The sequence below is a fragment of the Geodermatophilus dictyosporus genome, assembly GCF_900115505.1.
Lineage (GTDB): Bacteria > Actinomycetota > Actinomycetes > Mycobacteriales > Geodermatophilaceae > Geodermatophilus > Geodermatophilus dictyosporus.
Map to the genome: position 1 here is coordinate 57672 of NZ_FOWQ01000011.1, position 112902 is coordinate 170573.

At 76.1% G+C, this 112902-nt stretch carries 118 protein-coding genes, 1 pseudogene and 1 riboswitch (1 of these 120 cut by a window edge); of the genes and pseudogenes, 66 read left to right on the forward strand and 53 right to left on the reverse strand.

Annotated features, from left to right (window positions below; translation table 11 throughout):
• On the reverse strand, positions 1-1489 hold the 5' portion of the coding sequence (locus tag BMZ33_RS21150; protein ID WP_091116194.1) for a putative bifunctional diguanylate cyclase/phosphodiesterase. 836 nt of this gene lie to the left of the window's left edge; only the first 1489 of its 2325 coding nucleotides appear in the window; its start codon is at positions 1487-1489; its stop codon lies beyond the left edge, outside the window.
• A gap of 117 nt (positions 1490-1606) precedes the next feature.
• On the opposite strand from BMZ33_RS21150, the gene BMZ33_RS21155 reads away from it, so the two are divergent.
• From BMZ33_RS21155 to BMZ33_RS21185, 8 genes and pseudogenes are all read left to right on the forward strand, one after another.
• Positions 1607-2002: a TOBE domain-containing protein gene (locus tag BMZ33_RS21155; RefSeq protein ID WP_091116197.1), complete on the forward strand. Its 396-nt coding sequence runs from the start codon at positions 1607-1609 to the stop codon at positions 2000-2002.
• 213 nt (positions 2003-2215) lie between these two features.
• A complete protein-coding gene (modA, locus tag BMZ33_RS21160) occupies positions 2216-3004 on the forward strand; it encodes a molybdate ABC transporter substrate-binding protein (protein ID WP_091116201.1) in 789 nt (262 codons plus the stop codon).
• A complete protein-coding gene (locus BMZ33_RS21165) occupies positions 3001-3795 on the forward strand; it encodes an ABC transporter permease (protein WP_091116205.1) in 795 nt (264 codons plus the stop codon). Before modA ends, BMZ33_RS21165 begins: the two co-directional genes overlap by 4 nt.
• Before the next feature lie 29 nt (positions 3796-3824).
• Positions 3825-4268, forward strand: a pseudogene (locus tag BMZ33_RS24800) (ATP-binding cassette domain-containing protein); the annotation flags it as partial.
• A gap of 351 nt (positions 4269-4619) precedes the next feature.
• Positions 4620-4844, forward strand: coding sequence for a TOBE domain-containing protein (locus BMZ33_RS24805; protein ID WP_483099050.1), 225 nt, complete (start codon positions 4620-4622; stop codon positions 4842-4844).
• Between the two features lie 27 nt (positions 4845-4871).
• Complete coding sequence (locus BMZ33_RS21175) at positions 4872-5453, forward strand: nucleotidyltransferase family protein (RefSeq protein WP_091116212.1); 582 nt, start codon at positions 4872-4874, stop codon at positions 5451-5453.
• Positions 5450-5875: a molybdenum cofactor biosynthesis protein MoaE gene (locus tag BMZ33_RS21180; protein WP_169064676.1), complete on the forward strand. Its 426-nt coding sequence runs from the start codon at positions 5450-5452 to the stop codon at positions 5873-5875. Before BMZ33_RS21175 ends, BMZ33_RS21180 begins: the two co-directional genes overlap by 4 nt.
• A gap of 151 nt (positions 5876-6026) precedes the next feature.
• Positions 6027-7604, forward strand: coding sequence for a SpoIIE family protein phosphatase (locus tag BMZ33_RS21185; protein ID WP_169064677.1), 1578 nt, complete (start codon positions 6027-6029; stop codon positions 7602-7604).
• Between the two features lie 21 nt (positions 7605-7625).
• Here the strand turns inward: BMZ33_RS21185 and BMZ33_RS21190 are convergent, their stop codons facing one another.
• From BMZ33_RS21190 to BMZ33_RS21215, 6 genes are all read right to left on the reverse strand, one after another.
• Positions 7626-7844: a hypothetical protein gene (locus BMZ33_RS21190; protein ID WP_091116216.1), complete on the reverse strand. Its 219-nt coding sequence runs from the start codon at positions 7842-7844 to the stop codon at positions 7626-7628.
• Positions 7841-8890: a hemolysin family protein gene (locus tag BMZ33_RS21195; protein WP_091116220.1), complete on the reverse strand. Its 1050-nt coding sequence runs from the start codon at positions 8888-8890 to the stop codon at positions 7841-7843. Before BMZ33_RS21195 ends, BMZ33_RS21190 begins: the two co-directional genes overlap by 4 nt.
• On the reverse strand, positions 8883-10271 hold the full coding sequence (locus tag BMZ33_RS21200) for a hemolysin family protein (RefSeq protein ID WP_091116223.1): 1389 nt from the start codon (positions 10269-10271) through the stop codon (positions 8883-8885). Before BMZ33_RS21200 ends, BMZ33_RS21195 begins: the two co-directional genes overlap by 8 nt.
• 60 nt (positions 10272-10331) lie before the next feature.
• The gene (locus tag BMZ33_RS21205; RefSeq protein ID WP_091116227.1) at positions 10332-10580 is read right to left on the reverse strand and encodes a MoaD/ThiS family protein; all 249 of its coding nucleotides are present in this window, start codon (positions 10578-10580) and stop codon (positions 10332-10334) included.
• Between the two features lie 5 nt (positions 10581-10585).
• Entirely contained in the window at positions 10586-11680 is a 1095-nt protein-coding gene (gene moaA, locus BMZ33_RS21210; RefSeq protein ID WP_169064678.1) for a GTP 3',8-cyclase MoaA, read from the reverse strand.
• Between the two features lie 147 nt (positions 11681-11827).
• A complete protein-coding gene (locus tag BMZ33_RS21215; protein WP_091116230.1) occupies positions 11828-12697 on the reverse strand; it encodes a hypothetical protein in 870 nt (289 codons plus the stop codon).
• 191 nt (positions 12698-12888) lie between these two features.
• Between BMZ33_RS21215 and BMZ33_RS21220 the strand changes: the two genes are divergently transcribed.
• Positions 12889-14160 (forward strand): MFS transporter, encoded by a 1272-nt coding sequence (locus BMZ33_RS21220; RefSeq protein ID WP_091116234.1) that lies wholly within the window; start codon positions 12889-12891, stop codon positions 14158-14160.
• A gap of 73 nt (positions 14161-14233) precedes the next feature.
• On the forward strand, positions 14234-15073 hold the full coding sequence (locus tag BMZ33_RS21225) for an aldo/keto reductase (RefSeq protein ID WP_091116237.1): 840 nt from the start codon (positions 14234-14236) through the stop codon (positions 15071-15073).
• A gap of 65 nt (positions 15074-15138) precedes the next feature.
• Here BMZ33_RS21225 and BMZ33_RS21230 read toward each other — a convergent pair whose 3' ends face one another.
• On the reverse strand, positions 15139-15942 hold the full coding sequence (locus BMZ33_RS21230; RefSeq protein ID WP_136697379.1) for a hypothetical protein: 804 nt from the start codon (positions 15940-15942) through the stop codon (positions 15139-15141).
• A 149-nt stretch (positions 15943-16091) separates the two neighbouring features.
• Entirely contained in the window at positions 16092-16901 is an 810-nt protein-coding gene (locus tag BMZ33_RS21235) for a DUF3097 domain-containing protein (protein ID WP_091116245.1), read from the reverse strand.
• A 322-nt stretch (positions 16902-17223) separates the two neighbouring features.
• On the opposite strand from BMZ33_RS21235, the gene BMZ33_RS21240 reads away from it, so the two are divergent.
• From BMZ33_RS21240 to BMZ33_RS21275, 8 genes are all read left to right on the forward strand, one after another.
• Positions 17224-18261: a PRC and DUF2382 domain-containing protein gene (locus BMZ33_RS21240; protein WP_091116249.1), complete on the forward strand. Its 1038-nt coding sequence runs from the start codon at positions 17224-17226 to the stop codon at positions 18259-18261.
• Between the two features lie 149 nt (positions 18262-18410).
• Complete coding sequence (locus tag BMZ33_RS21245) at positions 18411-19328, forward strand: AAA family ATPase (protein ID WP_169064680.1); 918 nt, start codon at positions 18411-18413, stop codon at positions 19326-19328.
• Positions 19318-20448, forward strand: a complete 1131-nt coding sequence (locus tag BMZ33_RS21250) for a vWA domain-containing protein (RefSeq protein WP_091116254.1) — start codon at positions 19318-19320, stop codon at positions 20446-20448. The genes BMZ33_RS21245 and BMZ33_RS21250 overlap by 11 nt, the downstream gene beginning before the upstream one ends.
• A 29-nt stretch (positions 20449-20477) precedes the next feature.
• Positions 20478-21599: an XdhC family protein gene (locus tag BMZ33_RS21255; RefSeq protein ID WP_091116258.1), complete on the forward strand. Its 1122-nt coding sequence runs from the start codon at positions 20478-20480 to the stop codon at positions 21597-21599.
• Positions 21600-21631: 32 nt separating this feature from the next.
• Positions 21632-22168: an MOSC domain-containing protein gene (locus BMZ33_RS21260; protein ID WP_169064681.1), complete on the forward strand. Its 537-nt coding sequence runs from the start codon at positions 21632-21634 to the stop codon at positions 22166-22168.
• 146 nt (positions 22169-22314) lie between these two features.
• Positions 22315-23454 (forward strand): NDMA-dependent alcohol dehydrogenase, encoded by a 1140-nt coding sequence (locus BMZ33_RS21265; RefSeq protein ID WP_091116262.1) that lies wholly within the window; start codon positions 22315-22317, stop codon positions 23452-23454.
• An 89-nt stretch (positions 23455-23543) separates the two neighbouring features.
• On the forward strand, positions 23544-25424 hold the full coding sequence (locus tag BMZ33_RS21270; protein WP_091116266.1) for an AAA family ATPase: 1881 nt from the start codon (positions 23544-23546) through the stop codon (positions 25422-25424).
• Positions 25425-25434: 10 nt separating this feature from the next.
• Positions 25435-26466 (forward strand): nitronate monooxygenase, encoded by a 1032-nt coding sequence (locus tag BMZ33_RS21275; RefSeq protein ID WP_091116269.1) that lies wholly within the window; start codon positions 25435-25437, stop codon positions 26464-26466.
• Positions 26467-26476: 10 nt separating this feature from the next.
• Here BMZ33_RS21275 and BMZ33_RS21280 read toward each other — a convergent pair whose 3' ends face one another.
• Positions 26477-27349, reverse strand: a complete 873-nt coding sequence (locus BMZ33_RS21280) for a LuxR C-terminal-related transcriptional regulator (RefSeq protein WP_169064682.1) — start codon at positions 27347-27349, stop codon at positions 26477-26479.
• 177 nt (positions 27350-27526) lie between these two features.
• Between BMZ33_RS21280 and BMZ33_RS21285 the strand changes: the two genes are divergently transcribed.
• Positions 27527-29227, forward strand: coding sequence for an AMP-binding protein (locus BMZ33_RS21285; protein WP_091116627.1), 1701 nt, complete (start codon positions 27527-27529; stop codon positions 29225-29227).
• A gap of 66 nt (positions 29228-29293) precedes the next feature.
• Here BMZ33_RS21285 and BMZ33_RS21290 read toward each other — a convergent pair whose 3' ends face one another.
• From BMZ33_RS21290 to BMZ33_RS21300, 3 genes are all read right to left on the reverse strand, one after another.
• On the reverse strand, positions 29294-30421 hold the full coding sequence (locus BMZ33_RS21290) for an NDMA-dependent alcohol dehydrogenase (protein WP_091116273.1): 1128 nt from the start codon (positions 30419-30421) through the stop codon (positions 29294-29296).
• Between the two features lie 108 nt (positions 30422-30529).
• Positions 30530-30694 (reverse strand): hypothetical protein, encoded by a 165-nt coding sequence (locus BMZ33_RS23585; RefSeq protein ID WP_091116277.1) that lies wholly within the window; start codon positions 30692-30694, stop codon positions 30530-30532.
• An 8-nt stretch (positions 30695-30702) separates the two neighbouring features.
• On the reverse strand, positions 30703-31470 hold the full coding sequence (locus BMZ33_RS21300) for a class E sortase (RefSeq protein WP_091116279.1): 768 nt from the start codon (positions 31468-31470) through the stop codon (positions 30703-30705).
• Positions 31471-31521: 51 nt separating this feature from the next.
• Here BMZ33_RS21300 and BMZ33_RS21305 point away from each other — a divergent pair, with 51 nt between their 5' ends.
• From BMZ33_RS21305 to BMZ33_RS21325, 5 genes are all read left to right on the forward strand, one after another.
• Positions 31522-32961: a bifunctional 3-(3-hydroxy-phenyl)propionate/3-hydroxycinnamic acid hydroxylase gene (locus tag BMZ33_RS21305; RefSeq protein ID WP_091116283.1), complete on the forward strand. Its 1440-nt coding sequence runs from the start codon at positions 31522-31524 to the stop codon at positions 32959-32961.
• A 36-nt stretch (positions 32962-32997) separates the two neighbouring features.
• Positions 32998-33228, forward strand: a complete 231-nt coding sequence (locus BMZ33_RS21310) for a hypothetical protein (RefSeq protein ID WP_091116287.1) — start codon at positions 32998-33000, stop codon at positions 33226-33228.
• Between the two features lie 179 nt (positions 33229-33407).
• A complete protein-coding gene (locus BMZ33_RS21315; RefSeq protein WP_169064683.1) occupies positions 33408-34655 on the forward strand; it encodes an iron-containing alcohol dehydrogenase in 1248 nt (415 codons plus the stop codon).
• Between the two features lie 28 nt (positions 34656-34683).
• Positions 34684-36018 (forward strand): GAF domain-containing sensor histidine kinase, encoded by a 1335-nt coding sequence (locus tag BMZ33_RS21320; protein WP_091116290.1) that lies wholly within the window; start codon positions 34684-34686, stop codon positions 36016-36018.
• On the forward strand, positions 36011-36661 hold the full coding sequence (locus tag BMZ33_RS21325; protein WP_091116294.1) for a MadR family response regulator transcription factor: 651 nt from the start codon (positions 36011-36013) through the stop codon (positions 36659-36661). The genes BMZ33_RS21320 and BMZ33_RS21325 overlap by 8 nt, the downstream gene beginning before the upstream one ends.
• A gap of 23 nt (positions 36662-36684) precedes the next feature.
• Here BMZ33_RS21325 and BMZ33_RS21330 read toward each other — a convergent pair whose 3' ends face one another.
• Positions 36685-37149, reverse strand: a complete 465-nt coding sequence (locus BMZ33_RS21330; RefSeq protein ID WP_091116297.1) for an SRPBCC family protein — start codon at positions 37147-37149, stop codon at positions 36685-36687.
• Positions 37150-37323: 174 nt separating this feature from the next.
• Here BMZ33_RS21330 and BMZ33_RS21335 point away from each other — a divergent pair, with 174 nt between their 5' ends.
• Entirely contained in the window at positions 37324-38259 is a 936-nt protein-coding gene (locus BMZ33_RS21335; protein WP_091116300.1) for an oxidoreductase, read from the forward strand.
• Here the strand turns inward: BMZ33_RS21335 and BMZ33_RS21340 are convergent, their stop codons facing one another.
• The 3 genes from BMZ33_RS21340 to mdo all read right to left on the reverse strand — a co-directional run bounded on the left by BMZ33_RS21340 (position 38260) and on the right by mdo (position 42387).
• Positions 38260-39771 carry a VWA domain-containing protein gene (locus BMZ33_RS21340; RefSeq protein ID WP_091116303.1) on the reverse strand — a complete coding sequence of 504 codons (1512 nt, stop codon included), beginning with the start codon at positions 39769-39771 and terminating at the stop codon, positions 38260-38262. It lies immediately after the preceding gene.
• The gene (locus BMZ33_RS24305) at positions 39771-41027 is read right to left on the reverse strand and encodes an AAA family ATPase (RefSeq protein ID WP_169064684.1); all 1257 of its coding nucleotides are present in this window, start codon (positions 41025-41027) and stop codon (positions 39771-39773) included. Before BMZ33_RS24305 ends, BMZ33_RS21340 begins: the two co-directional genes overlap by 1 nt.
• Positions 41028-41094: 67 nt before the next feature.
• Positions 41095-42387, reverse strand: a complete 1293-nt coding sequence (gene mdo, locus BMZ33_RS21350) for an NDMA-dependent methanol dehydrogenase (protein ID WP_091116307.1) — start codon at positions 42385-42387, stop codon at positions 41095-41097.
• Between the two features lie 191 nt (positions 42388-42578).
• Here mdo and BMZ33_RS21355 point away from each other — a divergent pair, with 191 nt between their 5' ends.
• Complete coding sequence (locus BMZ33_RS21355) at positions 42579-43790, forward strand: cysteine desulfurase-like protein (protein WP_091116310.1); 1212 nt, start codon at positions 42579-42581, stop codon at positions 43788-43790.
• A gap of 97 nt (positions 43791-43887) precedes the next feature.
• On the opposite strand, the gene BMZ33_RS21360 is transcribed toward BMZ33_RS21355, so the two are convergent.
• Complete coding sequence (locus BMZ33_RS21360; RefSeq protein ID WP_091116637.1) at positions 43888-44523, reverse strand: acyl-CoA-like ligand-binding transcription factor; 636 nt, start codon at positions 44521-44523, stop codon at positions 43888-43890.
• 153 nt (positions 44524-44676) lie between these two features.
• Between BMZ33_RS21360 and mftA the strand changes: the two genes are divergently transcribed.
• Genes mftA through mftC form a run of 3 tightly spaced genes read left to right on the forward strand, consistent with a single transcriptional unit; the run spans position 44677 to position 46359 of the window.
• Positions 44677-44799: a mycofactocin precursor MftA gene (gene mftA / locus BMZ33_RS21365; protein WP_091116314.1), complete on the forward strand. Its 123-nt coding sequence runs from the start codon at positions 44677-44679 to the stop codon at positions 44797-44799.
• A gap of 22 nt (positions 44800-44821) precedes the next feature.
• The gene (gene mftB, locus BMZ33_RS21370; RefSeq protein ID WP_091116318.1) at positions 44822-45130 is read left to right on the forward strand and encodes a mycofactocin biosynthesis chaperone MftB; all 309 of its coding nucleotides are present in this window, start codon (positions 44822-44824) and stop codon (positions 45128-45130) included.
• Entirely contained in the window at positions 45127-46359 is a 1233-nt protein-coding gene (gene mftC, locus BMZ33_RS21375; RefSeq protein ID WP_091116322.1) for a mycofactocin radical SAM maturase, read from the forward strand. Before mftB ends, mftC begins: the two co-directional genes overlap by 4 nt.
• Before the next feature lie 215 nt (positions 46360-46574).
• Here the strand turns inward: mftC and BMZ33_RS21380 are convergent, their stop codons facing one another.
• Positions 46575-47066, reverse strand: coding sequence for a pyridoxamine 5'-phosphate oxidase family protein (locus tag BMZ33_RS21380; RefSeq protein ID WP_091116325.1), 492 nt, complete (start codon positions 47064-47066; stop codon positions 46575-46577).
• 90 nt (positions 47067-47156) lie between these two features.
• Here BMZ33_RS21380 and BMZ33_RS21385 point away from each other — a divergent pair, with 90 nt between their 5' ends.
• The gene (locus tag BMZ33_RS21385; protein ID WP_169064686.1) at positions 47157-48419 is read left to right on the forward strand and encodes a multidrug effflux MFS transporter; all 1263 of its coding nucleotides are present in this window, start codon (positions 47157-47159) and stop codon (positions 48417-48419) included.
• Between the two features lie 9 nt (positions 48420-48428).
• Entirely contained in the window at positions 48429-49142 is a 714-nt protein-coding gene (gene mftE, locus BMZ33_RS21390) for a mycofactocin biosynthesis peptidyl-dipeptidase MftE (protein ID WP_091116334.1), read from the forward strand.
• 1 nt (position 49143) lies between these two features.
• Here mftE and BMZ33_RS21395 read toward each other — a convergent pair whose 3' ends face one another.
• Positions 49144-49896 carry a DUF427 domain-containing protein gene (locus tag BMZ33_RS21395; RefSeq protein ID WP_091116337.1) on the reverse strand — a complete coding sequence of 251 codons (753 nt, stop codon included), beginning with the start codon at positions 49894-49896 and terminating at the stop codon, positions 49144-49146.
• A gap of 54 nt (positions 49897-49950) precedes the next feature.
• Here BMZ33_RS21395 and BMZ33_RS21400 point away from each other — a divergent pair, with 54 nt between their 5' ends.
• Positions 49951-51462, forward strand: coding sequence for a purine-cytosine permease family protein (locus BMZ33_RS21400; protein WP_169064687.1), 1512 nt, complete (start codon positions 49951-49953; stop codon positions 51460-51462).
• 20 nt (positions 51463-51482) lie between these two features.
• Here BMZ33_RS21400 and BMZ33_RS21405 read toward each other — a convergent pair whose 3' ends face one another.
• Positions 51483-52490, reverse strand: coding sequence for an iron-siderophore ABC transporter substrate-binding protein (locus BMZ33_RS21405; RefSeq protein WP_091116345.1), 1008 nt, complete (start codon positions 52488-52490; stop codon positions 51483-51485).
• Between the two features lie 82 nt (positions 52491-52572).
• Between BMZ33_RS21405 and BMZ33_RS21410 the strand changes: the two genes are divergently transcribed.
• The 8 genes from BMZ33_RS21410 (at position 52573) to BMZ33_RS21445 (ending at position 62544) form a co-directional block, all read left to right on the forward strand.
• The gene (locus BMZ33_RS21410; RefSeq protein ID WP_091116349.1) at positions 52573-53112 is read left to right on the forward strand and encodes a cysteine hydrolase family protein; all 540 of its coding nucleotides are present in this window, start codon (positions 52573-52575) and stop codon (positions 53110-53112) included.
• Positions 53109-54551 carry a mycofactocin biosynthesis glycosyltransferase MftF gene (gene mftF / locus BMZ33_RS21415; RefSeq protein WP_091116353.1) on the forward strand — a complete coding sequence of 481 codons (1443 nt, stop codon included), beginning with the start codon at positions 53109-53111 and terminating at the stop codon, positions 54549-54551. Before BMZ33_RS21410 ends, mftF begins: the two co-directional genes overlap by 4 nt.
• 120 nt (positions 54552-54671) lie before the next feature.
• A complete protein-coding gene (locus tag BMZ33_RS21420; protein WP_091116356.1) occupies positions 54672-55991 on the forward strand; it encodes a sigma-54-dependent transcriptional regulator family protein in 1320 nt (439 codons plus the stop codon).
• Positions 55992-56045: 54 nt separating this feature from the next.
• Entirely contained in the window at positions 56046-57266 is a 1221-nt protein-coding gene (locus BMZ33_RS21425; RefSeq protein ID WP_169064688.1) for an MFS transporter, read from the forward strand.
• A gap of 236 nt (positions 57267-57502) precedes the next feature.
• The gene (locus BMZ33_RS21430) at positions 57503-58009 is read left to right on the forward strand and encodes a (2Fe-2S)-binding protein (protein WP_091116360.1); all 507 of its coding nucleotides are present in this window, start codon (positions 57503-57505) and stop codon (positions 58007-58009) included.
• Complete coding sequence (locus tag BMZ33_RS21435) at positions 58006-60507, forward strand: xanthine dehydrogenase family protein molybdopterin-binding subunit (RefSeq protein ID WP_091116364.1); 2502 nt, start codon at positions 58006-58008, stop codon at positions 60505-60507. Before BMZ33_RS21430 ends, BMZ33_RS21435 begins: the two co-directional genes overlap by 4 nt.
• A 28-nt stretch (positions 60508-60535) precedes the next feature.
• Positions 60536-61393, forward strand: coding sequence for an FAD binding domain-containing protein (locus tag BMZ33_RS21440; RefSeq protein ID WP_091116368.1), 858 nt, complete (start codon positions 60536-60538; stop codon positions 61391-61393).
• A 146-nt stretch (positions 61394-61539) separates the two neighbouring features.
• A complete protein-coding gene (locus BMZ33_RS21445; protein WP_091116372.1) occupies positions 61540-62544 on the forward strand; it encodes an SRPBCC family protein in 1005 nt (334 codons plus the stop codon).
• Between the two features lie 46 nt (positions 62545-62590).
• On the opposite strand, the gene BMZ33_RS21450 is transcribed toward BMZ33_RS21445, so the two are convergent.
• Genes BMZ33_RS21450 through BMZ33_RS21460 form a run of 3 tightly spaced genes read right to left on the reverse strand, consistent with a single transcriptional unit; the run spans position 62591 to position 64577 of the window.
• Positions 62591-63214 carry an alpha/beta hydrolase family protein gene (locus tag BMZ33_RS21450; protein ID WP_091116377.1) on the reverse strand — a complete coding sequence of 208 codons (624 nt, stop codon included), beginning with the start codon at positions 63212-63214 and terminating at the stop codon, positions 62591-62593.
• A complete protein-coding gene (locus BMZ33_RS21455) occupies positions 63211-63891 on the reverse strand; it encodes an HAD-IA family hydrolase (RefSeq protein WP_091116380.1) in 681 nt (226 codons plus the stop codon). Before BMZ33_RS21455 ends, BMZ33_RS21450 begins: the two co-directional genes overlap by 4 nt.
• Complete coding sequence (locus tag BMZ33_RS21460) at positions 63888-64577, reverse strand: DedA family protein (protein WP_091116385.1); 690 nt, start codon at positions 64575-64577, stop codon at positions 63888-63890. Before BMZ33_RS21460 ends, BMZ33_RS21455 begins: the two co-directional genes overlap by 4 nt.
• 80 nt (positions 64578-64657) lie before the next feature.
• Here BMZ33_RS21460 and BMZ33_RS21465 point away from each other — a divergent pair, with 80 nt between their 5' ends.
• The 3 genes from BMZ33_RS21465 (at position 64658) to BMZ33_RS21475 (ending at position 66942) form a co-directional block, all read left to right on the forward strand.
• Positions 64658-65953, forward strand: a complete 1296-nt coding sequence (locus BMZ33_RS21465) for an amidohydrolase family protein (protein ID WP_091116389.1) — start codon at positions 64658-64660, stop codon at positions 65951-65953.
• Positions 65954-66115: 162 nt separating this feature from the next.
• Positions 66116-66466: an ArsR/SmtB family transcription factor gene (locus tag BMZ33_RS21470; RefSeq protein WP_091116393.1), complete on the forward strand. Its 351-nt coding sequence runs from the start codon at positions 66116-66118 to the stop codon at positions 66464-66466.
• Positions 66463-66942: an SRPBCC family protein gene (locus BMZ33_RS21475; protein ID WP_091116397.1), complete on the forward strand. Its 480-nt coding sequence runs from the start codon at positions 66463-66465 to the stop codon at positions 66940-66942. Before BMZ33_RS21470 ends, BMZ33_RS21475 begins: the two co-directional genes overlap by 4 nt.
• Positions 66943-66946: 4 nt before the next feature.
• Here the strand turns inward: BMZ33_RS21475 and BMZ33_RS21480 are convergent, their stop codons facing one another.
• Together BMZ33_RS21480 and BMZ33_RS21485 are read right to left on the reverse strand one after the other, a co-directional pair.
• Positions 66947-67747, reverse strand: a complete 801-nt coding sequence (locus tag BMZ33_RS21480; protein WP_091116401.1) for an MBL fold metallo-hydrolase — start codon at positions 67745-67747, stop codon at positions 66947-66949.
• A gap of 29 nt (positions 67748-67776) precedes the next feature.
• The gene (locus BMZ33_RS21485) at positions 67777-68166 is read right to left on the reverse strand and encodes a hypothetical protein (RefSeq protein ID WP_091116404.1); all 390 of its coding nucleotides are present in this window, start codon (positions 68164-68166) and stop codon (positions 67777-67779) included.
• Between the two features lie 25 nt (positions 68167-68191).
• Here BMZ33_RS21485 and BMZ33_RS21490 point away from each other — a divergent pair, with 25 nt between their 5' ends.
• The 3 genes from BMZ33_RS21490 (at position 68192) to BMZ33_RS21500 (ending at position 73049) form a co-directional block, all read left to right on the forward strand.
• Positions 68192-69703: a TldD/PmbA family protein gene (locus tag BMZ33_RS21490; RefSeq protein WP_091116407.1), complete on the forward strand. Its 1512-nt coding sequence runs from the start codon at positions 68192-68194 to the stop codon at positions 69701-69703.
• Entirely contained in the window at positions 69700-71088 is a 1389-nt protein-coding gene (locus BMZ33_RS21495) for a metallopeptidase TldD-related protein (RefSeq protein ID WP_091116411.1), read from the forward strand. Before BMZ33_RS21490 ends, BMZ33_RS21495 begins: the two co-directional genes overlap by 4 nt.
• A 179-nt stretch (positions 71089-71267) precedes the next feature.
• Positions 71268-73049, forward strand: a complete 1782-nt coding sequence (locus tag BMZ33_RS21500; protein WP_136697380.1) for a protein kinase domain-containing protein — start codon at positions 71268-71270, stop codon at positions 73047-73049.
• A 19-nt stretch (positions 73050-73068) separates the two neighbouring features.
• Here the strand turns inward: BMZ33_RS21500 and BMZ33_RS21505 are convergent, their stop codons facing one another.
• Positions 73069-73734: a hypothetical protein gene (locus tag BMZ33_RS21505; protein ID WP_091116416.1), complete on the reverse strand. Its 666-nt coding sequence runs from the start codon at positions 73732-73734 to the stop codon at positions 73069-73071.
• A 141-nt stretch (positions 73735-73875) separates the two neighbouring features.
• Here BMZ33_RS21505 and BMZ33_RS21510 point away from each other — a divergent pair, with 141 nt between their 5' ends.
• From BMZ33_RS21510 to BMZ33_RS21535, 6 genes are all read left to right on the forward strand, one after another.
• Positions 73876-74922: an LLM class F420-dependent oxidoreductase gene (locus tag BMZ33_RS21510; protein WP_091116420.1), complete on the forward strand. Its 1047-nt coding sequence runs from the start codon at positions 73876-73878 to the stop codon at positions 74920-74922.
• Between the two features lie 59 nt (positions 74923-74981).
• Positions 74982-75665, forward strand: a complete 684-nt coding sequence (gene npdG, locus BMZ33_RS21515) for an NADPH-dependent F420 reductase (RefSeq protein WP_091116424.1) — start codon at positions 74982-74984, stop codon at positions 75663-75665.
• A 146-nt stretch (positions 75666-75811) separates the two neighbouring features.
• Positions 75812-76114, forward strand: coding sequence for a hypothetical protein (locus BMZ33_RS21520; protein WP_091116428.1), 303 nt, complete (start codon positions 75812-75814; stop codon positions 76112-76114).
• 60 nt (positions 76115-76174) lie between these two features.
• Positions 76175-76648: a hypothetical protein gene (locus tag BMZ33_RS21525; RefSeq protein WP_091116645.1), complete on the forward strand. Its 474-nt coding sequence runs from the start codon at positions 76175-76177 to the stop codon at positions 76646-76648.
• A 214-nt stretch (positions 76649-76862) separates the two neighbouring features.
• Entirely contained in the window at positions 76863-77834 is a 972-nt protein-coding gene (locus BMZ33_RS24565; RefSeq protein WP_169064689.1) for a C40 family peptidase, read from the forward strand.
• A gap of 21 nt (positions 77835-77855) precedes the next feature.
• Positions 77856-79340 carry an APC family permease gene (locus BMZ33_RS21535; protein ID WP_091116434.1) on the forward strand — a complete coding sequence of 495 codons (1485 nt, stop codon included), beginning with the start codon at positions 77856-77858 and terminating at the stop codon, positions 79338-79340.
• Here the strand turns inward: BMZ33_RS21535 and BMZ33_RS21540 are convergent.
• Positions 79306-79896, reverse strand: coding sequence for a YdeI/OmpD-associated family protein (locus tag BMZ33_RS21540; RefSeq protein ID WP_091116438.1), 591 nt, complete (start codon positions 79894-79896; stop codon positions 79306-79308). The two genes, BMZ33_RS21535 and BMZ33_RS21540, sit on opposite strands and share 35 nt — an antisense overlap.
• 48 nt (positions 79897-79944) lie before the next feature.
• Here BMZ33_RS21540 and BMZ33_RS21545 point away from each other — a divergent pair, with 48 nt between their 5' ends.
• A complete protein-coding gene (locus BMZ33_RS21545; protein WP_136697381.1) occupies positions 79945-80232 on the forward strand; it encodes a hypothetical protein in 288 nt (95 codons plus the stop codon).
• A gap of 6 nt (positions 80233-80238) precedes the next feature.
• On the opposite strand, the gene BMZ33_RS21550 is transcribed toward BMZ33_RS21545, so the two are convergent.
• The gene (locus tag BMZ33_RS21550) at positions 80239-81273 is read right to left on the reverse strand and encodes a uroporphyrinogen decarboxylase family protein (protein WP_091116445.1); all 1035 of its coding nucleotides are present in this window, start codon (positions 81271-81273) and stop codon (positions 80239-80241) included.
• Between the two features lie 70 nt (positions 81274-81343).
• On the opposite strand from BMZ33_RS21550, the gene BMZ33_RS21555 reads away from it, so the two are divergent.
• Entirely contained in the window at positions 81344-81664 is a 321-nt protein-coding gene (locus tag BMZ33_RS21555) for a hypothetical protein (RefSeq protein WP_136697382.1), read from the forward strand.
• Positions 81665-81736: 72 nt separating this feature from the next.
• Positions 81737-82276, forward strand: coding sequence for a gamma carbonic anhydrase family protein (locus BMZ33_RS21560; protein ID WP_091116451.1), 540 nt, complete (start codon positions 81737-81739; stop codon positions 82274-82276).
• Positions 82277-82295: 19 nt separating this feature from the next.
• Here the strand turns inward: BMZ33_RS21560 and BMZ33_RS21565 are convergent, their stop codons facing one another.
• The 7 genes from BMZ33_RS21565 to BMZ33_RS21595 form a co-directional block, all read right to left on the reverse strand.
• Positions 82296-83366 (reverse strand): threonine aldolase family protein, encoded by a 1071-nt coding sequence (locus BMZ33_RS21565; protein ID WP_091116454.1) that lies wholly within the window; start codon positions 83364-83366, stop codon positions 82296-82298.
• Entirely contained in the window at positions 83363-84445 is a 1083-nt protein-coding gene (metX, locus tag BMZ33_RS21570) for a homoserine O-acetyltransferase MetX (protein ID WP_091116648.1), read from the reverse strand. Before metX ends, BMZ33_RS21565 begins: the two co-directional genes overlap by 4 nt.
• The gene (locus BMZ33_RS21575; protein WP_091116456.1) at positions 84445-85737 is read right to left on the reverse strand and encodes a bifunctional o-acetylhomoserine/o-acetylserine sulfhydrylase; all 1293 of its coding nucleotides are present in this window, start codon (positions 85735-85737) and stop codon (positions 84445-84447) included. Before BMZ33_RS21575 ends, metX begins: the two co-directional genes overlap by 1 nt.
• Positions 85738-85780: 43 nt before the next feature.
• Positions 85781-85898: riboswitch (SAM riboswitch) on the reverse strand.
• Between the two features lie 43 nt (positions 85899-85941).
• Positions 85942-86466, reverse strand: coding sequence for an Rv3103c transmembrane domain-containing protein (locus BMZ33_RS22875; RefSeq protein ID WP_136697383.1), 525 nt, complete (start codon positions 86464-86466; stop codon positions 85942-85944).
• Positions 86463-87353 (reverse strand): mechanosensitive ion channel family protein, encoded by an 891-nt coding sequence (locus BMZ33_RS21585; protein WP_091116462.1) that lies wholly within the window; start codon positions 87351-87353, stop codon positions 86463-86465. The genes BMZ33_RS22875 and BMZ33_RS21585 overlap by 4 nt, the downstream gene beginning before the upstream one ends.
• Before the next feature lie 67 nt (positions 87354-87420).
• The gene (locus tag BMZ33_RS21590; protein WP_091116465.1) at positions 87421-88203 is read right to left on the reverse strand and encodes a thioesterase family protein; all 783 of its coding nucleotides are present in this window, start codon (positions 88201-88203) and stop codon (positions 87421-87423) included.
• Positions 88204-88246: 43 nt separating this feature from the next.
• Complete coding sequence (locus BMZ33_RS21595) at positions 88247-88615, reverse strand: hypothetical protein (protein WP_091116468.1); 369 nt, start codon at positions 88613-88615, stop codon at positions 88247-88249.
• Between the two features lie 146 nt (positions 88616-88761).
• Between BMZ33_RS21595 and BMZ33_RS21600 the strand changes: the two genes are divergently transcribed.
• The 3 genes from BMZ33_RS21600 (at position 88762) to BMZ33_RS21610 (ending at position 91231) form a co-directional block, all read left to right on the forward strand.
• Positions 88762-89160 (forward strand): VOC family protein, encoded by a 399-nt coding sequence (locus BMZ33_RS21600; protein ID WP_091116651.1) that lies wholly within the window; start codon positions 88762-88764, stop codon positions 89158-89160.
• Positions 89161-89207: 47 nt separating this feature from the next.
• Positions 89208-90179 (forward strand): EamA family transporter, encoded by a 972-nt coding sequence (locus BMZ33_RS21605; protein ID WP_091116471.1) that lies wholly within the window; start codon positions 89208-89210, stop codon positions 90177-90179.
• A 110-nt stretch (positions 90180-90289) separates the two neighbouring features.
• Positions 90290-91231, forward strand: a complete 942-nt coding sequence (locus BMZ33_RS21610) for a siderophore-interacting protein (RefSeq protein ID WP_091116475.1) — start codon at positions 90290-90292, stop codon at positions 91229-91231.
• Here the strand turns inward: BMZ33_RS21610 and BMZ33_RS21615 are convergent.
• The 8 genes from BMZ33_RS21615 to BMZ33_RS21650 form a co-directional block, all read right to left on the reverse strand.
• The gene (locus BMZ33_RS21615; protein WP_091116478.1) at positions 91228-92070 is read right to left on the reverse strand and encodes an ABC transporter ATP-binding protein; all 843 of its coding nucleotides are present in this window, start codon (positions 92068-92070) and stop codon (positions 91228-91230) included. The genes BMZ33_RS21610 and BMZ33_RS21615 overlap by 4 nt on opposite strands.
• Positions 92067-93176 (reverse strand): FecCD family ABC transporter permease, encoded by a 1110-nt coding sequence (locus BMZ33_RS21620; protein ID WP_091116482.1) that lies wholly within the window; start codon positions 93174-93176, stop codon positions 92067-92069. Before BMZ33_RS21620 ends, BMZ33_RS21615 begins: the two co-directional genes overlap by 4 nt.
• Positions 93173-94252 carry a FecCD family ABC transporter permease gene (locus tag BMZ33_RS21625; protein WP_091116653.1) on the reverse strand — a complete coding sequence of 360 codons (1080 nt, stop codon included), beginning with the start codon at positions 94250-94252 and terminating at the stop codon, positions 93173-93175. Before BMZ33_RS21625 ends, BMZ33_RS21620 begins: the two co-directional genes overlap by 4 nt.
• A gap of 52 nt (positions 94253-94304) precedes the next feature.
• Positions 94305-95018: a mycothiol-dependent nitroreductase Rv2466c family protein gene (locus tag BMZ33_RS21630; RefSeq protein WP_091116485.1), complete on the reverse strand. Its 714-nt coding sequence runs from the start codon at positions 95016-95018 to the stop codon at positions 94305-94307.
• A gap of 105 nt (positions 95019-95123) precedes the next feature.
• The gene (locus BMZ33_RS21635) at positions 95124-95618 is read right to left on the reverse strand and encodes a glutathione peroxidase (protein ID WP_091116489.1); all 495 of its coding nucleotides are present in this window, start codon (positions 95616-95618) and stop codon (positions 95124-95126) included.
• 13 nt (positions 95619-95631) lie between these two features.
• Entirely contained in the window at positions 95632-96027 is a 396-nt protein-coding gene (locus BMZ33_RS21640; RefSeq protein ID WP_091116492.1) for a DUF2237 family protein, read from the reverse strand.
• A 69-nt stretch (positions 96028-96096) separates the two neighbouring features.
• Complete coding sequence (locus BMZ33_RS21645; protein WP_091116496.1) at positions 96097-97104, reverse strand: hypothetical protein; 1008 nt, start codon at positions 97102-97104, stop codon at positions 96097-96099.
• Positions 97105-97199: 95 nt separating this feature from the next.
• The gene (locus tag BMZ33_RS21650) at positions 97200-98042 is read right to left on the reverse strand and encodes a hypothetical protein (RefSeq protein ID WP_091116499.1); all 843 of its coding nucleotides are present in this window, start codon (positions 98040-98042) and stop codon (positions 97200-97202) included.
• 161 nt (positions 98043-98203) lie between these two features.
• Here BMZ33_RS21650 and BMZ33_RS21655 point away from each other — a divergent pair, with 161 nt between their 5' ends.
• A complete protein-coding gene (locus BMZ33_RS21655; RefSeq protein WP_169064691.1) occupies positions 98204-100183 on the forward strand; it encodes an acetoacetate--CoA ligase in 1980 nt (659 codons plus the stop codon).
• Here the strand turns inward: BMZ33_RS21655 and BMZ33_RS21660 are convergent.
• The 4 genes from BMZ33_RS21660 to BMZ33_RS21675 all read right to left on the reverse strand — a co-directional run bounded on the left by BMZ33_RS21660 (position 100133) and on the right by BMZ33_RS21675 (position 103501).
• A complete protein-coding gene (locus BMZ33_RS21660; protein ID WP_091116506.1) occupies positions 100133-100837 on the reverse strand; it encodes an NUDIX domain-containing protein in 705 nt (234 codons plus the stop codon). The genes BMZ33_RS21655 and BMZ33_RS21660 overlap by 51 nt on opposite strands.
• Positions 100834-101205, reverse strand: a complete 372-nt coding sequence (locus BMZ33_RS21665) for a DUF4406 domain-containing protein (RefSeq protein WP_091116511.1) — start codon at positions 101203-101205, stop codon at positions 100834-100836. Before BMZ33_RS21665 ends, BMZ33_RS21660 begins: the two co-directional genes overlap by 4 nt.
• A complete protein-coding gene (locus tag BMZ33_RS21670; RefSeq protein WP_091116515.1) occupies positions 101202-102002 on the reverse strand; it encodes a DeoR/GlpR family DNA-binding transcription regulator in 801 nt (266 codons plus the stop codon). Before BMZ33_RS21670 ends, BMZ33_RS21665 begins: the two co-directional genes overlap by 4 nt.
• A gap of 257 nt (positions 102003-102259) precedes the next feature.
• Positions 102260-103501, reverse strand: a complete 1242-nt coding sequence (locus tag BMZ33_RS21675) for an MFS transporter (protein WP_169064692.1) — start codon at positions 103499-103501, stop codon at positions 102260-102262.
• A gap of 126 nt (positions 103502-103627) precedes the next feature.
• Here BMZ33_RS21675 and BMZ33_RS21680 point away from each other — a divergent pair, with 126 nt between their 5' ends.
• Positions 103628-104908, forward strand: a complete 1281-nt coding sequence (locus BMZ33_RS21680) for an MFS transporter (RefSeq protein WP_091116518.1) — start codon at positions 103628-103630, stop codon at positions 104906-104908.
• Here BMZ33_RS21680 and BMZ33_RS21685 read toward each other — a convergent pair whose 3' ends face one another.
• Complete coding sequence (locus tag BMZ33_RS21685; RefSeq protein ID WP_091116522.1) at positions 104909-106615, reverse strand: glycoside hydrolase family 13 protein; 1707 nt, start codon at positions 106613-106615, stop codon at positions 104909-104911. It lies immediately after the preceding gene.
• Between the two features lie 57 nt (positions 106616-106672).
• Here BMZ33_RS21685 and BMZ33_RS21690 point away from each other — a divergent pair, with 57 nt between their 5' ends.
• From BMZ33_RS21690 to BMZ33_RS21705, 4 genes are all read left to right on the forward strand, one after another.
• Positions 106673-107419, forward strand: a complete 747-nt coding sequence (locus BMZ33_RS21690; protein ID WP_169064693.1) for an SDR family oxidoreductase — start codon at positions 106673-106675, stop codon at positions 107417-107419.
• A 72-nt stretch (positions 107420-107491) separates the two neighbouring features.
• Positions 107492-107869: an FKBP-type peptidyl-prolyl cis-trans isomerase gene (locus BMZ33_RS21695; protein WP_091116529.1), complete on the forward strand. Its 378-nt coding sequence runs from the start codon at positions 107492-107494 to the stop codon at positions 107867-107869.
• 49 nt (positions 107870-107918) lie between these two features.
• Positions 107919-108944: a cation diffusion facilitator family transporter gene (locus tag BMZ33_RS21700; RefSeq protein WP_091116533.1), complete on the forward strand. Its 1026-nt coding sequence runs from the start codon at positions 107919-107921 to the stop codon at positions 108942-108944.
• Positions 108945-108952: 8 nt separating this feature from the next.
• Entirely contained in the window at positions 108953-109606 is a 654-nt protein-coding gene (locus BMZ33_RS21705) for a DsbA family oxidoreductase (RefSeq protein ID WP_091116537.1), read from the forward strand.
• Positions 109607-109674: 68 nt separating this feature from the next.
• Here the strand turns inward: BMZ33_RS21705 and BMZ33_RS21710 are convergent, their stop codons facing one another.
• Positions 109675-109917: an acyl carrier protein gene (locus BMZ33_RS21710; protein WP_091116541.1), complete on the reverse strand. Its 243-nt coding sequence runs from the start codon at positions 109915-109917 to the stop codon at positions 109675-109677.
• 75 nt (positions 109918-109992) lie between these two features.
• A complete protein-coding gene (locus BMZ33_RS21715; RefSeq protein WP_091116545.1) occupies positions 109993-110238 on the reverse strand; it encodes a hypothetical protein in 246 nt (81 codons plus the stop codon).
• Between the two features lie 73 nt (positions 110239-110311).
• Here BMZ33_RS21715 and BMZ33_RS21720 point away from each other — a divergent pair, with 73 nt between their 5' ends.
• Entirely contained in the window at positions 110312-110653 is a 342-nt protein-coding gene (locus tag BMZ33_RS21720; RefSeq protein WP_091116549.1) for an ArsR/SmtB family transcription factor, read from the forward strand.
• Positions 110650-111183 carry an SRPBCC domain-containing protein gene (locus tag BMZ33_RS21725; protein WP_091116552.1) on the forward strand — a complete coding sequence of 178 codons (534 nt, stop codon included), beginning with the start codon at positions 110650-110652 and terminating at the stop codon, positions 111181-111183. The genes BMZ33_RS21720 and BMZ33_RS21725 overlap by 4 nt, the downstream gene beginning before the upstream one ends.
• Here BMZ33_RS21725 and BMZ33_RS21730 read toward each other — a convergent pair.
• Both BMZ33_RS21730 and BMZ33_RS21735 read right to left on the reverse strand, forming a co-directional pair.
• Entirely contained in the window at positions 111159-111581 is a 423-nt protein-coding gene (locus tag BMZ33_RS21730; RefSeq protein WP_091116555.1) for a hypothetical protein, read from the reverse strand. The two genes, BMZ33_RS21725 and BMZ33_RS21730, sit on opposite strands and share 25 nt — an antisense overlap.
• Positions 111578-112753, reverse strand: a complete 1176-nt coding sequence (locus BMZ33_RS21735; RefSeq protein ID WP_091116559.1) for an NADH:flavin oxidoreductase/NADH oxidase — start codon at positions 112751-112753, stop codon at positions 111578-111580. The genes BMZ33_RS21730 and BMZ33_RS21735 overlap by 4 nt, the downstream gene beginning before the upstream one ends.
• Positions 112754-112902: the final 149 nt, after the last annotated feature.

Sequence of the window (112902 nt, forward strand, 5' to 3'; positions counted from 1 at the left end):
CCCGCTGCAGCGCCATGTCGGCCGCCCGCAGCACCTCCTCGGCGTGACCGCCCGCGGGCGGGACGGCCGCGTCCGGCTCCTCCCGGAGCCGCGGCCCGGCCAGCCCCTCGGCGTCGGCGACCGCCACGCCCACGCTGACCGTGACGACGACCTCCCGGCCGTCGACCGCGTACGGCTCGGCCAGCGCGGCGAGCAGCCGCTCGGCCACCCCGGCCGCCTCCTCGACGCCGGTCACGCCGTCGAGCAGGACGGCCATCTCGTCCCCGCCGAGACGGCTGACCAGGTCGGCGGGCCGCACCGCCTGCTCCAGCCGGCGCGCGACCGCGACGAGCAGCTCGTCGCCGGCGTCGTGCCCGAGCTGGTCGTTGACCCCCTTGAAGCCGTCCAGGTCGCAGTAGAGCACCGCGAAGCGGTCCTCGGGACTGCGCTCGGCCCGGTGCGCCGCAGCGTCCACCCGGTCCATCAGCAGGACCCGGTTGGCCAGCCCGGTGAGCGGGTCGTGGACCGCGGCGTGCTCCGCGGCCGCGACGCTGACCTGCCGGCCGGTGACCAGCGCGCCGAGCGTCAACCCGGCCAGGGTGAGCGTCACCAGGCCCAGCTGCAGCCGCAGCGGGCTCTCGACGACGTCGCGGCCGACGAGTGCCACGGCGACGGCGTTGGCGGCGAGGACGGCGAACGCCACCCGGGGCAGACCGCCGCGGACGGCGATCCAGATGAGCGGCACGTACACGAGGTAGGCCAGGTCCAGCCCGCCGCCCGCCGGCTCGCCGTAGGCCAGGTACACCGTCGCGAGCAGCAGGACGCCCTGCGCGAGGAGTTCGAGCCGCTCGTCCAGCCGCCGGCCGGCGAGCCGGCCGAGCCAGCGTGGCCGGACACGCCCGGTCCAGGACGGTCGCTCGTACCTCCGGTCGGTCCAGGGCGGGCCGGGGAGCGGGGGCCGGTCGCGCCAGAGCGCCGGGACCCGCCGGCTCGCGACGAGCAGCGCGGGGGCCAGCACCCCCACGCCGGTGGCCCGGCCGGACCAGAAGCCCAGGACGCCCCGGAACCACTCCCCCCAGGTCAGCAGCCCCGAGACCGTGTACTGCAGGACCTGTGCCACCGCGACGACGAGCGGCCCGGCGACGGCGGCCAGGCCCAGGAACCAGGCGACGTCACGCTGACCCGGCAGGCGGGGGTCGATCCGCAGCCGCTGGAGCAGGACCCAGGCCACGCCCGTGTAGACGGCGCTGGCCAGCGCGCCGCTGAGCCAGATCCCGGCCCAGCCCGTGCCGGGACTGCTCACCACCAGTGCGTGCAGGGGGTTGGTGAGCAGCAGCAGCGGGGAGTAGCGCAGTCCGAACACGAGCAGCAGGGCGAAGCTCAGCCCCGTCGGGGGGTACCACAGCGACACCTCCTGGCGCGCCTGGAAGACGCTGGCGATGGCGTCCAGTCCCAGCCAGAGCCCCAGGTACACCACCGAGACGACCAGGGGACCGCGCCACCGGCGCATGCTCGTCGCGCCCTCCTGTCGCCCCGACGTCCGGACGGGCACCGGACGCGTCCTCCCCCTGCCCCGGTCGTCGGGACCTACACCCGGACGGACCAGCGGGTCGCTAGCCTGCCCCCGGTGACGAGCAGCTACCGGATCGCCGAGGCCGCGGGCCTGCTCGGCGTGAGCGACGACACCGTCCGCCGGTGGATCGACAGCGGGCGGCTCGCAGCGTCCCGGGAGGGCGGTGGCCCCGCGCACGTCGACGGCGCCGCCCTCGCCCGTCTCGCCACGGAGCTGCACGAGGCGCCGGAGCCCGGCGCCACCCGCGGGTCGTCGGCGCGCAACCGGCTGGCCGGGATCGTCACCCGCGTCGTCCGCGACACCGTCATGGCGCAGGTCGAGATCCAGGCCGGGCCCTTCCGGCTGGTCTCGCTGATGTCCCGCGAGGCCGCCGACGAGCTGGGCCTCGAGGTCGGCGTGCGCGCCGTCGCCACCGTCAAGGCGACGCAGGTGAGCGTCGACGTCCCCTGACCGCCGACGTCGACCTCGACGGTGGCCGTCACCGACCCGGGGTGACAGCGGTGACGGTGCCGGACAGCTGGGTGCGCGCGGAGCGTCGGATGCGGCGCATCCTGACGGATCTGCGGAAGCCCTGCCCGTTCCGATGTCCGCATCTCCGGTCGACGGTCGGCTATGGTCCCGCAGGCGCGGATCCGAGGTCCGCCGGTGCGGGGAGGAGACCCGATGCGGCAGCGAGCAGCGGCGGTGCTGGCGGTGGTCGCGCTGGCGGCCACCGGGTGCGGGGGAGGGGACGGCGGCGCCGCGGCGTCGACGGCGGAGGGGTCCGCGAGCGGTCCCACCGGCACGGTGACCGTCTTCGCCGCCGCCTCGCTCACCGACGTCTTCACCGAGCTCGGGCAGCGGCTGGAGGAGGAGAACGTCGGGCTGACCGTGCAGTTCAACTTCGCCGGCAGCTCGGCGCTGGCCACCCAGCTGACCCAGGGCGCCCCCGCCGATGTGTTCGCCTCGGCCAACGCCGCGCAGATGTCGGTGGTGACCGACGCCGGCCTGGCCGACGGCGAGCCGGCCGTCTTCACCGCGAACGTGCTGCAGATCGCCGTCCCCGCGGGCAACCCCGCCGGGGTCACCGGCCTGGGCGACTTCGGCCGCGAGGAGCTCACCCTCGCCGTCTGCGCCCCCGAGGTGCCCTGCGGCGCGGCCTCGGAGGACGTCTTCGCCGCCGCCGGCATCACGCCGCGCCCCGACACCCAGGAGGAGGACGTGCGCGCCGCGCTCACCAAGGTCGAGCTCGGCGAGGTCGACGCCGCCCTGGTCTACGCCACCGACGTCGTCGCCGCCGGGGACGCCGTCGAGGGCATCGCCTTCCCCGAGGCCGAGGACGCCGTCAACGACTACCCGCTGTGCACGCTGGCCGCCGCGCCCAACCCCGAGGGTGCCCGGGCCTTCGTCGACCTGGTCGGCTCCGAGGAGGGGCAGCAGGCGCTCGAGGCGGCCGGCTTCCGCGCCCCGTGAGGCGCGAGCGCACCCCGGCGCCGCTGCTCGTCCCCGCTGCGCTCGCGGTCGCCTTCCTCGTCCTGCCGCTGGCCGGGCTGCTGGTCCGCACCCCGTGGTCGCAGCTGGGCACGCTGCTCACCGCGCCCGGCGTCGGGCAGGCGCTGCGGCTGTCGGTCGTCTCGGCGACCCTGGCCACCCTGGTCTCGGTCGTCCTCGGCGTGCCGCTGGCCTGGGTGCTGGCCCGGTCGCGGGCGCGCGGGCGGGCGGTGCTGCGGGCGCTGGTCACCGTGCCGCTGGTGCTGCCGCCGGTCGTCGGCGGCGTCGCGCTGTTCCTGGTGTTGGGCCGGCAGGGCATCCTCGGCAGCTGGCTGGCCGAGACCACCGGGATCACCATCCCGTTCACCACGGCCGCGGTGGTCATCGCCGAGACGTTCGTCGCGATGCCCTTCCTGGTCATCAGCGTCGAGGGCGCGCTGCGGGGCGCCGACGCCCGCTTCGAGGACGCCGCCGCCACCCTCGGCGCCGACCGCTGGACCACCTTCCGCCGGGTCACCCTGCCGCTGGTCGCGCCCGGCGTCGCGGCCGGCGCGGTCCTGTGCTGGGCCCGGGCGCTGGGCGAGTTCGGCGCCACCATCACCTTCGCCGGCAACTTCCCGGGGACGACGCAGACGATGCCGCTGGCGGTCTACCTCGCCCTGCAGCGCGACCCCCAGGCGGCGATCGTGCTCTCGCTGGTGCTCCTGGTCGTCTCGGTGGCCACCCTGCTGCTGCTGCGCGACCGCTGGCTGGGCCGGGGCGCCGCGGCGTGACGCTCGGCGCGCACGTCGTCGTCCGCCGGGGCCCGCTCACCGTCGACGTCGCCCTGGACGTCGCCGACGGCGAGGTGCTCGCCGTCCTCGGGCCCAACGGCGCGGGCAAGTCCACGCTGCTGCGCGTGCTGGCCGGCCTGCTGCCGCCCGACGGCGGCCGGGTGACCGTCGACGGGCAGCCGTGGGACGACGTCGCCGCCCGCGTGCGCCTGCCCGCCCACCGGCGCCCGCTCGGCATGGTCTTCCAGGACCACCTGCTGTTCCCGCACCTCTCGGTGCTGGACAACGTCGCCTTCGGCCCGCGCACGCGCGGGGCGTCGAAGGCCGCGGCGCGGGGGGCGGCGGCCGCCTGGCTCGAGCGGGTCGGGCTGGCCGACCTGGGCGCCCGCCGGCCCGGGCAGCTCTCCGGCGGCCAGGCGCAGCGGGCGGCGCTGGCCCGCGCGCTGGTCGGCGACCCGGCGCTGCTGCTGCTCGACGAGCCGCTGTCGGCGCTGGACGCCCGCACCCGGCTGGCCGTCCGCGCCGAGCTGCGCCGGCACCTCGCCGAGTTCGGCGGCAGCACCGTGCTCGTCACCCACGACCCGGTGGACGCCACCGCGCTGGCCGACCGGGTGCTCGTGGTCGAGGACGGCACGGTGGTGCAGGCCGGGACGCCGGCCGACGTCGCCCGGCACCCGCGCACCGACTACGTGGCCCGGCTGGTCGGGCTCTCGCTGCTGCCGGGCACGGGGGAGGGGCTGGCCGTGCGGCTGGCCGGCGGCGGGGTGGTCGCCGTCGCCGAGCCCGTGGCCGGACCGGTGCTGGTGGCCATCCGCCCGGAGTCGGTGGCGCTCTACCCGTCGCGGCCGGGAGGCAGCCCGCGCAACGCCTGGCCGGCGACCCTGGCCGGGGCGACGCCGCACGGCTCGACCGTGCGCTGCGAGCTCGACGGCGAGGTGCCGCTGCTGGCCGACGTGACCGCGACCGCGTTCGCCGAGCTGGGGCTGGCGCCCGGCTCGCTGGTGTGGGCGGTGGTCAAGGCCAACGAGGTCACCGTCTACGCGCGCTGAGACGGAGCCCGCTGAGAGGCTGGGGCCATGACGACGGTCGCCGGCCTGGTCCTCGCCGCGGGCGGGGGACGCCGCTACGGCATGCCCAAGGCGCTCGTCGAGCACGGGGGCAGCCTGCTGGTCGAACGGGCGGTGCGGACGGCGCGGGCGGCGTGCGACCCGGTGCTCGTCGTCCTCGGCGCCCGCGCGGTGGACGTCTGGCGCACCGCCGACCTCACCGGCGCCACCGTGCTGGCCAACCGCGACTGGGAGACCGGCATGGCCTCGAGCCTGCGCACCGGCCTCGACGGGCTGCGCGGCTGGCCCGGGGCGGTCGACGCCGCGCTCGTCACGCTGGTGGACATGCCGGGGATGACGCCGGAGGCGCTGCGCGCGGTCGCCGCGCACGCCGCCCCGGACGCGCTGGCGGTGGCCACCTACGACGGCGTCCGCGGGCACCCGGTGCTGCTCGGGCGCGAGCACTGGGCGGGGGTGGCCGCCACCGCGACCGGCGACGAGGGCGCCCGCCGCTACCTGGCCGCCCACGCCGTCACCGAGGTGGACTGCACCGGCCTGGCCGACCCGGTCGATCTCGACGTGCCGCCCGGCGGGGTAGCTTCGGCGCCGTGACCGCCGGCCTCCTGATCGCCCGAGTCGTCGACGAGCCGCTGTCGGTCGCCGAGCACGAGCAGGCGGTGTCCGACCGCGGTGCCGGCGCCGTCGTCTCCTTCTCCGGCGTCGTCCGCGACGTCGACGGCGGTCGGTCGGTGACGGAGCTCGAGTACGTCGGCCACCCCACCGCCGAGGCGGTGATCGTCGAGCTGGCCGAGGAGTTCGCCGCCCGGCCCGAGGTGCGCGCGGTCGCCGTCTCCCACCGGGTCGGGCTGCTGGGCATCGGCGACGTGGCGCTGGCCTGCGCCGTCAGCGCGGCGCACCGCGGCGAGGCCTTCCGCGCCTGCGCCGAGCTCGTCGACGAGGTCAAGGCGCGGCTGCCCATCTGGAAGCGGCAGGTCTTCACCGACGGCGCCGAGGAGTGGGTCGCCTGCCCCTAGGGGCAGGCGCCGACCCGTGACCGGACCGTGGCCGAGCGTGCGGCCGAGGTCCTTGACCGCGCCGGTCACCCGTGGCACAACAGGCGCTGGCCCCAAGGGTGGGGCGCGGTACCGGGGGCACGTCACCGCAGTCGACGGGAGGTGCACGCCCGTGGTCGCGCCGCACCGGGACGCCCACCTGGAGGCGATGCCGCTGTGCTACGTCTCCGTCGACGCCGACTGGCGGGTCACCTACGTCAACGCCGCCGGTGAGGCCGTCCTCGGCCGGACCTGGGACGAACTGGTCGGCACCGACTGGTGGGCGGCCTTCCCGGCCACCGTCGACAGCGAGTTCGGCGCCGTCTACCGCGAGGCGGTCGCCACCGGGCACGCCCGGACCGTCGAGGCGTTCCACCCCGCGCCGCTCGACCGCTGGTTCGAGGTGCGCGCGGTCCCGCTGCCCGGCGGCCTGGCGCTGTACCTCTCCGACGTCACCGACCGCCGGCTCGCCCAGGACCGGCTCGCGCTGCTGGCCCGCGTGGGCGCCGAGCTGACCGGCACCCTGGACCTGGCCGAGGCCGTGCGCCGCATCCCGCGCCTGGTCGTGCCCGAGCTCGGCGAGGGCTGCCTGCTCACCGTCCTCGACGACGAGGGACGCCCCCGCGACCTGGGGTCGTGGCACCGCGACCCGGCCCTCCGCGACGTCCTGGCCCGCTACGCGGCGGTGCGGCTGCCCGCGATGCCCGCGGCGGCACCGGTGGTGCGGGCGCTGGCGGGGCAGACCGTGGCCGCCGAGGGCGCCGACGTGCTGGCCGCCATGCCCGACTCCGAGGCGCACGGGCTCTACCGCGCGCTGGGCACCCCGGGGGTGCTGGCCGTGCCGCTGCCCGGCCGCGAGCGGGTCATCGGCGCGCTGACCTTCCTCGCCGGGGCCACCCCGGTCGACCCGCTCACCGCCCGCGAGGTGGCCGGCCGGGTGGGCCTGGCCCTCGACAACGTCCGGCTCTTCGCCCGCCAGCGCCAGCTGGCCGAGGCGCTGCAGCGCAGCCTGCTCACCCGCCCGCGCCGGTCGGAGCTGGGCCGGATCGCGGTGCGCTACACCCCGGCCGCCGAGGCCGCCCGGGTCGGCGGCGACTGGTACGACGCGTTCGTCCAGCCCGGCGGGGGGACCACGCTCGTCATCGGCGACGTCGTCGGGCACGACACCGCGGCGGCCGCGGCGATGGGCCAGTTGCGCTCGCTGCTGCGGGGCATCGCCGTCTACAGCGACGCCGGCCCGGCCGAGGTGCTGCGCGGGCTGGACACCGCGATGGCCACGCTCGGCGTCGACACTCTGGCCACCGCCGCCGTCGCGCGGTTCGAGCGGACGCCGGAGGACGCCGCGGCCGGGCGCACGCGCATGTGCTGGTCCAACGCCGGGCACCTGCCGCCGCTGCTGCTCCGGCCCTGCGGCACCCCGGTCGCGCTGCCCGAGGGCCCCGGCGACCTGCTGCTCGGGGTCGACCCCGGGAGCCCGCGCGGTGAGTCGGAGATCGCCCTGGAGGCCGGGACGACGGTGCTGCTCTACACCGACGGCCTGGTCGAGCGGCGCGGGAGCGACCTCGACGCGGGCATGGGCCGGCTGGTGGCCGCCGCCCGGGAGCTCGCCGACCGCCCGCTCGACACGCTCTGCGACGAGCTCATCGAGCGGCTGGTGCAGGGCCGGCCCGAGGACGACGTCGCCCTCGTCGCCCTGCGCCTGGCCGGCTGACCCGTCGCCGCCCCGCGCGGGTCAGCCGACGGTGCGGCCGTCCTCGTCGGTCGGCCGGGGCGCGCCGGAGCCGCGGGCGGCCTCCTCGGCGCGCTCCTCCTCGAGCTCCACCTCGGCCTCCAGCCGGTGCGCCTCCCCGGCCACCTGGGCCGCGGCGTCCCCGTGCGACTGGCCGTAGACCTCCTCGGCCCGGCCGAGCAGTTCCTCCGCCTTGGCCTTCGCCTTCTCGATGAAGCTCATCGCGCTCCCGTCCTCTCCTGACCCCGGTGGGCGGCGTCCCGGATCTCGCCCACGAGCTCCTCCAGGATGTCCTCCAGCGCCACCACGCCCACGACCCGGCCCCCGTCGGTCACCGCGGCGAACTGCGCCCGCCCGGCCTGCATCACGGCGAGGGTGCGCCGCAGGTCGTCGGCGGCGGCCACCCGCGGCAGCGGGCGGGTGATGTCGCGGACCCGCGGCTCCGGGGCGCCGTCGGGCACCAGCACGTCCTTGACGTGGACGTAGCCGAGCAGCCGGTCGCCGTCGGCCACCGGGAAGCGGGAGAAGCCGGTCGCCGCGGCCGCCCGCTCGACGGCGGCGGTGCCCTCGCCCGGGGCGACGACGGTCAGCGCCGACCGCGGGATGAGCACCGAGCGGGTGTCGCGGTCCTCCAGCCCCAGCGCGCCGGTGAGCAGCTCGTGGCCGCGCTCGTCGAGCAGGCCGCCGGCGCGCGACTCGTCGATGAGGCCCGCCACCTCGTCACGGGTGAACGCGCTCGCCACCTCGTCGCGGGGCTGCACCCGCAGCAGCCGCAGCACGCCGTTGGCCAGCGCGTTGAGGGTGACGATGACCGGCTTGAGCACGGTGACGACGGCGGCCAGCGGCGGTGCCAGCAGCAGGGCCGCGCGGTCGGGCCCGGCCAGCGCCAGGTTCTTGGGCACCATCTCGCCGATCACCACGTGCAGCGCCACGACGACGGTGAGCGCGATGACGAAGGCGATCGGGTGCACCAGCGCGTCGGGCACCGACAGCAGCGTGAACACCGGCTCGAGCAGGTGCGCGACGGCGGGCTCGCCGATCGCGCCCAGGCCCAGCGAGCAGACGGTGATGCCGAGCTGGGCGCCGGCCATCATCAGCGACACCCGCTCCATGGCCGCCAGCGTCGTCCGGGCGCGGCGCGAGCCGGCCTCGGCGAGCGGCTCGATCGACGAGCGGCGCGCGGAGATGAGCGCGAACTCCGCGCCGACGAAGAAGGCGTTGGCCAGCAGCAGCACGACGGCGACCAGCACGCCGACCCAGTCACCCACGGACGGCCTCCTGCTCGTCGTCGGACGTCGCCGGCAGGCCGCCGACGACGGCCCGCTCGACGCGGGTGCCGTCGACCCGCTCGACGCGCACCCACACGCCCGCCGGCAGCCCCTCGGCCTCGGCGGCGAGCTCCGGCGGCAGGGTGGGGCGCGCCTCGATCCGGTCGCCGACGTCGGGGATGCGGCCGAGCACGTGCAGCACCAGGCCGCCGAGGGTCTCGTAGTGCCGGTCGGCGGGCACCGCCAGGCCGGTGGCCGACGCGACCTCGTCGGGCCGCAGCAGGCCCGACACCGACCAGCTGCCGTCGCCACGGTCGACGACGTCGTCCCCGCTGTCGGTGTCGTGCTCGTCGGTGAGGTCGCCGACGAGCTCCTCGACGAGGTCCTCCACCGTGACCACGCCGTCGGTCCCGCCGTACTCGTCGACGACGACGGCCATCTGCAGCCCACCCCGGCGCAGGTCGCCGAGCAGGTCGTCCAGGCGCCGGGAGGTCGGCACGAACAGCGCCGGCAGCATCACCGCCGACACCGGCGTGTCCTCCCGCCGGTCGCGGGCCACGGCGAGGGCGTGTTTCACGTGCACCATCCCCACCACGTCGTCGACACCGGCGGCCGAGACCACCGGGAAGCGGGAGTGCCCGGACTCGCGGGCGACGGTGAGCACCGCGGCGACCGGCGCCCCGGCGTCCACGGTGGTCATCCGCGTGCGCGGCGTCGCGGCGTCGCTGGCGCGCAGCTCACCGAAGGCCAGGCCGCGCTCGAGCAGCACCGCGGTCTCGGCGGGCAGGGTGCCCTGCCGGCCGGAGCGGCGGACCAGCGAGGTCAGCTCCTCGGGCGAGCGGGCCGAGGCCAGCTCCTCCTGGGGCTCGACGCCGAACAGCCGGCGCAGCAGGACGTTGGCCGAGCCGTTGAGCAGGCGGATGACCAGCGAGGTGGCACGGGTGAAGCCCCGCTGGAAGCTCGACACCGCCTTCGCCGTGCGCAGCGGCTCGCTGATCGCCACGTTCTTGGGCACCAGCTCGCCGAAGACCATCGTCAGCACGGTGGCCAGGACCAGGGCCAGGGTGATCGACACGGACCGGGCCGCGGCGCCGGACAGGCCGGCTGACTCCAGCGGCCCGCGCAGCAGCGCCGCGATCGAGGGCTCGGCGACGAAGCCGATGGCCAGGTTGGTGACGGTGATGCCCAGCTGGGCGCCCGACAGCTGCGTGGACAGGGTGCGCAGCGCGGCGAGGACGCCGGGGGACCCGCGCACGCCCGCGGAGGCCTCGCGCTCGACGGTCGCCCGGTCGACGGTGACCAGGGCGAACTCGAAGGCGACGAAGCCGGCGCAGGCCAGGATCAGCAGGACGCCGACGAGGACCAGCAGCCACTCGATCACGGCGCGACCTGGGGGAACGGGGAGGGGCTCGTATGGTGAGGCGAGCTCACGGGGTCGGGGTCATCCTCCGGCGAAGGGGGGCAGCACGTCGACGACCGCCCCGGGTCCCAGGACCAACGCGCGGTCGCGCGTCTGCGTTCCGTCGACCAGGAACGAGCAGGCGGTGAGCACCCTCTCCAGCCGCTCGCCGTGGGCGGCCACGATGGCGCCGACCAGCTCCTCGAGCGTGCCGGCCGCGCAGGTCTCGGTGTCGACGCCGGCCGCGGCGCGTGCGCCGGCGAAGTAGCGGACGGTGACGGTCGGGTCCACGGGACCTACCCGCCGATCGCCGACATCGGCCGGCTCGGCTGCAGGAAGCTCGGGTCGTCGATGCCGTGGCCCGGGAGCTTGGCCAGCGTGGCGATCCGCCAGCGGTCGGCGAGCTCGGCGTCGCTGGCGCCCTCGCGCATCGCCGTCCGCAGGTCGGACTCCTCGCGGGCGAAGAGGCAGTTGCGGATCTGGCCGTCTGCGGTGAGCCGGGTGCGGTCGCAGGTGCCGCAGAAGGAGCGGGTGACCGAGGCGATGACCCCGACGGTGGCCGGGCCGCCGTCGACCAGCCACCGCTCGGCGGGGGCCGAGCCGCGCTCCTCGGTGTCGGCGGTCAGGTCGTGGGCGGCCGAGAGCCGCTCGAGGACGTCCTCCGCCGTCACCATCTCGTTGCGGGTCCAGGCGTGGTGGGCGTCGAGCGGCATCTGCTCGATGAAGCGCAGCTGGTAGCCGTGCTCGAGGCAGAAGTCGAGGAGCGGGACGGCGTCGTCCTCGTTCACGCCGCGCAGCAGCACGGCGTTGACCTTGACCGGGGTCAGCCCGGCGTCCCGGGCGGCCCGCAGCCCGGCGAGGACGTCGTCGAGCCGGTCCCGGTGGGTGAGGGTCCTGAAGCGCTCGCGGTCGAGGGTGTCGAGGCTGACGTTGATCCGGTCCAGGCCGGCCGCGGCGAGCGCGGGTGCGACGCGGGCCAGCCCGATGGCGTTGGTGGTGAGGCTGACCTCGGGCCGGGGCGCGAGCGCGGTGGCCGCCGCGACGATGCCCACCAGCCCCGGGCGCAGCAGCGGCTCCCCGCCGGTGAAGCGCACCTCGCGGATGCCGAGCTCCTCGACGCCGATGCGGACCAGCCGGCCGACCTCGTCGTCGGTGAGCTGCTCGACCTTGGGCAGCCACTGCAGCCCCTCGGGCGGCATGCAGTAGGTGCAGCGCAGGTTGCAGCGGTCGGTCAGGGAGACGCGCAGGTCGGTGGCGACCCGGCCGTGCCGGTCGACCAGACCGCCGGTCCCCGGGGTCACGCCGCCCGGGACACCGCCGTCCGGGACACCGCCGTCCGGGACGCCGTCGGACGGACGGGTCCGGGGGTCGGGGAGGGGGGTGGCGCTCACGCCTGCGAATGTAGTGGCGGAACCGGGCCGCGTCCCCGTCCCGCACGGACCAGTGCCGGAAACGCCGCATCCGCGGGCGCGACGGGGTCCTCCCGCCGCGCCCGCGGATGCGGAGCGCTGCACCGACGTTGCACGCCGGCCGGTGGTTCAGCCGATCGGGGTGGGGGCGACCGGGTCCGGCGGCACCGGCACCGAGCCCTGGATGCGGTTGCGGGCCTGGCAGTCGGTGGTGCAGTTGGTCGCGCCGGCCGACAGCTCGACGGCGTCCTCGCCCAGCACGCCGCCCATCCGGCCGCCGGAGGCGACCGACCAGCGCGTGGTGGTGGCGGTCTGCTCGAGCTTGGTGGCCACCTGCGGGCTGTCCTTGCCCAGCAGCATCCGGTGGGTGGCGTCGGCGGCCACGCCGTCGCCGAAGTTGATCTTCCCGGTGTACTCGTTGACGAAGTAGAAGAGCCCGGCGCCGAGGGTGTGGACGTACTCGACGGCGGTGCCGAACTCCTGCTCCACCTGGAAGATCCCGCCCTGCGGGGCGTCCTTCGACTGGACCTTGAACTTGCCGGCGGCGGTGCTGAACTCGGTCACCAGGACGTCGTCGCGCAGCCGCAGGTCGCTGATCCGGACGCTGCGCAGCTGGGCCGCGGTGAGGACGGGGACCTTGGAGGCGAACACGACGGTCGGGGCGGTGACCATGCGCTCCGGGTTCGGCGCGCCGGTCAGCGTGTAGTCGTAGACACCGAGGGTGGTCGGGTCGATCCTGTAGGTGACGTGCGTGCCGCGGACGACGATCTGCCCGGTGGGCGTCACGCCCTGCAGGCGGGTCTCGCGCCCGGCGGCCGGGTTGTACGTCCGGCCGTTGACGGTGACCGAGAAGTCGCCGCCGGCGCTGCCGCCCTCGGCGACGCCGTCGTCGCCGCCGGCCCACGCGGTGCCGGGGGCGAGCAGGGCGGTCAGCGCGAGCAGCAGGACCAGCAGGAGGCGGAGGGGCAGCGGGCGGTGCTGCCGGGGGGAGGGGGCCACGAGGCTCCTTCGGACGGTGTGCGGGACGTCACCCAGAGTGCATGAACCTTCATGCAACAGGGACCCGACACGCGGGGTCCGGCGGAATCGGGACGACGCGGTGCCGACCGTCCCGTTACGGTCGAGGACACCACCCGAGAGCCCGGCGGGCACCCCCGCACTCGCCTGTGGCCAGGAAGCGCGAGATACCCGTGTCACCCCGCACCGTCCTCGGTCCCGTCCTGGGTCCGTACGCCCGTCTGTTCCGCGCCGTCCCCGGTGCCGCCTGGTTCTCCCTCGCCGGCTGGGTCGCGCGCCTGCCGCTGCCGATGCTCGGCCTGGGTGCCGTGCTGCTCGTCGAGGGCTACTCGGGCAGCTACGCGCTGGCCGGCGCCGTCTCCGGGACGCTGGCGCTCTCGGCCGCCGTCGCCGGACCGCTGTGGTCCCGGGCCATGGACCGCCGCGGGCAGGGGGCCGTGCTGCGCCGGGCGATGGCCGCCTACCTGGTCACCGGCCTGTCGCTGGTGGCCGTCGTCGTCGGCGACGCGCCCACCTGGACCTGGTTCCTGCTCGCCGCGCTGACCGGCGCGAGCCTGCCCAACATCGGCGCGATGGTGCGGTCCCGGTGGGCGGCCGCCCTGGCCGACGCCGAGCGCCGGCAGACCGCCTTCGCCTTCGAGGCCGTCGTCGACGAGGTGGTGTTCGTCGTCGGCCCGCCGCTGGTCACCGTGCTCGGCACGCTGGTGGCGCCGGCGGCCGGGTTCACCACCGGCATCGTCCTCGGCACCGCCGGTGGGCTCTGGCTGGCCCGCCAGCGGGGCACCGAGCCGGCGGTGGCGCCGGTCCCGGCCGGCCCCGCGCCCCGGCGGACGGCCGCGCTCACCCCGGCGGTGCTCGTCGTCTGCGCCGGCTACCTCGGGGTGGGCACCGTCTTCGGCGCCATGGACGTCGTCGTCGTGGGGTTCGCCGAGTCGGTCGGCGCGCCGGCGCTGGCGGGCGTGGCCCTGGCGCTCTACGCCGGCGGCAGCCTGCTGGCCGGCCTGGCCTACGGCGTCGCCCGGCTGCGCGGCTCGCTGGCCACGCGCTTCGTGGTCACCGCCGTCGCCTTCGGCCTGGCCGCGCAGGCCCTGTGGGCGGTGTCCTCGCTGCCGCTGCTGGTCGGCGCCGGGTTCCTCGCCGGGCTCGCCGTCGCCCCCGTGCTGGTGTCGGGGGCCTCGCTGGCCGAGTCGCGGGTGCCGCGGTCCGCGCTGACCGAGGCGCTGGCCTGGACCAACACCGGGCTGACGCTCGGGGTCACCACGGGCTCGGCGCTGGCCGGTGCCGCCGTCGACGCCTGGGGTGCGCAGCGGGCGTTCGCCGTCCCGGCGCTGGCGGCCGCCGCGGCCGCGCTCATCGCGCTGGCCGGGGCGCCGCTGCTGCGCACCCGGCCGGCGGCCCCGGCCGAGGGGCCCGTGTCACGGGTTGGGGACGCGGTCGGCGGGTAGCCGGGCTGGACGGGAGCCTGGCGCGCCACCCGATGCCGCGCCGCCCACCGTCCACCACCGAGAGGGGCAGCCCGTGGCCACCGTGCCCACCATCCGCCTGAACAACGGCGTCGAGATCCCGCAGCTGGGCTTCGGCGTGTACCAGATCCCGCCGGAGGAGACCGTCGAGGCGACCCGCACCGCGCTCGAGGTCGGCTACCGGCACATCGACACCGCCGAGATGTACGGCAACGAGAAGGAGGTCGGGCAGGCCGTCCGCGAGTCGGGCGTCGACCGCTCCGAGGTCTTCGTCACCAGCAAGCTCAACAACGGCTTCCACCGCCGCGACGACGCCCTGCGCGCCTTCGACCAGACGCTGGCCGACCTCGGCTTCGACCAGCTCGACCTGTTCCTCGTCCACTGGCCGCTGCCCACGATCGACGTCGACTACGTCGAGACGTGGAAGGCCATGGAGGAGATCTACGCCAGCGGCCGGTGCCGGGCGGTCGGCGTCTCGAACTTCAACCCGCACCACCTGCGCCGGCTGTTCGGCGAGACCGACGTCCGCCCGGCGGTCAACCAGATCGAGGTGCACCCCTACCTGGCCAACGACGAGGTGCGCGCCTTCGACGCCGACCACGAGATCGTCACCGAGGCCTGGTCCCCGATCGCCCAGGGCAAGGTGCTCGGCGACCCGGTGATCACCCGCATCGCCGAGAAGCTGGAGCGCACCCCGGCGCAGGTCGTGCTCCGCTGGCACGTGCAGCGCGGCGACGTCGTCTTCCCGAAGTCGGTGACCCGCAGCCGGGTCGAGGAGAACTTCGCCCTCTTCGACTTCGAGCTCGACACCGGCGACATGGCCGCGATCACCGGCCTCGACCGCGGCGAGCGCACCGGCCCCGACCCGGACACGTTCGACTACGTGCCCCACTGAGCCCGCACGACGGAGGGCCCCGTCGGGAGACGCGATCTCCCGGCGGGGCCGTTCCGTCCGTGTCGCTAGGTCTGGGCGACCGGCTGCGGGCGCGCTGCGCGGGCCAGCGCCCTCCCGGCGACGCGCAGGCACAGCCCGCGCGACCGACGCCGGACCTCGAGCACCGACAGCGACCCCCGCAGCAGGAGGACCAGGCCGAGGACCTCGGTCAGCTCCTCGACGTGGGTGCCGATCTGCAGGGGCACGCCGTCGGTGCCCGGCCGGTCGAGCACGCCGTTGAGCGTCTCCAGTCCCAGGGCCGCTCCGAGGACGAGCACGATGCCGAGGACGACGTCGCGCCGCGCGGGACCTCGCAGCGACCTCGCGAGGTGCGCGAGGGCGGCGAGGACCACGGCGGCCGGGAACAGCCCCGGGAGGACCCACAGGTAGCCGGTCGTCCCCGGCGGCACCCACGCCTCGCCGATGCTGTCGAGCCGCTCGTGCAGGGCGGTGAAGTCGTCGAACGCCATCAGCGCCAGCAGCCCGGCCGAGACCAGGAAGGCCAGACCCACCCGGCCCCCGACCAGCCGGCCGACCAGGACCTGCGCGGCGGACGCGCCGAGGGTCACCACCACGCTGAAGAAGGTGGGGAGGTTCATCTCCCCGGCCACCCCGAAGAACCTCCGGACCGGTGACCCCGGAGCGGCCAGGAAGTCGACGCCCGGCGCGACGTTGGGCAGGCCGATGCTCAGCAGCACGAGCACGACCGCCGTGACCGCCAGCCACCACGGCAGCCGGGGGAGGGGCCGCCGCCACTGCACGGGGGCCCCGGGGTCCGCAGCGGGACCTCCCGACGCGCGGACGTCCTCGCCGTCTGCGGGAACCACCATGTCTGCACCTCGGGTCGCCAAGCCGGGGCAGGAGGCGCCACGGGGCGCTCAGCGAAACACGCCCTCCCCGCACGGTCACCGGGCCGTCACCCCGTGTTCACCCGTCCGGGTGTCACCCGAGGCCCGTCCGGGGCCCGTCCGGGGTCCGCTCAGGACTCCGTCACGAAGTCGATGAGCTCCTCGACGCGGCCGATCAGGGCCGGCTCGAGGTCGGTCCAGGTCCGCACCCGCGCCAGGATCCGCTGGGCCCACACGTACCCGGTGTCGTCCTCCCAGCCCAGCCGGCGGCAGACGCCGTCCTTCCACGACTCGCCCTTGGGCACCGTCGGCCACGCCCGGATGCCGACGACGGAGGGCTTGACCGCCTGCCAGACGTCGATGAACGGGTGGCCGACGACGAGCGCGTGCTCGCCGGTGACCCGGGCGGCGATCCGCGACTCCTTGGAGCCGGTCACCAGGTGGTCGACCAGCACGCCCAGTCGCCGTCCCGACGAGGGCCGGAACTCCCGGACGATCCCCGGCAGGTCGTCGACGCCGTGCAGCGGCTCCACGACGACGCCCTCGATGCGCAGGTCGTGGCCCCAGACCTTCTCGACCAGCTCGGCGTCGTGCTTGCCCTCGACGTAGATGCGGCCCTCGCGGGCGACGCGGGCGCGCGCACCGGCGACGTAGGTCGAGCCCGAGGCGCTGCGGGTCGGCGTCGCGGGCCCCTTCGGCGTCGGGCGCACGAGGACCACCGGCCGGCCGTCGACCCAGAAACCCGGGCCGAGGGGATAGGCGCGCACCTTCCCGAACCGGTCCTCGAGGTGGACGACGTCCTTCTCGCAGCGGACGACGGCGCCGACGAACCCCGAGCTGGGGTCCTCGACGACGAGGTCGCGCTCGGCGGCCACCTGCGGCGGCGGCTGCTTCACCGTGCGGGGGTGCACCAGGGAGTCGTAGGGCGAGCGGGGCGGCACGGTCCCAGGAGAGCCGATGGCGGCGGCTGCACGGTGGCGGCGCGCCGTGCGGGGGTGCGCGACACGCCCGGACGACCCGGTGTTCGCGCAGCGTGACCGCCCCTGGGGCCCCGGACGGCACCGGCCGGACCCCGTCCACGGCCTGCTGACCTGCGCGGACACCCGTCGCGGGCGGTCGCCGCCACGGGCTCCGGGCGTCGGCGACGGCCGTCACCCGGTGTCGGCGGCGAGAGAGATCGACTCCGTCCGTTTCGGCCCGTTCCCGCTGGTCACCCATCCACCCGACCGTTACACCAGAGCTCAGATGGGAGCGCGAACGACGATGATCGGCACCGACACCATCAGCCGTGTGATCGGGCAGGACGTCTACGACGAGTCGGGCGACAAGATCGGCTCCGTCTCGGAGGTCTACCTGGACGACGAGACCGGTCAGCCGGAGTGGGCCACGGTGCGCACCGGTCTGTTCGGCACCAAGGAGTCCTTCGTCCCCCTCCGTGAGGCGGACCTGACCAACGACGGCCTGCGCGTGCACGTGAGCAAGGCCCAGGTCAAGGACGCCCCGAAGATCGACACCGACGGCCACCTCTCCCCGCAGGAGGAGCAGGAGCTGTACCGGTACTACGGGCTCGGCTTCGGCGCCGGGACGCAGACGACCGGGCAGACGACCGGGCAGACGACCGGGCAGACCACCACGGACACCGGTACCGCGGGCACCTACTCGATGGACCAGACCCGCAGCGACCAGGACCTGACCACCGCGGGCACCGGCACCGCCGGGATGACCACGGGCACGGCCGGCACCGCGGGCACCATGGGCGACCGCGACCGCGACGGCATCCCGGACCGCATGGAGAACCGCGCCGGCACCGTCGGCCGCGACACCTCCGGCCCGACGACCGACAACGCGATGACCCGTTCCGAGGAGCACCTCGAGGTGGGCACCCAGCGCGTGGAGGCCGGCCGGGCGCGGCTGCGCAAGTACGTCGTGACCGAGAACGTGACGCAGACCGTCCCGGTCTCGCGCGAGGAGGTCCGGGTCGAGCGCGAGCCGATCACCGAGGCGAACATGCCCAACGCCATGGACGGCCCGACGATCTCCGAGGAGGAGCACGAGGTCACGCTGCACGCCGAGCGCCCCGTCGTCTCCAAGGAGGCCACCCCGGTCGAGCGCGTGCGCCTGGACACCGAGACCGTGACCGGTCAGGAGACCGTGAGCGGCGACGTCCGCAAGGAGCAGATCGAGGTCGACGGCGGCACCGGTGTCGCCGGCACCGGCACCACCGGTCACGACGACCGCGGCCTGGTGCAGAAGGCCAAGGACGCCCTCGACCGCGACAACGACGGCAAGACCGGCCGCTGAGGCGGCCCCTCCTGCGGGAGGGATCCACAGCACCGGACCGCGACGGCCGGCCGGAGGACCCCCTCCGGCCGGCCGTCGCGCCGTGTCCGGGCGGGCACCTGCCCGACCGGCGGTGGGGCACCCGGTGCCCGAGGTGGGATGCTCGCGAGGTGACCGAGACCACGGCTGCACCGTCGTCCGCGCCCGGCGTGCCCTTCGACGGGCCCGACGCGCTGGCCGCCGCGCTGCGGGACACCGGGTACCTGCCCGACGAGGGCCTGGCCACCGCCGCCTACCTCGCCCTGGTCATGCGCCGCCCGCTGTTCCTGGAGGGCGAGGCCGGCGTCGGCAAGACGGCGCTGGCCCGGGCGCTGGCCGAGGTCACCGGCCGCCCGATCTACCGGCTGCAGTGCTACGAGGGCCTGGAGGCCAGCCAGGCGCTCTACGACTGGGACTTCGGCCGCCAGCTGCTGCACCTGCGCGCCGCCGAGGCCGCGCACGCCACCGGCGACACCGAGCGGCTGGAGGCATCCCTCTACGACCGCCGCTTCCTGCTGGCCCGCCCGCTCCTCCAGGCCCTGGAGGACTCCCCGAGCGTGCTGCTGGTCGATGAGGTCGACCGCGCCGACGACGAGTTCGAGGCATTCCTGCTCGAGGTGCTCTCCGACTTCACCATCTCCATCCCGGAGCTCGGCACCGTGCACGCGGAGGTCCCGCCGCTGGTGGTGCTCACCTCCAACCGCACCCGCGAGGTGCACGACGCCCTCAAGCGCCGCTGCCTCTACCACTGGCTGCAGCACCCCGACTTCGACCGCGAGGTCGCCATCCTGCGCACCCGGCTGCCCGAGGTGACCGAGCAGCTGGCGCGCGAGGTGGCCCGGGCGGCGGCGAAGCTGCGCACCCTGGACCTGCTCAAGCCGCCGGGCGTGGCCGAGGCGATGGACTGGGCCACCGCCCTGCACGCCCTCGGCGCCCGCGACCTCGACCCCGACCTCGCCGCGCGCACGCTCGGGGCGGTGCTGAAGTACCGCGAGGACACCGACCGGGTGCACTCCCTGACCCGCGGAGCGCTGTTCGGTGGCGGGTGAGGCCGGCCCGGTCCGGCGTCAGGACGTCGTCGGCGTCGTCCTCGGGTTCGCGCGGACGCTGCGGGCCGCCGGGGTCGCGGCCTCGCCGGACCGGGTGGAGGCGATGCTGGCCGCGGTCGCGGCGCTCGACGTCCTCGACCCCTCCGACGTCTACTGGTCCGGGCGGCTGACCCTGTGCGCCGGGCCCGACGACCTCGACCGCTACGACGCCGCCTTCGCGGCGTACTTCGGCGGCGAGGCGCCCCGGCGGACCACCCCCGCCGCGCAGAAGCCGCCGACCCTGGCCGCCTCCGCGCCGGTCGACCCCGGCACCGCCGCCGGCGAGGAGGGCGAGGACGCGCCCGACCTGGCCGCGCAGGCCAGCGGCGAGGAGGTGCTGCGGCACCGCGACGTCGCCGACCTCACCCCGGCCGAGCGCGAGCACCTGCGCCGGCTGTTCGCCCTGTTGGTGCCCGCGACGCCGATGCGCGCCTCCCGCCGCCGCCGCGCCGCCCCGCACGGCGCGGTGCACGCCTCGCGCACCGTGCGGCGGGCGCTGCGCGACGGCGGGGAGGTCGCCCGGCTGCTGCACCGGCGGGCGCGGCCCCGGCCCCGGCGGGTGGTCCTGCTGGTCGACGTCTCCGGCTCGATGGCGCCCTACGCCGACGCGCTGCTGCGCTTCGCGCACGCGGCCGTGCGGGCCCGGCCGGCGTCGACCGAGGTGTTCACCGTGGGCACCCGGCTGACCCGGGTCACCCGCGAGCTGCGGTTGCGCGACCCCGACCGCGCGCTGACCGCCAGCGGCGAGGCGATCCCCGACTGGTCCGGCGGCACCCGGCTCGGCGAGGTGCTCAAGGCGTTCCTCGACCGCTGGGGGCAGCGCGGCACCGCCCGGGGGGCCGTCGTCGTGGTGTGCAGCGACGGCTGGGAGCGCGGCAGCGCCGACCTGCTGGGCGAGCAGATGGCGCGGCTGCGCCGGCTCGCGCACGCCGTCGTCTGGGTCAACCCGCACAAGGGCCGCGCCGGCTACGAGCCGCTCACCGCGGGGATGCAGGCCGCGCTGCCCGCGGTCGACGCGTTCGTCGCCGGCCACAGCCTGGCGGCCTTCGAGGAGCTGTCGGGGGTGATCTCCCGTGCCTGAGCGAACGGGCGACAGAGAGGTGGACGACGGTGCGTGACGTGCTCGACGACCTGGTCGGCTGGTGGCAGGCCGGGGAGACGGTCGGGATGGGGACGGTGGTGGCCACCTGGCGCTCGGCGCCGCGGCCGGCCGGGGCGTCCATGCTGGTCGGCCCCGACGGGACGGCGGTCGGCAGCGTGTCCGGCGGCTGCGTCGAGGGCGCGGTGTACGAGGAGGCCAAGGACGTCGTGGAGACCGGCGTGCCGACGCTGGAGCGCTACGGCGTCAGCGACGACGACGCGTTCGCCGTCGGCCTGACCTGCGGCGGGATCCTCGACGTCTTCGTCGAGCCGGTGTCGCGCGAGTCCTTCCCCGAGCTCGGTCAGATCGCCGAGTCGGTGGGCCGGCACGAGCCGGTCGCCGTCGTCACCGTGGTGCGCGGGCCGGAGGACCGGATCGGCCGGCGGCTGGTGCTCTGGCCCGACCGCAGCTCCGGCACGCTGGGCCTGCAGCGCCTCGACGACGCCGTCGCCGACGACGCGCGCGGCATGCTCGCCGCCGGCCGCACCGGCACGCTGACCTATGGCCACGACGGCGAGCGGCGCGGCGACGAGCTGACCCTGTTCGTCTCCTCGTTCGCCCCGCCGGCGCGCATGGTGGTGTTCGGCGCCATCGACTTCGCCGCCGCCGTCGCCCGCGTCGGGGCGTTCCTCGGCTACCGGGTGACCGTGTGCGACGCCCGGCCGGTGTTCGCCACCGCCCGCCGGTTCCCCGACGCGCACGAGGTCGTCGTCGAGTGGCCGCACCGCTACCTGCAGGGCGAGGTCGACGCCGGCCGCATCGACGAGCGCACCGTGCTGTGCGTGCTCACCCACGACCCGAAGTTCGACGTCCCGCTGCTGGAGGTCGCGCTGCGGCTGCCGGTGGCCTACGTCGGCGCGATGGGCTCGCGGCGCACCCACGACGAGCGGCTCGACCGGCTGCGCGAGGCCGGGCTGGCCGAGGACGAGCTCGCCCGGCTGTCCTCGCCGATCGGGCTGGACCTCGGTGCCCGGACGCCGGAGGAGACCGCGGTGTCGATCGCCGCGGAGGTCATCGCCGGGCGGTGGGGCGGCACGGGCGAGCGGCTGACCGGTACGGAGGGCCCAATCCACCGGACGGCGGAGCGCTGAGCCAGCTGCCGCACACCTGCGCCGTCGAGGTCGTGGGACTGCTGGTCTCGCCGGTGCACCGCTACGACGGCCGGCCCGGCGGCGTCGTCCCGCCGCAGGACGGCGACCGGATCGGGCGGGTCGAGGTGCGCGCCGGGCACGGCCTGGTCGGGGACCGCTACGCCGGCCGGCCCGCGCACCGGGACGCTGCGGTCACCGTGCTGGCCGCCGAGGCGGTGGAGGCGCTGGCCGCCGAGCTCGGCACCGGCCCGCTCGACCCGCTGCTGACCCGCCGGAACGTCGTCCTGCGCGGTGCGGAGGTCGAGGCGCTGCGCGGCGAGCGGTTCGCCCTCGACTGCGGCGAGGGCGTGCTGGTGCTGCAGGGCGGCCGCCCGGCCAACCCCTGCGCCTGGCTGGACACCGTGCTGGCGCCCGGCGCCCACCGGGGGATGCGCGGCCGCGGGGGCGTGCGCTGCGCCCCGCTGACCGACGGCGTGCTGCGGCTGGGCCCGGCCGTGCTCAGCAGCGCCGTCCCGCTCGACCCGGGGCGGGCGGGGGAGGTCCACCGGGTCCTGCCCCGCCGCCGCTGAGGCGCCGGCACCCCCGTCCGGGGGTGGCCGCGGTCACACCTCCGGCCGACGATGGCGCCGGGTCGCCCAGGCGCTCCACGAGCCGTGCGACCGGACCACGTCCGCGTAGCAGATCCGGCACGCCGGTGCCGGGGACCGGAGGATCGATGAAGACCAGGGCAGCCGTGCTGCGCGACACCGGGCAGCCGTTCGAGATCACCGAGCTCGAGCTCGACGAGCCCAAGGCCGGCGAGGTGCTCATCCGGTACGTCGCCGCCGGCCTGTGCCACTCCGACGAGCACCTGCGGCACGGCGACATCGTCCCGCAGTTCCCCATCGTCGGCGGGCACGAGGGGGCCGGCATCATCGAGAAGGTCGGGCCGGGCGTCACCCGCCTGCAGCCCGGCGACCACGTCGTCTGCTCGTTCCTGCCGGTGTGCGGCCACTGCCGCTGGTGCTCGACCGGCAAGTCGAACCTGTGCGACATGGGCGCGTCGATCCTCGTCGGGAACCTCCCCGACGGCACCTTCCGGTTCCACGACGCCGACGGCAACGACTACGGCGGCATGTGCATGCTCGGCACGTTCTCCGAGCGGGCCGTCATCAGCGAGAACTCCGCGGTGAAGGTCGACCCCGACCTGCCGCTGGACAAGGTCGTCCTCATCGGCTGCGGCGTCCCCACCGGCTGGGGGTCGGCGGTGCACGCGGCGGCCACCGAGGCCGGCGACACGATCGTCGTCTACGGCATCGGCGGCATCGGCATCAACAGCGTGCAGGGTGCGGCGCTGGCCGGGGCGCGCAACGTCGTCGCCGTCGACCCGCTGCCCAACAAGCGGGAGGCCGCCGAGCAGCTGGGCGCCACGCACAGCTGCGAGACCGCCGAGGAGGCGCACGAGCTGGTCCAGGAGCTGACCCGCGGCGTCGGTGCGGACAAGGCGATCATCACCGTCGGCGTGGTCGACGCGAAGGTGGTCACCGACGCGGTCAACACCATCCGCAAGGGCGGCACGGCGGTCATCACCGGCCTGGCCGACCCGACGAAGACCAACATCGAGCTGAGCAGCTCGCTGCTCACGCTGTTCGAGAAGACGGTCAAGGGCAGCCTGTTCGGCTCCGGCGACCCCTTCCACGACATCCCGAAGATGATCGAGCTCTACCAGTCCGGCGACCTCAAGCTCGACGAGCTGATCACCAAGACCTACACGCTCGACGAGGTCAACCAGGGCTACGAGGACCTGGTCAACGGCAAGAACATCCGCGGCGTGATCGTCTACGACACCCCGCCGCTGGAGGGTGCCCCGGCCTGACCCCCGGCGAGGCCTGCACACTGGTCGGCACCGGCCGGTGTGCAGGCCTCGCCGTCCGCCGTCGAGGTAGGAGCCGAGGGAGGAACCGCGTGGGGAACCCGACCGCGCCGCACCCGGTCATCGGGCTGCAGCGGGAGCGCGAGGTGCTCGCCGTGGCGTTGCGGACCAACCGGCACGTCGTCCTCGAGGGGCCCCCGGGGACGGGCAAGTCGACGCTGCTGCGCGCCATCGCCGCCGACGCCGGCCAGGAGGTCGTCTTCGTCGAGGGCAACGCCGAGCTGACGCCGGCCCGCCTCATCGGCCAGTACGACCCCGCCGCCGTCCTCGCCGAGGGCTACGTGCCCGAGAGCTTCACCGACGGGCCGTTGCTGACGGCGATGCGCGGGCACGGGCTGCTCTACCTCGAGGAGCTCAACCGCATCCCCGAGGAGACGCTCAACGTCCTCATCACGGTGCTCACCGAGGGCGAGATCACCGTGCCCCGGCTCGGGCACGTGCGGGCGGCCGCGGGCTTCCGGCTGATCGCCGCGATGAACCCCTTCGACGCCATCGGCACCGCGCGCGTCGGGCAGGCCATCGCCGACCGGATGTGCCGCGTCGTCCTCGGCTACCAGGACGCCGCAGCCGAGCGGGCGATCGTCGGCGCGGTCACCGGGGCGCCGCCGGCGCTCATCGGCCTCGCCGTCCGCCTGGTGCGCGCCTCGCGCGAGCACCGCGACGTCCGGATGGGCTCCTCGGTGCGCGGCGCCACCGACCTGGTGCTGCTGCTCGGCGGTCTGCTCGACGTCCGCGGGCAGTCCGGCCTGGGTGCCGAGGGCGCCCGCGAGACCGCCCGGGACGCCGCCTACGCCGCGCTGTCGGGGCGGATCCGCGTCGCCGACGGCGTCGAGCGGACGCCCGAGGCGGTCATCGACGACATCCTCGACGACGTCTGGCCCGAGACCGCCCCGCCGCCCGACGAGCCCGACGCCGACCAGCCCGACGCCGCACCCGCGGACGCAGGTGGTCAGGGAAAAGGTGAGGGCCCGCCGGAGTCCCCGGCGGGCACCGACTCCGCGTCCGCGCTGCGCCGCGACCGCCGCGGCGGCAGCACGCGCCGGCAGACCAGCCGCCGGGAGATGGCCGCCCGGCACGAGGCCTTCGAGGAGGTCAGCCCGGAGGTCGGGGAGCTCGACGAGGAGGCCTTCGCCGCGCTGATGGCCGAGGACGCCGACGCCGCGGCCGCGCTGCTCACCGACCTCGCCGCGGCCACCGACCGCGAGCTGCGGGCGGCCGCCCGGCGGCTGGCCGGCCGGGTGTTCCTGCAGGTCGGCCGGGTGGGTCGCGCACGCACCCGCGGCACCCGCCGGCTGGTGCCCGACCGGCGCGGCGACGGCGACCTCGACCTCGACCGCACCCTCGACCGCTGGGACCTCGGCACCCCGCTGCAGCCCGGTGACCTGGTCACCCGCCGCTGGACCGGGCTCCGGCGGGCGGTGTGCCTGGCCGTGGACACGTCCGGGTCGATGACCGGCCTGGGCGTGGCGATCGCCGCGGTGGCCGCGGCCGGCGTCGTCCTCACCGGGGACGAGCGGCTGCACACCAGCCTGATCACCTTCGGCCGCGAGGTGGAGGTGGTGCAGCGGCAGGGGCAGCGGCGGGCCGCCGAGGACGTCGTCACCCACCTGCTGACCCTGCGCGGCCACGGCATGACCGACCTCGCCGGTGCCCTGCGCGCCGCCCGCCTGCAGCTGGCCGCCGAGGTCGCCGACGAGCGGGTCGTCGTCCTGCTGTCGGACTGCCTGCACACCACCGGCGACCCGCCTGAGTCGGCGCTCGGCGGGTTCGACCGGCTGCACGTGCTGTGCCCGCTGCCCACGCCCGAGGCCGAGGAGGCCGCCCGGTCGCTGGCCGCCCGCGGCGGCGGGACGGCGCAGATGGTGCGCACGGTGCGCGACCTGGGCCCGGCGCTCACCCGCCTGCTGGGGTGAGGATGGCCGCGTGGTGCTGGAGCTGACGCGACCGATCGTGCAGGCGCCGATGGCGGGCGGGCCCTCGACACCGGCGCTGGCCGCCGCGGTGTCGGAGGCCGGCGGGCTCGGCTTCCTCGCCGCGGGCTACCGGACGCCGGAGGCGGTGCGCGACGACGTCCGGGCGGCCCGGGAGCTGACCGGGGCGCGGGTCGGCGTCAACATCTTCCTGCCCGGGCCGCCCGGCGACGACGAGGCGGTGCGCCGCTACGCCGCCGAGCTTCGGGCCGAGGCCGACCGGTGGGGCGTCGAGCTGGGCGAGCCCCGCGCCGACGACGACGCCTGGGAGGCCAAGGTCGCCGTCTGCGTGGAGGAGCGGGTGCCGGTGGTGTCGTTCACCTTCGGCCTGCCCCGCCCGGACGTCGTCGCCGCGCTGCACGACGCCGGCGCGCTGGTGCTGGTCACCGTGACCACGCCCGAGGAGGCGGTCGCCGCCCGGGACGTCGGCGCCGACGCGCTGGTCGTGCAGGGCGTGGAGGCCGGCGGGCACCGCGGCGGCTTCCGCGACGACGACGGGGTGGGGGAGTACGGGCTGCTGGCGCTGCTGCGGCTGGTCGCCCGGGCCGCGGACCTGCCGATGGTGGCCGCCGGCGGGCTGGTCGACGGGCCGTCGGTGGCCGCGGCGCTGGTGGCCGGTGCGGAGGCCGCCCAGCTGGGGACGGCGTTCCTGGCCTGCCCCGAGGCGGGCACCGGCCCGGCGCACCGCGAGGCGCTGACGGGCTCCACCGGGACGGCGCTGACCCGCGCCTTCAGCGGCCGGCGCGCCCGCGGGCTGGTCAACCGCTTCCTCGCCGAGCACACCGCCGCCCCGTCGGCCTACCCGCAGGTGCACCACCTGACCACGCCGCTGCGCGCCGCCGCCCGCACGGCCGGGGACGCCGGCGGCGTCAACCTGTGGGCCGGGCAGGCCTACCGGCTGGTCGAGCCGCGGCCCGCCGGCGAGCTGGTGCGCCGGCTGACCGACGACGCCCGCGCGGCCCTGGCCCGCGCTGCCGGCTGCTGAGCGCGGGGCCTCAGGGCAGCAGGCCGAGCCGCCGGGCGCGGACGACGGCCTCCAGGCGGGTGTGCGCGTCGAGCTTGGTCATCGCCGAGCCCAGGTAGCTCTTCACCGTCTCCGGCCGCAGCGACAGCCGGGCGGCGGCCTCCCGGTTGCTGCAGCCCAGCGCCACCTGGGTGAGGACGTCGACCTCGCGGCCGGACAGGTGCACCGGCACGGTCCGTTCCGGCACGGCCTCCTCCCGGCTGCCGCCGAGCGCGGCCAGCCGGGTGCAGGCGGCCAGCAGCCGGTCGCGCAGCTCGGTGTCGTCGGTGGCCTGGGCGACCAGCCGCAGGTCGGCGTGCACCGCGCGGACCTCCTCCCACCGGACGGGGTCCTCCGCGGGCGGCGGGCCGGAGGAGGCCGCGGCCATCAGCGCCAGCCGGCGGTCCACCTCGTCGCGGACGGCGAGCTCGGCGGCCATCCGCGCCGCCGCCCGGCCCAGGGCCTCGCGCACCCGGTCGCCCACCGACCCGTTCTCCCGGCTGGCGGCGTAGAGCACCGCCCGCGGGTGGCCCCCGACCAGCACCGGTGCGGCGGCCACCGTGCACAGCCCCTCGGCCAGCACCGGGCCGTCGTAGTCGTGGGTGATGTCGAGCGCGCTCGAGTAGTCCTCCACGCCGGCCGGCCGGCCCTCCCGCAGCACCCGCCCGCCGAGGCCCGCGCCCGAGCGCACGTCCAGCCCGCGCAGGAACCGGGTGCGCGCGCCGACGATCTCCTCGATGCGGACGCTGCCCGTGCCCACCGGGCCGGCGAACGCCACGCTCATCCCCGAGCCCGCGCGGACCTCCCGGACGGCGGCGCGCAGCGCGTCGCGGTCGTCGGGACGCGCGGCTGCCGGCAGGGACACGCAGGACCTCCTCGCTCGGCGGCGACGCCGGTGACCCCGGTCACGTTACCGCAGGTCACCGAGCCGCCCGGCGGCCCCGGCCGCCCCCCGTCCGACCGGCGCGAACGGGGGTGGTGGCGCGCGCGGGCCCGGGCGGACCATGCACCGGTCCGCACCCCGTCCGACGAGGAGTCGTCGATGCCCGGCACCGCCACCTCCGCCTACCGCGCCGCCCGCGACCGGCTGCTCGCGCTGCGCGGCGACCCCGTGACGGCGGCCGCCGAGTTCCGCTGGCCGGCGATCGAGGGGCCGTTCAACTGGGCGGTCGACTGGTTCGACGAGATCGCCCGCGGCGTCGACCGGCCCGGGCTGGTCATCAGCGAGGAGGACGGCAGCGAGGGGCGCTGGTCGTTCGCCGAGCTGTCCCGCCGCTCCGACCAGGTGGCCGCCTGGCTGCGCGAGCGGGGGGTGCAGCGCGGGGACCGCGTCGTCCTCATGCTCGGCAACCGGGTCGAGCTGTGGGAGGCGATGCTCGCCGTCATGAAGCTGGGTGCGGTGATCATGCCGACCACCACCGCGCTCCCGCCGGCCGACCTGACCGACCGCATCGGCCGCACCGGCGCCCGGCACGTGGTCGCCGACGTCGCCGAGGCCGGCAAGTTCGCCGACGTCCCCGGCGACTACGGCCGGGTGGTCGTGGGCGGTGAGGCCGCCGGCTGGGCGCCCTACGCCGACGCCGCCGGCGCGCCCGACCGGCCGCTGGGCCACCCGGGCACCGAGCCCGGCGACCCGCTGCTGCTGTACTTCACCAGCGGCACCACCAGCCGGCCCAAGCTCGTCGAGCACACCCAGGTCAGCTACCCGGTCGGGCACCTGTCGACGATGTACTGGCTGGGCCTGCAGCCCGGCGACGTGCACCTCAACATCAGCTCGCCCGGCTGGGCCAAGCACGCGTGGAGCTGCTTCTTCGCCCCGTGGGCGGCCGAGGCCACCGTCTACCTGGCCAACTACCGGCGCTTCGACGCCGACGCGATGCTCACCCGGGTCCGCGAGGCCGGCATCACCACCTTCTGCGCACCCCCGACGGTGTGGCGGATGCTCATCCAGGCCGACCTGTCGGGCGGGCCCGGGCAGCTCCGGGAGGTCATCGCCGCCGGCGAGCCGCTCAACCCCGAGGTCATCGAGCAGGTGCGCCGGCACTGGGGGCTGACCCTGCGCGACGGGTACGGCCAGACGGAGACGACGGCGTCGGTGGGCAACCCGCCCGGCGCGGAGGTGCGGCCGGGCTCGATGGGGCGCCCGCTGCCGGGCGTGCCCGTGGTGCTGGTCGACCCGGTCACCGGGGAGCAGGGGGACGACGGCGAGATCTGCCTGGACCTCTCGCAGCGGCCGCTGAGCCTGATGACCGGCTACCAGGGCGACCCCGAGCGGGCGGCCGAGGCGATGGCCGGCGGGTACTACCACACCGGGGACGTGGCGACCCGCGACGCGGACGGCTACATCACCTACGTCGGGCGCACCGACGACGTGTTCAAGGCCAGCGACTACAAGATCAGCCCGTTCGAGCTGGAGAGCGTGCTCATCGAGCACCCGGCGGTGGTCGAGGCCGCCGTCGTCCCGGTGCCCGACCCGGTCCGGCTGGCCGTGCCGAAGGCCTACGTCACCCTCGCGCCGGGCTGGGAGCCGGGGCCGGAGACGGCGCTGGCGGTGCTGCGGCACGCGCGCGAGCGGCTGGCGCCGTTCCTGCGGGTGCGGCGGGTGGAGTTCGCGGAGCTGCCCAAGACGATCTCGGGCAAGATCCGCCGGGTCGAGCTGCGCGAGCGCGAGGCGGAGCTGGCGCCGAGGGGCACCGGCACCGACTACGCCGACACCGACTTCCCGGAGCTGCGGGGGAGCTGAGGTGCGCGCCGGCGCGGTCGTGCTCTGACCACAGGTGCAGTCAGAGCACGACCGCGCCGGACCGGCTCAGCGGTCGGCGTCGGTGTAGACGACCATCCCGCGGATGTTCTTGCCGTCGCGCATGTCCTGGTAGCCCTGGTTGATGTCCTCGAGCGAGTACTTCGTGGTGGCCAGCTCGTCGAGCTTGAGCTGGCCCTCCTGGTAGAGGCCGAGCAGCTCGGGGATCGCCGCCCGCGGGGCCAGGCCGCCGAAGATGGCGCCCTGCAGGTCCTTCTGCAGCAGCGTCAGCTCGAAGAGGCTGAGCTTGACGTCGGTGTTGGCGGCGTTGCCCATGCCGGTGACGACGGCGCGGCCGCCCTTGCCGGTGAGGCTGAGCGCGGTCTGGACGTCCTCGCCCTGGATGTCGCCGACGGTGATGATCGTCTTGTCCGCCATCCGGCCCCAGGTCAGCTCGTTGACCTTCTCGGTGGCCTCCTCGGCGTTCTCGAACACGTGGGTGGCGCCCAGGTCCATGGCCCACTCGCGCTTGCGGGCCACCGGCTCGATGACCATGACCCGCTTCGCGCCGGCCGCGGCCGCGCCCTGGACGGCGTTCATGCCGACGCCGCCGGCGCCCATGACGACGACGTTCTCCCCGGGGCGGACGTCGGCGACCTTGGTGGCCGACCCCCAGCCCGTGGTGACCCCGCAGCCGACCAGCGCGGCGATCTCCAGCGGGATGTCGGGCTCGATCTTGACCACCGAGGCCTGGTGCACGGTGATGTAGGGCGAGAAGGTCCCGAGCAGGCACATCGGGATGACGTCCTTGCCCTTCGCCTGCACGCGGTAGGAGCCGTCGGAGATCGCCGTCCCGGCCAGCAGGTTGGCGCCCAGGTCACAGAGGTTCTGCATGCCCTTCGAGCACGGCGGGCACTGCCCGCACGCGGGGATGAACGCGGTGACGACGTGGTCGCCCTCCTGCAGCCCGGTGACCCCCGGGCCCACCTTGGTCACCACGCCGGAGCCCTCGTGCCCGCCGATGACCGGGTAGAACGCGACCGGCGTCGCGCCGTGGACCAGGTGCTCGTCGCTGTGGCAGAGCCCGGAGGCGGCCAGCTGTACCTGGACCTCGCCCTCCCGGGGGTCACCCAGCTCGATCTCCTCGACCGACCACTCCTCGCCGATCCCCCACAGGATCGCGCCCTTGGTCTTCAACCCTCGTCCCTCCGTCCGGCCCGCCCTCGACGGCGGCGTCCCGGCGCGTGTGCGCCGCGCCACAGACTCTTTCGGTCCGGAACCCCCGTCAAGTGCAGGGGACGCTGGTCAGCGGCCGGGGTCGACGGTGACCGCGCTGAAGGGCAGGTGCGGCTCGACCCACGGGAACACGACGAACAGCAGCAGCGCGCAGGCCGCCAGTGCCAGCAGCAGCGACAACGCCGCACGGGTCGCCGTCCCGCCCGGCAGGGAGCGCCAGATCCAGCGGTACACGTCCCTCCTCAGCCCTCGGTCAGGGCCGGCGGCCCGTCGGGTGCCTGCTCCCGCGTCACGCCGGGACCGTCGAGGACGGCGTGCACGACCAGCCGCTGCTGCGCGGAGTACCGCGGGTGGCAGGTGGTGAGGGTCAGGTAGGCGCCGGTGGGGCCTGCCTCCGGGTCGCCCGGGGTCGGCGCGATCACCTCCGTCTGCGAGGGCGCCACGACCTGCACGCCCGGGATGCCGCTGGGGTCGGCCGTCACGTCGCCGGTGACCGGGTCGCCGAGGACGCGGTAGGTGAACCAGCCGTCGGCGGTCTCGACCACGACCGGGTCGCCCGGGCGCAGCGCGTCGAGGTCGAGGAACGGCGAGCCCCGGCCCACCCGGTGCCCGGCGAAGGCGGCGTTGCCGCGCTCCCCCGGGGCCGCCGTCCCGGCGTAGTGGCCCGGGCCCTGCGACAGCTGGTCCTCGGTGGTGCCCTCCAGGACCACCCGCGACCAGTCCTCGCCCAGCCGCGGCACGTGCAGCACCACGTACGGCCGGCCCACGGCCACCGGCGCCGGGGGCGCAGGTACGGGGGCCGGGTCCCCGGCGGGCGGCGCCGCCGTCCACTCGGTCCGCAGCCGGTCGGCGAGCCGGTCCTGGTCGCGGGCGGTGAACAGGTCGGTGACCCAGAGCTGGTAGACGACGTAGAGCAGCAGGACGACGCCGACGGTGACCAGCGTCTGGCCCAGGCCGCTCGCGAGCGTGCGCCACGCGTCGGCGCGGGCGACCGGAGGGGCGTCTGCCATGGCCGGACCACGATGCCAGCCGCCCGCGGCCGGTCGGCGACACTGGGCGGCGTGTCGGGTCCCGCGCCGGTGGTCGTGGTCGGCGCCGGCCCCGTCGGCACCACCGCGGCCCTGCTGCTGGCCCGGCGCGGGCTCGACGTGCTGCTGGTCGACCGCCGCCGGCACCCCTACGGCCTGCCCCGGGCGGTGCACCTCGACGACGAGGCGCTGCGGGCGCTCGCCGACGCCGGGGTGGCCGGGGAGTTCCTCGCGCGCAGCCGCCCGATGGCGGGGCTGCGGCTGCTCGACGCCCGGCACCGCGTCCTCGCCGAGTTCCGGCGGCGGCCGGACGCCGGCCGGCACGGCTGGCCCCAGGCGTCGATGTTCCACCAGCCCGACCTCGAGGACGTGCTGCGCGCCGCGGTCGCCCGGTCCCCGCGCATCGAGGTGTGCCGCGGGGCCGAGCTGGTCGGCGCGGAGGAGGCGGACCGGTGCGTCACGGTCACCCTGCGGGACCCGGACACGGGAGCACGCCGCGACGTCGTCGCCTCGGCGGTGCTGGGCTGCGACGGCGCGCGGAGCACCGTGCGCGACCTCGTCGGCGCCCGGATGCGCGACCTCGGCCGCCCCGACCGGTGGCTGGTGGCCGACCTGCGCTCGACCGCGCCGCTGCCGGTGTGGCCGGGCGTGCACCAGGTCTGCGACCCGGCCCGCGCGGCGACCTTCATGCCCGTCAGCGGCGACCGGTACCGGTTCGAGGCGCGGCTGCTCCCGGGCGAGAGGCCGGGCGACGTCGACCTCCCCGGCCTGCTCGACCCCTTCGGCGCCCGGGACGCCGAGGTGGTGCGGGCGGCCGAGTACGTGCACCGCGCCCAGGTGGCCGACCGCTGGCGCCGCGGGCGGGTGCTGCTCGCCGGCGACGCGGCCCACCTCACCCCGCCGTTCGTGGGCCAGGGCCTCGGCCTGGGGCTGCGCGACGTGCACCAGCTGGCCTGGAAGGTCGCCGACGTCGTCACCGGGGCGGCCGGGGAGGACCTGCTCGACACCCACCAGGCGGAGCGGGCGCCGCACGCGCGGGCCCTGGTGCGGCTGGCCGCGCTGGTCGGGCGGCTGATGACCGGTGGGGGAGCGGCCGCGGCGCCGGTGCGCCGGGCCGTGCTCGCGGCCGTGGGGCGCGTCCCGGCCCTGGCCGCCTACGCCACCGACAGCCGGACGCCGGCGCTGCGCCGCGGGCCGCTGGTCGACCGGCGCGGCCGGGCCGGTCGCCGGCTGGCCGGGACGCTGGTGCCCCGGGCCCGGGTGCGCGTGGACGGCCGGGAGTGCCGGCTCGACGACGTCCTCGGTTCCGGGCCGGCCGTGCTCGAGCTGGCGGGGGGCGCGCTGGTGGTCGGGGCCGGCGGACGGCGGCGCGCGGTCGAGGACGTCGACGGCGCCCTCACCGCGTGGCTGCGCGCCGGCCGGGCCGCGCGGGTCACCGTCCGGCCCGACCGGATCGTGGGATCGGCGCGCTGAGGCGTCGGCCGGGGTCCTCGGGGTAGGAGCCCGCGCATGCAGATCGACAAGGACACCATCCTCCAGCTGCTGCGCTCCCAGGGCGACGACGCCAAGGCGCAGCAGGCCGACCAGGAGCTCCCCGGCCAGGTGGACACCGACCAGCACGCGGGGCTGCTGCAGAAGCTCGGCCTCGAGCCCGCCGACCTGATCCGCATGGTGACCGGCGGCGGGGGCCAGGGTGGCGGCGGCCTCGGTGGGGCGATCGGCGGCATCCTCGGCCGGTAGCCGGCCCGCCGGTCCTCCCGCCGTCCGCCCGGGCGGCGGGAGGACCCGCCGCCGTCCAGTCGCGCACGACTCTGTGACGGACGTCACGAGCCCGGCTATCGTGGGCGGGCCGCCCGCTCCCCGGAGGTCGCCGTGCCCGTCGCTGACCGCGCACCCGCTCCGCCGTCCCGCCCGACGCGGTGACCGCCGTCCCCCTGCGGGCCGGCCCGTCCGTCACCCGCCTCCCGGTCGACCACGACCCGTGGCCGCTCCCGGAGCCGGCGGGCGCCCCTGCCCGCGGCGGGTTCACGAAGTACCTGGTGCCCGAGGTGGTCTTCGGCTGGGGTGCGCTGTCCGAGGCGGGGTTCGCCGCCCGCCGGCTGGGCGCGCGGCGCCCCTTCGTGGTCACCGACGCGGGGCTCGTCGAGGCCGGCTGGCTCGCCGAGCTCGCCGGGCACCTCGCCGACGCGGGGCTGCGGCCCACCGTGTGGTCGGGGCCGACGCCCAACCCCAAGGACGCCGAGGTCGCCGAGGGCACCCAGCGCTACCTGGAGAGCGGCTGCGACGTGATCATCGGCCTGGGCGGCGGCTCGGTGATCGACGCAGCCAAGGCCGTCGCCGTCGTCGCGAGCAACGGCGGGCACATCCTCGACTACGAGGGCGTGGACAAGGTGACCGCGGCGATCCCGCCGACGGTCATGTGCCCCACCACGGCCGGCACCGGCGCCGACGTCTCGCAGTTCGCCGTCATCACCGACACCACCCGCCGGCTCAAGGCGACGCTGATCGGCCGGGCGCTGGTGCCCGACATCTCGGTCACCGACCCGCGGCTGCTCACCACGATGCCCGACGACCTGGCCGCCGCCACCGGCCTCGACGCGCTCACCCACGGCATCGAGGCCTACGTGTCCCGGGCGTCCGGGCCGCTCACCGACGTGCACGCGCTGCACGCCGTCGAGCTCATCTGCGGCTCCCTGCGCCGCACGCTGCGCGTCCCCGGCGACACCGCGGCCACCACCGACATGGCGCAGGCGTCGCTGGAGGCCGGGCTGGCGTTCACCAACGCGATCCTCGGCGCGACGCACGCGATGAGCCACCAGGTCGGCGGCCTGCTCGACGTGCCCCACGGGGTGGTCAACGGCGTGCTGCTGCCGCACGTCATCCGGTTCAACGCCCGCGCGGTGCCCGAGCGCTTCGTCCCGGTGGCGCGGGCCATGGGCGTCGACGTCAGCGGGCTGCCGGCCGACGTGGTCGCCGAGGTGACCGCCGACGTCGTCAGCCGGCTGGCCGCCGACCTCGGCTGCCCGAGCCGGCTGTCCCAGCTGGGGGTCACCGAGGCCGACGTGGAGACCCTGGCGACGACGACGCTCGGGGACGCCTGCCTGTCCACCAACCCCCGGGACGCCGACCGCGCCGACGTCGCCGCGCTGTTCCGGGCCGCGCTGTGACCGCCGGGTCCCCGGAGGGTGCCGGCCGATGAGCGCGCCGGGGATCCCCGAGCTCACCGGGCTGCGCTCGTCCAAGCCCAGCTGGTACGCCGAGTACCGGCAGACCGCCGAGAACCTGCACCGCGCGCTCGACCAGCTCGGGCACATCGCGCAGGTCCTGTCGGCCACCGGCGAGGGCGCCGACGCGCTGTGCCGGGCCGTCGTCGACGCGACCGCCGAGCAGGTCGGCGCGCCGTGGGTGGTGCTCGCCCTCGCCGACGACGCGCTGCCGCTGGCCCGGCCCCGGCTGGTGGGCCGCGGGCCGGCCGGCCGGCCGGTGGGGGAGCCGGCCGCGCTGCCCGGGGTGGTCGCCGGGCCGGTGCGGGCGGCGCTGGCGGCCGCGGGCACCGAGCCGTGGCAGACCACCGAGGGGGCGGTCGTCGTCCCGCTGGTGGTCGACGGCGACCCGGTGGGCGCGCTGGTGGCCTGCGGCGGTCCGCGGCGCACGGCCACCCCCACCGACCTGACGATCCTGCGGATCGTGGCCAACCAGTCGGCCGTGGCGCTGCACGCCGACCACCTGCTGGCCCGGTCCGAGGCGCTGCGCCGGCAGACCGAGCGGCTCTACGCCGAGGCCGACCAGCGCGCCTGCGACCTCGCCGAGCGGCACCGCCAGCTCGCCGAGGCCGAGCACCGCCTCGACGTCGCCGCCCAGCGGGAGGCCGTCGACGCCGAGCGGCACCGGATCGCCCGCGAGCTGCACGACAGCGTGGCCCAGCACGTGCTCTCGGCCGGGATGACGATCGAGTGGTGCCGCCCCGAGGTGGCCCACCACGCCGAGGTGCACGAGCGGCTCGGGCACGCCAAGGCGCTCACCCGCGAGGCGGTGGAGCGGCTGCGCGGCGCCATCCACGCGCTGTCGGTGCACGAGGGCGACGCCCCCGGCCCCGGGCTGCCGGCGCTGCTCGACCGGCTGCCGACGGTGCCCGGGCTGGTGGTCGCCGTCCGGGTGGAGGGCCGGCCGCGGGTGCTGCCGCCCGAGGCCGAGCACCAGCTGTTCCGGATCGCCTCGGAGTGCCTGTCCAACACCGCCCGGCACGCGCGGGCCACCCGGGCCACCGTCCGGCTGGGCTACCGGCCCGCCGAGCTGCGGCTGTCGGTGGCCGACGACGGCACCGGCGACCCCGAGACGCTGCGCCGGGCGCTGCGGGCCGCGGCCCGGCGCGACGACGGCTACCACCGCGGGCTGCGCAACATCGACTCCCGCTGCCGCGAGCTCGGCGCCTCGCTGCGGTTCACCCGCGCCCGGCTGGGCGGGGTGCGCGTGGAGGTCCGGCTGCCCCTCGTCCCCGAGTTCGCGACCCCGGAGGAGACCGGTGACTGACCCGATCCGGCTGGTGATCGTCGACGACCACGCCATCGTCCGGCAGGGCCTGCGCTCCATCCTCGAGCGGGAGCCGGACATCGAGGTCGTCGGCGAGGCGGCCACCGCCACCGACGCGCTGGACCTCGTCGCCGCCGCGCGGCCGCACATCGTGCTGCTCGACCTCAAGCTGTCGGCGGGTTCCGACGTCGCCGGGCTGAGCCTGTGCGGCGAGCTCACCGCCCGCGCGCCGGCCCCCGGCGTCCTGGTCGTGACCACGTTCCTCGACGAGCGGCTGGTGCTCGAGGCGATCCAGAGGGGCGCCCGCGGCTACGTGCTCAAGGACGTCGACGCCGTCGCGCTGGTGGCCGCCATCCGGGCGGTGCGCCGCGGGGAGAGCGCCTTCGACAGCCACAGCGCGGCGATGGTGGTGCGCTCGCTGGCCGCGCCGGCGACCGCGCCGCCGTCGTCCCCGGAGCTGACCGGCCGGGAGCGGGAGGTGCTGACGCTGCTGGCCCGCGGGCTGTCCAACGAGGCGATCGGCCGGGAGCTCTACATCTCGGCGACGACGGCGAAGTTCCACGTCACCAACCTGATGCGCAAGCTGTCGGTGTCCCGCCGCGCCGAGGCCGTCTACGCCGGCTCCAAGCTCGGCCTCATCTGACGGCCCCCTGCAGGGGTCCTCCCTCAGGCCTCGGCGACGCGCCTGATCGCGGCGAGCGTGACCGGGATCCCCTCGTGCGCCATCCGGGTGCGCAGCTCCACCTGCTCCGGCGCCTGCTCCCCGTAGCGCTCGGCCATGAACGCCAGGCCGTCGGGCAGGAACGCCCAGGACTCGGTCAGCCGCGTGCCGCCGTCCACCGGCTCGAGCGTGTAGCCCCAGCGCGCCCGCGAGCCGCCGACCACCCACGCGAACTCCCGGCCGCGGTCGGCGGCGACCACCTGGCTGCGGGTCTCCCACGTGCGCTCCGGGGTGACGTTGCGGCCGGTGAACCAGTCGCCCACCGCCCCGGTGGCGCCCTCGTCCCACCAGCAGGCCACGCAGACCGGGCTCCACTCACCGGTGCGGGTCACGTCGCTGACCAGGTCGTACACCGCCTCCGGCGGGGCGGCGACGACGATCGAGTCGGAGAAGGTGCGGTCCGCGGTCACCCGGGGAGTCTCGCACCGGCACCCGGCCGCGGGGGACACGCCGACGACACGCGGGGACACGCTCGGGGTGGTCCACGACACGCCCGATCCGGTTCCACAACTGGTGACGGGCGCGCCGGGCGGCGCCGTCCGGCCGTGTCGGCCCGCGTCCGGCCGACCCTAGCCTGCCGCGGCATGACGACCACCGCGACGAGGTCCGGACGGGTCCCCCTCGGCGACCGGACCGTGCACCGCCTGGGGTTCGGCGGCATGAAGCTCACCGGGCCGCGGGTCACCGGGCCCCCGGCCGACCGGGGCACCGCGCTCGCCGTCCTGCGCCGCGCCGTCGAGCTGGGGGTCGACCACGTCGACACCAGCGGTCTCTACGGGCCGCACGTGGTGAACGACCTGATCCGCGAGGCGCTGCACCCCTATCCCGAGAGCCTGGTCATCGTCACCCGGGTCGGCGCCCGCCGGACGCCGGAGGGCGGCTGGGACGAGGCGCTGACGCCGGGGGAGCTGCGCCGGTCGGTCGAGGAGGACCTCGAGCACCTCGGGCTCGACTCGCTGCCCGTCGCCAACCTGCGGATGCCGGGTCTGGGCGAGCCCGCGGAGCGCTCGGTCGGCGAGCCGCTCGAGGCGCTGGACCGGCTGCGGCAGGAGGGGCTGGTCCGGCAGCTCGGGATCAGCCACACCACCGCCCGGCAGGTCGCCGAGGCGCGCGGCATCGCGCCGCTGGCGTGCGTGCAGAACCACTACAACCTGATCCACCGCACCGACGACGCCCTGGTCGAGGAGCTCGCCCGGGACGGGATCGCCTACACGGCGCTGGAGGGCGTCTCCTACACGTCGTTCTTCCCGGTGGGGGAGATGGGCCCGGCCCAGGCGGCGGCCCTGGACGCCGTCGCCCGGCGGGTGGGGGCGGCCCCCGTGCAGGTGGCCGTCGCGTGGCTGATGACCCGCTCCCCGAACGTGCTGGTCATCCCGAGCGCCACCTCGATCGCCCAGCTGGAGCACCTGCTCGCGGCGGTCGAGGTGGCACTGGACCCCCGGGACACCGAGGAGCTGGACCGCGTCGTCACCCTGGGCGGACCGCCCCCCGGCGGGCCGCCGGCGTGGGGCGGCCGCTGATCAGCGGGAGGAGGCGCGGGTGACCACGTCGGTGGCCCAGCTCTCCAGCCCCGAGTGGTCGCGGATGACCTCCACCCGGTCGCAGTACTCGGCGTACGCGGGCAGGTCGCAGCCGCCCAGCGCCCAGGAGTAGCGCGGCTCGGGGGTCAGCCAGATCGTCTCGCGCACCCGGCGGGTCAGGTCGCCGAAGACGTCCAGCCGCGGGCTGTTGCCGTTGCCGCGGCCGTCGCCGAGCACCAGCAGCGTGGAGCGGCGGGTGAAGGCGCCGGAGTGGTCGGCGGCGAGCGTGGCGAACACCGTGCCGTAGTCGCTCGAGGCGTCGACGTCGATGACGTCCCCGCCGAACACCAGCCCGAGCGCGTGCTCGAGGGGGTGCTCGTCGAACAGGTCGGTGATCTCGACGACGTCGTCGACGAAGGCGAACGTGCGCACCTGCGCGAACATGTCCTGCAGCGCGTGGACCACGTGCAGGCTGAACCGCGCCGTCGTCCGCACCGACAGGCTCACGTCGGCCACCACGACCAGCCGCGGCTTGTCCTCGGCCAGCCGGGTGGTCACCGGCCGGAACGGGACGCCGTCGTAGCGCAGGTTGCGGCGCATCGTGCGGGAGACGTCGACCCGGCCGCGCGGCGACTGCCGCTTCTTGTGGGTCAGCCCGCCGTGCAGCGAGGTGGCCAGCCGGCGCAGCGACTCCTCGATCCGCGCGCGCTCCGACTCGGTGATCTTCTCCACCGGTGCCCGGGCCAGCTCGCGCTCCTCGATGGCGAGTTCGGTCATCTCGGCGAGCTTCTGCAGGTGGGCGGCGAGCAGCTCGGGCAGGTCCTCGATCACCCCGGCCAGCTGGCGGCGCAGCGCCTCGGCCACCTCCGGGTCCAGGTCGCCGACCGGGTCGGCCAGCCAGTCGCGCAGCGCCTGCTGCTGGGCCACCGTCAGCTCGACGTCCATCGGCGTGCCGCCCGCGCGCACCAGGTCGCCGGGCAGGCCCGGGTCGTGCAGCCGCGACACCTCCAGCTGCACCTGCTGGGCGTCGTCGGCCGGCCCGGCGGGGCTCTCCGACGACAGCACGATCTGCTGCGTCAGCGAGGCCAGGTCGATCTTGTTCGCCTCCTGGTGCAGGTTGTACTGCGCGGCGAGGTCGGCGGGGTCGAAGAAGTCGCGGATGTCGACCGGCTTGCCGTGGCTGTGTCCCTCCTGGACGTCGGTCGGCGGCTCCTGCGACCACGTCATCCGGGTCAGGTCGCCGGTGTCCTCGAGGTCGTCGTGGGCGTGCCCGTGCCCGTCGGCGTCCTCGACCACCGGCCGGAGGCTGAAGAACCGGGCGAAGGTGTCGGCGAAGACCTCGGCGTCGCGGCGGTCCTTGAGCAGCGCCGCCCCGAGCGCGGCCTCCAGGGCGGCCCGGTCGCTGACCCCCACGGCGGCCGCCGCGGCGAAGGCGTCCACGGCCTCGGCGGTGGACACCCGCATCCCGCGCAGCCGCAGCAGCCGGACGAACCGGTGCAGCGCCCCCTCCATCAGACCGGCCGGCGCCGCGCGCCGCCGCGGTTGCCGGGGGCGAAGGAGCGCGTCCCCTGGCCGGTGCCCACCTTCCTCGGAGCGGCCGGCGCGTCCGCGGGACCGCCGCGGGCGCCGAAGGAGTCGTCGTGCCGGCCGGGGGTGTCCTTGGCCGCCCGCACCCTCCGGCCGTCGTCCGCGGGGTGGTCGCCGTGGTCGCCGTGGTCGCCGTGGTCGTGGCTGTGGTCGTGGCTGTGCCCGCCGTGGGTGTGCGACCCGTGCGAGTGGGCGTGCCCGTGCCCCTGGTCCTGGGACGAGGGCACCGTCGCGTTGGGGTCGACCAGCCGCGGCAGCGCCTGCCGCGAGCGCTCCACGTCGCGCTCGTACTTGGCGACGACGGAGACGGTGTCGGCGAGGACCGCGGCGTCGAGCTCGCTGACGCCGAGCACGGCCAGCGTGCGCGCCCAGTCGATGGTCTCGGAGATGCTCGGCGCCTTGCGCAGGTCCAGGCCGCGCAGGCCGCGCACGACGTCGACCAGCCGCTGCGCCGCGGCGTCGCCCAGCCCCGTCCTCTTCGACCGCAGGATCTCCAGCTCGCGGTCGGCGTCGGGGTACTCGAGGAACAGGTGCAGGCAGCGCCGCTTGAGCGCGGCCGACAGGTCGCGGGTGTTGTTCGACGTCAGGACGACGTAGGGGGCCTGCTTCGCGACGAACGTGCCGAGCTCGGGGACGGAGACCTGGTACTCGGCGAGCATCTCCAGCAGCACCGCCTCCAGGGCCTCGTCGGCGCGGTCGACCTCGTCGACCAGCAGCACCACCGGATCCTCCGACCGGATCGCCTCCAGCAGCGGCCGGGGCGCGAGGAAGCGCTCGTTGAAGAACGCGCTGTCGGCGCCGGCCACCCGGTCCACCGCCGCCTCGAGGGTGTCGGTGTCGGCCAGCAGCTGGGCGGTCTTCTCCCGCAGGATCTGCGTGTACAGCAGCTGCTTGCCGTAGTCCCACTCGTAGAGGGCCTTGGTCTCGTCCTGGCCCTCGTAGCACTGCAGGCGCAGCAGCCTGCGGCCGGTGGCGGCGGCCAGCGTCTTGGCCAGCTCGGTCTTGCCGACCCCGGCCGGGCCCTCGAGCAGCAGCGGCTTGGCCAGGCGGCTCATCACGAACGTCGTCGTCGCCAGCCGCCGGTCGGTGATGTACCCCTGCTCGGCGAACGCGCGGGCGACGTCGTCGGGGCTGTCGAAGTCGGCCGGCGCGGAGTCGGCGGGGACGGGCTGGACGGTCAACGAGGCTCCTCGTGCGAGGGAGAGGGGCGGGGTGACGGACCCGTCACCCCGCCCCACGGGAGGTCGGTCAGGACAGCAGGTCGTCGAGGTCGCCGTTCATGCAGTGCTCGACCACCGGCCGGACCGTCTCGAACGTGCACTCCTTGGCGTTGCCCGGGGTGCAGGCGTCGCCGAGCACGTGGTGGGTGATCCGGTCGATGTCGGTGTCGTCGCCCTTGATGACGCCGGCCTGCTCGTAGAACTTCGTCGGGCCCTGGCCCAGCCGGTTCTTCGAGTAGCTGTCCTGGGTGACGTCGGTGAACTTCTCCGGGATGCCCACGTCGCGCAGCAGCCGGACGGCCGCGGCGAGTGCGGCGTCGGCGGCCTGCGGGGCGGTCATGCCGTGGGTGTCCACGCCCATGGCCTCGGCGATGTCGGCGAAGCGCTGGTACTGCGTGGGCATGTTGAACGCCCAGACCCGGGGCAGCGCGACGGCGTTGTTCAGCCCGTGGTGGGTGTCGTAGAAGGCGCTCACCGCGTGGCTGATGGAGTGGATGATCCCCAGGCCGCCGGAGTTGAAGGCCTGCGCGGCGATGTACTGGGCGTACATCATCCCCTGCCGGCCGCCGAGGTCCTGGCCGTTCCACACCGCCTGGCGCAGGTGCTGGTTGGTCAGCTTGACCGCGTACAGGGCGTTGCCCAGCGACGGCGGGAAGTCCAGCCGGGAGACGTAGGGCTCGCTGGCGTGGGCGAGGACGTCGAAGCCGCACTGCGCGGTGTAGTCGATCGGGCAGTCGAAGTAGAGGACCGGGTCGTCGATCGCCAGCGTCGCCAGGCAGTGGTCGTCGAAGGCCACGTACTTGTGCGGGTTGTCCGGGTCGGTCGTGGTGTCGGTGATGACGTAGGCCCAGGAGGTCTCCGACCCGGTGCCGGCCGTCGTCGAGACGGCGATGTGCGGCGGGTTCTTCGGGTTCTCCGACTGGTTGAAGCCCTCGAACTCGTTGACGCTGCGGCCGTCGTGCGCGACCGAGATGCGGGCGCCCTTGCAGGCGTCGTGGCTGGAGCCGCCGCCGATGGAGACGAAGCTGTCGCACTGGTTCTCCTGGTACAGCGCGACGGCGTCCATGACGTTGTAGTCCTTGGGGTTGGACTCCACCTTGTCGTAGACGACGACCTCGAGGCCGTGGTACCGCATCGACTCGGCGATCTTCTCGACGATGTTCGACCCGCGCAGGCCCGACGTCATGATCAGCGTCTTCTTGAAGCCGAGCTTGAGCGCCTCGGGGCCGATGATCTCGTGCGCGCCGGGGCCCATGAGCGCCCGGGGGAACGGGTGGAACTCCTTGATGGGGAAGGGCTTGAGGAGTTCTTCGACCTGCATGGGAGGGGTCCTTCCGTTCGCCTGCGGAGCCGTCGGGCGGGACCGTACGAGCGGCGCTCCCCCCCGCGGCAGGGGTCGCGGGGCGGAACCGGCCGACCGGAGGAGCAGGTCGGGCCGTCCGGTCAGGTGCACCTGCCCGACCGGCCAGGGCCGTCGGCCCCTGCCGCCGGGACGGCGGGCATGCTGCGGGGGTGACCACTGCCACGACCTACGACGTCGCCGCCGTCCGGGCGGACTTCCCCGCGCTGCGGGCCGGTGCCGCGCACTTCGACGGGCCGGGCGGCTCGCAGGTCCCGCGCCAGGTCGCGCACGCCGTGGCGGCCACCCTCGGCTCGCCGATCGCCAACCGCGGCTCGGTCACCGAGGCCGAGCGCAACGCCGACGCCGTCGTCGTGGCCGCCCGGGCCGCGGTCGCCGACCTGGCCGGCGGCGACCCCGGCGGCGTCGTCTTCGGCCGGTCCATGACCCAGCTGACCTACGACCTGTCCCGCGTGCTGGCCGCGGGGTGGGGCCCGGGCGACGAGGTCGTGGTCACCCGCCTCGACCACGACGCCAACGTCCGGCCGTGGGTGCAGGCGGCCGCCGCCCGGGGCGCCACCGTCCGCTGGGCCGACCTCGACCCGGCCACCGGCGAGCTGGCGCCCGAGGCGGTCGCCGCGGTGCTCAGCGACCGCACCCGGCTCGTCGCCGTCACCGGCGCCTCCAACCTGATCGGCACCCGCCCCGACGTCCCGGCGATCACCACCCTGGCCCACGAGGTGGGTGCGCTCGCCTACGTCGACGGCGTGCACCTGACCGCGCACGCGGCCGTCGACGTCGCCGCGCTCGGCGCCGACCTCTACGCCTGCTCGCCCTACAAGTTCCTCGGCCCGCACCTGGGCTGCGTCGTCGCCGCGCCGGAGCTGCTGGAGACGCTGCACCCGGACAAGCTGCTGCCCTCCACCGACGCCGTCCCCGAGCGCTTCGAGCTGGGCACGCTGCCCTACGAGCTGCTCGCCGGCACCACCGCGGCGGTCGACTACCTGGCCGCGCTCGGCGGGGCCGACGGCGACCGGCGCACCCGGCTGGTCGCGGGCATGGCCGCCGTCGAGGCGCACGAGGACCGGCTGCGGCAGCGCGTCGAGGACGCCGTCGACGGGCTGCCCGGCGTCACGCTGTGGTCGCGCGCCCGGCACCGGACGCCGACGCTGCTGCTCACCTTCGCCGACCGGCCGGCCGCCGAGGTGTCCCGCGCGCTGGCCGCCCGCGGCGTCAACGCCCCGGCCGGCACCTTCTACGCGATCGAGGCCTCCCGGCGGCTGGGCCTCGGCGACACCGGCGGGCTGCGCGTGGGGATGGCGCCCTACACCGACGACGCCGACGTCGACCGCCTGCTGGAGGGCCTGCGGGAGGCCTCGGCCTGACCGCGGCGTCGCCGCACCCGGGGGTCCTGTCCACCGGGTGTGCACGCCGCGGACCCGGGGTCTCCCGGACGACGCTGCGTGCACGCGCCGCGGTGCCTCAGCGCAGGTCGGGGAAGCCCGCCGCCAGCTGGCCGAACGCCGTCCGCAGGGCGTCGGCCAGGGACGGCGCGGCACCGGAGATCCAGGCCTCGAACGCCGTCGTCGCCGCGGCCCGCGTCGCCGTGGCGACCAGCCGGGGGACCAGCGCCGTCGGGCCCTCCCCGCAGCGGCGGGCCACGTACCCGGCCACCACCCGGTCGACGTCGGCGTAGCGCACCTGCGAGTGCGCCAGCAGCGCCGGCTCCGTGAGGATGAGCCGCATCCGCTGGCGCAGCAGCGGCAGGTCGGCCTCGGCGTAGTCGTTGACCTCGACGTAGGCGGCGAAGACGGCGGGCAGCACCGGGACGTCGTCGCCGGCCGCCTCGAGCAGGCCCGCCAGCCGGTCGACGTGCGCGGTGAAGTCACCCCAGACGGCGTCGGCCTTGCTGCCGACGTGCCGGAAGAAGGTGCGCCGGCTGGTGTGCGCGGCCGCGGCGATCTCCTCGATCGTCACCTGCTCGAAGCCCGCGGCGGTGAACAGCTCCAGCGCCGCCTGCTCGATGCGCGCCCGGGTCGCCGCCCGCACGCCGCCGACCGCGCGCGGGGCGGCCGGGCCGGTCCGGGGGACGACGGCCACGGCTCGGCCCAGCGGCATGCTCACGTCCCCATCCTGGCCCACCCGGTCGGACGGGGGCGCCCCGACCGACCGGACGGGGGACCGTGACCGCGGACACCGGCGCCCTTGCCGGTGGCACCCGGTGTCTCTAACGTCCTCGCCATCCCCGTCCCCCGGAACCCGGAGGTCCGCATGCCCGAGACGACCCAGACCGAGACGCAGGCCGAGATCCAGACCGCCGTGGCCGAGGAGGCGCTGGTCGAGGAGTCCCTCGTCGAGGAGGTCTCCATCGACGGCATGTGCGGCGTCTACTGAGCCGACGGCCCAGGTCCCTCCGATGACCTCGACCGCTCCGGCCGCGGACGTCTCCGACCCGGCTGCGTTCGACCCGGCCCTCCCGTGGCGGCGTGCCCGGTCGGTGGCCCTGCGGCCGGAGCCGTTCGGGGCGCTCGTCTACCACTTCGGCAACCGGAAGCTGTCCTTCCTCAAGTCGAAGACGCTGGTCACCGTCGTGGAGACGCTGGCTGACCACCCCAGCGCCGACGCGACGCTGGCGGCGTGCGGTGTCCCCGAGGCCCAGCGGCCCGCCTACGTGAGGGCGCTCGCCGACCTCGCCCGTTCCCAGATGATCGAGGTGCGCGCGTGACCGCCGTCCTGCCGAACCGTCCCGCCCCGGAACGCCCGACCGGCGGGCGCCTCGTCGACCAGTTCGAGTACGGCCTCGACGCCCCGATCTGCCTGACCTGGGAGCTCACCTACGCCTGCAACCTGGCGTGCGTGCACTGCCTGTCCTCCTCGGGACGGCGCGACCCGCGCGAGCTCACGACGGCCGAGGCCGAGGGCGTCATCGACGAGCTCCAGCGGATGCAGGTCTTCTACGTCAACGTCGGCGGCGGCGAGCCCACCGTGCGGCCGGACTTCTGGCACCTGCTCGACTACGCCATCGGCCACGACGTCGGCGTCAAGTTCTCCACCAACGGCGTCAAGCTCGACCGGGCCCGCGCGGCCCAGCTGGCGGCCACCGACTACGTCGACGTGCAGATCTCCCTCGACGGCGCCACCGCCGAGGTCAACGACCGCGTCCGCGGCACCGGCTCGTTCGCCACCGCGACGAGGGCGCTGGAGAACCTGGCCGAGGCCGGGATGAAGGACTTCAAGGTCTCCGTCGTCGTCACCCGGGAGAACGTCTCCCAGCTCGACGACTTCCGGGCGCTCACCGACCGCTACGGCGCCCAGCTGCGCATCACCCGGTTCCGCCCGTCGGGCCGCGGCGCCGACGTCTGGGACCAGCTGCACCCCACCCAGGCCCAGCAGCGCGAGCTCTACGCCTGGCTGCTGGCCAACGGCGACCGCGTGCTCACCGGCGACTCGTTCTTCCACCTGTCCGCCTACGGGCAGGCCCTGCCTGGCCTCAACCTCTGCGGCGCCGGGCGCGTGGTCTGCCTGATCGACCCGGTCGGCGACGTCTACGCCTGCCCGTTCGCGATCCACGAGCAGTTCCTCGCCGGCAACGTGCGCGGCGAGGGCGGCTTCCAGCGGGTGTGGCAGCACAGCGACCTGTTCCAGGAGCTGCGCAGCCCGCAGACCGGTGGCGCGTGCACGAGGTGCGCTCACTTCGACGCCTGCCGCGGCGGCTGCATGGCGGCCAAGTTCTTCACCGGCCTGCCGCTGGACGGCCCCGACCCCGAGTGCGTGCAGGGGTACGGGGAGTCGGCGCTGGCCGCCCGCGACGCCGACCTGGTCACGCCGCGCAGCCACCTCGACCACTCGCACACCGGCCCGGTGCGCGGCCAGCCGACGCTGCTCGGGATGCCGTCGCTCCCGCCGGCGAAGGCGTGCGACGAGTCGCCGCTGGCGGGCCTGCAGCTGGGCTGAGTGCACTCAGCGGGTCGGGGCCACCACCGGCCCCGACCCCTCCGGCAGCAGGCCGGGCGCGAGGTCGGCCAGCGTCATGGTCAGCAGCAGGGCGACGAGCAGCGCGAGCGTGAGCACGGGGCACCTCCGGGACGACGTGCCCCCAGGCTGACCGCCGTCCCTGACCGGGCCCGGTGACCGGCCTGGGAGTCCGCTGGGTGCCCCGTGCGCGCGCCTCAGGGGAGGTCGACGACGTCCTTCTCGCCGGTGTCGGGCTTCGAGCCGGTGGCCTTGGCCTTGACGAAGCTCAGCGCCGTGGCCAGCCGGTTGCCGGGGCTGTCCCAGTACTCCGCGGTGTCGCCGTCGACCTTCACCAGGACGACGGAGGGGTCCTCGGGCCCCTGGGGCAGCCAGGCCTCGACGCCGGCGTTCCACAGCTCCTTCTTCTTCGCGACGTCGTCGACGACACGCGCGGTCCCGGTCAGCGAGACCCAGGTGCCGCCCGAGCCGACGCCGACGTTGACCTGCGGCGAGGTCTGGATGTGGCCGAGCCAGGGGGCGTCGTGCTCGGCGAAGAACCACAGGTCGCCGTCGAACTCGACCTCCTGCAGTGCCATGGGCCGGCTGGTCAGCCGACCGTCGGGCATGGTCGTGGTGAGGAAGCCGAACCTCTGCCCCTTGATGAGCCCGGCGACCTTGGCGGTGGATTCCTGCGAGTCGGTGGTCATGACCCTGCCGTTCCCCGGATCGGCCACGCGACACGGACGACACCCCGGCGTATCGGAATGGATCGGCAGGCGGTTGCCTTCACCAACGTCGTGACCACCACCCAGGACCGGCCGGCCGCACCGCCCGCCGCCACCGACCGGCCGGGGACGGCGCGCACCGCACTCACCCTCGGCGCGTTCGTGGCGCTCGGCCCGCTGACGATCGACATGTACCTGCCCGCCCTGCCCACCATCGCCGACGACCTGCGGACCAGTCCGGCGACGGTGCAGCTCACGCTGACCGGCACCCTGGTCGGCCTCGCGCTGGGCCAGCTGGTGCTCGGCCCGCTGTCGGACGCCCTCGGCCGGAAGAAGCCGCTGCTGGCCGGCACCGCGCTGCACGTCGTCGCCTCGCTGCTCGTGCTCGTCGCGCCGTCGATCGCCGTGCTGGGGCTGCTGCGCTTCCTGCAGGGCGTCGGGACGGCGGCCGGCGCGGTGATCGCCCTGGCGGTCGTGCGCGACCTGTTCGCCGGTCGTGCCGCGGCGACGATGCTGTCCCGGCTCTTCCTCGTCCTCGGCGCGGCCCCGGTGCTCGCGCCCACGGTGGGCGGGGAGGTCCTGCGCTTCACCTCGTGGCGGGGCGTGTTCCTGATCCTCGGCCTGTACGGCACCGCCCTGCTCGTCCTCGGCTGGTTCGCCGTCCGCGAGACGCTGCCGCCCGAGCGGCGGCGCAGCACCGGCCTGGCCGGCACCCTGCGCGGCTACCGGGCGCTGCTGCGCGACCGGGCCTACGTCGGCCTCGTGCTGGTCGCCGGCCTGACGATGGCCGGGCTGTTCAGCTACGTGTCGGGCTCCTCGTTCGTCTTCCAGGGCCAGTTCGGCCTCGACGAACAGCAGTTCGGCCTGCTCTTCGGCGCCGGCGCCGTCTGGCTGATCGCCGCCACCCAGCTCAACCCGGTCGTGCTGCGCCGGTTCTCCCCGGCGCAGGTCCTGGTGGCCGGCACCGTGGGCGGCGCGCTGGCCGGCGCGGTGCTGGTCGTCCTCGCCGCCAGCGGCACCGGCGGGCTCTGGGCAGTGGCGCTGCCGCTGTGGGCGGTGCTGTTCAGCTCGGGCCTGGCGCTGCCCAACGCCCCGGCGCTGGCGCTGTCCCGGCACGGCGAGGCGGCCGGCACCGCGGCGGCGCTGCTCGGCGCGGTGCAGTTCGGCGTCGGCGCGCTCGTCGCCCCGCTGGTCGGCCTGCTCGGCAACGACGCGGTCGCCATGGGCGCGGTCGTGGTCGCCGCGCTGGTCACCGCGATCGTCGTCCTGGTGGTCGTCGTCCGGCCGTGGGAGCTGCCCGACGACGTGTCCGACGAGGTGCCCGCGGCCGCCTAGGCTGGCGCGGTGCCCGACCTGGCCGGCGCCGCGTGGCCGGAGCTGCCCGAGCGGCCGCTGCTGGTCGTCCCGCTGGGCTCGGTCGAGCAGCACGGCCACCACCTGCCGCTGGCCACCGACACCGTGGTCGCCGAGGCGGTGGTCCGGGAGGCAGTGGTCCGGGAGGCGGTGGTCCGGGGGGCGGGGCTGGACGCCGTCGTCGCGCCGGCCGTCCCGTACGGCGCCAGCGGGGAGCACGAGGGGTTCCCGGGCACCGTCTCGATCGGCACCGCGGCGCTGACCACCCTGCTCGTCGAGTACGGCCGCTCGGCCTGCCGCTGGGCGCGGCGGCTGCTCGTCGTCAACGGCCACGGCGGCAACCTCGACGCACTGCGCGCCGCCGTCCCGCTGCTGCGCGCCGAGGGCCGCGACGCCGCCTGGTTCCCGTGCGGCGTCGCCGGGGGAGACGCGCACGCCGGGCGCACCGAGACGTCGCTGCTGTTGCACGTGGAACCAGGCGGCGTGCGGACCGACCGGTCCGTCCCCGGGGAGACGGCGCCGATCGCCGAGCTGCTGCCGCGGCTGCGGGCCGAGGGCGTGCTCGGCGTCAGCCCCACCGGCGTGCTGGGCGACCCGGCCGGCGCCTCGGCGGAGGAGGGGGCACGCCTGCTGGCCGGCATCGCCGCCCGGCTGACGACGGCGGTCGCCCGCTGGGACGTCGGCGACGACGGCCGGCTGCGGTGAGTCAGCGCACGTGCGTCCGCGGGCGCTCCTGGCGGGTGCCGTCGACCGCGACGTCCACCTCCTCGTCGTAGAAGGCGACCAGGCCGGCGATCGGCGTCAGCTCGCGCGTCGGGAAGTCGTAGGACCACGCGACGTCGTCGACCCCGGGGGCCGACCAGTACCCGCTGGTGCGGCCCTTGTACGGGCACTGGGTGACCGTGTCGCTGGGCGTGAGGTGCTCCCAGCGGACGTCGGTGCGCGGCAGGTAGGAGCGGGTGGGCAGCCCGGTCTCGAAGACGAGCACCGGCGACGCCGACTCGGCCAGCACGACGCCGTCGCGCTCGATCCGCACCCGCCGCGACGAGCGGATCGCGTCCACCCGGGAGTAGGGGTTGCGCGGGTGGACGAACACCTCCTCGTCCTCCTCGAACCACGCGTCGAGCGCTGCCCAGTCGAGGCGGACGTGGCCGGCCAGCTCGGGGACGCGGTCGCCGGTGTGCACCAGCGCCGCGCCGGGCCGCTCGAGACCGCCGGCGCGCAGCCCGTGCCGGGCCGCGGTGCCCACCGGCGTCCCGGCCACCTCGCCCTCGTCGGCCAACACGCCGGGGGCGACGTCGTCGAGCGGCACCACGTACTGCGGGTAGGGCGGCCACTCCCACACGTACCGCGCCCGCAGGGTGTCCAGGACGACCACGCCCCCGAGCACCGCCCGCACCCGCCGGGGCACGGGCTCGACGTGGCCGGTGGGGACGATCGCGCGCGGGTGCTCGGGCACAGTGCCTCCTGCAGCAGGATGACGGCCACCGCCGTCGGAGCAGAGGAGTCCACCGTGGCGCACCAGCCGGTCGCCGACCAGGTCCCCGGGAGCACCGCGCCGGCGGGCCGGGTCGCCGTCGAGACCAACGGCATCAACGTCATCGCCGAGGAGGAGCGCCGGGGCTCCCCGCCCCAGCTGTTCTGGCCGTGGTTCGGCGCGAACGTCAGCGTGCTGGGCCTGGCCTACGGCTCGTTCCTGCTGGGCTTCGGCATCTCGGCCGCCCAGGCGCTGGTGGCCGGCGTCGTCGGCATCGTCGTGTCGTTCCTGCTCTGCGGGCTGGTGGCGATCGCCGGCAAGCGCGGCTCGGCGCCCACCCTGGTGCTCAGCCGCGCCGCCTTCGGCGTGCACGGCAACCGGGTGCCCGCGGTGCTGTCCTGGGTGCTCACCGTGGGGTGGGAGACGGTCCTGGTCAGCCTCGCCACCCTGGCCACGGCCACGGTGTTCGGCCAGCTCGGCTGGAGCGGCGGGACGGCGACCCAGGTGGTGGCCCTGCTCGTGGTCGCCGCGCTCGTGGTCGCCGGCGGCGTCCTCGGCTTCGACGCGATCATGCGCATGCAGCGGTGGATCACCGTGGTCAGCGGCGTGCTCACCGTCGTCTACGTGGCGCTCGTCGCCGGGGAGGTCGACTGGTCGGCGGTCACCGCCACGCCGGGCGGGACGACGGCGGCCGTGGTCGGTGCGCTGGTGCTGGCGATGACCGGCTACGGCTTCGGCTGGGTCAACGCCGCCGCCGACTACTCGCGCTACCTGCCCCGGACGGCGTCCACCCGCGGCGTCGTCGGCTGGACGACGACCGGCGGCGCGCTCGCCCCGGTCGTGCTGCTGGCCACCGGGCTGCTGCTGGCCGCCTCGGACGCGGAGTTGTCGGGCGCGATCGGCGCCGACCCGATCGGCGCGCTGGGCTCGATCCTGCCGACCTGGTTCCTCGTGCCCTTCGTCGTCGTCGCGGTGCTCGGCCTGGTCGGCGGGGCGCTGCTGGACATCTACTCGTCGGGCCTGTCGCTGCTGGCCGCCGGCGTCCGGGTGCCCCGCCCGGTCGCGGCCGGCATCGACGGCACGCTCATGGTGCTCGGTTCGGTCTGGGTGGTCTTCCTGGCCACCGGTGGCTTCTTCGTGCAGTTCCAGGGCTTCCTGATCACCCTGGGCGTCCCGGTCGCCGCCTGGTGCGGCATCTTCCTGGGCGACCTCGCGCTGCGCCGCCGCGACTACGCCGAGGCCGACCTCTACGACGCCGGCGGCCGCTACGGCGCCGTCCCGGCCGTGCCGCTGGTGCTCCTGGCGGTGGGCACCGTCCTCGGCTGGGGGCTGGTCACCAACGGCCTGGCCGGCTGGCTGGACTGGCCGGGCTACCTGCTCGGCCCGCTCGGGCTCGGGGGCCGCGAGGGCGCGTGGGCCTTCGCCAACCTCGGTGTCCTGGCCGCCTTCCTCGTCGGGCTGCTGGGCACCCTGGCGCTGCGCCGGGCGGCCGTGCGGGCGCAGGAGGCCGCCCCGGCGGTGCCGGGACGGCCTCCGGTCGTGCGCTGAGGGACTCGTCCTGCAGCGGCTCAGTCCTGCAGCGTCTCGGCGAACAGCGGGACGGCGTTGTCCAGGGCGTACTCCGTCCCCAGCACCGACCCGCTGGAGAAGGCGTTGACCAGCGTCTCGTCGTCCAGCACCAGGGCGTTGCCGGCCTGCACCGAGCCCAGCGTCTGCCACACCGGGTTGCCGGTGAGCTGCGCCGGGTCGACGAAGATCGGGAAGACGACGGTCAGCGGGGCGTCGAGCAGGTCGACCTGCTCGTCGGACACCGGGACGAAGAAGCTCTCGCCGGCGAGGTCCTGGATCGCCGGCTTGTTGCTGAAGCCCAGCGCCTCCACGAAGTCCACCCGGGTGTCGCCACGCACGTAGGCGCCGAAGCCCTCGGCGGTGTACGCGCCGACGGCGACCTCGGTGCCGTCGAAGTCCGCGTTGGCGGCGGCCGCGTCGGTGAAGCCCTGCTCGAGGTCGGTGCGCAGCTGCTCGGCCTCCTCGGTGCGGCCCAGCGCCTGGCCGACCAGCTCCAGCTGCTGCTGCCACGTCGTCCGGTACTGGTCGGCCCCCTCGGGGACGCCGACCGTCGGGGCGATCTGGCGCAGCTGGTCGTAGCGCTCCTGCGTGCCGTCGGACCGGGTGTCGAGGATGAGGTCGGGCTCCAGCGCGGCGACCGCCTCCAGGCTCGGCTCGAGCGTCTCGATGATCTCCGGCGCCTCGTCGTAGAGCCCCTCGGCCCACGGGCCCACGCCCTCGCCGCCGAAGCCCAGCCAGTCGCTGGCGCCCACCGGCTGCACGCCCAGCGCCAGCGCGGTCTCGGCGTCCGACCAGCCCAGTGCCACCACGCGCTGCGGCTCCTCGGGGATCTCGACGTCGCCGAAGGCGGTGCTCACGGTGACCGGGAACGTCCCGTCCCCGCCGCCGGCGGACGACGACGCGCTCCCGGACGAGCTGCCGTCGGAGCCGCACGCGGCCAGGACCCCGGCGGCGGTCACGGCCGCCGCGACCAGGGCGGCGCGGCGGGGGAGGGGGCGGGAGGGCATGGCGGTTCTCCTCGGGTCGGCTCCCGGTGAGGTTAGCCTGACCTCACTCGGTGGCCTCGCGGCGCCCGGTTAGCCTCCGGCCGTGAGCGATGCCCCCGGCTGGCTGGTGGTCGTGGACCTGCAGCACGTCTTCGGCGACCCGGACTCGCCGTGGACGGCACCCCGCTTCGAGGAGGTCCGCCCGCGGGTCCGGGAGCTGGTGACTGCCTTCGGCGAGCGGGTCGTGTTCACGCGCTTCGTCGCGCCCGCGGAGCCGGCGGGCGCCTGGGTGGACTACTACGCGCAGTACCCCTTCGCGCTGCAGCCGCCGGACGCGCCGCTCTACCGGCTGGTCGAGGACCCCGGCGGCGCGCGTGTGCTCGACGCCCCGACGTTCGGCAAGTGGGGCCCGGAGCTGGCCGGGGTCGTCGGGGGCGGCCCGCTCACCGTCGCCGGGGTGGCCACCGACTGCTGCGTGGTGTCCACCGTGCTGCCGGCCGCCGACGCGGGCGTCCCGGTGCGGGTGGTCACCGACGCCTGCGCCGGCTCCAGCGACGACGAGCACCGCCGCGCGCTGCACCTCATGGGCCTCTACGCGCCGCTGGTCGAGCTGACGACGACCGCCGAGGTCCTCGCCGGGTGACCGCCGTCCCCCCGCCCCCGGACGCCCGGCTGCCCGACGGCTACGCGGTGCGGCTGGCCCCCGGCACCCGGCGGCGGGAGGACGGCGCGGTGCTGCTCGGCGGCTCGCCGCTGCGGCTGCTGCGCCTCAGCTCCCGCGCCCGGACCCTGCTGGCGGGCGACCGGCTCGCCGTCACCGACGCGGGCAGCGCCGCGCTCGCCGCCCGCCTGCTCGACACCGGGGTCTCGGTCCCCGAGCCCGCGGGGCCGGCGCCCGGGCCCGCCGACGTCACCGTCGTCGTCCCGGTGCGGGACCGGGCCGGCGGCGTCGCCCGGCTGCTGGCCGCGCTGCGCGCCGACCCGGACACCGCCGGCGTGCGGGTGCTCGTGGTCGACGACGGCTCGGCGGACCGCGCCGCGCTCGCCGCCGCGGCCGCCGGTGCGGAGGTGCTGCGCCACGAGCGGTCGCGCGGGCCCGCGGCGGCGCGCAACACCGGCCTGCGGGCGGCGACGACGGCGGCGGTCGCCTTCCTCGACTCCGACTGCGTGCCCGAGCCCGGGTGGCTGGCCGCGCTGCTGCCGCACCTGGCCGACCCACGGCTGGCGCTCGTCGCCCCGCGCGTGACCGCGCTGCCGTCGACCGCACCGGGCTGGGTGACGCCGTACGAGACGGCGGTCAGCGCGCTGGACATGGGGCCGGCGCCCGCACCGGTGGCGCCGCTCGGTGGCCTGTCCTACGTGCCGAGCGCCGCGCTGCTGGCCCGCCGGGCCGCGCTGGGGGAGGGGTTCGACGCCGGCATGCGGGTGGCCGAGGACGTGGACCTGGTCTGGCGGCTGGCCGCGGCCGGCTGGCGGGTGCGCTACGAGCCGGCCGCCCGCGTGGCGCACGACCACCCGAGCACGACCGGGGCCTGGCTGCGCCGCCGCGCGGTCTACGGCACCGGCGCCGCGCCGCTGGCCGCCCGGCACGGCGGCCTGGTCGCGCCCGTGGTGGTCTCCCCGTGGACGGCGACCGCGCTGGTGCTGGCGGTGGGCGGCGGGCGGCCCGGGCGGGTGCTGGCCGCGGGTGTCCTCGGGACGGCCGCCGCCCGGCTGGCCCGCCGGCTCGCCGGCCCCGGCCGGCGGGCGCCCTACGGGCTGGCCGCGGCGCTGGTGGTGCGCGGCAGCGCGGCCGGCGCCCGCACGCTGGCCCGCGCGGCCACCCGGCACCACTGGCCCCTGGCGGCGGCCGCGGCCCTGGTCTCGCCCCGCGCCCGCCGCGGCCTGGCCGCCGTGGCCGTCGCCGACGCCGTCCTCGCGTGGCTGCCGCACCGCGGACGGGTGGGCCTGCTGCGCTTCGCCGCCGCGCGCCGGCTGGAGGACCTCGCCTACGGCGCCGGGCTGTGGGCCGGTGCGCTGCGGGCCCGCGACGCCCGGGCCCTGCTGCCGGCCCGCCCCCCGGACGTCGCTCCGCCGCGATGACCAGGTGCCCTGGTCGTCGCCGCCCCTCCGGGGGGCTGACCTGCGGGATCGCACCCTGGCGCGGGCGTGGGATCCGCGTCACCATGGGCGGGTCATGAGCCCCAGCCCCCGGACTCCGTCGTGACCGGCGTCAGCCCGTGGCTCGCGCTGCCCGAGGGCCGGCCCACCCCGGGGCTGGCGCGGCAGCTGCGCGCCGCGCACGAGACGTTCGTGACCCGCGGTGCCCCGCCCCCGCGGTCCGGGGTCCGCCCGGTCGTCCGGGACTCCTGGGCGCGCAGCCTCGGCAGCGGGGTGGACCCCGACGGCCAGGGCCCGCCGGTCGACCTGCTCGACGACGCCCTGGCCGCCTACCGCGCCGGCCACCCGCTGGCACCGGTGCTGCCGGTGATCCGGCGCCTGCTGGTCGAGGACGCCGAGGCCGACCGGATGATCGTCGCGGTCACCGACGCCGACGGCCGGATGCTGTGGGTGGAGGGCGACTCCCGGCTGCGCCGCCTGGCCGAGAACATGAACTTCGTGCCGGGGGCCCGCTGGTCCGAGGACGTCGCCGGCACCAACGCCCCGGGGACGGCGCTGGCCCTCGACCACCCCGTGCAGTTCTTCGGCAGCGAGCACTACCGCCGACCGGTCCAGCCGTGGAGCTGCTCGGCCGCGCCGGTCCACCACCCGGTCACCGGGGTGCTGCTCGGCGCCATCGACGTCACCGGCGGCGACCACGTGGCCAGCCCGCACGTGCTCACCCTCGTGCGCGCCGCCGTCGCCGCCGTCGAGTCCGAGCTGCGCTGGCTGCACCGGGAGGAGCAGCCCGGCCGGCGGCCCGTCGTGACGACGGCGGCACCGGCGCGCGAGGCCGCGCCGGTGCTGGAGGTGCTCGGCCGCGACCGGGCCCGGCTGACCCGCGCCGAGGGGGCGGTCGAGCTCTCCCTGCGCCACTCCGAGCTGCTCCTGCTGCTGGCCGAGGCCGCCGCGACGGGGGAGGGCCGCAGCGCCGAGCGGCTGGCCGCCGAGTGCCACGGCGGCGGCGCCGCGGTCACCGTGCGCGCGGAGCTGTCCCGGTTGCGCCGGCTGGTCGGCCCCGAGCTGGTCGGGTCACGGCCCTACCGGCTGCTGGGCCCGCTGGAGACCGACGTCGGCACGCTGCGCCGGCTGCTCGACCGCGGTGCGGTGACCGCCGCCCTCGACCGGTACCCCGGCCCGGTGCTGCCGCGCTCCGGCGCGCCCGGCGTCGCGGCGGCCCGCCGACGCACCGCCGTCGCGCTGCGCACCGCGGTGCTGGCGAGCCGGCGGCCGGAGCTGCTGCTGCGCTGGACGGCGCTGCCCGAGGCCCGGGACGACGCCCTCGCCTGGCAGACCCTGCTCGAGGTGCTGCCCGCCGGGTCGCCGCGCCGGCCCGCCGTCGCCGCCCACCTGCTCGCGCTGCGCCGGGCCCCGCGCGGCTGACCCGACACGCCGGGCGGGGAATGCGTCCGGTGCCGGCGGCCTTGGCACGGCAACGTGACCGCTCGCGCCGCCGCTCCGCCCGCCCCCGCGCCGACCTCGCTGGGCACCCCGCGCGTGGCGGTGGCCCTCGTCGCGCTGGCGCTGGGCGGCTTCGCGATCGGCACCACCGAGTTCGTGACGATGGGGCTGCTGCCCGACATCGCCACGGGGGTCGGCGTCGACATCCCCACCGCGGGTCACGTCATCTCCGCCTACGCCCTCGGCGTGGTCGTGGGCGCCCCGGTCATCGCCGCGCTGGGCTCGCGGCTGCCGCGCCGCGGCCTGCTGGTCGGGCTCATGGCGGCCGTCGTGGCCGGCAACGTGCTCAGCGCGCTGGCGCCCGGGTCGACGACGCTGCTGCTGGCGCGCTTCGTCAGCGGCCTGCCGCACGGCGCCTACTTCGGCGTCGCCTCGCTGGTCGCCGCCGCGCTCGTGCCGCCGGCACTGCGCGGGCGGGCGGTCAGCACGGTCATGCTCGGCCTGGCCGCGGCCACCCTGGCCGGGGTCCCCGCGGCCACCTGGCTCGGCCAGACGCTGGGCTGGCGCTCGGCGTACTGGGCCGTGGTCGTGCTGGCCGCGCTGACCGTCGTCGCGGTGCTCGCCGTGGTCCCGCCGACGCCGCAGGGCGGCGACGCCGGCATCCGCACCGAGCTGGGCGCCCTGCGCCGGCCCCAGGTGCTGCTCACGCTGGTCGTGGCCACCGTCGGGTTCGGCGGCATGTTCGCCGTCTACAGCTACATCGCCCCGATCACCACCGACGTCGCCGGGCTCGCCCGGGGAGCCGTCCCGTGGGTGCTGCTGGCCTTCGGCGTGGGCGGCTTCCTCGGTACCGCGCTCGGCGGGCGGCTGGCCGACCTGGCGCTGTTCCGCTCGCTGGTGGGCGCGATGGTCACCGTCCTCGCGCTGCTGCTGGTCGTGGGCCCGGCAGCGGCGACCGGGCCCACCCTGTTCGCCGTCGTCCTCCTGCTCGCGATGAGTGCCTCGACGCTGGTCGTCTGCCTGCAGCTGCGGCTCATGGAGGTCGCCGGCGAGGCGCAGATGCTCGGCGCCGCGCTCAACCACTCCGCGCTCAACGCGGCCAACGCGCTCGGTGCCTGGCTGGGCGGGGTGGTCATCGCCGCCGGCCACGGCTACGCCGCGCCGAGCCTGGTCGGCGCCGCCCTCGCGGCGGCCGGCCTGGTCGCGCTGGCCGCCTCGGCGCGGCTGCGCCGGCGGGAGCTCCGCGCGGCCACCTGACACCCCCGCTCCAGGGCGTCTGCAACACCCGTGCAACGTCCGCGCTGCGCCCGACACGCCTCGTCAGCCACCGCACCCGCGGAGACAGGACCGCTGCGCGGTTCCGCTGGTGCGGACGCGTAGTACCCGAGCGACCGGGTAAGCGTGGCCTAAGTCACCTCCCCGTTGACACACTCCGCCGCAGAGCGCCCGCAGGGCCGGGCGCGTTCGCCCCCTGCAACGACAGCGGAGGATCCATGACACGGGTGAGCATGCAGGTCGACGGCGTGACCTACACCGACGAGGTCGAACCCCGGACGCTGCTGGTCCACCACCTGCGCGAGGCGCTGGGCAAGGTCGGGACGGTCGTCGGCTGCGACACCAGCAACTGCGGCGCCTGCACCGTGCACCTCGACGGGCAGGCCGTGAAGTCCTGCACCGTCCTGGCCGTCCAGGCCGACGGCGCCGAGGTCACCACCATCGAGGGCGTCGCCGCGCCCGACGGCAGCCTGCACCCGGTGCAGAAGGCGTTCCACGAGATGCACGGTCTCCAGTGCGGCTACTGCACGCCCGGGATGATCATGGCCTCGATCGACCTGCTCAAGGAGAACCCGAACCCCAGCGACACCGAGGTGCGCGAGGGCATCGAGGGCAACCTCTGCCGGTGCACCGGCTACCAGAACATCGTCCGCGCGGTGCAGCAGGCAGCCGGTGAGCTGTCCGGCTCCGCCACCACCCCGGAGACGACGGGAGCCCAGGCATGACGGTCACCGAGGACGCCGCCACCACCCAGGTGCCCGGCCCGGAGAAGGAGGTCGGCAAGGCCCGCAAGCGCAAGGAGGACGCGCGCCTGATCACCGGGCGCACCACCTGGACCGACAACATGGTGCTGCCCGGCATGCTGCACCTGTCGGTCGTGCGCAGCCCGGTCGCCCACGCCCGCATCACCGGCGTCGACGTGTCCGCGGCGAAGGAGTCCCCGGGCGTCGTCACCGTCCTCACCGGCCGCGACCTCGCCGAGGAGCAGGGCTCCATCCCCTGTGCCTGGCCGGTGACCCCGGACATGAAGAACCCCGGCCACCCGTCGATCGCCGTCGACCGGGTCAACCACGTGGGCGAGGCGGTGGCGGTCATCGTCGCCCGCTCCCGGACCGCGGCCGCCGACGCCGTCGAGCTCGTCGACGTGGACTACGACCTGCTCCCGCCGGTGCTCGACATGGAGGAGGCCGTCCGCGAGGGCGCCGACCTCGTCCACGACGACCTGGGGACCAACACCAGCTACCACTTCGTCTTCGACGCGGGCGAGGCCGGCACCGGCGGCGACACCGAGCAGGCGTTCGCCGACGCCGACGTCGTCGTCAGCCGCCGGTTCGTCAACCAGCGGCTGATCCCGGCGTTCATGGAGCCGCGGTCGGTCGTCGTCCAGCCGCAGGGCGACAACTTCACGATGTGGTCGGCCACCCAGATCCCGCACGTGCTGCGCGTGATGCTGGCGATGGTCACCGGCATCCCCGAGCACAAGCTGCGCGTGGTCGCCCCCGACGTGGGCGGCGGCTTCGGCGGCAAGCTGCAGGTCAACCCCGAGGAGATCCTCGCGCTGCTGATCGCGCGCCGCCTCGGCAAGCCGGTCAAGTGGACCGAGACCCGCAGCGAGTCGCTGATGACCGCCCACCACGGCCGCGACCAGGTCCAGTTCATCGACGTCGCGGCCGACCGCGAGGGCAACGTCAAGGGCCTGCGCGTGCGGCTGCTCGCCGACATGGGCGCCTACCTGCGGCTGATCACCCCGGGTGTCCCGGCCCTGGGCGCGTTCATGTTCCCGGGCATCTACAAGTTCCCGGCCTACCGCTTCGAGTGCGACGGCGTGTTCACCAACAAGGTGCCCACCGACGCCTACCGCGGCGCCGGCCGGCCCGAGGCGACCTTCGCCGTCGAGCGGATCATGGACGAGCTCGCCGTCGAGCTCGGCATGGACCCCCTCGAGCTGCGCCGGAGGAACTGGATCCAGTCGCAGGAGTTCCCGTTCACCACGGTGGCGGGCCTGGAGTACGACAGCGGCGACTACGACGCGGCCACCCAGCAGGCGCTGGACCTGCTCGGCTACTCCGAGCTCCGCGAGGAGCAGCGCCGCCGCCGTGAGTCGAACGACCCGGTGCAGCTGGGCATCGGCTTCTCCACCTTCACCGAGATGTGCGGCCTGGCCCCCTCGCGGGTCCTCGGCTCGCTGTCCTACGGCGCGGGCGGCTGGGAGTCGGCCTCGATCCGGATGCTGCCCACCGGCAAGGTCGAGGTGGTCACCGGCTCGACGCCGCACGGCCAGGGCCACGAGACGGCGTGGAGCCAGCTGGTCGCCGACTCACTCGGCGTCCCCTTCGAGGACGTCGAGGTCCTGCACGGCGACACCGCCGTCGCGCCCAGGGGCATGGACACCTACGGCTCGCGCTCGCTGGTCGTGGGCGGCACCGCCGTCATCAAGGCCGCCGACAAGGTGGTCGCCAAGGCCCGCAAGGTCGCCGCGCACCTGCTCGAGGCCAGCGAGGACGACCTGGAGTTCTCCGGCGGGAAGTTCTCCGTCCGCGGGACGCCGGGGTCGGGCCTGTCCATCCAGGAGATCGCGCTCGCCGTCTTCGCCGCGCACGACTACCCGGAGGACGTCGAGCCCACGATCGACGCGGACGCGACCTTCGACCCGGTGAACTTCTCCTTCCCCCACGGCACGCACGTCTGCGCCATGGAGGTCGACACCGACACCGGGTTCGTCAAGATCCGCAAGTACGCCTGCGTCGACGACGTCGGCACGATCGTCAACCCGCTCATCGTCGAGGGGCAGGTCCACGGTGGCCTGGCGCAGGGCATCGCCCAGGCGCTGTACGAGGAGGCCGTGTACGACGCCGACGGCAACCTGACCACCGGCACCTTCGTCGACTACCTGGTCCCCTCGGCCGCCGACCTGCCGCACTTCGACACGGGCAACACCGTGCACGTGGCACCCGGCAACCCGATCGGCGCCAAGGGCGTGGGCGAGGCCGGCTGCATCGCCAGCACGCCGGCGGTGGTCAACGCCGCGCTCGACGCCGTCCGGCACCTGGGCGTGTCCGACATCCGCATGCCGCTGACCCCCGAGCGGGTGTGGCGGGCGATCCACCAGGGCGGCGACGGCGGGGACCGGGCCACGGCCGGGTCCAACGCCTACGGCGGCGCCCAGACCGAGACCACCGCCGGTGTCTCGACCCCGCAGTCCGCTCTCGGAGGTGACCGGTGATCCGCCGTAACGACCCTGGAGTGAAGCCATGATCCCCGCCCCGTTCGAGTACGTCCGGCCCACGACGGTCGAGGAGGCCGTCCAGGCGGTCGCCGAGGGCGGCGAGGACGTGAAGGTCATGGCCGGCGGGCAGTCGCTCATCCCGGTCATGCGGCTGCGCCTGGCCGCGCCGGAGACGATCGTCGACCTCGGCGGCATCGCCGAGCTCCGGGGCGTCCGCGAGGAGGGCGACCACCTGGTCATCGGTGCGATGACGACGCACGCCGAGGTGGTCACCGACCCGCTGATCGCCCAGCACGCGCGGCTCATCGCCGAGGCGACGGAGACGGTGGCCGACCGGCAGACCCGCCGCCGGGGCACCTTCGGCGGCGCCCTGGCGCACGCCGACCCGGCCGGCGACCTGGCGGCGGTGGCCCTGGCCCTGGACGCCGAGATGGTGATCGCCGGCCCGTCGGGTCGGCGCACGGTGCCCGCCCGCGAGTTCTTCGTCGACTACCTGACGACCTCGCTCGAGGAGGGGGAGATCCTCGTCGAGATCCGGGTGCCCAAGCTGTCCGGCGACTGGGGGGTGCGCTACGAGAAGTTCAACCGCGTGGCGCAGGCCTGGTCGATCGTCGCGGTCGCGGCCGCGGTCCGGCGGGAGGACGGGCACATCGCCGAGGCACGGATCGGGCTGACCAACATGGGCCCGACGCCGCTGCGCGCATCGGCGACCGAGGCGGCCCTCGCCGGGGCCCCCGCGACGGCCGACGCGGTCGCGTCCGCGGCGCGGTCGGCGGCGGAGGGCACCAGCCCGAGCAGCGACCTCAACGCCCAGGCCGACTACCGCGAGCACCTCGTGCAGGTGCTGACCCGCCGGGCGGTCACGGCGGCCGCCGGGCTGTAACTTGAAGGACCCCGTCCTCCCCACCCCTCGCAGGCTCGGGGTGGTGCCCTGGACGGGGCCGCGCCTGGCTCCCGCCCGTCCCCTCGGCCGGCCCGCCCTCCCGGGCGGACCGGCCGAGGTCCGTTCCCCACCCCGGAGGTCGCACCGTGCAGCTGGAGAACTCGTTCACCGTCCCCGTGCCCGTCGACGAGGCCTGGCGGGTCCTGCTCGACATCGAGCGCATCGCCCCGTGCATGCCCGGTGCCGCGCTGGACTCCGTCGAGGGCGACTCGTTCACCGGCCGGGTCAAGGTCAAGCTCGGCCCGATCAACCTGACCTACCAGGGCAAGGCGTCCTTCGTGGAGAAGGACGAGGCCGCGCACAGGGCCGTCATCGACGGGCGCGGCAAGGACCAGCGCGGCAACGGCACCGCGGCCGCCCTCATCACCGCCCAGCTCAAGGGCGAGGGCAGCAGTACGCGGGTCGACGTCCTCACCGACCTCAACATCACCGGCCGCCCTGCCCAGTTCGGCCGCGGCGTGATGACCGACGTCGGCAACAAGCTGCTCGGCCAGTTCGCCGACAAGCTCGCCGCCCAGCTGGGCGAGGGCGACGCGCAGGGTGACGCGGCGCGCGCCGAGGCGGCGCAGGTCGACGCCCCCGGCTCGGTCACCGCGACCGCGACCGGCGTCGTCGAGGAGGTCGCCGCCTCGGTGGAGCAGACGCCGGGCGACAACGCCGTCGCGCAGAAGGTGCGGGAGGCGGGGACGGCGACGCGCGAGGCGGCTGCTGCTGCGACCGACACGAGCACCGGCCGGCACGCCGCGGTGGCCAACCCGCCCACCGCGCCGATCACCGCGGTCGGCTCCACCGACACGACGCCGGTGACCGCGGTGGCCGCCGGCGGGGACACCGTGCCGGCCGGCACCGGCGCGGCCCCCAGCGGCCCGCCGTCCGGCACGACCGCGCCGCCCACCCGCCCGGCCACCGGCGCCCCGCCGCGCAGCACCCCGTCGGCCGCCCCGCGGCAGCCGGCGCCCGAGCCCGAGCCGATCGACCTGCTCGAGGTCGCCGGTGGCGCTGCGGCGGCCCGCTTCGCCCTCCCGGCCGCCGGGGTGGCCGCGGTGCTGCTGCTCGTCACGCTCGTCGTCCGCCGGCGCCGCCGCCGCTGAGCCGCCGGCCGTCCGACCACCGCCCGCGCGTGCGCGCGGGCGGTGGTCAGCTCCTGACCGCGGCCAGGTCCGCCAGCCAGGCCAGCGCCGCGGCGGCCACGGCCTCCGGTGCCCGCGACAGCGAGTGGTCGCCGGGCACCTCGGCCACCGAGGCGGCCGGCACCCCGGCGAGCGCCGCCCCGACCTCCGCCGGGCGGCCGAACGCGTCAGTGGCCCCCTGCACCACCACCAGCGGCACCCCGGCGGCGGCCAGCTCGGCGGCCCGGCTGCGCTCCGGCCGGCCCGGCGGGTGCAGCGGGAACGCCAGCGCCAGGACGCCGTCGGCGCCGAGGGCCGTCGCCGTCCGGCAGGCCACCCGCGCGCCGGCGCTCCGGCCGCCGAGCACCAGCGGCCCGGCGAGCCCGGGGCGCACCGCGTCGAGGACCGCCGTCCAGGCGGTGTCCAGGTGCTGCGGGGCCGGCGCGATCCGCCGGCCGGCCACCTGCCACGGCTGGGCCACCCGCAGCACCCGCCAGCCCGCGCCGGCCGCCGCCGCGGTGACGGCGGTCAGGTCGGCCGAGCCCACCCCGCCGCCCGCGCCGTGACCGAGGACGAGCGTGCCGAGCGGGCTCTCGTCCGGCCCGTCGCGGTGCACGCCGGCGGGGCCGAGCGGGGTCTCGACGAGCCTCACTCCGGCAGGGCGAGCAGCGCCTCGACCGCGCCGGCGAGGTCCGGCGCGACGACGGCGGGAGCCGGGTAGGCCGGCGGGTAGACCCGCTCGCCGCGCGGGAACCAGGCCCCGGTCAGCCCGGCCCGCTCCGCGCCCAGCACGTCCCAGCCGTGCGCGGCCACCAGCGCCATCCGTGCCGGCTCGACCCGGCACGTGCCCGCGGCCCACAGGTAGGCCGCGCGCGAGGGCTTCCAGGCGCGCACCGTCTCGCTGCTCAGCGACCGCTCGACCAGCGGCGTGATGCCGCCGCGCTCGAGCCCGGCCTCGGTCACGCCGGGGGAGCCGTGGGTGAGGGTCACCGCCCGCACGCCGGCCGCGGTCAGCCGGCGCAGCGCGGGCTCGACGTCGGGGTGGGGGGAGAGCTCGAGGAAGGCGTCGGCCACCTGCGAGCGGTCGTCGTCGGCCAGGTCGGTGAGCTGGGCCAGCGCGGAGTCGAACGCGGCGCGGAAGGGCAGCCAGGTGCCGGCCACGGTGGCGGCGAACCCGGTCTGCAGCGTCCGGCCGAAGACGGTGGCCAGCAGGTGCCCGGGCAGGCCGAGCTCGACCAGCGCGGCCTGCACCGGCGCCAGGTCGAGCAGCGTCTCGTTGACGTCGAAGGCGACGACGTGCGGGCGGCGGGCGCCGGCGTGCCCGCTCACGCCGTCGGCCGTTCGCGGCCGGCGTCCTCGGCCCGCCCCGCCGTGGAGCGCCGGCGCCGGTGGTGGCGCACGTCCTGGACGCGCTTGTAGACCAGGTAGCCGATGCCGAGGGCGAAGGCCGCGACCACCGCGTAGTCGAGGTAGTGCAGGTTGTCCTGCAGGAAGTCGCCGGCCAGGACGCCGAGGGTGACCAGGACGGTGTTCCAGATCAGGCTGCCGGCCGCGGAGTAGAGGACGAACTGCAGGATCGGCATCCGCACCACCCCCGCGGGCACGGAGATGAAGCTGCGCACGATCGGCACCATGCGGCCGAAGAACACCGCCGAGCGGCCGTGCCGCTCGAACCAGGCGAAGGTCTTGTCGACGTCGGCGGTCTCCACCAGGGGCAGCCGGTCGAGGAAGGCGTGCGACCGCCGCGGGCCCAGGGCCCGGCCGACGTAGTAGAAGAAGAGCGCGCCGAGGATCGAGCCGATCGTGGCGAAGGTGATGACGGCGACCATGTTCATCTGGCCGTCGTTGATCAGCACGCCGGCCAGGCCGAGGACCGCCTCGCTGGGGATCGGCGGGATGACCGTCTCGAGCAGGATGCTGAACCCCACGCCGACGGGCCCCAGGCTCTCGACGAGGTCGAGCAGGAAGCCGGTGATCCCGCCCTGGTCTGAGGCGGCGGCGGCGAGGAGGGACATGGGTCCACGGTAGAGGCGCCCCCTGCGGACCGCCCGGACGCCGCCGGGACGCGGGGGGCCGCTGGGGCTAGCGTGCCGCCATGCGCCAGCGCCTGACCGCCCGGGCCGTCGTCGTCGGGGACCGGGCGGGCACCGTCGTCCCCGACGCCGCCGTCGACGTCGACGACGGCCGGATCACCTGGGTGGGGCCCTCGGCCGAGGCCCCGCCGGCGGGCGACGCCGACGTCGTGGCGCTGCCGGGCCTGCTCGTGCCGGGGCTGGTGAACACCCACTCGCACGCGCCGATGGTGCTCTTCCGCGGCCAGGGCGAGGGGCTGCCGCTGGACCGCTGGCTGCGCGAGGTGATGTGGCCGCGGGAGGCGCGGCTGACCCCCGAGGACGTCGAGGTCGCGATGACCGCCGCGTCGGCGGAGATGCTGCGCGGCGGGGTCACCACCAGCGTGGAGATGTACTTCTCGCCCGAGCGGATCGCCGCCGCGGTCACCGCGACCGGCGCCCGTGCGGTGATCCCCGCGCCGATGGTGCCGCTGCCCGGGATGCCGCCGCTGGAGGAGCAGATGGCCGCCGCCGTCGACCTGGCCTCCCGCGTGCCCGACGACGGCAGCGTCGAGTACGGCCTGGGCCCGCACGCGGCCTACACCGTGCCCCTGCCCCTGCTGCGCCGGGCCGCGGAGCTGTGCCGGGAGCACGGGATGCTGCTGCACCTGCACGTGGCCGAGACCGCCGGCGAGGGCGCCGACCTGCTGGCCACGCACGGGCTGTCGGTGCCGGCGCTGCTCGCCGCGCACGACGTCCTGGGCGGGCGGGTGCTGGCCGCGCACTGCGTGCACATGGACGACGGCGACCTGGAGCTGTGGGCCGAGTACGACGTCGCCGTCGCGCACTGCCCGGCCAGCAACGCCAAGCTGGCCAGCGGCCTGGCGCGGGTGCGGGACATGCTCGACCGCGGCATCCGGGTGGGCCTCGGTACCGACGGTCCGGCGTCCAACGACGGGCTGGACCTGCTCGCCGAGGTCCGGCTGGCCGCGCAGCTCGCCCGGCTGCGGGAGGCGTCGGCCACCGCGCTGACCGCGGCGGAGGCGTTCTGGCTGGCCACCGGCGGGGCCGCCGACGCGATCGGCCGGCCCGACCTGGGCCAGGTGGCGGCCGGGCGGCGGGCCGACCTGGTGCACGTCGACACCCTCGACCTCGGCTTCGAGCCGGTGGGTGATGACGCCGACTGGCTCACCCACCTGGTCTGGTCGGGGGTGTCCCGGCTGATCCGTGACGTGTGGGTGGGCGGCCGGCCGGTGGTGGCCGACGGCACGGTCACCGGCGTCGACGCCGGTGCGCTGCGGACCGAGGTGGCGCAGCGCGCCGCCCGCCTCGCCGGCTGAGGGGGCGCCGCCACGATCAGGTGACCTGATCGTGGTGCGTCCTCCCCGACGGTGGGCGGTGGGGAGGACGGGCACCCGCCGTTCCTCAACCAGACGGTTGACGACGGGCACGCGGAGGCCTACCCTCTTTATCAACCAGTTGGTTGATATAGGGAGTCGCAGGTGGCGGCAGACGAGCTCTCCCGGGTGTTCGCGGCACTGGCCGACCCGACCCGGCGCGACATCGTCGCCCGGCTCGCGGTCGGTGACGCGACGGTCGGCGAGCTCGCCGCCCCCTACGACGTGACCGTCCAGGCGGTCTCGAAGCACCTCCGGGTGCTCGAGGACGCCGGCCTGGTCAGCCGCAGCCGGGAGGCCCAACGGCGCCCGGTGCACTTGGAGGCGGAGGTGTTCGACCTGATGACGAAGTGGATCGAGCGCTACCGGCGCCAGGCCGAGGAGCGCTACCGCCGCCTCGACGACGTCCTCCGGTCCCTGCCGGACGACCCATCCCAGGAGAGGAACCCGTCATGACCACCAGCACGCGCGAGACGCAGATCGTCGCCGACCCCGACGTCCCGCTGGTCCGCATCACCCGCGAGTTCGACGCCCCGCCGAGCAGGGTGTTCCGCGCGCACACCGACCCGGAGCTGCTCGTGCGGTGGCTGGGCCCGCGCGGGCTGGAGATGCGGATCGACTCCTTCGACTGCCGGCCGGGCGGCTCCTACCGCTACGTGCACAGCGACGCGAACGGCGAGTACGCCTTCCGCGGCTGCTTCCACGACGTCCGGCCCGACGAGCTGATCGTGCAGACGTTCACCTTCGAGGGCGCGCCCGACGGCGTCGCGCTGGAGAAGCTCGTCCTCGAGGACCTCGGCAACGGCCGCACCCGGCTGACCGCCACCTCGCTGGTCGACTCCTTCGAGGGCCGCGACGCCTTCCTGGCCAGCGGCATGGAGACCGGCGTCGTCGAGGGCTACGAGCGCCTCGACGAGGTGCTGGCCGGCTGAGCGCTCACGGGCGCAGCGAGATCGTCTCCCCGCGCACGACGGTCCGCAGCTCACCCGGCGCCCGCCGCTCGGCGACCTCCCGCACGAAGTCGCCGAGCGGCGAGGCGAACCGGTCGTAGTCGTCGAAGTGCACCGGCACGGTGACCGGCGGCTTCAGCAGCTCCACCAGGTCGGCGCCCTGCCGGCCGTCCATGGTCACCGTGAAGCCCAGCGCCCTGGTCCCGCCCAGGTGCGGGACGACGACGTCGAGCGGGCCGCACCGCTGCAGCACCTCGGCGAGGTAGGGGCGGAAGAGCGTGTCGCCGGTGATGTACCCGCGCCAGGTCACCTCGCCGCCGCGGAGCAGCTCCAGCACGCTGCCCATGACCGGCGGCAGCACCTTCGCCAGCAGGCCGGGGCCGTGCTCACCGGGCACCGAGGTGATCCGCAGCGTCTCGCCGTCGCCGCCGATCTCGTGCACCTGCCAGGGCCGCAGGTCGGCCGTGGCCGAGAAGCCGCGGGAGCCGAGCGTGCGGGCCGCCGCCTGGGTGGTGACGACCGGCGTGGCCTTGTCGATGGTGGCGTAGGCGATCCGGTCCCAGTGGTCGCCGTGCAGGTGGGAGAGCAGGACGGCGTCGAGGTCGGGCAGGTCCTCCGGCAGCAGCGCCGGGTCGGTCAGCCGCTTGGCGAACAGGCCCTTGCCCAGGTACACCCGCTCCCCGCGGCGGACGAAGTTCGGGTCGGTGAGCAGGGTGAACCCGCCCAGCCGGAGCAGCGTCGTCGCGTTGCCGCCGAAGGTGAGGGTGACGTCGTCCGGGCCGGTCATGCGCGCCCCCTACCCCGCGCGGCGGGTGGTCAGCCGCGCCGGCGCAGCGCGGCGACCAGCACCGCGGCCACGGCGGTGAGCAGCAGCGGGTGCAGGAAGGCGAGCGCCTCCAGGCCCTCGCCGAAGCCGGACTCCCGGTAGCGGGTCACGCACACCACCGCGGTGACGAACTGCGGGCCGACCAGCGCGAGCACCAGGACCCGCGCCACCACGGGCCGCCGCCGGCCGGCGAGCGCGGGCACCGGCGCCAGCAGGAAGGCCAGCCACCACCAGCCGCTGACGAACTCCGTCCGGTAGGAGTCGCCGCCCAGCGGGACGAGGCCGCGCGCGGTCGCCAGGGCCAGGACGCCGACCGCGGCGGACGCCGCGAGGAGGGCCAGGACGGCGGCGAGGTCGGCACGGACCCGGGCGTGGAGCACCCGGCCATCCTGGTAGACAGAGGCGATGGTGCAGCCCCGGGACGTCGACGAGTCCTTCCTCGCCCTGCCCCTGTCCGCGCTCACCGAGGCGGCGCTCACCCGCGCGGTCGACCTCGGCTGCGAGCACGCCGACCTGCGAGTGGAGCGGATCCGCACCCAGTCGATCACCCTGCGCGACGCCCGCCTGGAGGCGCTCGCCGACGGCGAGGACCTCGGCCTGGCCGTCCGGGTGGTGCACGAGGGCACGTGGGGCTTCGCCGCCGGCGTCGTCCTCACCGCCGCGGAGGCCGTGCGGCTGGCCGAGCAGGCGGTCGCCGTGGCGAAGGTGTCGGCCGCGGTCGCCAGCGACCGCGTGGAGCTGGCGCCGGAGCCGCCGCACGAGGGCAGCTGGGTGTCGGCCTACGACGTCGACCCCTTCGAGGTACCCGACGCGGAGAAGACGGCGCTGCTCACCGAGTGGTCGGAGCGGCTGCTGGCCGCCGACGGCGTGGAGCACGTGCAGTCGGGCTGCACCCACGTCAAGGAGCAGAAGTACTACGCCGACACCTCCGGCACCCGCACCCGCCAGCAGCGCGTGCGCATCCACCCGGTGTTCGACGCGCTGACCGTCGACCGCACCACCGGCGCCTTCGAGAGCATGCGGACCCTCGCCCCGCCGGTCGGCCGCGGCTGGGAGTTCGTCACCGGCGGGCACTGGGACTGGGACGGCGAGCTGGCCGAGCTCCCCGAGCTGCTGCGCGAGAAGACCAAGGCGCCCTCGGTCGAGCCGGGCCGCTACGACCTCGTCGTCGACCCGTCCAACCTGTGGCTGACCATCCACGAGTCGGTCGGCCACGCCACCGAGCTCGACCGCGCGCTGGGCTACGAGGCGGCCTACGCCGGGACGTCGTTCGCGACCGTCGACAAGCTCGGCAGCCTGCAGTACGGCTCGCCGCTCATGCACGTGACCGGCGACCGCACGGTGGACCACGGCCTGTCGACCATCGGCTGGGACGACGAGGGCGTCGAGGCGCAGCGGTGGGACATCGTGCGCGACGGCGTGCTGGTGGGCTACCAGGTCGACCGCAACACCGCCCGGCTCGGCGGCATGGCGCGCTCCAACGGCTGCGCGTTCGCCGACTCGCCGCGGCACGTGCCGGTGCAGCGGATGGCCAACGTCTCGCTGCAGCCTCACCCCGACGGCCCCGACCTCGCCGGCCTGATCGGCGGGGTGGAGCGCGGCATCTACGTCGTCGGCGACAAGAGCTGGTCGATCGACATGCAGCGCTACAACTTCCAGTTCACCGGCCAGCGCTTCCACCGGATCGAGGGCGGGCGGCTGGCGGGGCAGCTGCGCGACGTGGCCTACCAGGCGACGACGACGGACTTCTGGGGCTCGATGCGCGCCGTCGGCGGGCCGTCCACCTACCGCCTGGGCGGGGCGTTCAACTGCGGCAAGGCCCAGCCCGGCCAGGTCGCCCCGGTCAGCCACGGCTGCCCGGCCGCGCTCTTCGAGGGCGTGTCCATCCTCAACACGGTGCAGGAGGGCGGGCGATGAGCCGGCTGACGGCGCAGCAACTGGTGGAGGAGGTCCTGGCGGCCTCGACCGCGGACGGCTGCGTCGCCTACGTCGTCGAGAGCACCGAGGCCAACCTGCGGTGGGCGTCGAACAGCCTGACCACCAACGGGGCGATGCGCTCGCGGCAGGTCGTCGTCGTCTCGTTCGTCGACGGCGGCGCCGGGATGGCGGCCGGCACGGTCGCGCGGACCGGCACACCGGACGTCACCGCGCTGGTGGCCGCCAGCGAGCAGGCCGCCCGCGACGCCGGCCCGGCCGAGGACGCCGTGCCGCTGCTGAGCGAGCCGCCGGCGGGGGCGGGGGACTGGGACGCCGACCCGGCCGAGACCTCCATCGAGGTGTTCGCCGAGTTCGCGCCGGCGCTGGGGGAGGCCTTCGGCGGCGCCCGGGACCGCGGCGACCTGCTGTTCGGCTACGCCGAGCACTCACTCACCACGACCTACCTGGGCACCTCGACGGGCCTGCGGCTGCGGCACGACCAGCCCAGCGGCCGGGTGGAGCTCAACGGCAAGAGCACCGACTTCTCCCGGTCGGTGTGGGCCGGCGTGGGCACCCGCGACTTCCGCGACGTCTCGGTGCCCGACCTCGCCGCCGACGTCGAGCGCAAGCTCGGCTGGTCGCAGCGCCGGGTCGACCTCCCCGCGGGCCGGTACGAGACCCTGCTGCCGCCGTCGGCGGTCAGCGACCTGATGCTCTACGCCTACTGGACGATGGAGGCCCGCGACGCCGACGAGGGCCGCAACGTCTTCGCCCGGCCCGGCGGCGGCAACCGGATCGGCGACCGGCTGGCGCAGCTGCCGCTGACGCTGCGCAGCGACCCGGCCGAACCGGGCCTGGAGGCCGCCGCGTTCCAGGTGGTCGGTAGCTCCTCGGCCGCCGCGTCGGTGTTCGACAACGGCATGGCGACCCCGGCCGTGGACTGGATCCGCGACGGCGTGCTGACCAACCTGGTGCGGCCGCGGGCGTGGGCGCTGAAGACCACCGCGCCGGCCGTGGCCGCCGTCGACAACCTGGTCCTCGAGGCGCCGGACACCACCGCCACGCAGGACGAGATGGTGGCCGCCACCGACCGCGGGCTGCTGCTGACCACGCTCTGGTACATCCGCGAGGTCGATCCGCAGACGCTGCTGCTCACCGGCCTGACCCGCGACGGCGTCTTCCTCGTCGAGGGCGGCGAGGTGACCGGCGCGGTGAACAACTTCCGGTGGAACGAGTCGCCGGTGGACCTGCTGGGCCGCATCTCGCAGGCCGGCCGCACCGAGCGGACCCTGCCGCGCGAGTGGAACGACTGGTTCACCCGCGCCGCCATGCCGCCGGTGCGGGTGCCGGACTTCAACATGAGCTCGGTGTCCCCCGCCAGCTGAACGTCGCCGGGGCGTTCTCCGACCTTTCGGGGTCCTGCAGCACCCCGGGGGCGCGCACGAGACCCCGGAGAACCTCCGGGGTGCCTCCCGGCGGTGGCGCCGTCGCACGACCGTCAGGGGCGGTCCGATCGCTACCCTCCGAGGCCACCCGGTGACGGGTGCCGGACAGCGGGGGTGTCGTGGTGTTGGCAGCGGGCGCACGGGTCGGCGGGTATGAGATCGTCCGGCGGCTCGGCGCCGGTGCCATGGGCGCGGTCTATGTCGCCCGTCACCCGAACCTGCCCAAGGACGTCGCCCTCAAGGTGCTCGCGCCGGGACTCATCGCCAGCGCCGAGTCCCGGGCCCGCTTCGCCCGGGAGGCGGAGGTGCTGTGCCGACTCGACCACCCGAACATCGCCGGGGTGCGCGACCGCGGCGAGGAGGGGGACGTCGTCTACCTGGTGATGGACCTCGTCCCGGGACCGGACCTCGAGTCCGTCCTGATGGAGCAGGGGACCTTCGCGCCGGAGCGTGCTGTGGCGGTGGTGGAGGGCGTCGCGGCCGCGCTGGATCACGCGCACGACCAAGGGCTCGTACACCGGGACATCAAGCCCGCGAACGTCCTCCTGCGCGACGTGGGGACCCTGGGTGAGCGGGCCGTCGTCACTGACTTCGGCATCGTCCGGGACCTCGACGCCGCCCGGCTGACGGAGGTGGGCGTCCCTCTCACTCACGCCTACGCTGCACCAGAGCAGTTCGCCGGGACGACGCCGGACCGCAGGACGGACGTCTACGCCCTCGGTGCGCTGCTGTTCGAACTGCTCACCGGCCGTCGAGCCTTCGACGCAGACCTCCCCGCTGCGCTGATCGCGGCTGCGCTCTACGGGCCGGTGCCCGACCCGCGTGCGCTGCGTCCAGATCTCCCGGCGCCCTTGGCTGAGGTCTGCACACGTGCCATGGCGAAGGTCCCGTCCGACCGCTACCCGACGGCCGGCGCCCTCGCCGCCGCGGCACGGTCGGCGCTCGACCGGCCCGGGCCGGCGCCGGAGACCGTCCGCGGGACGCCCCTGGTCCCTCCGCCACCTGGTGCCATCCCGCCACGCGGCGACGTCCCGAAGCCCGGCGCCCTCCCCCCACCCGGCACCGTCCCACCCGCCGGGCCCGGTGGGCCAGTGCCTTCGCCCGCACCGGGCGCCGACGTCCCCGGACGCGAGGTGTTGCCTCGCCCGCGACGGAGGCGCCAGGCCGTGACGGCCGCTGTTTGCGGTGCGGTGCTCGCCCTGGCCGGCGGCGTGGTCTGGGTGGTGTGGCCCGATCCGGCGGCACCCGGGACCGACGGAACGGTGGCCGCTCCGACGTCGACCGATGTCCCCGGCCCCACGGAGGACGCAGGCGGTGGTGACGTCCCCGGCACCGGCACGCAGGCTCCGGTCGCGCCCGGGACCTGCCTCGACGCGGCGGGCACCCCGAGCTCCTGCGCCATCCCCCACGCAGCCGAGGTGGTGGCCACGGACGGTCCCTGCGACGTCGCCACGCTGCTCGGCCACCTCGGCGGCGTCGCGGGCGAGGACGTGCTGCGCGCCTCAGTGGTCCCAGCGTCCCGGACGGTCGACGGCGCCACCGTCTGCGTGGTGGATGTGCCGGCGGACGCGCCGCCCGGGCCGGCGCGCGATGTCCTGCTCGGCGCCGACGACGATGCGTGGCGGCGGTGTGCCGACGAGGTGGGGCGAGAGGTGTCCTGCGAGCGACCGCACCGGACCGAGGTGGTCGCTGAGGCAGTGGGGGGAACTCCCCTCGACTGCCGGCAGCGCGCGGACTCCTACCTGGGCAGGCCCTTCGACCAGGTGGACGCCGAACTCCGGCTCCTTCCCGAGGCCGCCGCGTGCGTGGTGGAAGTGCGCGGCGACAACGTGCTCGTCGCCTCGCTGCGCCGGCTCGGGACCGGTGCACTGCCGGTGGAGGGTGGCGCGGGCCGGGACTGATCCGGTCGCAAGTGCGGCCTCAGCGGACCTCGACGTCGGTCAGGACGGCGGTCACCGCGCCGCTGCACTCGGGGTCGTCCTCGTCGAGCGCCAACTCGATCCTCAGGGCGTTCACGCCCTCGACCGGGATGCTCAGGGTCAGGACCTCGTTGAAGGGCACGCTGCGGATCTCAACCTGTGCGTTGTTCGCCAGCACCTGCACGGTCAGCTGCTGGTCGGAGCTCCGTGAGTCGTCGGCCTGGGCCACGGAGAGTTCGAGAGTCTCGAAGTTGTTGCCCAGGCGGAGCTCCAGCGCGTCCTCACGCTGGAACCCGTAGCAGGAGGACACGTCCGTGGCGATCCCCTGGACGTCCTGCTGACCGGCGACGTCGTACCGCTCCTCCTCCCAGGACGAGCCCGGCTCGAAGAAGTCGCGCAGGGTGAGACGGCGGCCGGCGTCGTCGGTCTCCAGCGGGCCGCCGGAGCCGGTCTCCGTCGCGGACGCCGTGGTGGGTGCAGTCGTCGTCGGTGCTCCGGTGGTCGCGGTCGTGGTCGCCGCGGTCGACGTCGTGGGGGCGGCCGAGGTGCCCTGCGTCGGTGCGGCGGTGAACGACCCCCCGCCGCCGCACGCCGCCGTCGCCACCAGGCAGGCCGCGGCCACGCCCGCTTGCAGTGCCCGGATCCCGCTGTCCCACTGCACGGCCATCCCCGTCCCCCGTCGTCCGTGTTCGTCGCCGGAGGATAGGGCACCCGGGCGTTCCGGGACGGCCCCGCGGATACGGAACGAGGATGGTCACCGACGGTCGCCGGCGTCCTCCCCGTCGGCCACCGGGCCTAGCGTGACGCCGTGCGCGTCGGCATGCGGATCCGGTACGACGGCGGCTTCCACGAGGTGGCGGCCGAGATCAGCGAACTCGAGCGGGCCGGCCTGCAGCTGGTCTCGGTGGCCGAGGCCTACAGCTTCGACGCGGTCAGCCAACTCGGGTACCTCGCCGCCGTCACCGACCGCCTGGAGCTGACCAGCGGCATCCTGCAGGCGTTCACCCGCACGCCCACGCTGACGGCGATGACCGCGGCCGGCCTGGACGCCGTGTCCGGCGGGCGCTTCACCCTGGGCCTGGGCGCCAGCGGCCCGCAGGTGGTCGAGGGCTTCCACGGCGTCCCCTACGACGCACCGCTGGGCCGGCTGCGCGAGATCGTCGAGATCTGCCGGGCGGTGTGGCGGCGCGAGCGCATCGAGCACCGCGGACGCCACTACTCGATCCCGCTCCCTCCCGACCAGGGCACCGGCCTGGGCAGGCCGCTGAAGCTGGTCAACACCCCGGTGCGCGAGCGCATCCCGGTCGCCATCGCCGCCATCGGGCCGAAGAACGTCGAGATGACCGCCGAGGTGGCCGAGGGCTGGGAGCCGATCTTCTTCGTGCCGGAGAAGGCGGCCGAGACCTGGGGCGCCCCGCTCGCGGCCGGGACGGCGAGGCGCGATCCGGCGCTGGGGCCGCTCGACGTGCGGGTCGGCGTCCCGTGTGCCATCGGGGAGGACGTCGCACCGCTGCGCGCCCGGGAGCGCGCGCAACTGGCGCTCTACGTCGGCGGCATGGGCGCGCGCGGGAGGAACTTCTACAACCAGCTCGCCGTCCGCTACGGCTACGCCGACGCCGCGGCGACCGTGCAGGACCTCTACCTCGCCGGGCGCAAGGAGGAGGCCGCCGCGGCCGTCCCCGACGAGCTGGTGGCGGCCACCTCGCTGGTCGGCCCCCGCGGCTGGGTGGCCGAGCGGCTGGCGGCCCTCCGCGACGCCGGCGTCACCACGCTGGTGACCTCCCTGGTGCAGCCCGACCGTGCCGGCCGGCTGCGCACCGTCGAGCAGCTCCGGGAGCTGGCGGACGCGCGCTGACCTCCGGCTAGCGTGCGGTCCCGGGTGCTCCGCCGGGGAGCGCCGGGAGGAGACCTGCCGTGACCGACCCCCAGACGACCACCGTGCCCGAGGGCCTGACCGTGGCGGTGCTCGGCGGCACCGGCCCGCAGGGGCGTGGGCTGGCCCGCCGGTTCGCCGCGGCCGGCGTGCGCGTCGTCCTGGGCAGCCGGGACGCCGGGCGCGCCCAGGCCACCGCCGCCGACCTCGCCGCGGCCACCGGCGGGGACGTGACCGGCGACGACAACCGCGCGGCGGCCGGCGCCGGGGACGTCGTCGTGGTCGCCGTGCCGTGGGACGGCCACGCGGACCTGCTCGCCGACCTGCGAGGGGAGCTCGCCGGCAAGGTCGTCGTCGACTGCGTCAACCCGCTGGGCTTCGACAAGCGCGGCGCCTTCGCGCTCGCCGTCCCCGAGGGGTCGGCCGCCGAGCAGGCCGCGGGCCTGCTGCCCGACAGCCGGGTGGTGGCCGCCTTCCACCACGTCAGCGCCGTCCTGCTCGAGGACCCGGAGGTCGCCGAGGTGGACACCGACGTCCTGGTGCTCGGCGAGGACCGCGAGGCGACCGACCTGGTGCAGGCCCTCGCCGGCGTCGTCCCCGGCATGCGCGGGGTCTACGCGGGCCGGCTGCGCAACGCCCACCAGGTCGAGGCGCTCACCGCGAACCTGATCAGCGTCAACCGCCGGTACAAGGCGCACGCCGGGCTGCGGGTCACCGACGTGTGACCGCGTCGCGGCTGGGACGCGTGTGACGACGGAGACGAAACCGACTGCCATACCGCACGGCTGCTCCTCCCAAACACGGATTGCGCACTACCTTCTGCGCAACCGCACCAGCCCCCCAGGGACGGGGGTGTCGAGGGGAGCCCGCCATGACCCGCACGCAGAAGCCCTCCGTCTTCCAGGTGGGCAGGATCTGGGACGACGGCCGCACCATCGTCGTCTCCGGGTGGGGCATCGGGCTGTGCGCCTCCTCGTGCGCCTGCCACCGCCACCCGGTCTCGGGGACCCTCGCCATCGACGAGGACCAGGCCGGCGGCACGCTGGGGCTGTCCAGCTTCCGCCCGGACGGCTGCGACTGCTGCGAGCCGTGGACGGCCGACGAGCTCTCCGCCGTCCTGCGCGACCTGCAGCTGGTGACCGGCCTCGACGCCGAGGAGCCCCTGGCCGGATGAGGGAGGACCCTGCGGGGCCGGTGCCGTATGGCACCGGCCCCGCTGGGTACCGGGCCCTCCATGCTGGGACGAGCGGCGCTGCGCGGCGCCCTGGCCGGTCTGGCCGGCACCGCGGCGATGACGGTGGCGACCAAGGTCGAGCAGCAGGTGACCGGCCGGCCGGACTCCTACGTGCCGGGCCGCACGATCACCGCCCTGGCCACCCGCCGCCGGCCCCCGGGGTCGGAGCGGCCGTTCGTGCGCAACCACCTCATGCACTGGGGCACCGGCGCGGCCGTGGGCGCCCTGCGCGGGATCTGGGCAGCCAGCGGGCTGCGTGGCTGGCGCGGCTCGGCGTGGTTCACGTCGGTCCGGCTGGCCACCGACCAGACGCTGGAGAACGCCACCGGGGTCGGTGACCCGCCGTGGACCTGGTCGCGCCGTGACCAGGTCGTCGACGTCGCCGGCAAGGCCGTGTACTCCTTCGTCACCGGCGCGGTCGCCGACGCCCTCGTCCCCCTCGTCCCCGACCGCAGCCACCGCACCCGCTCCTGACGCCCTCCGGCCCGCCGTGGTGTGGGTGGGGTCCCCGCGCCGGGTGGGGCCGGTGTGACACCACCGGTCGACGGGCCCGCGCGCCGCGGTCACCCTGGGGTGTCCGTCTCCCTACCGTCCGTGCAGGACGTGAGGGAGCCGCCACCCGGCGGCAGGGGGGACGGCGACAGTGCAGCGCAACCGGACGACGGGCCACCGCTGGTCGGGTGCGGCCGTGGCCGCCGCCGGCCTGCTCGCCCTCGTGCTCGCCCCCACCGCCGCCTCGGCCGCGCCGGCGACCGCCGAGGAGGCCGCCGCGCTGGTCGAGGAGACCGGCCGGCAGCTCACCGCCCTCGACGAGCAGGTGCACCAGGCCGAGCTCACCGTGCAGGCCCGCCAGCAGGCCGCCGCGGACGCCGAGCGCGCCGCCGCGGACGCCGAGGGGACGCTCGCGCAGTACGCGCCGCAGATCCGCGCCATCGCCCAGACCGGCTACACCGGCGGCACCCGGTCGCGGGTGGCCGCCTTCCTCGGCAGCGACTCCGCCGACGACCTCGTCGCCCAGATGACCACCCTCGAGCTCATCGCCGACCACACCGAGGGCGTGCTGGCCGAGGTCGCCGCCGCCCAGGCGCACGCCGAGGAGGCCCGCACCGCCGCCGACGCCGCCGGGGCCGAGGCCGAGGCCGCGCTGGCCGCGCTGCACGACCAGCAGGCCCAGGTGCAGGCCCAGGTCGACGCCTACGAGGCCGACTTCGCGCGGCTGTCGGCCGCCGAGCAGACCGCCGTCACCACCGCACTGGCCGGTCCCACGCTGGCCGCGCCCTCCGCCGAGACCGCCGCGGCCGCCGCGCCCGGCCCGGCCGCCGCCGTCGCCGTGCAGACCGCGCTGGCCCAGGTCGGCGACCCCTACGTCTGGGGCGCCTCCGGCCCGGACGGCTTCGACTGCTCGGGGCTGACGCAGTACGCCTACGCGGCGGCCGGCATCTCGCTGCCGCACTCCAGCGGTGCCCAGTCGTCGATGGGCACGCCGGTGTCCCGCGCCGACCTCGTGCCGGGCGATGTCGTCTACTTCTACTCGCCGGTCAGCCACGTCGGCCTCTACGTCGGCGACGGCAAGATGGTGCACGCCCGCACCTTCGGCTCCCCGGTCGCGGTGACCAGCGTGGACGTGTCCGGCTACCGGGGCGCCGTCCGCGTCGCCTAGCGCGGGCCGTAGCGTGCCCCGGTGACCAGGGCACCGCAGCGTCCGCAGCCTGCCCTGCGCCCCGAGGCCATCGGCTTCCTCGACGCGCTGGTCATCGGCCTGGCCGCCACCTCGCCGGCGTACTCGCTGGCGGCGGTCATCGGGCCGATCGTGGCCCTGGTGGGCGTGCACGCCCCCGGGGTGGTGCTCGCCTCCTTCGTCCCGATGCTGCTCGTCGCCGGGGCCTTCGCCGCGCTCAACCGGGCCGACCCCGACTGCGGGACGACGTTCTCCTGGGTCACCCGCGCCTTCGGCCCCACCACCGGGTGGATCGGCGGGTGGGCGATCGCGATGACCGGCGTGCTGGTGGTCGGCTCGCTGGCGGAGGTCGGCGTCCGGTTCACCCTGCTGGCCCTCGGGCTGGAGGCCTGGGAGGCCTCCACGCCGTTCGTCGTGGCGCTGAGCGTGCTGCTCGTCGTGCTGATGGCGGCGCTGTGCGTGCTGGGCACCGAGCTGTCGGCGCGGGTGCAGAGCGGGCTGGTCCTGGCGCAGACCGTCGCGCTGGCGGTGTTCGCCGTGGTCGCCGTCGTCCGCGGGGTGCGGGGGGACTCGCCGTCCGGCGGGCTGACGCCGTCCTGGGACTGGCTCGACCCGTTCGGGGCCGGCGGTGCCGCGCTGACCGGGGGCCTGCTGCTCGGCGTCTTCGCGTACTGGGGCTGGGAGTCGGCGGTCAACCTCACCGAGGAGACCCGCGACCCGCGGCACGCGCCCGGCCGCGCGGGGGTGCTCTCCACCGTCGTCCTGCTGCTCACCTACCTCGGGGTCGCGGTCGCCGTCGTCTCCTTCGCCGGCACCGGCTTCCTGGCCGGCAACGCCGACGAGGAGGAGGCGGTGTTCGCGCTGCTGTCAGAGCAGGTGCTCGGCGGGTGGGACTGGGTGGTGCTGGTCGCCGTCGCCACCTCGGCGGTCGCCTCCACGCAGACGACGATCATTCCGGCGTCGCGGACCGGCCTGTCGATGGCGCGGCGGGCGGCGCTGCCGGCCCGGTTCGGCTCGGTGTCCGAGCGGTTCCGGACGCCGGACGTGTCCACCTGGTGGGTCGCCGGCGTGGCCGTGGCCTGGTACGTCGGCGTGCACCTGGTCAGCGAGAACGCGCTGCTGGACTCGATCACCGCCCTGTCGCTGCTCATCGCGCTCTACTACGCCCTCACCGGGCTGGCCTGCGCCTGGTGGTTCCGCCGGCGTCTGACCCGCGGCGTGCGCCACCTGCTGCTGCTCGGCGTCGGCCCGCTGGTGGGCGCGGCGGTGCTGCTGTGGCTGCTCGTCCTGTCGGTGCGCGACCTCGCCGACCCGGCCAACAGCTACGGCGGGCAGGCCTGGTTCGGGCTGGGGCCGCCGCTGGTCATCGGCGTCGGCATCCTGCTCGCCGGCGTCGCCCTCATGCTGCTGTGGCGGTGGCGCGACGGCCGCTTCTGGCAGGAGCGCCCGGGCGTCAGTGCGGGGTACGGCCCTCGGCGAGCATCGTGACCAGCGCGGCGACCCGCTTCGCGCGCGTGGCCGGGGTCGCCGCGGTGTGCACCCGGTGCAGGACGGCGTAGCGGTTGCGCCCGTCGAGGCCGGCGAAGGCCGCCTGCGCCGCGGGCTGCGCGGCCAGCGCGGCGGCGAGGTCGTCGGGGACGGTGATCGTGGCCGGGCCCGCGTAGGCACGGTCCCAGCGGCCGTCGGCCCGCGCCGCCTCCACCTGGGCCAGGCCCGCCGGGCGCATCCGGCCGGCCGCGGTCAGCTCCTCGACGGCGGCGACGTTCTTCTGCGACCAGACGCTGCGCGGTCGCCGCGGGGTGACCCGCATCAGGTACGAGCGCTCGTCGAGCCGGTTGCTGCGCCCGTCGATCCAGCCGAAGCACAGCAGCGACTCGACCATCTCGGCATGGGTGAGCGGCGGCACCCCGGCGCCCTTCTTCGCCAGCTGCACGTAGCAGCCGGGAGCGGTGGCGTGCTCGGCCTCCAGCCACGCCTCGAACGCCGCCTGGTCGGGGAAGGCGAGCACCGGCAGGTCGGTGGGCGGGGTCACGGGCACGGTCATGGGCACCGATCCTGGCCGCGCCGCCGCCCGGTGCGCCACCCTGTGCGGGTGGACCGGGCCAGCGACGTCCTCACCGCCGACCTCGAGCCCCGGCCGGGTGGGCCGGTGCGGCACTGGGTCCGGGTGGCCGGCGCGTTCGCCGCCGAGATGGCGCAGGGTCTGGTGCCCGCACCCACCGTGCTCGACGTCGTGGTGCGCCGCCGCGACGACGGGACGGAGGTGCTGCGGGTGCCCGGCGAGGACCCCTCCGCGCACCTGCTGTCGGCGGTCCGCGACGAGCTGGCCGCCGTGGAGCCGGAGGAGTTCCTGGCCCGCTGGAGCGTGCGCACCGGCTGAGCGCGCTCAGAGCTGCGCGCGCAGCACCTCCGCGGCCAGCGCCAGCGAGCGCATCTTGCCCTCGGCGGCGGCCCGGGGCAGGTACTTCAGGCCGCAGTCGCTGGAGAGCACCAGCCGCTCGACGTCGACGTCGTCCAGGGCCCGCCGCACGCGGTCGGCCACCACCTCCGGCGTCTCCACCTCCGGCGTGGACAGGTCCAGCACGCCCAGCGCGATCCCCTTGCCGCGCAGCGGCCGGAGCGAGGCGGGGTCCAGGTGCGACTGGGCGGTCTCCACCGAGACGGTGTCCACCGGGGTGTCGGCGAGCTCGGGCAGGAACGAGTAGCCCGCCGGGCGCTCGGCGACCATCGCCGCGTAGCCGAAGCACAGGTGCAGGTGCACCGGGCCGGGCGCGCCCTCGACCGCCCGGGTCACGGCCTCGGCGCCGTAGCGGCGGGCCACCTCCGGCCGCGCCTGCAGCCACGGCTCGTCGACCTGGACGACGTCGGCGCCGGCGGCGAACAGGTCGGCGATCTCCTCGCGGACGACGTCGGCGTAGGCCAGGGCCAGCGCGCGGTCGTCGCCGTAGTGCTCGTCCTGGGCCTGCTGCGCCATGGTGAACGGCCCCGGCAGCGTGGTCTTCACGGCGCGGTCGGTGGCAGCACGGAGGAAGGCCACGTCGCGGGCCTGGATGGGGCCGCGGCGGCGGATCTCCCCGACCACCCGCGGCACCGGGATCGGCTGCCCCGACCGGTTGCGCACCGTGCCCGGGGTGTCGACGTCGACGCCGTCGAGCGCGGTGGCGAAGTGGTTGGAGTAGGACTCGCGGCGCTGCTCCCCGTCACCCACCAGGTGCAGGCCGGCCCGCTCCTGGGCGCGCACGGCCAGCAGCGTCGCGTCGTCCTGGGCCTCCTCGAGCAGCTCGGGCGCCGGCCGCCACAGCTCGCGGGCGCGCACCCGCGGCGGGAACTGGTGCGCCAGGCGGTCGGAGTCGATGAGCCAGCCCGGCTGCGGGAGGCTCCCGACGACGGTGGTGGGCAGCGGCGGCAGCGGGGCGGGCACGCAGGGAGTCTGCCCCGGACGGGGGCACGGGCTCGCGACCCGTCCCGTGTGGTCCGCCTGGAGGACGGTCGTGGTCCTGCGCTCCGCCGCCGACCGGCCTGGGGCCTGGGCTGGCTGCTGCTCGTCTCCGGCAGCACCGGCCCGGACGGCGTCGCCCCCGGAGGAGACCGTCGAGCACGGGTGGTGGCAGCGCAGCGCGTCGGGCTCCTCCCTCGACCTGCTGGTCGTCCTGGGACTGGTCTCGACGGCCCGGGCGGTCACCGACCTCCGGCTGGACGCCGCCGCCGTGCTCACCGCCACCGTGCTCACCGCCGCCGTGCTCACCGTCGTCGTCGTCGCGCTCGCCGACGTCACGGTCCGCATGGCGGTGCCGAGCCGGCGCGAGGCCTGAGCTCCGGTCCACCCCGGACTGACCGGTCGGTGCCGCGGGGCGCCCGTCGTGCGGCTGTGCTGGGGTGGGGTCGTGGCGGACAACTACATCGCGGAGCACGCGTTCGGCGCCCCGGCCATCGACCCGGAGGCCTTCGTCGCGCCGACGGCGGTCGTCGTCGGCGCGGTGACCATGGGGCCGCGCTCGAGCATCTGGTACGGCGCGGTCGCGCGGGCCGACGCCGAGGTCATCGAGATCGGCGAGGGCTCGAACGTCCAGGACGGCTCGACGCTGCACTCCGACCCGGGCTTCCCGCTCGTCGTCGGCAGGGGCGTCACCGTCGGGCACCGGGTGGTGCTGCACGGCGCGCGGGTCGACGACGACGTGCTGGTCGGCATGGGCAGCGTGGTGATGAACGGCGCGCACATCGGGTCGGGCTCGATCGTGGCCGCCGGCGCGGTCGTCACCCAGGGGACGCAGGTGCCGCCGGGCTCCCTGGTCGCCGGCGTCCCGGCCAAGGTGGTCCGGCCGACCACCGAGGACGACCTCACCCACATCCGGCTCAACGCGCAGAGCTACACCGAGCGGCTGCCCACGGCCCGGGAGGTGCGCCCGGTCGTGCGCGACGGCTGAGACCGCCGGTCCCGTCGGCTCAGCCGGCCCCGGCGAGGCGGGCCACCGCGGCGCAGACGTCCTCGACCGGCAGCGCCATCGTCGCGTCGCCCACGGCGAGCTCGACCCGCAGCACCGACGGGTCGCCGGTGGTCGCGGGCTCGGCCCAGGTCCACAGCCCCTCCTCGGCCAGCCCGCGGGCGGCCGTGCGGAAGGCGTCGGGCGTCGTCGCGAGCAGGAGGTGCAGCATCGGCGTCTGCGGCGGGTCGGGGACCACCCGCACACCGGGCAGGCCGCGGACGGCGTCGGCGACCTCCCGTGCCCGCCGCAGGTACTCCGGCACCCGCGGCAGCCGCTCGCGCAGGCAGGTCAGCGCCGAGGCCGCGCCGGGCCACAGGCCGAACAGGGTGCCGCCGAGCCGGTGCCGCCACTCGCGGACCTCGGCGACGTGGTCGGCCGGTCCGGCCAGGCAGCACCCGGCCAGCGCGCCGATGCCCTTGTAGAAGCTGACGTAGACGGTGTCGAAGGGCGCGGCGAGGTCCGACGGCGGCAACCCGTAGCCGGCGGAGGCCTCCCACAGCCGGGCGCCGTCGAGGTGGGCCACCGAGTGCACGTCGTGCGCCCAGGCCACCTGCTCGACGACGTCGTCCCACGGCGGCAGCTGCCCGCCCAGGTCGCGCTGCGGCAGCTCCACCACCAGCGCGGCGGGGGACTCGGCGACGGCGTCGAGGTCGGCGCGCAGCAGCAGCCGGTCGCGGTCGCCGACCGGGCGCGGGACCAGGCCGTGCAGCCGCTCGAGCGCGCCGCCCTCGTGCTGGAACAGGTGGCACTGGGGGTGCGCGACGACGGTGCGCCGCAGGGTGCGCCCGGCGTGCACCCGCAGCGCGGCCTGCTGGGCCATCGTGCCGCTGGGCAGGTACACCGCCGCGGGCTTGTCCAGCAGCGCCGCGACCTCGGCTTCCAGCTCGGCCACCACGCCGCCCGCGCCGTAGCGGTCCACCGCGGTGCCCGCGGGGATCGTGGCCAGCAGGGTCTCCGCGCGCACCGGCCCGTGGCCGGACAGTGCCCGGTCGCAGGACAGCCGCAGGGCGTCGAGGTCGTCGTCGCTCACGTGCCCAGCAGACCACGCACCAGCGCCCCGACGGCGTCGGCCTCGATGAGGAAGCCGTCGTGCCCGTACGGCGAGGACACCACCTGCAGCGGGACGCCGAGCGCCTCGGCCACCTGCTGCTGCAGCGCCAGCGGGTAGAGCCGGTCGCTGTCGACGCCGGCGACGACGGCCCGCGCCGTCACCCGGGCCAGCGCGGCCGCCACGCCGCCGCGGCCGCGGCCGACGTCCCAGGTGTTCATCGCCTCGGTGAGCACCACGTAGCTGTCCGGGTCGAACCGGCGGACGAGCTTGTCGGCGTGGTGCTCGAGGTAGGAGGCGACGGCGAAGCGGCCGTCGGCCTGCACGGTCGTGCCGAACCGCTCGTCGAGCTCGAGCGCGCTGCGGTAGGTGAGGTGCGCGATCCGCCGGGCGATGCCGAGGCCGGCGACCGGGTCGGCGCGGACGGCGGCCTGCTGGGTGGTCTGGGTGCCCAGCTGGTCGGCGGTGACCGCGGCGCCCGAGGCGAGGAAGAACAGCCCGGCCACCCGGTCGGGCAGCGCCACCGCCCACTCCAGCGCCCGCATGCCGCCCATCGACCCGCCGACGACCGCCGCCCACCGGCGCACGCCCAGGGCGTCGGCCAGCGCGGCCTCGACCAGCACCTGGTCGGCCACCGTCACCTCGGGGAACCGCGGGCCCCACGGCCGGCCGTCGGGCGCGGTCGACGAGGGCCCCGTCGTCCCCTGGCAGCCGCCGAGCACGTTCGCGCAGACGACGAAGAGCCGGTCGGTGTCCAGGGGCGCGCCCGGCCCCACCAGCGGCGCCCACCAGCCCGGCGTCGGGTGGCCGGGGCCCGCGGGACCGGTGACGTGGCTGTCGCCGGTGAGCGCGTGCTCGACGAGCACCGCGTTGCCGCCGTCGGGGGCGAGCTCGCCCCAGGTCTCGTAGGCGACCCGCACGCCGGGCAGCACCCCGCCGCGCTCGAGGTGGACCGGTCCGTCCAGGTCCAGGAACAGCCGGTCCCCGGTGGGGTCGCCGTCGCGCCACCCCCCGGTGCGCGGCGGGGTGCGGGACGCCGGGACGTCCCGCACCCCCGTCATCACGCCCCCTTGGCGGCGCGGAACCCCGCCTCGAGGTCGGCCAGGATGTCCTCGATCCCCTCCAGGCCCACGGCCAGGCGGACCAGTCCCGGCGTGACGCCGGTGGTCAGCTGCTCGTCCTCGGTGAGCTGCGAGTGGGTGGTCGAGGCCGGGTGGATGACCAGGCTGCGGACGTCGCCGATGTTGGCCACGTGGCTGTGCAGCTCCAGGGCCTCGACGAACCGCTGCCCCGCCGCGCGGCCGCCGTGCAGCTCGAAGGTGAGCACCGCGCCGGCGCCCCGCGGGGCGTACCGCTGCTGCGCGGCGTGCCACGGCGAGGAGGGCAGGCCCGGGTAGTTCACCCGGTCCACCTCGTCGTGCGCCTCGAGGAACTCGGCGACGCGGAGGGTGTTCTGCACGTGCCGCTCCATCCGCAGCGACAGCGTCTCGATGCCCTGCACGACGAGGAAGGCGTTGAACGGCGAGATCGCCGGGCCCAGGTCGCGCAGCAGCTGCACGCGGGCCTTGAGCGCGTAGGCCGGCGCACCGAGGTCGGCGTAGACGACGCCGTGGTAGGTCGGGTCGGGCGTGGTGAACCCGGGGAACCGCCCGCTGCGCCAGTCGAAACCGCCGCCGTCGACGATGATCCCCGCGATCGCGGTGCCGTGACCGCCGAGGTACTTGGTCGCCGAGTGGACGACGACGTCGGCGCCGTGCTCCAGCGGGCGCTCGAGGAACGGGGTGGCGATCGTGTTGTCGACGATCAGCGGGACGCCGTTGCGGTGGGCCACCTCCGCCACCGCGGCGACGTCGAGGACGTCACCCTTCGGGTTGCCGATGCTCTCGCCGAAGAACGCCTTCGTGTTGTCGCGGACCAGGGCCTGCCAGGCCTCCGGGTCGTCGGGGTCCTCGACGAAGGACACCTCGACGCCGAGCTTGGGCATCGAGTGGTGCAGCAGGTTGTAGGTGCCGCCGTACAGCGACGCGGAGGCGACGACGTGGTCGCCGGCCTCGGCGACGTTGAGGATCGACAGCGTCGTCGCCGACTGCCCGCTCGCCACGGCCAGCGCCGCGACGCCGCCCTCGAGGGAGGCCACGCGCTGCTCGAGCGCGTCCTGCGTCGGGTTCATGATCCGCGTGTAGATGTTGCCCATCTCCGCCAGCGCGAACAGGTCCGCGGCGTGCTGGCTGTCGCGGAACTGGTAGGCGGTCGTGGCGTAGATGGGCAGCGCCCGGGCACCGGTGGTCGGGTCGGGGCTGGTGCCGGCGTGGATCTGCCGGGTCTCGAAGCTCCAGCTCTGGGGGTCGGTCAACGCGCCGTCTCCTCTCGTTCCGGAGGACCTGCGGCGCACAGGTGCTCCGTCCTTGCCGCGCGGCGGTCGCCGCACGGCCGGCTCTTCCCCTGGGAGCACCTCAGACGGAGGAGGAGGTTGCCGGACAGCCAGCCAGGTACTTCACGCTGTCGCTCAGGAGCCTGCGGCGACCCTAGCGGGCCACCGGGCAGGTCCGGCAGGGGGTCAGGTCGGCGGGGAGGGGGCCCCGGTCGTCGCCGGGGCCCCCGGGGTGCCGGCCGGTGGCCCGCTCGTCGTCGGCCCGGTCGTCGGCCCGACGGTCTGCGGGGTGTCGGTGGTCGTCGGGCCGTCCCCCGAGGTCGGCGCGCCCGTCGTCGGCCCGGTCGTCGTCGGCCCGGTCGTCGGCTCCGGGCTCGTCGGCTCCGGGCTCGTCGGCTCCGGGGACGTCGCCGGCGGCACGCTGGTCGTGGGCGCGACCGTCGTCGCCGGTGCCGGGGCGGGCGCCGGCGTGGTCGTCGTGGTCCCGCCGGTCGGCCCGGTGCCGCCGGTCGCCTCCGGCCGGACGTAGAGGTGCAGCAGGCCCAGGCCGAGGAAGAGCAGCACCAGGACGACGGTCGAGGTGCGCAGCCGGCCGATGTGCCCGGGCACCCGCCTGCGCAGGAGCCCGGTGAGGCCGAAGCGCCCGCGCGCGGCCGGGTCGCCGCCGCCGGCGCGCCCCGCGTCGGGCCGCGGGCCGCCGGGGACGGTCACTGCTGCGCCCCCTGGCGGACCGGGGGCGCGGCCGGGTCCGGCGGCGGCGCGGGGCTCAGGGTGAGGCCGGCGCGGCGGAAGGCCAGCACGATCCGCTCGCGCAGGTCGCGGCCCACCTCGAACTGCCGGCCGGGCAGCGTGCGGGCCACCACCCGCACGTTGACCTGCTCGAGGTCGATGCTCTCCACGCCCATGACGCTGGGCTCGTCGAGCAGCAGGCGGCGCAGGCCGGGGTCGGCGAAGGCGTCGCGGCCCACCTCGCGGAGGATCCCGTTGACGCGGCTGACGTCGGCCGTCGTCGGCACCGGGACGTCGACCACCGCCCGCGCCCAGTCGCGGGAGAGGTTGACGACCTTGACGATCTGGCCGTTGGGCACGGTGATCACCTCGCCGTCGGCGGAGCGCAGCCGGGTGACCCGCAGCGTGACGTCCTCGACCGTGCCGTCGGCCGGGTCGCCGCCGCCCACCACCTGGATCGAGACGACGTCGCCGAAGCCGTACTGCCGCTCGGTGATGAGGAAGAACCCGGCGAGCACGTCGCCGACGATGCGCTGGGCGCCGAAGCCGAGGCCGACGCCGAGCACGGTGGCCGGCGCCACCAGCCCGGTGACCGGGACGCCGAGGCGGTCGAGCACGTAGAACACCGCCACCGTGTAGATCAGCACGATGAGCGCCCAGGTGATCACCTGCGTGAGCGAGTGGCGGTGCTTGGCGGCCTCGGAGCGGACCAGCACGTCGCCGCCGGTGGAGCGGGCGTCGATGCGGTCGGTGATCCGCGTGCCCACCCAGGTCACGAACCGGGCCAGCAGCACCGAGCCCAGGATGATCAGCACGATCTGCAGGCCGCGGTCGGCGAGCCAGTCGAGCAGGTCGGTCAGCGGGCCCATGGCAGGTCGGGACCTCCCCTCCACGTCGGGTCGGCCACCATCCAACCGGGTCGGCCGGGCGGGCGGCTCACCGCGGCTCGACGAACAACGAGGCCACCGACCGGCCGATGCGCCCGCGGGTGTCGTGGAGGTCGGCGGCGCACTGCCCGACCCCGGTCGGGCCGAGGGTGGTGGCGGCGTCCATGGCCAGCCACTCGCCGGCCGGCTGCCGGAAGAGTGCGACGACGAGGTCGACGTTGGCGAAGGTGGCCCGCGACCAGTCCAGCTCGGCGGAGATGCCGCTGGCCGCGTCGGTCATCACCAGCAGGTGCTGCAGCGGCGTGATCGGCTCGCCCTCGACCAGGGCGCACAGCGGCCGGGTCCAGGCGGCCGCGGGCCCCGGCCCGGTCAGCGAGCCCGCGGCCGCCCGCCACTCCAGCGACCGGTGGTAGGCGACCTCCTGGCGGAAGACGGAGAACTGCGCCGGCGCGCTCTCCTGCGGGCCGACCGGGAGTGGTGGCGCCGGGCTGGCGGTGTCGGCGCTGTCCGCCGTCCGCACCCGCCACGCCGTCAGCCGCATGGCGGTCCGGCCGCCGGCCTCCAGCGCCGCCTCGACCAGCTCGATCCGCCGGCCCGGCCGGACCACCCGGGCGGCGACCCGCACCGGGCCCACCGGCACCGGCCCGAGGACGTCGAAGGCCAGCCGCACCGTCTGCCCGCCGGGGATCCCGCTCGCCCGCTCGGCCTCCCGGGCCAGCAGCGCGGCCGGCGGCCCGGCGTGCTGCAGGCCCGGGTCCCACGGGCCGATGGTCAGCGCGGTGGCGACCAGGCCGTCGCCGTCGGGCAGGTAGAACGCGGCGGGCAGCTGCACGCCCGGCAGTCTGCCGACGGGCCGCCCGGGGCGGTCCCCGGGGTCAGCTCCGCCGGGAGAGCCACAGCGCCGTCGCCACCCAGGTCAGCCCGCCGGCGGCGGCCGCCGCCCAGATCCAGCGCAGCTGCTGGCCCTCCGTGGACAGCCACAGCAGCACCGCGACGACGGTGACCGCGCCGGCCAGCGGGGAGGAGCGCAGCAGCGTGCCGACCGTGTCCGGCCCGGGGACGGCGAAGAACAGCACCAGCGCGGCCACGAAGAGGAACGCACAGAGTGCGGCGAGGAACGCCGCGGTCACGCCGAACTGCGCGGGCAGCACCAGCGCCGCGATGCCGAGGACGACGGCGCCGCCGGCCAGCCAGGTCAGCGTGCGGCGGCGGCGCGGGGACCACGGCGGTCGGAGCTCGGTCACGCACCCGAGGGTGCCCGCTGCCCCTGGACGCCACCCGCCCGCCGGCTGTGGTGTCGCCCGCGATGAGTTCCGCCCGGCCGCGCCGTCTCCCCTCCCGACGGGTCCGGACGGCGGGCCCCGCGGACGACGGGAGCACCACCGTGCGCATGCTCTTCCTCAACCTGCCGGTGAGCGACGTGGCGGCCGGCCGCGCCTTCTACAGCGCGCTCGGCTTCTCGATCGACGAGCAGTTCTCCGACGACTCGTCGGCCTCGGTCGTGGTCAGCGACGCCATCCACGTGCAGCTGCTCTCGCACGAGCGGTTCGCCGGCTTCCTGCCCGAGGGCACCGCGACCGGTGACCCGCGCTCGGCGACGGCGGCCCTCTACGCGCTGTCCTGCGACAGCCGGGAGGAGGTCGACGCGATGGTCGAGAAGGCGGTGGGCGCCGGCGGCGGTACCTGGATGCCGGCCCAGGACCACGGGTTCATGTACGGCTCGAGCTTCACCGACCCCGACGGTCACGTCTGGGAGGTCGTGTGGATGGACCCCGCGCACGTGCAGTGACCGGCCGGTAGGTGGTGTCGGCGCCTACGCCCGCTACAGTCGGACGGGTGCCGCACACCCGCCGTCCCGCCGTCGGCTACCTCACCACCGTGGCGGCGGCCGGGCTGTTCGCCGTCAACGGCACCGTCTCCACGCTCGCCCTGCAGGCCGGCATCCCGCCGACCTGGCTGACGGCGCTGCGCTGCGGCGGCGCGGCGGTCGGGCTGCTCGCCGCGCTGGCGCTGGTCTCCCCGCGGCGGCTGCGGCTGACCTGGCGCGAGGTGCCCTTCCTCGCCGTCTTCGGCGTGGTGGGCGTGGCCCTCACCCAGTTCCTCTACTTCGTCGCCATCGGCCGGCTCCCGGTGGGCATCGCCCTGGTGTTCGAGATGACGGCGCCGGTCGGGATCGCGCTGTGGGTGCGGCTGGTGCGCCGGGAGCCGGTGCGGCCGCGCATCTGGCTCGCCCTCGGGCTGTCGCTGTCGGGGCTGGTGCTGGTGGCCCAGGTGTGGCAGGGCGGCGGGTCGCTGGACCCGGTCGGCGTCGGCGCGGGCCTGGCCGCGGCCGTCTGCCTGGCCACCTACTACCTGATGGGGGAGCGGGGGACGGCGACCCGCGACCCGGTCGCGCTGACCACGTGGACGTTCGTGGCCGCGGGGCTGTTCTGGGCCGCCGTCGCACCGTTCACCGCGCGGTTCGACGCCGCCGTGCTCGGTGAGCGGGTGCCGGTCTCCCTGGGCTCGCTGACCCTGCCGCTGTGGCTGCTGGTGCTGTGGATCGTCGTGCTCGGCGCGATCACGCCGTTCTGGCTGTCGATCGCGGCGCTGCGCCACCTGCCGCCCACCACCGCGGGCCTGGTGGCCACCGTCGAGCCGGTGTTCGCCTCCGTCGTCGCGTGGCTGTGGCTCGAGCAGGTGCTCAGCGGCTGGCAGGTGGCCGGCGGCCTCGTCGTCCTCACCGGGATCGTGCTGGCGCAGACCGCGCGGACCCGTGCCCCGGGGCCGGCGCCGGCGCCCGTCCCCGAGACGCCGGCGCCCGTCTGAGCCGTCTGCTGCCGGTGAGGAGCCCACGGGGTTCCCCGCCCGTGCGGCTCAGGTTAGGCTCGCCTTACCTGCGGTCCGCACGGGCCGTCCCTGGGGGAACGGAGACCGGAGTGACGACGACCGAGGCGCCCGCGGCGGTGACCGAGCTGCCGCAGTGGCTGTTCTTCGACACCGTCGTCGCCCGCGTGCGGCCGCTGGGCCCGAGCACGGTCCGGATCACGCTGACCGGCCCGCAGCTGGGCGGCTTCGGGGTCGCCGGCGACGACCAGCGGGTCAAGCTCGTGCTCGCCCCCGACCCGGCGGCGCTGGCCGAGCTCCAGGCGGCCGGCGGCGAGTGGTACCCGGTCCACTGCGCGCTGGCCGACGACCGGCGCCCGGTGCTGCGCACCTACACCGTGCGCGCAGCCCGTCCCGAGCGCGCCGAGGTCGACCTCGACGTCGTGCTGCACGGGGTCGGCGACGGGCACGCCGGCCCGGCCGCGACCTGGGCCGCCGCGGCCCGGCCCGGCGACGCGGCGGTGCTCATGGGCCCCGACCGGCCCGGCCGCGGCCGCGCGTGGGGCGTCGAGTGGGCGCCGCCGGCCACCGCGACCCGCCTGCTGCTCGTCGGCGACGAGACGGCGGTGCCCGCGGTCTCCGCCGTCCTGGAGTCGCTGCCCGAGGTGCCCGGACGCCGCGCCGTCGCCGTCCTCGAGGTCCCCGGGCCCGGCGACGCGCAGAACCTGGCGCTGCCCGAGGGCGTCACCGTGCACTGGCTGTTCCGCCAGGGCCGGCCCCGCGGCGAGCTGACGGTGCCCGCGGTGCACGCCGCGCTGGTCGACCTCGGTGTCGCCGCTGCGCCCGCCGCGGCGCCCGAGGACGTCGACCTCGACGCCGGGCTGCTGTGGGAGGTCCCCGAGGACCCCGCCGCCGGGGCCGGCTGCTACGCGTGGCTCGCCGGTGAGGCCGGGGTGGTCAAGCGGCTGCGCCGGCACCTCGTCGGCGACCTCGGCGTCGACCGCCGCGCGGTCGCCTTCATGGGCTACTGGCGCGAGGGCCGCGCCGAGGGCTAGCGGCGGAGGCGGCGGACGGGGACGACCATCGGGGTGCCGGCCACCGGGTCGGGCACCACGCGGGCCTCGAGGTCGAACACGTCGGCGAGCAGCTGCTCGGTGAGCACCTCGTGCGGCGTCCCCGAGGCGACCAGGACGCCGTCGCGCATCGCGACCAGCCGCTGCGCGTAGCGGGCGGCGAGGTTGAGGTCGTGCAGCACGACGACGACGGTGCGCCCGCGCTCGGCGTGCAGCCGCGACACCAGCTCCAGGACGTCGATCTGGTGGGAGAGGTCCAGGTAGGTCGTCGGCTCGTCGAGCAGCAGCAGGTCGGTCCCCTGCGCCAGCGCCATCGAGATCCAGGCCCGCTGCCGCTGCCCGCCGGAGAGCTCGTCGACCGGGCGGTCGGCGAGGTCGCCCGTGCCGGTCCACGCCATCGCCTCGGCCACCACCGCCTCGTCCTGCGTCGACCACTGCTGCAGCCAGCTCTGGTGCGGGTGCCGGCCGCGGGCCACCAGGTCGGCCACGGTCAGGCCGGCCGGCGCCACCGGCGTCTGCGGCAGCAGGCCCAGGACGCGGGCCACCTCGCGGGTCGGCGCCCGCGCGATCGAGCGGCCGTCGAGCAGCACCTGCCCCGCCTGCGGGCGCAGCAGCCGGCCCAGCGCCCGCAGCAGCGTGGACTTGCCGCAGCCGTTGGGGCCGACGATGGCGGTGAACGAGCCGTCGGTCAGCCGCAGGTCGAGCCCGTCGACGACGACGCGGTCGTCGTAGGCCAGCCGCACGCCCTCGGCGGCGAGGCGGACCGGTCCGTCCGGGCCGGTGGTGGGCGCGGGGCGGGTGCGGGGGGCAGCAGTGGTCATGCGGTGGTCCGCCTCCCGCGGACGAGCAGCCAGAGCAGGTAGGGCGCGCCGAGCGCGGCGGTGAGGATGCCGACGGGCAGCGCCTGGGGCAGGACGGTGCGGGTGAGCAGGTCGGCGCCGACGACCAGCGCGGCGCCCAGCAGACCCGAGGCCAGCAGCGGCGGCCGGGAGCCGCCGGCCAGCCGGACGGCGACCTGCGGGACGACGAGCGCGACGAAGGCGATCGGCCCGGCGGCGGCCACCGCCGTCGCCACCAGCAGGACGGCGACGACGACCACGGCACCCTGGGCGCGGGCGAGCCGGACCCCCAGCCCGCGGGCGGTGTCGTCGCCGAACTGCAGCACGCCGAGCACCCGGCCGGCGGCCAGCGCGAGCGGGACCAGCACCAGGAGCGACAGCGCCAACGGCGCGGCCTGCTCCCAGGTGCGGGCGTTGAGCGAGCCGGTGATCCACACGTAGGCCGACGCGGCGTCGTGGATCTCGGCGCGGGTGAGCAGCCAGTCGGTGAGCGCCTGCGCCACCGACCACAGCGCGATGCCGATCAGCACGAGCCGGTAGCCGTCGATGCCCGAGCGCCAGGCCAGGACGAACAGCAGCGCGCCGACCCCCAGCGCGCCGAGCAGCGCGGCCAGCGGGACGCCGAGCCCGCCGAGCAGGGCACCGGTGGAGGTGCCGCCGCCCAGCACGATCGCCGCGACGGCGCCCACCGAGGCGCCCTGGGTGATGCCCAGGACGTCGGGGGAGGCCAGCGGGTTGCGGGCGAAGGTCTGGAACAGCGCGCCGGCCAGGCCGAGCGCGAGCCCGACCAGCGCGCCGACGGCGGTCCGCGGGGCGCGCAGCTCCAGGACGACGAAGGCCTGGCCCTCGGTGCCCGCGCCGACCAGGGTGCGCAGCACGTCGCCGAGCGCGATCGGGTAGTCGCCGCGGCCCAGGCTCGCCGCGCCGAGCAGCACGACCGCGACCGCCGCCACCAGCGGGACGACGACCGAGCGCCACCGGAACCGCGCCGAGACCGGACCCACCCGCACCGTGACCGCCCGCCCGCGCGGGCGCCCGCCGGGGTCGGGCGGCGTCGTCCGCGCGACGGCGTCGGCGGTCGCGGTCACAGGCCGGCCGCCGTCCGCCGGCGGCGGACCAGCGCCACGAAGGCCGGCCCGCCGAGGAGCGCGAGCACGATGCCGACCTGCAGCTCGCCGGGCCGGGCGACCACCCGGCCGACGACGTCGGCGGCGAGCAGCACGACGGCGCCCAGCAGGCCGGCGCAGGGCACCAGCCAGCGGTGTGCCGGCCCGGTGAACGCCCGGACGGCGTGCGGCACGACCAGGCCGACGAAGGCGATCGGGCCGCAGGCGGCGGTGGCCGCGCCGGCCAGCAGCGTGGTGGCGCCCAGGCCGACGAGGCGGGCCGGCCAGACGCGCTGGCCGAGGCCGCGGGCGACGTCCTCGCCCATGCCGAGCAGGTCCAGCGCCGGCGCGTTGAGCAGCGCGAGGACCAGCCCGGCCGCGATGAACGGCGCCACCTGCCAGGCGACGTCGGCGCCGCGGCCGGCCAGGGCGCCGACCACCCAGAAGCGGAAGGCGTCGAGGGAGTCCGAGTCGCTGACCAGCACCGCGCGGACCAGCGCGAACAGCAGCGCGCTCAGCGCGGAGCCGGCCAGCGCGAGGGTGACGGGGGTGGGCCCGCCGCGGCCGGCCGAGCCGAGGACGTAGACGGCGACGGTGCCGGCCAGCGCCCCGGCGAAGGCGAACCACACGTACCCGGCCGGGGTGCCGACGCCGAGCAGCACGATCGCCAGGACGACGGCGAACGAGGCGCCGGCGGTGATGCCGAGGAGCCCGGGGTCGCCGAGCGGGTTGCGGGTGTGGCCCTGGATGAGGGCGCCGGAGACGCCGAGGGCCGCGCCGACCATCAGGCCGAGCACCGTGCGCGGGACCCGCAGGTCCCACACGATGACCGCCTCCTCGGTGCGCAGCGAGCGGTCGGTCAGCGCCTCCCACACGGTGCCCGGGCCCAGCGGGCGGCTGCCCACGGCGATGCTCGCCGCGCAGGCGGCGCCCAGCAGGACGAGGAGGGCGAGCAACCCGAGCAGTCGGCGGCGGGTGCGCGCGGCCCGTCCCGTTGCGGGAGCAGCGGTGTCCGGCGGGGTCGCCGCGGCGGCGCGGGTCGCGCTGGGGACGGACACCGGCGGCTCCGGACGGTCGGGTTCGGTGAGGCTCACCTTACCCGGCGGTCCGTCAGTGCTTGAGGCGGCGACTGCCCTGGTGCCAGTCCTCCTGGATGCCCACCTCGTCCTCGGTGGTGCCGAAGGCGGGCAGCTGCGGGCGCTCGCGCAGGCTGCGCTTGAGCTCGGCGAACCCCGGGAAGCGGGCCAGCCCGACGACGTGGTCCCACAGCGGCACGGCCTGCTCCGCGGTCGGCGGCCGGCTGATCACCGGGCCGAAGAAGGCCACGCCCTCCGGCGGCTCGAAGTGCAGGATCGGCGTCCCGACGTCGCGGCCGGTGAGGCCCAGCGCCTCGTCGGTCTCGGCCCGGACCGTGGCGTCCCACGCGTCGTCGTCCACGGCGGCGGCCAGGTCGGCGGGCAGGCCGGCCTCGGTGAGCACGGTCCCGAGGAACTCCCGGCCGGTGGCCCGCTCCGGCGGCGGCTGCCCGGCCGGGTCCTCGAAGACGTGCCGGCCCATCGCCTCGTAGAGCCGGCCGACCGCCGGGCGCCCGTGATCCTCGCGGGTGCGGGCGGCGACCCGCAGCAGGTGCAGCCCGGCGGTGTGCCCGGCCTCGTACTCCGGCGGGAAGTGGCTGTCGTAGTCGACGTGCGCGTTGAGCAGCCGCAGCGACACGAACCGCCAGTCGACGTCGTACTCGCGCTGCGCGGCGACCGTGCGGACCCACCTGCTGGTCATCCACGCGAACGGGCAGACGGGGTCGAAGTAGAAGTGCAGGTCGGCCATGCCCCCATGCTCCTGCCGCGCGCCCCGGACCGCTCTGCGGGCCGGTTCCGTGCCACCCGGGTCCGATCCGGCCCGGGGAGGAGGGAACCGGCCCGGGAAGTGAGGTCAGCGGGGGAGGAGGGCCTCGATCGCCGTCCGGACCTCGGGGGCGCCGGGGTCCGTGGTCGGGCGGAACCGCGCCACCACCTCGCCGTCGCCGTCGACGAGGAACTTCTCGAAGTTCCACCTGACGTCGCCGGCCTCGCCCGAGGCGTCGGGCGCCGCGGCCAGCCGCCGGAACACCGGGTGCGCGCCCTCCCCGTTGACCTCCAGCTTCTCGGTCATCGGGAAGGTGACGCCGTAGGTGGCCGAGCAGAACCCGGCGATCTCCTCGGCGGTGCCCGGCTCCTGCCCCGCGAACTGGTTGCACGGCACGCCGACCACGGTGAACCCGCGCGGCCCGTACTCCTGCTGCAGCTGCTCGAGCTGGGTGTACTGCGGCGTCAGGCCGCAGCGGCTGGCCACGTTGACCACCAGCGCGGGCTCGCCGCCGGTGAGCGCGCGGAGGGTGGTCGCCTCCCCCTGCAGGCTCGCGAGGGGCAGGTCGAGGAGGTCGGTCACGGGGTCCTCTCCGTCATTCCAGGCTGCTGACGTCGTCGGGCACGTCGACGGCGTGCTGGCGCAGCGCGGCGAGCGGCACCACGTCGAGCGCCCGCGCGTTCGTGGCGGCCAGGACGACACCGGCCGCCGCGCCCGCCCGGTAGGCCTGCAGCCACCGCGCGGCCACCACGCACCAGCGGTCACCGGGCCGCAGGCCGGGGAAGCCGTACTCCGGCCGCGGGGTGGTGAGGTCGTTGCCCAGCTCCCGCTGCACCGCGAGGAACTCCTGCGAGACGACCGTGCACACGGTGTGGCTGCCCAGGTCCTCCGGGCCCGTGCTGCAGACGCCGTCGCGGTAGAACCCGGTCAGCGGCTCGGTGCCGCACGGCTGCAGCACCCCGCCCAGCACGTTGCGCTCCGGCTCGGTCACGGCTCGATCGTGGCAGAGCCGACGGTCCCGGGCCCGGCCGCCGGTACGGCGACCGGGCCCGGGAGGCGGTCAGCCCGTCGTCCCCCGGCGGCGGGCCAGCACGAGTCCCGCGCCGGTGAGCAGGGCCAGCAGCCCCGCGCCGAGGACGCCGGCCAGCTGCGTGCCGGTGTAGGCGAGCGCGTCACCGGCGGTGCCGGCGGTGTCGGCGGTGCCGGCCGGTGTGGCGGACCCACCGGCCGGCCAGGTCGCTGCCGGGTGCGCGGACGGCGTGCCGGCCCCGTGCCGCGGCGCGACCGGGTGACCGGCCGGCTGCGGGTGCGCCCAGCTCCCGGACCGTGCCGTGTGCGTGGGCGCCGCGGGTCCGGCCGGCCCGGTGCCCTGGCCCGGGCCGGTGCCCTGGCCCGGGCCGGGGGCCTGGCCCTGGCCGGTGCCCTGGCCCTGGCCGGTGCCCTGGCCCGGCGCGGTGCAGTCGCCCCCACCGTCGCCGAGCACGCCGGCGCCGGTGCCGCAGACGGTCACCGGCAGCTCGACGTCGACGAGTCCGCCGCCGGTGGTGCCGGGCCCGCCGGTGGTGTCGGGCCCGCCGGTGGCCGGGGTGCAGCTGCCGGCGGCGTCGCCGAGCACGCCGACGCCGTTGCCGCACACGGTCACCGGGATGCTGACGGCCGCGGGCGGGGCAGCGGGCGCCGTGCCCGACGCCGAGGCGTCGCCGAGCACGCCGACGGCGTTGCCTGCCACGGTGACCGGCACCGCCAGGTCGGCCGGGCCGGAGGGAGCGGGCGGCGCGGCGTCCTGCGAGACGGCGACCCCGCCGACCGCGGCGTCGTTGCCGCCGATCGTGACGGGCACCGCAACGGCGGCCGGGCCGAGGTCGACGGAGAGGTCCGTCGAGACCGCCGGCAGCCCGGTGCTGCCGGGGGCCGGGGCGTCGCCGAGGACGCCCAGTGCGTTGTCGGTGACGGTGACCGGGACGGTCACGTCGAGGTCGTCGGATGCTGCGGCGACACCGGTGCCGACGGCCAGCAGGCCGCCGGTCAGCAGTGCCACGCGCAGGGTGCGGGTGACCCAGGTGGTCATCGAGAGCTCCTGACTGAGGGTGCGAGGGGACCCCGGTCCCGGACGGGACGGCGGGGGCGGTGCGCTCGGCCGGCGTCGTGCCGGCGGCGCGGTCCTCAGTCGGGTGAGGTGGCGGGGTCGAGGACGGCGTCGGCCGTGGCCTCGGCGGCGTCGGCGGCCGTGGCGCCGGCGGACGTGGAGCGCGCGGCGCGCACGGCGGCCGCGAGGTCGGCGGGAGGCTGGTCGGGGCCCGCGGCGGAGGAGCTGGCGACCGGAGGAGCCGGCGCGGTGACGGCGGGCGCGGCGGGCCCGTGCGGCAGGGCCGGGACGGGCGCAGTGGGCACGGACACGGCAGAGGGCGCAGCAGCGACCGGGTCCGCGCCCCCGGCGGTCACCGCGGGGGGAGCGGCGGGCCCGCCGTCCGCCGCAGCAGCGGCGGGAGCGGCCGTGACCAGGGGCTCGGCGGCGGCCGGGGTGTCCGCCCCCGGCGTCGGCGCACCGCTGCCCGCAGCCGGGGCGGCCGTCGCCGGCCGGGCCGGGGCGGCGGGGACCGGGACGTCGGGCGGCGACGGCAGCGCAGCGGGGGCCGGCGCCGGCACCTCGGCGACCGGCGGGAGGGCGTCGGGGACCGGCGACAGCGCAGCGGTCACCGGGGCCGGCGCGGACGGGACCGGCACGGCCGCCACGACCGGTGCCAGCGCCACCGACGGGACGGGGACCGCCTCCACGACCGGGGCCGGCGCCGACGTCACCGGCGTCAGGACCGGCTCCGCGACCGGGGCGGTGGCCGCCTCGACGACCCCGCCGACCGTGCCGAGCAGGCCGCCGTCGTCGGCGCCGGCCGGGGCGGTGGCCGAGCCGGCCAGCCAGATCCCGGCGCCGATGCCGGCGACCACGAGCGCGCGGCCGCCCCACCGGCGCAGGCGGGCGCGACGGCCCGGCAGTCGCTGCTCCGCCATCGCACCCCCCCGATCGTCGGTGACGCAGTGCCTACCCATGACAGCGGATCGTGACCGTCCGGTCGAGTCACCCGATGGGAGGGGACGCGGCCGCCGCCCGTCACCGTGCGTCGTGCCGCCCCCTGCTGCCGCACCGGGCGCAGCGGTGGCAGGGTGCGGCCGTGACCGCTGATCCGTCCGCCGTCCCGGTGCTGTGGCAGCCCACCCCGGAGTCGAGGGAGGCCACCCGGCTGGCCGCCTTCGCCCGGGAGGCGGCCGACCGCCGCGGGCTCGACCTCGACCCGACCGACTACGACGCGGTCTGGCGCTGGTCGGTCGAGCACCCCGACCAGTTCTGGGCCGACGTCGCGGTGTGGTCGGGGGTGCTCCCGCGCGTCCCCGACGACCGGGTGCTCACCCGCCGGGAGATGCCCGGCGCCGAGTGGTTCCCCGGGACGACGGTCAACTTCGCCGAGCAGGCGCTGCGCAACGCCACCGACGAGCACCCCGCACTGGTCGCGGTGGCCGAGGACGCCGAGCCGGTCGAGGTGTCCTGGGCGCAGCTGCGCGGGCAGGTCGGCGCGTTCGCCGCGACGCTGCGCCGGCTGGGCGTCCAGCGGGGCGACCGGGTCGCGGGCTACCTGCCCAACGTGCCCGAGGCGGTGGTGGCCTTCCTGGGGGCGGCGAGCATCGGCGCGGTCTGGTCGTCGTGCGCGCCGGACTTCGGCACCCGCGCCGTCCTCGACCGGTTCGCCCAGATCGAGCCGACCGTGCTGGTCGCCGTGGACGGGTACCGCTTCAACGGCAGGCCGTACGACCGGCGCGACGTCGTCGCCGAGCTGCGCGCGGCGCTGCCCAGCGTGCGGACGACGATCGCCGTCCCCCGGCTGTCCCCGGACGAGGTGCCCGACGGCGCGCTGCCGTGGGCGGAGGCGGTCGCCGAGGCGCAGGAGCCGGAGTTCGAGGCGCTGCCCTTCGACCACCCGCTGTGGATCGTCTACTCCTCGGGCACCACCGGGCTGCCCAAGGGGATCGTGCACGGCCACGGCGGCGTCGTCCTCGAGGAGCACAAGCAGCTGGGCCTGCACGGCGACGTCGGCCCCGGCGACCGGTTCTACTGGTACGCCTCCACCGCCTGGATCATGTGGAACATCGCCACCTCGGCGCTGCTGCGCGGCGCGACCGTGGTGGTCCACGACGGCGCCCCGGCGTACCCCTCCGTCGACGCGCAGTTCGCCCTCGCCGCGCGCACCGGCATCACCTACCTCGGCACCAGCGCCGGCTACCTCACCGCGTGCGAGCGGGCCGGGATCCGTCCGGGGGAGACCCACGACCTCTCGGCGCTGCGGACGATCGGGTCCACCGGGTCGCCGCTGCCGGCCTCGGCGTTCCACTGGGTCTACGACGCGGTGGCGCCCGACGTCTTCCTCGCCTCGGTGTCCGGCGGCACCGACGTCGCCACCGGGTTCATCGGCAGCACGCTGCTGCTGCCGGTGACCGCCGGTGAGCTGCAGCGGCCGATGCTCGGCGTCGCCGCGGCCGCCTGGGACGAGGAGGGCCGGCCGGTCACCGGTGAGCTCGGCGAGCTGGTGATCACCGAGCCGATGCCCTCGATGCCGCTGTACTTCTGGAACGACCCCGGGGGCACCCGCTACCGCGAGTCGTACTTCGAGCCGTGGCCGGGCGTGTGGCGCCACGGCGACTGGATGGAGGTCACCGAGCGCGGCACCTGCCTGATCACCGGCCGGTCGGACTCCACCCTCAACCGCGGCGGCGTGCGCATGGGCACCGCCGACATCTACGCCGCCGTGGAGTCGGTGCCCGAGGTGCTCGACTGCGTCGTCCTCGGCGTCGAGCAGCGCGACGGCGGCTACTGGATGCCGTTGTTCGTGCAGCTCGCACCGGGCGCCGAGCTCACCGACGAGCTGCGCGACCGGATCCGCGCGGCCATCCGCAGCCAGGCGAGCCCGCGGCACGTGCCCGACGAGGTCCTCGTCGTCCCCGGCGTCCCGCACACCCGCACCGGCAAGCGGCTGGAGGTGCCGCTCAAGCGGCTGTTCCAGGGCGTGGCGCCGGAGAGGGCGGTCAACCCCGGGGCGGTCGACGACGCGTCACTCGTCGAGCACTACGCCGCCCTGGCCCGGGAGCGCGGAGCGCGCTGAGAACGGGCCGCGCAACGCCGCCCACTGCAGCAGCAGGATCGTCTTCGCGTCGGCGATCCGGCCGTCGTCGACCCAGGCCAGCGCCTCGTCGAACGGCAGCTCGAGCACCTCGATGTCCTCGCCCTCCTCGGCCAGCCCGCCGCCGGCCGACACGCGGTCGGCCGGGGTGTAGGGGCCGGCGAAGAGGGCCAGCCGCTCGGTCACCGACCCCGGGCTCATGAACACGTCGGGCAGCCGGGTCAGCGCCCCCACGGCGACGCCGAGCTCCTCCTCGGCCTCCCGGCGGACGGCGGACTCGGCGTCCTGCTCGTCGAGCAGCCCGGCGGCGGTCTCGACCAGCATCCCGTCGGGGGAGCCGTTGACGTAGGCGGGGAGGCGGAACTGCCGGGTGAGCAGCACGGTGCGCCGGGCGGTGTCGTGGAGCAGCACCGTCGCGCCGTTGCCGCGGTCGTGGGTCTCCCGCTGCTCGGTGCGCCAGGCACCGTCCCGGCCGCGCCGCTCGAACGTCGTCCGCCGGTTGACGTACCAGGAGCTGGACAGCACCTCGACGTCGCGGACGACGACGTCGGGGTTGCCGGCCAGGTCGCGGCCCGCGCGGTCGAGCCCGGTCCGCCCGCGCGCGTCGGGGACGTCGACCCCCGGGACGCCGGTCACCGCGTCACCGCCGGGACCTCGTCGACGCCGGTGTAGACCGCCGCGCCGCGGGCCCGGGCCAGCGCCACCATCTCGTCGGACCCCGCCGAGGCGCCCGGCAGCCGCAGCACCGCGTCGACGCGGGCCACCAGCCGGCGGCCCATCGGGTGGAAGACCTCGTCGAAGGCGGCGTCGCCCACCCGGGTGGACCCGGCGAGCTCCGCCATGGGGAGCGCGAGGTCCTCCCCGTTGACGGCGAGGTGGCCGGCGCGGAACAGCTGGAGGCAGGCCTGCTGGATGGCGCGGTGGTTGGCCGCGATCTTCTCGGGGTCGTCGCCGGTGCCGCCGCGGTAGGGGCCGGCGACCAGGACGAACAGGGGCTGGGTCACGACAGGTCGACCTCCACGCCGGCGTCGTCGAGCGCGGCGAGGGTGTCCTGCGCCGCGGGGGTGAGCTGGGGGTCGCGCGCGCCGGCGTCGGTGACCAGGCGGCCGACGGCGGACAGCGGCGCGACCGAGGCGAAGGCGCGGACGCCGAGCTTCGAGGCGTCGGCGACGACGAGGCTCGCGCGCGCCTGCTGCAGGCCGACCTGCTTGACCGCGGCGTCCTCGAGGGTGAACTCCGACCAGCCGGCGCGGGCGTCCACGGCCCCGATCGACATGACGAACAGGTCGACGGTGAGCTGGCGGAGCACCGCGGCGGTCAGCGGCCCGGACAGGCTGCGCTCGCCCGGCCGGGACTCCCCGCCGACGACCAACAGCCGGATGCCCGGCCGGTCGGCCAGCGCGTCGGCGACCGGGAGGCTCACCGCCGCGCAGGTGAAGGGTCCCTCGCCGGCGGCCGCGCGGGCGGCGAGCGCGCGGGCGACGTGCACCGTCGTCGTCCCGGCGTCGAGCAGGACGGTGGCGCCCGGGGTGACGCGCGCGGCGGCGGCGCGGCCGATGCGCTCCTTGACCCCGGCCTGCCAGCCGGCCCGGGCGGCGAACCCGGCGGCGCTCTCGGGGGCGGCGACCGCGACCGCGCCGCCGCGGACCCGCTCCACCAGCCCGCGGGCCTGCAGCGCGTCGAGGTCGCGGCGCACCGTCATCTCCGAGACGCCCAGCCGCGCGGACAGGTCGGCGAGCGACGCCCGGCCGGCGTTGCGCACCAGCCGCAGCGTCACGTCGAGTCGGTCGGGGACGGCCACGGGGACATTGCTACCACGTCTCCGTTAGATCTGTGAAGTGCTTGTGAGGTCGGAGCGTGCCGTGCGGTGCCCGCAGGGCGCGGCGCCCGGCTGACGACGATCTTCGAGAGCACCAGCGAGATCCAGAAGCGGATCGTCAGCGACCGCCTGCTGCCGCGCCCGCCCCTCACCCAGTGCTCCTGCGGACGGTCGTGCTCTGCCCACGGTCGTGCTCTGCCCACGGTCGTGGGCAGAGCACGACCGAGCGGGAGAGGACCTCAGGTGGCCGCCAGGGTTGCGTCGTCGGCGTGGGCCACGTGCCCGAGCGCGCGCCACATGACCGCCACCAGCAGCGCGGAGCCGGCGAAGGCGAACCAGAACGGGCCGGTCACGCCCCAGACGCGCGCGATGACCCCGCCGAGGGCCTGGCCGACCAGGATGCCGCCGAACACCCCCATCGCGTAGAGGCTGCCCACCCGCCCCTGCAGGCCGGCCGGGACGGCGCGCATCCGCACCGTGCGCGACGTCGTCCCCCACACGAACGCGTGGGCGCCGAAGACGGCCAGCACCGCCATCGCCACCCACGGTGTGCGGGTGAGCGCGAGCCCGAGGTGGGTCAGCGTCTCGATCACCAGCCCGACCCGCATCAGGTGCGCCAGCCCGACGTGCCGCTCGAGCCAGTCGTAGGACGCCGTCCCCACCATCCCGCCGACGGCGACCACGGTCGTGAGCAGGCCGAACCCCGCCGCACCCAGGCCCAGCCGCTGGTCGGCGTAGAGCACCAGCACCGACCACGCCGCCCCGTAGGTGACGTTGAACAGCACGATGGTGAGCGTCAGCGTGCGGACGGCGGGGTGACCCCACGTCCAGCGCAGCCCCTCGGCGACGTCGCGGCGGACCGTCGCGCGACCGGCCGGCCGCTCGACGGCGGGCAGGCGCACCCGCGCGACCAGCACCGCCCCCAGCGCCACCAGCACCGCCTGCGCGAGGAACGGCCACGCGGCCCCGGCCACGAACAGCACGCCCCCCACGGCCGGCCCGGCCAGCTGGTTCATCGTCAGCGTGCCGGCGGTCATCCGCGCGTTGCCGATGCCGAGGTCGGCGCGCGGCACGACCATCGGCAGCAGCGTCCCGGCCGCGGTGTCGGCGAACACCTCGGCGGTCCCCAGCACGAACAGCGCGGTGAGGACGGCGGGGATCCCGACGCCACCGGTGGCCAGCGCGAGGACCAGCACGGCGAGCACGCCGGCCCGGGCCAGGTCGACGGCGACCACCAGCGCGCGGCGGTCCACCCGGTCGGCGAGCACGCCGGCGTGCAGGCCGAACAGCAGCCACGGCAGCTGCTGCAGCAGCGCCGCCAGCGCCACGACCAGCGGGTCGGTGGTCAGGCTCGCCACGAGGAGGGGCCCGGCCGCGACCGCGACGCCGTCGCCGAGGTTGCTCACCCACGAGGAGGCGACCAGCCAGCGGAACGGCGTCCCCATCCGCGCCGGCAGCACGGTCTCGACCAGTCCCCCCACGGGTGCCGGACCCTAGCCGCCGACCGTCCTTGCTCTCCTCCCGATAACCGGGTGCCCGCTGTCGGTCCCCTCCGCGAGCATGGGTGTCCGGGCGCGACGGTGCGCCCGCCGACGACGGAGGGGGAGATGGCCAGGCTGCCGCGCGCACTCGCGCCCCTGCGGTCCCGCGACTACCGCCTGCTGGCCTCGTCCATGGGCCTGTCGCTGTTCGCGCAGGGACTGTGGACCGTGGCGCTGGTCTGGCAGGTCGTCGACCTCGGCGGCGGGCCGGGTGCGCTGTCGCTGGCCACCGCCCTGCAGGCCGCCGGGATGCTCGCCAGCACGCTGCTCGGCGGCGCGCTGGCCGACCGGGTGCCGCAGCGGCGGATCCTGCTCGGCGTCGCGCTGCTGCAGACGGCGGCGGTCGGCACGGTCGCGCTGCTGTCGCTGGCCGGTGCGCTCGCGCTCGGGCCGCTGGCCGCTGCGGCGCTGGCCGGCGGGGTCGCGACGGGGCTGTACTACCCGGCCTACTCGGCGCTGGTGCCCGGCGTCGTCCCGCCCGGGGAGCTGCTGGCCGCCAACGGCCTGGAGGGCGTCGTCCGCCCGGCGCTCGCGATGGCCGCGGGCCCGGCGGCCGGCGGCCTGCTCGTGGCGGTCCTCTCGCCCGGCGCCGCGCTGGCGGCGACGGCGCTGACCTCGGCCGCCGCGGCCGCGTGCGTGGCGGCGCTGCCGACGCTGCCGGTCCGCCGCGAGGGCGAGCGTCCCGGGCTGCTCACCGACGTCCGCGAGGGCGTGTCCTACATGGTCCGGACGCCGTGGCTGCTGGCCACGCTGCTGTTCGCCTCGCTGATGGTGCTGATGATCATGGGGCCGTTCGAGGTCCTGGTCCCCTTCGCCGTGCGCGACCGGGCGGGCGGCGGGCCCGCCGAGCACGCCTGGGTGCTGGCCGCGTTCGGCATCGGCGGTGCGGTCGGCTCGGCCGTCGTCGCCTCGCTGCGGCTGCCGCGCCGCTACCTGACGGTCATGAACCTGCTCTGGGGTGCCGGCTGCGTCCCGCTGGTCGTGTTCGGGGCGACGTCGCAGCTGTGGCCGATGATCGCGGCGGCCGCGCTGCTCGGAGCGGCGTTCGAGGCGGGCACCGTCATCTGGGGCACGCTGCTGCAGCGGCGGGTGCCGCCGGCGCTGCTGGGCCGGGTGTCGAGCCTCGACTTCTTCGTCTCGCTGGCGTTCATGCCGCTGTCGATGGCGCTGGCCGGCCCGGTCAGCCAGTCGGTGGGCCTGACCGGCACCTTCCTGCTCGCCGGGCTGGTGCCGCCGGTCCTCGCGGTGCTCGCCGTCCTGGCCTGGCGGCTGCCGGCCGACGAGCTGGCCCACCCGCTCGACGTCCTCCCCGACGAGGAGCCCGCCGAGGCCGTCAGGGTCGTGTGATCACGGGAGGCGCAGCACCCGCGCCTCCCACGGGCGCAGGACCGCGGGGTCGTCCTCGGGCAGGTTGCCGAGGACGACCTCCGCGGTCACGGCCTCGGGCAGCAGCTCGGCCAGCGGCTGCGGCGTCGCGCTCAGGTTGCAGACGACGAGCAGCGTGTCGCCGTCGAGGGAGCGGGTGAAGGCGTACACCTCGTCGTGCCCGGCCAGCAGCATGGTGAAGTCGCCGAGCGCCACCACCGGGTCCTCGTGCCGCAGCGCGATCAGCCGCCTGTGGTGGGCGAACACCGAGTCCGGGTCCGGGCGCTGGGCCTGCGCGTTCCACTCGACGTGGTCGGGGTTGACCGCGATCCACGGCGTCCCGGTGGTGAACCCGGCGTGCGGTGAGGCGTCCCACTGCACCGGCGTGCGGGCGTTGTCCCGGCTCATCCGGCGCATCGCGGCGAGCACGTCGGCGGGGTCGGCGCCGTGCGACACCGCCTGCACGTGGTGGTTGAGCGACTCGACGTCGCGGAACTCCTCCAGCGCGGTGAACGGGTAGTTGGCCATCCCGAGCTCCTCGCCCTGGTAGACGTAGGGCGTCCCGCGGTGCAGGTGCAGCAGGGTGGCCAGGCACGTCGCCGAGTCGCGGCGGTGGCGGGGCGAGTCGTCGCCGAAGCGGGACACCGCCCGCGGCTGGTCGTGGTTGTCCCAGTAGAGGGAGTTCCACCCCACCTCGGCCAGCCCGGCCTGCCAGCGGCCGAGCGAGGCCTTGAGGTCGCGCATCCGCAGCGGCCGCGGGTTCCACTTGTCGCCGTCGAAGTCGAGCTGGACGTGCTCGAACTGGAACACCATGTCCACCTCGGCCCGCGCCGGGTCGGTGTAGAGCCGCGCCTGCTCGATCGTCACGCCGGGCATCTCCCCGACCAGCAGCAGCGGTTCGGAGTGGCCGGCGAACACCTCGCGGTGCATCTCCTGCAGGTACTCGTGGATGCGCGGGCCGTTGAGGAAGTGCGGCGTCCCGTCGCCGTAGGGCAGGCCGGGCAGCTGCGGGCCGTCGGGCAGCGCGCCGTCCGGTGCGACGTCCTTGCTGATCATGTTGATGACGTCCATGCGGAAGCCGTCGACCCCGCGGTCGAGCCACCAGCGCATCATCGCGTAGACCGCCTGCCGGACCTGCGGGTTCTCCCAGTTGAGGTCGGGCTGCTTGCGGGCGAACAGGTGCAGGTAGTACTCGCCGCTGGCCTCGTCGAGCTCCCACGTGGGGCCGGAGAAGAACGAGTGCCAGTTGGTCGGCTCCGCGCCGGGCTGCCCCGCGGCCATCCCGGTGCGCGGCGGCCGCCACCAGTACCAGTCGCGCTTGGGGGAGTCCTTCGACGAGCGGCTCTCGGCGAACCACGGGTGCTCGTCGCTGGTGTGGTTGACCACCAGGTCCATGAGCAGCCGGATCCCGCGCCCGTGCAGCGCGGCGACCAGCTCGTCGAGCTGGTCCAGCGTGCCGAACAGCGGGTCGACGCCCTGGTAGTCGCTGATGTCGTAGCCGTTGTCGGCCTGCGGCGAGGGGTAGACCGGCGAGAGCCAGACGACGTCGACGCCGAGGTCGGCGAGGTGGTCGACCCGCTGCAGGATCCCGCCGAGGTCGCCGATCCCGTCGCCGTCGGAGTCGGAGAACGAGCGCGGGTAGACCTGGTAGACGACGGCGCGGGTCCACCACGGCGGCTGGTCGGGCACGGCTCCAGCCCAGCACGTCGCACCCCCGTCCGCACCCGCGCGCTACGGTCGCCGACCGTGCCTCCCGGTGTGCTGCTCGTGACCGGCGGGAGCCGCGGCATCGGCGCGGCCACCGCGCGCGCCGCCGCGGCCGCGGGCTGGTCGGTCGCCCTCACCTACCGCGACGACGAGGCCGCGGCGGCCGCCGTCGTCGCCGACGTCGAGGCCGCCGGGCGCCCCGGGCTCGCCGTCCGGGCCGACGTCGCTGAGGAGGACGACGTCCTCGCCGCGTTCGCCGCCGCCGAGACGCTCGGCCCGCTGACCGGCCTGGTCGCCAACGCCGGCATCGTCGCCCCGCGGGCGCGGGTCGACGAGCTCACCGCCGAGCGGGTGCGGCGGGTGCTGGCCGTCAACGTGCTCGGCGCCGTCCTGTGCTGCCGCGAGGCGGTGCGGCGGATGTCCACCCGGCACGGCGGGACCGGCGGGTCGATCGTGCTGGTGTCCTCGGCGGCCAGCCGGCTCGGCTCACCGGGGGAGTACGTCGACTACGCCGCCAGCAAGGGCGCCGTCGACACCCTCGGGACCGGCCTGGCCCGCGAGGTGGCCGGGGAGGGCGTGCGGGTCAACGTGGTGCGCCCCGGCATCGTCGAGACCGACATCCACGCCAGCGGCGGCCAGCCCGACCGGGTCGCCCGCATCGCGCCGTCGGTGCCGATGGGCCGCGCAGGGCGGCCCGGGGAGGTGGCGGCCGCGGTGCTGTGGCTGCTCGGCGAGGAGTCCGGCTACTGCACCGGCAGCCTGCTCGACGTCGCCGGGGGCCGCTGAGCGGGGCGGCCGGAGCGCTGTTTGGATGTGCGGGACCGTCGGGACCACCCGGCACCGACCCGAGGAGCACCGATGTCCCAGCCCAGCCGCCCCGACGTCGAGCCGCCGACCGGCCCCGCGCCCGACGACCTGGTGATCGAGGACATCACCGTCGGCGACGGCCCCGAGGCCAAGGCCGGCGACCTGGTGAGCGCCCACTACGTCGGCGTCACCCACGACGGCGGCGAGCAGTTCGACGCCTCCTGGGACCGGGGCGACCCGCTGGAGTTCCGCCTGGGCGTCGGCATGGTCATCCAGGGCTGGGACGAGGGCATGCAGGGGATGCGGGTCGGCGGCCGCCGCCGGCTGACCATCCCGCCGCACAAGGCCTACGGCGACCGCGGTGCCGGCGGCGTGATCGCGCCCGGCGCCACCCTGGTCTTCGTCGTCGACCTCGTCGGCATCCGCTGACCCGCGGCCCGGTGGTTGCACCGGGCAACGACGGGGCACGGGTGCGGCCATGACCGAGCCCGTGCCCACCCGCACGCACGCGCTGGCCGAGGAGGCGGGCGCCGGCGACTCGGGCGGTGAGTCGACCGCCACCGTCGTCGTCGCCGGGCTGGCCAACCTCGGCATCGCGATCGCCAAGCTCGTCGGCGGCCTGATCAGCCACTCCTCGGCGATGCTGTCCGAGGCCGCGCACTCGGTGGCCGACACCATCACCGAGGTCCTGCTGTTCGTCGCGCTCAAGCGCGGCACGAGGGCCCCCGACGCCCGCCACCCGGTCGGCTACGGGCGGGAGACCTACTTCTGGGCGCTGCTGGCCTGCCTGGCCACCTTCACCCTCGGCGCCGGCTTCTCCTTCTACCAGGGCGTCGAGACGATCATCGAGGGCGAGGAGCAGGGCGACCCGCTCGTCGCCTACGTCGTCCTCGGCGTCTCCTTCCTCCTCGAGGGCGCGTCCTGGCTCAAGGCCGTGCGGCAGGTGCGCGGCTCGGCCCGCCGGTGGGGGACGACGTGGCGCCGCTACCTCGCCGAGACCAGCGACACCACGGTCAAGGCGGTGACCTTCGAGGACAGCGCCGCCCTGGTCGGCCTGGTGCTCGCCGCGCTGGGCCTGTTCCTCGAGCAGGTGACGGGCGACCCCGTGTGGGACGGCCTGGCCGCGGTCCTCATCGGCGTGCTGCTGCTGGTCGTCGCCGGCGCCCTCGCCCGCGCCAACGTCTCCCTGCTCATCGGCCGGTCGGTGCCGCGGGCCGTCGAGGACGGGCTGCGCGCCGAGATCGCCGCGCTCGAGCAGGTCGTCGACGTCCCGGTGCTCATGACCTCGGTCATCGGCCCGGGCCAGCTCATCGTCTCGGCCAAGGTCGACTTCGCCGACGACGCGACGGTCGCCGACGTCGAGCGCGCCTCCGACGAGGCCGAGCGGCGGCTGGTGGCCCGGCACAGCGGCGTCCGCTACGTCTTCCTCGACCCGACGCCGGGCGACGGCCGGGCCCGCGCGGAGGTGCACCGGCCGGAAGAACCGGGCCCGGGGCGCGGTTGAGCGGTTCCGTGCGCATCGAGGTCTGGTCCGACGTCGTCTGTCCGTGGTGCTACATCGGCAAGCGCCGGCTGGAGACCGCGCTCGAGCGGTTCCCGCACCGCGACGAGGTCGAGGTGGTCTGGCGGTCCTACCAGCTCGACCCGTCGGTCCCGGAGGGCGAGACGCACCCGACGCTGCCCGCCCTGGCCGCGAAGTACGGCCGCCCGGTCGAGGAGGTGCGGGCGATGATGCGGCACGTCGAGGAGACCGCCGCCGGCGAGGGTCTGGAGTACTCCCTCGCGGACGGCGTCAGCGGCAACACGCTGCTCGCCCACGAGCTCGTCCACCTCGCCGCCGAGCACGGCCTGCAGGGTGCGGCCGAGGAGCGGCTGTTCCACGCGTACTTCGAGGAGTCCCGCTCGGTCTTCGACGTCGACTCCCTCGCCGCGCTGGCCGTGGAGGTGGGCCTGGACGAGGCCGAGGTGCGTGCGGCGCTGGCCGACCACCGGTACCGCGCCGCCGTCCTCGACGACGCCCGCACCGCGCAGGCGCTCGGCGCCACCGGCGTCCCGTTCTTCGTCGTCGACCGCCGCTACGGCGCCGCCGGCGCCCAGCCCGCCGACCTGCTGCTCCAGCTGCTGGAGCGTGCCTGGGCCGAACGCGCCCCGGTCACCAGCGCCTGAGACGCCGGCGCCCGAGACGCCAGAGGGCCCCCACCCGGGACGGGTGGGGGCCCTCCGGATGTCCCGGGCTACTGCGTCGCCGGGCCGCCCTGCTCGGTGCCGGAGATGGTCCGCAGGAACTCGTGGCAGCGGCGGGCGCGCGCGGAGTCCTGCTCCATCACCTCGCGGAAGAACGCGGCGATGTCGTCGAGGCCCGCGTTCTCGGCGTCCCGCACGTACTGGCCGTAGTCGTGCCCGGCCTTCAGCGAGTGGTATTGCACGGAGATGAGGTCGAAGGTGACGTCCTCGAAGCCGGTCTCACCGGTGGCCATGGGAACCTCCTGGTCGACGGGGGTGGGCGAAGCAGCAGGTTCCCCGCGCCCGACGTCCGAAACCGGACCGGTCCGTCACCGCGGGTCCGGCGGTGCCTCCGCGAACGCCCCGCCGGTGACGTCCCCGCCGCCGGCGTCGTCGGCGAGGGTCTGCCCGGCCGTGGTGTCCGCGTCGTCGGCGGCCAGTTCGTCCTCGCCGCTGGACGCCGGGTCGTCGCCGGCCGAGGCGAGGTCGGCGCCCTCGCCGTAGGCGCCGGGGTCGGCCTGCGTCGTCCGGGGGTCGTTGAGCGGGTCCGGGACGTCGGGGTCGGTGACGGTCATGCGCTCCCGGGTGCCCGCCTCGACCGGCGGCGAACCGCTGGCGCACGCGTAACCGCTGTGTTACGCATGCACCGTGGAGGCGCTCGCGGCTCTCGCCGACCCGACCCGGAGGGAGCTGCTCGCCCTGCTGGCGCAGGGCGAGCTCGCCGCCGGTGAGCTCGCCGGCCGGTTCCCGGTGAGCCGCCCGGCGGTCAGCCGGCACCTGCGCGTGCTGCGCGAGGCCGGGCTGGTCCGCAGCCGGGTCGAGGGACGCCGGCGGCTCTACGCGCTCGACCCGCGGCCGCTGCGGGAGCTCGACGAGTGGCTCGAGCCCTACCGCGACCTGTGGGCGCAGCGGCTCGACGCGCTGGACACCGAGATCGCCCGCGGCCGCCGGGCCCGGGTGCACACCCCGACGGACGGAGACGCCCCGTGACCGACCAGCAGACCCCCGCCGCGGCCCCGACCGACCGTCGCGGCGCCGTCAGCGCGCTCCCCGACGGCCGCCAGCGCCTGGAGTTCCGCCGCTCCTGGCCCGACGGTCCCGACGAGGTCTGGGCCGCGCTCACCGGACCCGACCGGCTGCCCCGCTGGATCGGCACCTACGAGGGCGAGCGGGCCCCCGGCGGCCGCGGCTCGTTCACCATGACCCACGAGTCCGAGCCGGCGAGCGAGGAGGTGACGATCGTCGAGTGCGACCCGCCGCGCCGGCTGGTCGTCGAGTGGGTGCAGGCCGGGGCGGAGGGCTGGCGGGTCGAGCTCGACCTCACGGTGGAGAGCGGCCGCACCACCCTGCACTTCGTCCAGGTGTTCCCCGCCGGCACCGACGTCACCGACTTCGCCCTCGGCTGGCACTGGTACCTCGACAAGCTCGACGCCGAGGTCGGCGGGCGACCGGTCCCCGCCGACTGGGACGCCTTCCTCGCCGCGGCCGGCCCCGACTACGGTCGCGCGCCCGACGCCTGAGCGCCCAGCACGGCCATCGCCCCCGCGGCCACCAGCCCGGCGGCGGCCACCGCGGCCTCCCCGGGTGCGTCGGCGGGGGAGGCCAGCCGCTGCCGCACCAGCCGCTCCTGCAGGTAGCCGGGCACCAGGGCGGCACCCACCCACCCGAGCACCGCGGCGGCGCGCCGGTCCGGGCGCGCGGCCAGCCGGGCCAGGGCCCCCGCGTGGACGGCGAGGGTCCAGGCCGGCGGGCCGAGCGCCGTCCCGGCCCACCACGCGTCCCGGCCCACCCGCGCCGGGTCGCCGGCCAGCAGCGGGGTGTCGAAGGCCCGTCGCCGGCGCAGCGCCAGGACCTGACCGGCCAGGCCGGCGGCGAGCTGGACGCCGGCGACGGCGAGGAGCGCCCGGCGGCCGGTCACCGGGCGCGCTCGGCGACCTGCACCGGGCCCGGCCCCGTCCACGGGCCCAGCGTGCCGAGGAACTCCCGCCGCCGGCCCAGCCGCGGTCCCGCCTGCACCGGGTAGGCGTCGTAGCGGCCGGTGAGCTCCCGGGCGGCGTGGACGGCGAAGTTCGGGTCCTCCTGCGCCTCCCGGGCGACCGCCACCAGGTCGGCCAGGCCCCCGGCGACGACGGCCTCGGCCTGGTGCGGGTCGACGATCAGCCCGACGGCCATCGTCGCGACGTCCGCCTCGGCGCGGAGCCGGGCGGCGAAGGGCACCTGGTAGCCGTAGCCCAGCGGGTGCCGCCAGCCGCCCAGCCCGCCGCCGGAGACGTCCACGACGTCGACGCCGCGGTCGCGCAGCTCCGCGGAGAAGGCCACGGTGTCCTCGAGGGTGATCCCGCCCTCGGAGCCGTCGACGGCCGAGACCCGCACCAGCAGCGGCCGGTCCTCGGGCCACGCGGCGCGCACGGCCGCCACCACCTCCAGCGGGAAGCGCGTGCGCGCCTCGCGCGAGCCGCCGTAGCCGTCGGTGCGCCGGTTGGACAGCGGCGAGAGGAACTGGTGCAGCAGGTAGCCGTGCGCGGCGTGCACCTCGACGACGTCGAAGCCGGCGGCCAGCGCCCGCCGGGTCGCGGCGACGAAGGCGTCGCGCACCTCGCCGAGCTCGGCGACGGTCAGCTCGTGCGGCACCGGCCAGCCGGGGCCCGCGGGGACGGCGCTGGCCGAGACCGTGGGCCAGGGCGCCTCGCCGGGCCGCGCGTTCTCCGCGGTCACCGCGGCGCCGCCGTCCCACGGCCGCTGGCTGCTGGCCTTGGCGCCGGCGTGGGCCAGCTGGATGCCCGCGACCGCGCCGTGCGCGCGGAGGAAGTCAGCGACCCGGGCCAGGCCGGGCACGTGCCGGTCGGACCACAGGCCGACGTCCCCGTGGCTGATCCGGCCCTCCGGCGTCACGGCCGTCGCCTCGACCAGCACCAGGCCGAAGCCGCCCAGGGCGAAGCGGCCCAGGTGCACCAGGTGGTAGTCACCGACCAGGCCGTCGGCGACGGAGTACTGGCACATCGGGGCGACCACCAGCCGGTTGGGCACGGTCACCCCGCGCACGGTCAGCGGGGTCAGCAGGGCGGGCGTCTCGGGTGTGGAACTGGTCACGTCAGGGGCTCAACACCGCCCGGGCCAGGCGTCTTCCGGGTGACGACGACACGCGTGGGCCTCTATGTCCAGTGCCGCTCCGGACTAGGTTGGTGGCCGCGGTGGGCGTGGGTGTCTGGCTTGAGCGAAGAGCAGGATCGGGACTGCAA

Excerpts from the sequence above, each read along its gene's own strand:
- modA (WP_091116201.1), top strand. The coding sequence starts at position 2,216 with ATGCGGCAGCGAGCAGCGGCGGTGCTGGCGGTGGTCGCGCTGGCGGCC.
- BMZ33_RS21175 (WP_091116212.1), top strand. The coding sequence starts at position 4,872 with ATGACGACGGTCGCCGGCCTGGTCCTCGCCGCGGGCGGGGGACGCCGC.
- BMZ33_RS21190 (WP_091116216.1), bottom strand. The coding sequence starts at position 7,844 with ATGAGCTTCATCGAGAAGGCGAAGGCCAAGGCGGAGGAACTGCTCGGC.
- BMZ33_RS21230 (WP_136697379.1), bottom strand. The coding sequence starts at position 15,942 with ATGGTGGTTCCCGCAGACGGCGAGGACGTCCGCGCGTCGGGAGGTCCC.
- BMZ33_RS21240 (WP_091116249.1), top strand. The coding sequence starts at position 17,224 with ATGATCGGCACCGACACCATCAGCCGTGTGATCGGGCAGGACGTCTAC.
- BMZ33_RS21265 (WP_091116262.1), top strand. The coding sequence starts at position 22,315 with ATGAAGACCAGGGCAGCCGTGCTGCGCGACACCGGGCAGCCGTTCGAG.
- BMZ33_RS21285 (WP_091116627.1), top strand. The coding sequence starts at position 27,527 with ATGCCCGGCACCGCCACCTCCGCCTACCGCGCCGCCCGCGACCGGCTG.
- BMZ33_RS21300 (WP_091116279.1), bottom strand. The coding sequence starts at position 31,470 with ATGGCAGACGCCCCTCCGGTCGCCCGCGCCGACGCGTGGCGCACGCTC.
- BMZ33_RS21310 (WP_091116287.1), top strand. The coding sequence starts at position 32,998 with ATGCAGATCGACAAGGACACCATCCTCCAGCTGCTGCGCTCCCAGGGC.
- BMZ33_RS21320 (WP_091116290.1), top strand. The coding sequence starts at position 34,684 with ATGAGCGCGCCGGGGATCCCCGAGCTCACCGGGCTGCGCTCGTCCAAG.
- BMZ33_RS21335 (WP_091116300.1), top strand. The coding sequence starts at position 37,324 with ATGACGACCACCGCGACGAGGTCCGGACGGGTCCCCCTCGGCGACCGG.
- BMZ33_RS21340 (WP_091116303.1), bottom strand. The coding sequence starts at position 39,771 with ATGGAGGGGGCGCTGCACCGGTTCGTCCGGCTGCTGCGGCTGCGCGGG.
- mdo (WP_091116307.1), bottom strand. The coding sequence starts at position 42,387 with ATGCAGGTCGAAGAACTCCTCAAGCCCTTCCCCATCAAGGAGTTCCAC.
- BMZ33_RS21360 (WP_091116637.1), bottom strand. The coding sequence starts at position 44,523 with ATGCCGCTGGGCCGAGCCGTGGCCGTCGTCCCCCGGACCGGCCCGGCC.
- mftA (WP_091116314.1), top strand. The coding sequence starts at position 44,677 with ATGCCCGAGACGACCCAGACCGAGACGCAGGCCGAGATCCAGACCGCC.
- mftB (WP_091116318.1), top strand. The coding sequence starts at position 44,822 with ATGACCTCGACCGCTCCGGCCGCGGACGTCTCCGACCCGGCTGCGTTC.
- BMZ33_RS21380 (WP_091116325.1), bottom strand. The coding sequence starts at position 47,066 with ATGACCACCGACTCGCAGGAATCCACCGCCAAGGTCGCCGGGCTCATC.
- BMZ33_RS21405 (WP_091116345.1), bottom strand. The coding sequence starts at position 52,490 with ATGCCCTCCCGCCCCCTCCCCCGCCGCGCCGCCCTGGTCGCGGCGGCC.
- BMZ33_RS21430 (WP_091116360.1), top strand. The coding sequence starts at position 57,503 with ATGACACGGGTGAGCATGCAGGTCGACGGCGTGACCTACACCGACGAG.
- BMZ33_RS21435 (WP_091116364.1), top strand. The coding sequence starts at position 58,006 with ATGACGGTCACCGAGGACGCCGCCACCACCCAGGTGCCCGGCCCGGAG.
- BMZ33_RS21440 (WP_091116368.1), top strand. The coding sequence starts at position 60,536 with ATGATCCCCGCCCCGTTCGAGTACGTCCGGCCCACGACGGTCGAGGAG.
- BMZ33_RS21460 (WP_091116385.1), bottom strand. The coding sequence starts at position 64,577 with ATGTCCCTCCTCGCCGCCGCCGCCTCAGACCAGGGCGGGATCACCGGC.
- BMZ33_RS21465 (WP_091116389.1), top strand. The coding sequence starts at position 64,658 with ATGCGCCAGCGCCTGACCGCCCGGGCCGTCGTCGTCGGGGACCGGGCG.
- BMZ33_RS21475 (WP_091116397.1), top strand. The coding sequence starts at position 66,463 with ATGACCACCAGCACGCGCGAGACGCAGATCGTCGCCGACCCCGACGTC.
- BMZ33_RS21480 (WP_091116401.1), bottom strand. The coding sequence starts at position 67,747 with ATGACCGGCCCGGACGACGTCACCCTCACCTTCGGCGGCAACGCGACG.
- BMZ33_RS21490 (WP_091116407.1), top strand. The coding sequence starts at position 68,192 with ATGGTGCAGCCCCGGGACGTCGACGAGTCCTTCCTCGCCCTGCCCCTG.
- BMZ33_RS21495 (WP_091116411.1), top strand. The coding sequence starts at position 69,700 with ATGAGCCGGCTGACGGCGCAGCAACTGGTGGAGGAGGTCCTGGCGGCC.
- BMZ33_RS21505 (WP_091116416.1), bottom strand. The coding sequence starts at position 73,734 with ATGGCCGTGCAGTGGGACAGCGGGATCCGGGCACTGCAAGCGGGCGTG.
- BMZ33_RS21520 (WP_091116428.1), top strand. The coding sequence starts at position 75,812 with ATGACCCGCACGCAGAAGCCCTCCGTCTTCCAGGTGGGCAGGATCTGG.
- BMZ33_RS21525 (WP_091116645.1), top strand. The coding sequence starts at position 76,175 with ATGCTGGGACGAGCGGCGCTGCGCGGCGCCCTGGCCGGTCTGGCCGGC.
- BMZ33_RS21540 (WP_091116438.1), bottom strand. The coding sequence starts at position 79,896 with ATGACCGTGCCCGTGACCCCGCCCACCGACCTGCCGGTGCTCGCCTTC.
- metX (WP_091116648.1), bottom strand. The coding sequence starts at position 84,445 with ATGACGGGGGTGCGGGACGTCCCGGCGTCCCGCACCCCGCCGCGCACC.
- BMZ33_RS21585 (WP_091116462.1), bottom strand. The coding sequence starts at position 87,353 with ATGGGCCCGCTGACCGACCTGCTCGACTGGCTCGCCGACCGCGGCCTG.
- BMZ33_RS21600 (WP_091116651.1), top strand. The coding sequence starts at position 88,762 with ATGCTCTTCCTCAACCTGCCGGTGAGCGACGTGGCGGCCGGCCGCGCC.
- BMZ33_RS21615 (WP_091116478.1), bottom strand. The coding sequence starts at position 92,070 with ATGACCACTGCTGCCCCCCGCACCCGCCCCGCGCCCACCACCGGCCCG.
- BMZ33_RS21630 (WP_091116485.1), bottom strand. The coding sequence starts at position 95,018 with ATGGCCGACCTGCACTTCTACTTCGACCCCGTCTGCCCGTTCGCGTGG.
- BMZ33_RS21645 (WP_091116496.1), bottom strand. The coding sequence starts at position 97,104 with ATGACCACCTGGGTCACCCGCACCCTGCGCGTGGCACTGCTGACCGGC.
- BMZ33_RS21650 (WP_091116499.1), bottom strand. The coding sequence starts at position 98,042 with ATGGCGGAGCAGCGACTGCCGGGCCGTCGCGCCCGCCTGCGCCGGTGG.
- BMZ33_RS21680 (WP_091116518.1), top strand. The coding sequence starts at position 103,628 with ATGGCCAGGCTGCCGCGCGCACTCGCGCCCCTGCGGTCCCGCGACTAC.
- BMZ33_RS21695 (WP_091116529.1), top strand. The coding sequence starts at position 107,492 with ATGTCCCAGCCCAGCCGCCCCGACGTCGAGCCGCCGACCGGCCCCGCG.
- BMZ33_RS21700 (WP_091116533.1), top strand. The coding sequence starts at position 107,919 with ATGACCGAGCCCGTGCCCACCCGCACGCACGCGCTGGCCGAGGAGGCG.
- BMZ33_RS21710 (WP_091116541.1), bottom strand. The coding sequence starts at position 109,917 with ATGGCCACCGGTGAGACCGGCTTCGAGGACGTCACCTTCGACCTCATC.
- BMZ33_RS21715 (WP_091116545.1), bottom strand. The coding sequence starts at position 110,238 with ATGACCGTCACCGACCCCGACGTCCCGGACCCGCTCAACGACCCCCGG.